Genomic DNA, 111528 nt, shown 5'->3' with positions numbered 1-111528 from the left:
AACGGTTGCAACCGAGGCCGAGAGAGCCAATGCCATTGCGACAACAATCTCTTTTCTCATAGCGATCTCCTCTCTGATTAATCGCAAAACCCGAAGCCAAACCCGGAAAGATGCCATCTGGAGCAGCATTCGGCTCGGCAACGGTCTCCGGCAAGTTTGTGCGGGTAGAGCAAAGCAAGAAACTGCGGCTTTCTAGTGGAGCGGATAGAATTACTGCGTTTCTCTCGCGAAAATACTATAAAAACTTGCCCAGCCCCGGAGCAAGAACGCATAACTCGTATCACGCTCGTGAGCGGCCGCATCGAAGGTGGGCCGACGAGTTTGCCGCCCACGTCGATTTGTTGCCAGCCCGCTTTTGCTCAGTGCTTTCCCGCATGCCTCGAAAACGGTTACCACTTTCTGGTGGCATGCTTGGGGATCGCGGGCACCACCGTTGCGCGACCGGATGATCGAGCAACCAGCATCGCGCCGCTAATTCTTCTGGGAAGCGTTGAACGTATCGATATAGCCTCGCGCGACCGCTCGCACCGCGCGGCCGATATCGTCATACACGTCGTCGTTCAGGTTGGCGAACGAGACGCGTACGCTCCAGTTGGGTGCTTCGAAGCCGCCGCCGTTGAGCAGGACGATCGAATGATCCTCCGCCAGACGATAGACGAGGTCGAGCGGATGAACGTTCGCCTTCAGCCATTGGACCATGTCCTCACCGACATAATGCCTCAGCCAGAACTCGAAATCGATCGTCCCGTAGTAGGCGGCGAAGTTGGGGTTCGGCTGGACATCCAGGGGCAGTCCCTCGAGGAGGCTCGCGAGGCGGTTGCTGCAGATTTCCATGCAGGCTTTCTGATAGACTTTCTCGGTATCCATCAGTTCGCTGATCGAGAACATGGTCATCATGACCTGCTGGGGCAGGGACAGACCGGCGGTGTGATTGAGGGCGACGTCCCGGCTGTCGGCGACAAGCCGGTCGATCATCTTCAGTTTGCGCGGCTCCAGCGTGATCGAAATGTAGCGCTTGTCGAGCGCCTCGAGTTCCTTGGCCGGAAGCTTGGCGATCATGTCGTCGATGATGTTCTTTTCGTGCATGGCGATGACCCCGAGCCGCCAACCCGTGCAGCCGAAGTACTTCGAGTAGGAATAAACCCCGATCGTGTTGTGCGGCAGTTCCGTGAGGAGCGACCGGAAGTTTGGCACGAAAGTGCCGTAAACGTCGTCTGTCAGCAGAATCAGATCTGGACGCTTTTTCTTCACCAGGTCGACGAGCTTCTTCATCGTCGGCGAATCGATCGCCATCGAGGTTGGGTTGCCCGGATTGACGACGAAGAACGCCTTGATCTTCGGGTCCTCAAGCTTCTTGAGCTCCTCGTCCGAATACTGGAACCGGTGCTCCTGTGCCGCCTTGATGTAGACGGCCTTGAAGGCATAGTCCTCCAGTTCCGCGATCTCGATATATGGCGTGAAGATCGGCGTGCCGATCGCGATTGTGTCGCCCTTCTTCAGGATACGGTTCGCAATCAGCGACTTGAAAATGTAGCACATGGCGGCGGTGCCGCCTTCCACGGCGTAGAGATCGAACTTGCCGGCAGAGGTGCCTTCGTCGCCCATGGCCCACATCAGATAGCGATGCGCGATCTGTTCGGCGTGCACAAGCATGCGGTCCGGCACCGGGTAATTGTCGCCGATGATCGAATCTGTAAGCTCGTGAACGAAGGCGTCCGCATTGAAGCCGAACGTCTTCACGGCATAGCCTGTCATTTTCTTCAGGAACTCGGCACCCGGTGCGTCGGCGTGTTTTTCCAGCCACGCCTCGAATCTCGAGGCGATGGCGTTCATCTGCGGCATGCCGGCAAGCCCGGCAATGGGGTTGTCCATCGTGCGCCGGCATTCAACCAGCGCGAACTGGCCGAAGAGGAAGAAACCCTCGCGGGGTACCGTTGCGATCCAGTTCGGATTCCCGCGCCCGGCATTGAGGAGCGCCTGGGCGGATTTCTGCGCGCTACGCTTGGCAAGCTTGATCAGTCCATCCTTGATCTCGAACGGACTCATCTTCTCGTATTCCCGATAGTCGATCCCTGCCATTGCCGCGTCCTCCTAGCTACGTTGATCTTTCGTCGCGGCGCCCGGAATGAAAATGCCAGAAGCGGCGGGCGGCGGGCGCGCAGAACCGTTCGCACCCCGACGCCATGTCGCTTGGGCACCATGCCGCTTGGGGCTGAAATCTTCTCTGCAATGCTTATGCGTACGTCGCCACGAACGGTTGTCGGCCGAATGTCGGCGACATTAATGTGGCATCCAGCGCGTGCGCTGCTCATTCGATATGAAGCAAGCCTGACGTCGTCAGATAGACCCCCTAGACTTTGTCAGAGTGAATAGTAGCAGCTTGCGGGGTGCAGACAAAGGTGTATCTTTGCTAACACTTGCCAAAAGCGATGGCGCAAAGTTTGAGCTTGAAAAACTGATCCGTCCACTCACGGTTACAGGCGACCTCTGACGGCATATGCAAAAAGTTCTTTCGTTTCAGATCTTTTCGACGTCTGTCCGGCCGGCGGTGGGGGCGGGGGGCCGACACGACTTCACTCTGCACGTTCAGTGATTGCGCCAGCCTGCGACAATCTAAGATTGAGATGTGGGGAACATGACTGGTGATGCTGGGTCTGCTATTGACCTTGCACGGGACTAGTGTTGATCTTTCATTTAGGGACTTCACTGCATCGAGGAATTCCAGATGGCGCAGGCGATGCACCCAGCCGTTGTCAGCCACGTGCCTGCCTTCATCACCGCTCCAGGTGAGACCGACTATTTTTTCATCGGCGTCGCAATCTTCCTGCTGGTGGCTGTTCTCGCGATCGGCAATCTCTATTTTCAGCTCCACGCCCTGCCCGAGCGCATGGCGCACCGGACCAGCAAGGTGCAGATGGAACTCGTGGCCGTTCTGTGTCTGCTGGCTCTGTTCACCCACAACCACATCTACTGGATAGCGGCCCTGCTGCTGGCCTTCATCGAGTTTCCGGACTACTCAACGCCGATGACTTCGATCGCAGCATCACTCGAGAAACTGTCCGGTCGTGACAAGCAAGAGCCGGACGATGTCTCCCGACCGCAAGAAAACGAAGGCGCAAGCGGAGAAGGTGTCTGATCAATGCTTGAGCTGATGCTCTGCTCCCTGTTGACGATCCTCCCGGACTATCTGTTCCGTCGCTACGTTCAGGGCAAGCGGATCGGACGGGAAATTACGCTCTACAGCATGTGGTACGAGCTGCGCTGGGGGATCACGGCCTGCCTCGTGCTGACCATTTCGCTGATCACGCTGATCTTCTACTTCCACCCGTCTACCAAGAATGTCACTGCGATCTTCCGCACGGTCAGCATACTGCCGGAGGCCAGCGGCCGCGTGGCCGAAGTCTTTGTCGGACTGAATCAGACGGTGGAGAAGGGGGCGCCGCTCTTCCGGCTCGACAGTTCCGAGCAGGAAGCAGCCCTCGAGACGGCACGTCGGCAGATCGCCGAGATCGAGGCCGAGACCCTTGTCGCTCAGACCGAGCTGGCGGCGGCGGACGGACTTATCCAGCAGGCGCGTGGTGCCTATCAGCAGGCGGTGGACGAACTGGAAACGAAGTCGGAACTGATGGCGCGCAATGCAAACGTCGTGTCCGTGCGGGAGATCGAGCGCCTTCGGGTCGCGGTCGAAGGACGCCTGGGGGCCGTCGATGCCGCAACGGCAAATAAGCAGACGCTGCAGACCAAGATCAGCTCTCTGCTTCCCGCCCAGAAAGCCAGCGCCGAAGCCGCCCTGGCGCAGGCTCAGGTGGAACTGGACAAGACGCTTGTACGTGCTGGCGTGGCCGGCACCGTTCAACAGTTCACGCTTCGCCCCGGCGACGTCGTCAACACCATGCTGCGGCCCGCCGGCATTCTGGTGCCCGCCGAGGCCGGTCGCGTTGCCTTGATTGCCGGCTTCGGCCAGATCGAGGCGCAGGTCATGAAAGTCGGCATGATTGGCGAGGCGACCTGCATCGGCAAGCCGTATTCCATCATCCCGCTCGTGGTCACCCAGGTCCAGGATGTCATCGCCGCGGGGCAGCTCCGGCCCACCGATCAGCTGATCGATGTTCAGCAATTGGCACAGCCCGGGACAATCACCGTCTTCATGGAACCGCTCTTCGCTGGAGGGCTGGAGGGCGTCCCGCCCGGAGGGAGCTGCATCGCCAACGCCTACACCAACAACCACCATGCGCTCGACGATCCGAATATCAGTACTTCCCGATGGCTGTTTCTCCATGTCGTAGACACGGTGGCGCTCGTCCATGCGATGATCCTCCGCATGCAGGCGATACTGCTTCCGATCCAGACGCTGGTGCTTGGCGGGCATTGAGGATGGCTGGATCGTGCGATCGCTGGGCCCATGAGCGTTTCCTCCGAGCGCCGATGTCGGCGCATGAAAGTAAAAGAGGCACCATTTTTTTGGTAGAGAGCTTCAACCGGAAGCATCCTCAGGTAGTTATCGGTGGCAATATTACATGCTCGTGAATTTTTCTGAGAAAGGCGAAGGCGTTCGCGAACAATTCCGAACTTGTGCCCAATTGAAAGCGGGTTAAAGCTAAGCTTTCCGCCGAATCGGCGCGTACAGGGAGTGGAGGCAGAAATGGAGTTCAAGGGCTTTCTTCTGTGCACGGGAGCGGCGCTTGCTGCGGTTTCCGGCGCGCACGCTGCCGATGCGATCGTCGCAGCCGAACCCGAGCCGATGGAGTATGTTCGCGTGTGCGACGCATTCGGCGAAGGCTACTTCTACATTCCCGGCACGGAGACTTGCCTCAAGCTCGGCGGGTATGTTCGCTTCGACGTCGAAGGCGGTGACGTCAATCCGCAGAACACCTACCCCGGCGGCGGCGGCGACTCCTGGTTCACCCGCACCCGCTTCACCCTTCGCATCAGCACAGCCGCCGATACGGAATACGGCGCGCTGAAGACCTATTCGGAGGCCGAGATCAACCGCGACGACAACACCGGCTCCAGCATCAACATGGAGAACATGTATATCGAGCTGGCGGGCTTCCGCCTCGGTTTCTCCGACACGCTCTATACAGAATTCATGGGTGATGCCGGCGCCACGATCAACGACTGGTACGATGTCGACTACGGCGATTTCGGCCGGAACCAGATCCGCTACACCTATGAAAGTGCTACGGGCCTGTCTCTGGCCGTATCGGTCGAAGACGATAGCGATAACGAACCGACCGTAGACGGCGACGACAACTATATGCCCGACGTTGTCGGCGGGATTGGCTACGAGGCGGAGGTCTTCCAGGCCCGTTTCGTCGGTGCCTATGTCGACGAAACAGAGTCCGGCGCACTGAAGCTTCGCCTGGACGGAACGTTCGGGCCTGTCTCTGTCTTCGCCATGGGCGGGTGGAACACGGATGGCGACGAGCGGAACGTCTACACCAACTGGGATGGCGACTGGGCCCTTTGGGTCGGGGGAACCTATGAACTGACAGACAAGGCGGCGATCAACATCTCGGCCAACTTCGACGAGGGCGGCGACGCGGAAGGTGCGCTGAACATTGCCTATAAGGTCGTGCCCGGTTTCACCATCACACCGGAACTCAACTACCGAAACGACATGGATGAAAAGGACGGGCCGGAGGCAAAGAACTGGGGCGGCGTCGTTCGCTTCCAGCGGAACTTCTGATAATCGACCTCTTCCCTGCTCTTCGTAGCGCGGGACCGGGTGACCGGCGTTGCCGCAACGCCATCGTACCCTTGCGTGTAGCCTGCACGTGGACGCGTGGTTCGATGCAGCGCAAATCAGGCCATGATGCCGACGATCACCGTTCCCCAGGTAGTCAGCAGGATGTGTCCTATCGGCACGGCCGGCGTGTAGCCGAGAACGGCAACCGTGCTGCCCGATCTGTCCTGGACGGCCGCCATGCCGGCCGTCATCGTTTGTGCTCCGGCCAATCCCCCCAGCAGCAATATCGGGTTCATGCGCAGCAGGTAGCGACCGGCGTAAAGCCCTATGATCATGGGTACAAGGGTGACGATCATACCGCCGAACAACAGGCCGATTCCCGCTTCGGCTATGGCGGATACGAAAACGGGTCCGGCATGCAGGCCCGTCATCGCGACGAAGGCCGCAAGGCCGAGCGCCGTCATAAGTGACACAGCCGCGTCCGGTATCCGGCCGAACAAGGGGAAGCGGGTGCGCAGATGTCCCACAAGAAGACCCGCCAGCAGTGTCCCGACGCTGGTGCTGAGCGAGATCCGCATGTCGCCGATCGGGATGGTGACGAGGACGCCGACAAGGCCGCCAAGGAAGATCGCAAGGCCGAGGACGAAGAAATCTGTGGCCGTTGTCGGCGCGACGACCACGCCGACACGCTCGGCAGCGCGCGATACTTGAGATTCCGGACCGACCAATCGCAGGATGTCGCCACGTTCGACCCTGATCCCTGGCGCTATGGGGATCTCCTGACCGCCGCGCGAAATGCTGCGGAGATAGACGCTCCGTGTCCATTCCTCCTTTGTAACGTCATCGATGCTCCGACCGCCAAGGTCCGGGCGGGTCACGAGCACGTCAGCGATCGAGACCGGGATATCGAGCAACTGACGATCCTCCACTTCCTCGGCGCGCGCCTCGAGCACATTGACCAATACCTCCCGGCGGCCGGAAACCGCAACGACATCCCCGGGCTCGATCACGAGATCCGGCTCAGCCTCGAGTATGGCACCATTGCGCCGGATGCGCTGGACGAAAAGCCGGAGTTCCGGAGACCGTTCCTCGGCGGCCCTCAGAGACAGACCGACAATTGGCGCACCCTCCGCGATCCGATAGGCGCGCATCTCGAACATATGCCAGGCCGATTCCACACCCGGTGCTTTCCGACTAATACCCAGCTCTTGCTCCAGCTTGAGCGCCTCGGCAGCCAGATCGATGCCAAGCAGTCTGGGGCCGACGGCGCTGCAGAACAGGATCACCCCGACAGCTCCGAACACGTAGCAGACGGCATCCGCAACTGCGATATGCGCCACGAACCGCGCCCGGTCGGCCTCCGGAATGGGGAGCGCGTTGATGGCCTCCGTGGCCGTGCCCATGGCAGGGCTCTCGGTGAGCGCGCCCGAAAGGAGCCCGGCAGAAAATCCCGGATCGAGGCCAAGTATCTTGGCTACGACAATGGCGGTGAGGAGGCCCGAAACGCAGACGATCACCGCCAGCAGCACCGGCTTCATTCCGTCGCGCTTCAAGGCTTGAAGAAACTGCGGCCCGACCGAATAGCCGATGCCGAAGAGGAAAAGCAGGAACAGGAACGACTTTGCCGTGCCCGACACCGGCACATGGGCAAACTGCCCAATCAGAATCCCGGCAAACAGCGAGCCGGTAACGGGCCCCAGGGCGAAGCCACGGAACTTGATGCCACCAATCAGGTAGCCGATGCTGATCGCGAGGAACACGGCTAGCTCGGGATACTTTACAAGGAATTGCTCCAACCAAGCCATGACCAGACCAGCCCCCTTTTACACGGCCACCGGCTTGTGCTTCAGAGCAACCGCTGAGAGCCAGCCGACCCCTTCCCAGACCTTCGTATCAGATCAGCATGTCAAGCCGGATCGCAACCGCTCCCGTGCGCGGCACCGCCCCGGCTGCGCGCAAGCCGCAATACCCTCTGGCGAGAACGATCCAGGGAGGTCTGCGTTGCCGGTCCCTGCTCAAGGCTCAACGCCTTGTCCTGGCAGCGACAGCGTCAGGTTTGACCAGCTTCAGCCCTTTCATTTTCTCGTATCCGTGGATCTCCTTCACATCCAGCTTGCGCATGAAGTCGATCGTCTCCTGCGTCAGCACCTGGCCGGGCACCATGATGGGAAACCCGGGCGGGTAGGGAATGACGAAGTTGGCCGATACCATCTCCGGTCCCTCGCGCAGCCGCCTGTCGCACTCGGCACCGGCAAGCGGCACATATTCGCAGACCGAGGCGTCATAGGCATGGAAGAAGGCGTTGCGAATGTCGCCCTCCGGCGTCGTCCGCCCGGCGTCACTGCGATACAGCTCATGGAAATGGCTGAAATTGGGAAGGTCCGGCACGTCGGTCATCAGCGACTTGACGCGGGCGTCGAAGGCAGCGCGCTCTTCCTCCCCGCCATCGGCCAGGCGCTTCTCGATGCCGTGACAGATCTCGACCAGAACCCGGATGAGGTGGGCGGCGTCGCTTCGCGTGTTGTTGATGTTCGACTGCAGCAGCACGCTGTTGCGCGACGTCTTGTTGAGCTGGATGTCGTATTTGCTTGCCAGTAGTCCTTTGAACTGGGTGCCGTCGAAGCCCGCCGTTCCGCAGACCAGCGTCATGCGCGTGGGATCCAGATAGAACTCGTCTTCCCGCATCGCCTTGACCACCGTGGCCCAGGTCGTACCGGGCGCAAGGTAATCGGTAAAGCCGGACTGGCGGTATTCGGCGGGGATCATCGCGTCGGCGCCGAGGACGTGGAAGTACTTCGAGATCAACTCATGTTCGTTGACAGCGCGGCGGATCTTGAGCCCGATCTCGATCGCGTTCATCACCAGTCCATAGCCCTCGAGTTCCATCTGCCGGCGGGCCACGTCGAGGCTGGCGATCAATTGCTGGTTCGGGCTGGTGGAGGCGTGCGTGAACACCGCCTCGTGGAACTGCGCCTCCACCGTGTGGAAATCCACGTCCTTGACGAGCAGCATGGAGCCTTGCCGGATCGCCGACATCGATTTGTGCGTGGAATTGGTCTGGTAGACACGAAGACGCACGAGACGCGGATCGGGGATCAGGCGGGCGGCGAGCAGCGCCTCGTCGGATGGGTCGTCGCCGAGGTCCGCGCGTTGCTTTTCATAGGCCGTGACCGACGCCGGATCCCGCAGCCATTCCTCGATATCCGCTGCCGCCCCCATGGCGGTACGGGGACGCAGGAATGGCGAGAAGCGGGCGAACCCGGACCACGCCTCGTCCCAGAGGAAGATGAGGTCCGGCTTGATGGCGAGGCATTCCTCCATCACGCGCCTGACATTGTACATGTGCCCATCGAAGGTGCAGTTGGTCAGATCGAGTAGCTTCAGCCGGTCGAGACGACCCTCTGCCTTCAGTGCCAGCAGCGCGCGCTTGATGGTTGCGAGCGGCACGGCGCCATACATCGAGTATTCCGTCATCGGAAAGGCCTCGACGTAATAGGGCTGTGCGCCGGTCATCACCATGCCGTAGTGGTGCGACTTGTGGCAGTTTCGGTCGACCACGGCGATGTCGCCGGGCGCCAGCAACGCCTGCACGGCCATCTTGTTCGAGGTTGAGGTGCCGTTCGTCACGAAGAACACGTGGTCGGCGCCGAAGGCTCGCGCCGCCAGTTCCTGCGAGCGCTTGATGTTGCCGGTGGGTTCCAGGAGGCTATCGAGGCCGCCCGTCGTCGCGCTGCTTTCTGCCAGGAACAGGTTGAGGCCGTAGAATTCGCCCATGTCGCGAATCCATCCGGACCTGAAGACCGACTTTCCGCGGGCAATCGGCAGCGCATGGAACGTGCCGATTGGCCGGCGCGCATATTTCTTCAGGTTGTCGAAGAACGGAGTCTCGTAGCGCTCCTGCACGCCTTCCATGATGGCGAGATGCAACTCGAGGGGCTCCTCGACCGCGTAGAATATGCGCCGCACGGCATCGGCGGCCGGGTCGCCGGCAAGCTTCTCGACCTGGCGGTCCGACAGCAGGTAGACATCGAGTTCCGGCCGAATGCGTTTGAGTGCATGCGAGAGCCGCAGCGCCGACATGTCCGGTCCCTCCGTTTCGCCCAACGGATCAAGCACGGAGCGTAGCACCGGCGCATCGTGGCGCGACCGATACGGGAAGCCCTCGGCAAGCACCACCGAAATGATATCGGGGTTCAACGCCACGGCGCAGAAAGCATCCTCGAAGGAGCCGACGAGGATGGGTTCGTAGACGAACGTGTCTTCCGGCCGGCGAAGCTTGCGGATCGCCGTGGCGAACGCGGCCCACCGCGAGGCCGGCTGGCTGTTGACGAATAGCACCTCGAAATAGGGGCGATGCCCTGCAGCCTCGCCCGCCCCGTGAGGAATGATGTCGGCCGTCTCGCTCGCCGACATCTCGTCATGGACATCCCATTCGCCCGGTCGCCCGCGATAGGCATGGGTGAGCAGCCCGTTGGAGATGCGGCGCGCGAGCTTCGCCGTGCCGCCGGCATCGTTTGTCGCGATGCGTTCTGCCAGTGCTGCCAGCAGTCGCGTCCCCGGATAGGCGTGATATTCCTCCGCCGCTTCCATATCCGCAAGCGCCGCCTCAAGCACCGCCCTGTCGCCGCAGTCGGCTGCCCAGGCGTCGGCGAGTGTGGTGATCTCGCGCCAACTGTCGGCACGTGCAGAATGTATCAACAGGAATTGGTCAACACGTGCGGTCTTTCGTGGCATCGTACGCTCCCAACGTCGGTTTTCATTGAACACTCAGCTGGCCAGGCATCGCCATCGTGGACGTGTCGCGGCTGCGAATGCTGTAGCGAAGTGAAGGCGTTTCCCCTTGGACACCCGGCACACCCCGACGCTGCACCGCAGCGCTCCAATTCCAAAGTGCAAAACAATCCAGGGGCGATCGATGGACTAGGTCATCAGCATCACAAGAACCATTCCCCAGATGGTCAGCAGCGTATTTCCGACCGCATAGGTGACGGTATAGCCAAGGCCGGGGATCTGGCTCTTGGCGCGGTCGTTGATCATGCCGAGCGAAGCGGTCGTCGTGCGCGCCCCCGAGCAGCACCCCAGCAAAATGGCGGGATGGAACCGGAACACGTATTTCCCGACATACATGGCGAGCACCAGAGGCACGGTCGTTGCAAAAATGCCCCACAGAAACAGGCTGAAGCCGAGTTGCTGCAGGCCGGCTACAAATCCCGGTCCCGAGGAGATGCCCACCACGGCAATGAAGACGTTCAGGCCGACCGAATTCATGAACCAGACCGTGGACGTCGGAATCCGTCCGAATTTCGGCCGCACGGAACGCAACCAGCCGAAGAATAGTCCCGAGATCAAGGCGCCGCCGGACGTCGACAACGTAAACGGTACATCGCCCACCTTGTAGACGAGTGCACCGATCAGGGCGCCGATCGTAATAGCGGCGCCGATGAACGCAACATCGGCAACGTCGGTTGGACGATCCGCCACACCGAGAGCCTTTGCAGCTGCGGCCGTGTCCTGCGTGCGTCCGACGATCGTCAGGATGTCGCCGCGATGGATCTGCGTGTTCGGAAGAATCGGGATTTCGGTCGCGGTGGCGCCACGAGCGATCCGGCGCAGGAAGACCCCGCGCGATGACGGCCATTGCGCCAGCTCGGCCAGCGTCTTTCCGTTGGCCTCCTTGTTGGTGACCAGGACATCGACGCCCTCGGCCGGCACCGCCAGCAGTTCACGGTCATCGACCTCTTCCGCCGCGTGGCCGATCAGGCTCACCAGAACGTCCCGCCGACCCGCCACCGCAACGATGTCACCTGCCTCGATGATGGTATCCGCAGTCGCGTCCTCGATTTTCCCGCCGCGGCGGATGCGCTCGATGAACACGCGCTGCTCGGGAATAAGGGATTCGGCTGCACGAGCCGTCTTTCCCACGACCGGCCCACCCTCGCGCACGCGGTATGCGCGCAGCTCGTAGTGATGCCAGGCCGTACCGGCACCTCCCAGTTCCTTCTTGCCACCGAACTCGGCCTCGTATCGCTTGCATTCCGCCTCCAGGTCGATGCCGAGAAGCGCAGGACCGAACAGTGCCAGCACGATGGCCGATCCGACGGTGCCGAAGATATAGGTAACGGCATAGGCCACCGGCATTGCATCGAGCAGCCGCTTGGTTTCTTCCGGCGGCAGGCCAAGGCGATTGATCGCGTCCGTTCCCAATCCCATCGACGCGGATATGGTCTGTGAACCGGCATAAAGGCCTAGCGCGGATCCAACGTCGTAGCCCGCGAACTTGGCTGCAAGATAGGGTGCGCCGAGGCAAAAGACGCAAACGACGGCGGCGAACAATGCCTGCGGTATGCCGTCTTTCGCGATGCCGCGGACGAACTGCGGCCCCACTCCGTAGCCGATCGCAAACAGGAACATCAGAAAGAATGTCGCCTTGAGAGGGGGCGAAATCGTGATCCCTATCTGACCGATGATCACGGCAGCTACAAGCGTGGCAGTTACAGCTCCAAGGCCGAGTCCCTTGTAAGTAAAGGAGCCGAAGTAATACCCGAGGGCCAAGGATAGAAATATTGCAATTTCAGGATAGGTACGAAGTGTGTTCACGAACCAGTCAATCATGGCGCCCCCCTCGACCTGATGGCCGACGACCCGATATATGACTAAATGCACACTGTTATTTTGTAATAGTACACACTTGTGCAAGCGTTTCAAGCAGTGGATGTATTTCATTGCAGGAGACCCGAGATGGCCGTTATGCGGCTTAGCCTACAGGTACAGATGGTGCTCGAAGCCGCCTGCAATCCGGCGCATGGCGCGGGTGGGCTTCATCGAGGATGAGCTGAGACCTTGCCCCGAACTCGCCCAGCAGGTCACGAAGCCCAGCCATTGTAGGTCTCGTCAATCGAAGCCCCCCAAGCGAGGGACAGGCGTTCATGGCTGCGTAGCTCTGGTCCTCGTGTCCCCTGTGGCGCGTCCCGCACCGTAAGCGGTTACTTTCACGATCGATCGGTCTTCTGATGGGCGTCCGCCGCGAGAACCATGTTTCCGATACCTTGAAGAGACATGCCGCGGTCCAGCCGAACAATAGGATTTCGTTCATACCTTCGATGGACTTGCGCGCCGCCACTCGGAGGATGGCGTGATGTCGCCATAACGATCGTGGCGAAGGTGATCGCCGAGAAATAGACGGCTTCCTCGAAGCTCGGCAGTTCGGCCCGTCGGCCGGTACACGACCGCCCAAACCATGATCTCGATAAGATGTGCAATCACAGAAACGACGACAAAAAAGTAGTGATGCCCGGCCGGGCATACGCGGTAAGCTTCCGGGACCCGTCACCTTCGCCACGCCGGAGGTCGCCAGCCGCGGATCTCCGCAATACCCAAGAGCGCCCTCACGCGCACCGCCCCAATTTGAACGGCGACGACATTGCATGTGAACCATGCTATCGTTTTACTAGAACATAGGCGGGGAGCAGCAGGTGACGCCCGCTGTTTGCGGCGCCTATTCCCTAGCGTTCACATTGGGCACACGGTTTTCGTAAAGTCCAACTCGACCGCGCGACGGCGCAATGGCTGACCGATCAAGGAATCGACAGGTCGGCTGGCGTTCCCGAGGACGAAGTGGGCTACATCAACCAGACCCTCGCCTCCGAAGCAGACGACCTGACGATGAAGGCCCAGATCATGCAGCGTCTCGAAGGAGACCAATCGCCGCCGCCACTAACCAGAGGTGAGGGCATGACGGGGTTCGAGGATGCCGCATCTACCCGGTTGGGCCGGTTCTTCGGCCCGGCGGCCGCCGCGCATCCTGGCCTCTCCGGTTTCAGCCTCTTGGGCCAGGCGCGGGAGGCCTTCATCACCCGTTTGGCACTCGCCGACCTGGCCGAGCGCAGTCTCGACATGCAGTACTATATCTGGGACGGCGATACGACCGGCCGGATCATCGTCGAACGGGTCATGAGGGCGGCCGATCGCGGGGTCAGTGTGCGGCTCCTCGTCGACGATCCCTACTACAAGGCCAGCGATCAGGTCAAAGCTGCCCTCGACGCCCACCCGAACGTCGAGATCCGTCTGTTCAACCCGACCAGTAACCGCAGGTGGTCCAGGCTGGACTTCCTCGTCGACTTCCGCCGCGTCAACCGCCGCATGCACAACAAGCTGATGGTGGCCGACAATAGAGCGGCGATCGTTGGCGGCCGCAACATCGGCGACGACTACTATGGCGTGAACACCGTCGCCAATTTTCGCGATCTGGACGTGCTGGCGGTCGGGCCCGTGGTGAGCGATCTGTCGGGGGTGTTCGACCGTTACTGGAACAGCGCCTCGACCGTCCCGATCGCAACCATAGTCGCGCGAGCCATGGCCCCGCCGATCTCGAGGCAATCCTCACCCGCTTGCGAAAGGAGATCGCCGCCGTCGAATACCCCTATCCGATCGATCAGGATCTCGACGCGCTGGCGGCCCGGGGCGCCGAGTTGCGCGACAGTCTCGTGTGGGCGCCAGGCCGGATCATCGCCGACGACCCCGAAGCAATCGCCAGCGGCAAGGCAGCCGACGACGTAGTCACCTTCATTCGCGGACGGGTCGCCGAGCTGAAGGAGGAGTTGCTCGCCGAGGCACCCTATTTCGTCTTGCCCGCCGGGGCGCAGGCGACCGTCAAGGCCCTGCACGAGCGCGAAGTGCGGGTGCGCGTGCTGACCAACTCGCTCGCTTCGAACAACCAGCTCGCCGCGCATTCGGGCTATGCCAAGACGCGCAGGCGCCTGCTCGAAAACGGTTTGGAGCTCTACGAGCTGCGTCCGGACACCGACGCCTTCCGGCCGGGCTGGTCGCTCCGTTCCGGCCTGTCGCGGGCGGCCCTGCACACCAAGGCCATGGTCTTCGACCGCAAGGCCGTGTTCATCGGCAGCTTCAATCTCGACCCACGATCTGAGTTGATCAACACGGAAGCCGGTCTCTATATCGAAAGCCCCGAACTTGCCGAGAGGCTGACGGCTTACATGGCGACCGGGGTCGCGCCCGTCAACAGCTACCGTGTCTTCCTCGATCCGAATGGCGGGATCGTCTGGGAGACGGTGCGGGACGGAAAGATTGTCAGCTACCGGGACGAGCCGGAAGCGGGGTTCCGCCGGCGTTTCGTCGCCGACCTCGTGAAACTCCTCCCGATTGACTCGCAGGTCTGACACAACGCCAGATCGATGACCCTTTCCCCGTGCGAGCACCTCGCACCAACGGCACAATAATGAAGATCCCTCGACGAGTATGTACTGCACGATCATCAGATGCCGACCCGTTCCCGCAGCTCCGGATTTAGCTCGGCACGAAGGGTGGGAGGGCGATCGCGGCGGACCTGCGCAGCATGAGCCCAACAACGAAGGTAGTGATCGCTTTGGCACGAACTGCCTAACCGCAAGCCAATCGTCGATGAACTGTGGCGCTGGCAGACCCGGTCTTGGAATGAGTTCTGCGCTCTGGCAGTTATCGTCGCGCTACAAAGTATCGACGGCGCAAGAGTAGTAGCGACGTCGCCCGTAGTTTTCCCGTCAGGCAGAATCTTCGGCAGCACTGCCGCGATGGCACTCGTCGATGACGATCAGGTCGAAGAAATCCGGAGAGAATTCGCGGAACAGTTTTTGCCGTTCCTCTGGGCCGGTGATGGCCTGATGGAGACCGAGACAGATTTCAAAGGAGGTGTCGATGCGGCGCTTTATGTCCAGCGCCAGCGGCACGTCCACTTCCGTTCCGTCCGAGCGCTCGATCGTCTTCGACTTGGTCGAGAGCTTGGCCATCGCGCCGCCGAAGGGGCGGAAGTCGTTGACCATGGTCTGGTCGATCAGGACGTTGCGATCCGCGAGAAACAGGATGCGTTTCTTGCGACCGGCCTTCCACAGACGCCAGATGATCTGGAAGGCGGTAGAGGTCTTACCGGTCCCCGTCGCCATAACCAGCAAAACGCGATCCTGCCCCTTGGCGATGGCCTCGATGGCCGCGTTGACGGCGTTGACCTGGCAATAGCGCGGAGCCTTGCCGCTGCCGTCATCGTAGTAGTCCTGAAGCACCAGTGCTTCTGCGGAGGTATCCAGACCCTTCCATTGGCTGTAGAGCCGCCAAAGCTCGTCTGGCGACGGGAACTGGTCTGGGCGGAGATTTTCTTCCTTTAGGTCCCGCAGGCCGGTGCGATCATGAAACACGAAGCCGTCGCCATTCGAGGCAAACACGAAGGGGATAGCCAGCGTTTCGGCGTAGTCCAGCTCCTGCTGCGGGCCATCACCCACCCCATGATTGTTGTCCTTCGCCTCGATGAGCGCGATCGGGATATTCGGCTTATAGTAGAGGACGACGTCCGTCTTCTTGGCGTTGCCGCGGGCGACCAGCTTGCCACGCACGGTGATCCGCCCCTTGGTGAAGAAGAATATGAATAGTGTTCGCAGCGTCAATGCAACCCTGAGAACAGGTGATGACGACCTGCTGTGAATTTTCGATTCCACTGCAAACGGCGTGATCAGGAGTAATGGGGGGAAGACGTTGGGAAGTATGGAACGCCGTTTGCGGAATGATGCTGCAAGACTTCAGAGGAAGTGTGAGGTGACATCGCCGCACCGCGCCATCACCATCATGGTTGGGAGACCATAGGGCGAGGCTTGAGATGCCATTTGGGCCGGAACGGAAACAGGCCATCCGAGTACCGATCGGCCAGGTCTTCGAAGACATCCTCGCTTTCGCGGACATCGAAGCCCTGGCGTTCCAGCTCGCCGACGATGGCTTCGCTGAGCTTGTCCAGGGCGAGCCGCGCATCTTCCCGTCTCTGAGCGGCCGTGATCATCTGCCAGAGCAGCACCCTCGCCAAATCATCACGAGACGGCCGACGTCGGGCCTTGGCCGCATCCCTCACCCGCTGCTGCCGGGCGACTTGTTCTGCACTGCGTTGTTTCTTCGATTTTCGGGGCATTGCCTGTCTCCTTGTTGTGGAGCCTCAGCCTCGGTGCCGGCCACGCAAGGAACAAGCGGGGGTGCCTGTGTTGATATCTCGGACAGGGAGGGTCGGATCGTCTCCAATCGCCAGCCGGACGGTGCGCGGCCTGCAAACGCGGTCTGATGGAATCGCCGATCGCGACTTTGCAACGACAAAATTGGAACAGGAATCGCGGAAGGGTAAATTGAGATGATGTGTTTCGAGTTGCCCGGAACGTAGACCAAGGCACGGCGCTTTGATCTGACGGGTGTAGATTTGCAGAAGCCTTGAGCCGGCGTGAAGCGCGTTGCCTCTACGTTGAGATGCCGCCTTCGCGGTGGACAGCATCACAACTCTCGACAACGTACCCTGAGGCCTGCCCAACCAACTCTCCGACTAGATTTTGGTGAGGCATCGAGGGTCACTCCATGCACCTCGTCATCGCCCTCTTGCAGCCTACGCCACCTCCGACGGCTGCCGATGGCAGGTCACCCGAACTCGTCCCAACGGTGCCGGTACCGGGGGCGGGAATCGAACTGCCGCAGATCGGAATCGATTTCCGCGACTTCGGAATCGGCATTCGGGAACGGTGAATCGCAGTGGCGCCGGCAGGAATCGCAATTTCAGAGCTCCCCGTTGGTTTTCGTCAGGCCGGTGGACCGGGGGATGCGATGAGCAGGCGCGTGATCTCCTCGCCCGTCATGACCCTGACATCCGTCAACTGCGTGGCGATGGTGACCAGCGCGTCCCGCCTGTTCTCCAGCAGACTGCGTGCCATCGCTTCGGCTTCCATCAATCGACTGTTGACCCGGTCAGCCAGCTGCCGGTCGAGACTGAGCTCGTTGATGCTTACCGCCAATGACCGATAGAGCAACGGCTGATGATTGGAGAACCCGAGCCGGGTCTCGGCGGCGACCGCATGTTCGGTGGCCCTGGCCAGATCGCTATCATCGTATCCACCTCCCCCGGCCACCGCCTCGCCAAAGATCAGCAGTTCTGCCGTCCGACCTGCTAACATGCAGGCGATGCTGCGCATCAGCCAGTCCTGCGTCTGCGGGAGATGTTGACATTGCCGGCTGACCACCTTGCCCCATTCCTCCGACCCCGATGCTTGCCGTGATGACCTCTGCGATCCCCATGTCACAGAAGGCGATCGCATGACCGACCTCGTGGATGGCGGTACGCCAGCGTACATCGTCCGAGAGTTTCACCTGGCCGGCAAGCAGAGCATGCTCGAGATCGCCCCAGGTCAGCGACCGCTGTTGCCGTCTGGTTTTTCGCCGAACGTCACGAACAAGTCGCTCAATGTCGGCTCCGGTGCTGCCGGTCGCCAGCAAGGCCAGCCGTCGAAGATCGGGATGCTGTGTTGTTGCGATCGTGTGGATCGGCTCAGACATTGTGGGGAGCTCCTCTATTGGATTGGTCAATGACGTCCGCATCACTGCCGACATCGGCATGGCGCTGCCGTGTCGCTTCGATCGTTTTGGGGCTGCCTGACGGCGCGGACGCCAACACAACAGCCAGATCGTCACCGAGATGATGAGCGAGGATGCCGGTCAGCGCCCCCAAATCCGGCAGGGGAATGGCGACATGCTTTTCGAGCCGTCCGGACCGCAGCAGGGCCGGATCGATCTTTTCGGGGAGGTTCGTTGCCGCCACGACGATCACGCCATCGGTCTTTGAAGTCCCGTCAAGAAGGTCAAGCAGCCGGTTGATCAGCGAGCGCCAGTAGTCATCGTGCTGCTCGCGTCTCCCGCCAAAGCGGCTACCGATATTGTCGATTTCGTCGATGAACAGGACGACCGGCGCATTTTCCCGCGCCAGCTCAAAGGCCTTGGACATGCGCTTCAGGACATCACCGAGATAGCCGGGTTCAAGCCAAGACGCCACCGATGTCACAAGCAGCGGAACCTGCAATGTATTGCAGAGCGCGCGGGCATAGGTCGTCTTGCCGGTGCCGGGCGGTCCCGACAGGATCAGTTTCGTACTCATCTCGCTCCAGGCCAGCCCACCGTCGCGCCAAAGCTGAAGGTCTGTCTTGAGGTCGAGCGCCCAATCCCGCGCCTCGCCATAACCCGAGAGCGTCTCGACCCGCAGATGGCGCAGTCGGCTGTGTTCCGGATTGGCCGGATCAACGGATGCGCCACCGCCGCCCTCCTTCCCGGATGCCTCCGCCGCCTTTTCCGGCTGAACGACGTCGATCCCGTCCACGGATTTTGGCGGTTCATCACCGTCCTTGATCAAAAATCGGCTCTTGACCTTCGGCCGCCCCGACCTACCGCTGCCGCGCCCGGAGCCGCGGCCATCGTTATCATCATCGTCCGACTTGTCGGCGGAGCGAGCCCGTTCGCCGAGGACTTCGAGGATCGACAGGATGTGTTCGAGACCACGTCCGGGACGAATTGCCAACGCCAGCGCATCGATCGAAAGCCCTTCAAGGTCGAGCGCCATCCTTTCCATCTGTCGCAGCGACTGCTTCGGCGCGATACCGCAACACGTCTGCAGGAGTTCCGCGATGAATTCATGATGGAGACCACCGGCCTCAAGAATAAGATCGGCCGTCATCGACACAAAAGGCGGAAGCGCGGTCTGTGTCTCATCGGCAAGAACCACGGGCGCTGACCGCTCCAGCAGGACATCCACGAGGAAGCGGCTCAACGACCGCTCGACCGCCTTCGGCACATCGGTGCCGGCGAGTGTCTTGATCGTCTTGCGGGTCTTTCCCCGGCGGCGATCACCGTAACCGTCCGAGAGCGGGCTGCTGCGATGAACGTCTTCGAGTTTCATCCAGTATGGCAGGATCAAGCCGTCCTCTAGCATAATACCGAAGCGGCGTTCGAAGCGGCCAACCGGCGCTTTGATCAGCACAAAGGCGCCAGGGGTTCGAAGGACGGTTGACAGCGCCGACAAGTCGGCAACGCTTGAGCCAACGGCACGGGCGACCAGCAGGGCGACGGCGACATGGGCGACGCTCGGCGGAGCAAGTTGCTCGCGAAGCAGCGCCAGGAATTCGCTGGATGCCGATGGTGCTTCAGAAGCGCTCGATGCATCGACCGGTTGCGATTCCAGGCGACCCTCGACGGCAAGGTTTTCCCGATCGGTCCTCTCCTTCGGGGCGGAACGGACGTTTTGATGGGGCGGTTCTCCTGGAAGGTCCTGGATCAGCACATCGATCGCCGTCGTCTTGTATGGCGCTTTCCCGAGACGCCGCACAAGTTCGGCCCGCACCTTTGCCGGGTCGGCGTCGAGCAATCGCAGGGATTCCTCCGGGACACGCCAGACCGTGCCGGTCGTCTCATCGCCCGCGACGATGAAGTCCGCCTCCAGCAATCCGACGACGGCGGCGCGCTCGTAAAGATCGAGGATGGCAAGCCGACGGATGCGGGCAAGCAGATAGCGCGTGATGCGATCGGTCAGGGTTTCCATCACGCGCCCTCCTCTGTTCCATGAATACAGTGAGGGGTGGGCATCCCATCGACGGCCAGCAGCTTGCGATTGCCCTCGAGCCAGTCGCGCAGCATCAGCGCCGTCGGATCGCCGGCCGCGCACAGCGTGAAGAGTTGCTCACGGAAGATTTTCGGGATGCTGGTCATGGCGATGCCCTTGCGCCGGGCAAAGCCGATCACGACCTGGGCGACGATTGCCGGATCGGGCAGGGCAGCGGGCATTGCCGCGCACATGGCCATGGCCTGAGGAATGGCTTGTGACCTGGAAGTCACGCCGCGGTTCGTCGCCCCTTGCAACTTCGTCAGTCGCTTCAGCTGGCTGGACGGCTTCGGCGTCGAAGGTACTTCGTGCGCAAGGTTGTTTGGGAAAGGGATCACGTTGGAAGGGTGTCGGCTCATGACAGACGTCTCCTGTCGCCGAACAGCACGGTTCGGCGCGAACGAATGGAACAGAAAGCGGAAAGGAACGTCGGCGGGCCTGTCAGCCCATGCCGGTCCGTGGGATGCGGGCGAAGCCGACACGGATTTGGCCACGACCAACTGGCTGATGGACCTCGGTGATCGAGCCAGCGCCAGGATCGCACCTCTCCCTTTCGTTCGCGTCTGCAATGTCCGCCGAGGCACCGCGACGGACCCGTTCCTCAGTCGGTCCGGAAAAGGCATTTCGAGCCAGCTTCCAGTTCTCGTCGATCCGTGCATGGAAGCGTTCGCGCAGCATGCCGATCGCCTTCCCCGCCCCGCCGACCTCGACAAGATGATCGAGATCGCTGAGCGGCCAGACGCCGCCGGCAATGTCGGAGCGCTGGTTTTCCGCGTTCAGGATGACGACGCGGACTTCTTCGGCCACCAGCCGATGATGGTCGCGGTAGAGGAGATCGGGAACGACGAGTGCTGCGGCCAGCATGCGGCATTTCAGATCATTGATACGTGATACCTCGTACGAGCCGAGACTGCGTTTCACATCGATGACGTGCGCGAGTTTCGTCTTCCTGTTCACGATGATCAGGTCCGGCGTATATGTTTTGCGCCCGCCGGTATCCGCATCGAGCGTCAGGGACCGAAAGTGTTTCGGATCGTTTTTCTCGACCAGCTCGAGCGCCGTCTTCGTGACCGGCAACCGCAAATTTTGCGTCAGCACCACCAGGTCCGGGTTAAGGTCGGCAATGATCCCAATGCCGCGCTCGAGCAGCCTCCCTTCCTGGATAGGAATGGCGCGCAGGATCGCGGCGGCGTCAGAGACACCCCCGGCAAGCGCCTTGGAAAGAGCGCCGGCCGAGAAGGGTTGCGACGAAAGCTCGTCGATGAGGACTTCGAAGCGGGACTGGAGGGCGTCGGGATCGACGGTAGCCGGATAGGCGGGCGCGTCAGGCACACCGGAAGAAATGGTCGTCATGGTATTGCTCCTGCTGACGGTAGCGATCGACCCGCAAACTTCAGGCGCACGGCGTCCGACACGGAAATGATTTCCGCATCCGGGGACCGGCTGGCTTCAAACGAAGCCGTGTCCGAAGTCAGGGACGATCAGTTGAATGAGATCAGGCGAGCGCCAGCCCAGAGGCGTGGGCGATCGCACACGATGCCAACCGGCGCCGCGGCGACATGCGCTCATCAACAGGATCAGCAGACGGAGAAGCTTCCCGTTCGGAAGCGAAGCAGGTAAGGGTCGACATAGCCCATTCCTTAGAACACAAGGTTGCGGGTCAGGCCCTCGTTCGGTGTTCGAGCACCGGCGGGGGCCGCTAAGTGTCTGCATATATTCAGTTTCTGCTGACCCCGTCGACATAGCCCGGAGAATCGTGTCCGGCAAGCCGGTCAGAACGCATCCGGAACAGAGAGCCCCGGTATGGTTAACGGCATACGCGGCAACCAGCAGACAAAAAAATAGCCCCGCACGGCGGCGGGGCTCCTGGACGTCATCTTCAAGCTGCCAGCTTCTTGTATTGGCGTTTCATGGGCTTGGGATCGAAAACGATCTGGCTCCTGATCTCGTCCCGGCGCTCGGGTGACACGATCTCCAGAGCATTCGCAACGGTTTCCTGTACCTTGGAGGGCATGTCTTCGAATGCGAACAGCCCATCATCAGCCTCATTGTCGAGCGGAGCGGCGGCATCCACACTATCGTCCCCGCCACCGTCGCCTTGCAAGGCTTCACCGTGGACGACGAAGCGAAGCAGGGGAATGACCTCGGCCTGAAGCCAGGGGGCGAAATCTTCCCTGCCCGGCCAGCCGTTGGCTCCACCCATGGCGGACAGAAGCTCCTGCACCTTGCGCCAGGTCGTGCCTTCCGTCAGCCTGGCCGGCCGCCAGTTGACGCTCGCAACCATCGCCGGCTGCAAGGGGGCCGCGATGCTGTTGATCAGATCGTGCGCGTGCTTGCAGTCGTCCATGATCAATTCCTGCAACGGACCCTTGAACACCGCACGGTTCTGCGCCAGCGGTTCGATGGCCTTCTCGACGCGTTTCAGGATGCCGGTTGTCAGCTGGAGGAACTTCACCGAGTCCTCCTCGACTTTAAGCTCGGCTATCTTGCGCAGACCGGCCATTCCGCCGACGTCGAGGGCCGCTTCATTCGTCGCCTTCTTCGTAGGCACCGCGCCGACCATGGTTTTCACCTGGGCGACGGTGAGTTGTTCGCCAGCCTCGATTGCCGAGATAACCCGTTCGACGTCCGGCTGTTCGGCGTAGGCCAGCACGAACAGGACTGTCGGAGCGACCGCCGCGGCCTCAAGGCGCTCTTTGTACTCCATCAGGTTGGTATGGACCGCGATGTAGTTGCGACCGGTCTTCGGCGTGAACTTGCACACCGCCTTGATCCACGTGCCCAGCGCCCTCTCCGGGAGAATGGATTTTGCGCGCACGAGGTAGCCGCCGACCTCGTAAGCCTGCGCTGTCGTCCGACGTCCGAGCGACTGGAACGCGTCCCGTAGCCACTTCAACTCGCCCTGCTGTGCCCGGCTGAGGGTCTGCCCCGGCCTGGTCTCGGCGATCGCCTGCCTCTTCTTATGAGTGTATTTCGCCATTCGTCTTGTCTCCGTTTTAATCCGGTCTTCATCAATGACCGTAAGATAATGGTGACATGGATTTCGAAAATGCGTTACAACCGCGATTGTCAACACTATGTAATTTAACGGTTTTTCTCTATACATAAGAGATTCCCGCCGTTTGCCGCGCTGGATTCTCAAATGAATTCAACGCGGCAAGATTTTTTAGTTTGCATTTTAATGACGTACTTTCTAATTCAATTTATGATTGATTCAGACTCACTCACGCCGCAGATTTCTTGGTTCGTGCCGGTCGGGAAGAATGCGTAAGGACTGACTCGATCGGTCGGATCGGATGAGCCTTCAGATGCGCGGTCGGCATAGGCAATGTTGACAGCGCATCGGCCATGACACGCAGTCGCGCGGGGTCGGTGTAACGTCCCTCATTCACACCCTCGTTGGTGTGCCCCAGGATATCCTTTCGGTACTCCTCGCGAATGCCGGCCTGCTTCATTTCATTGTTGCACCAATGGCGCAGCGAATGCAGGACCTTCCCATCATCCTTGGCCTTGGGCAGCGCTGTCGATCGTATTTTTTGCCAACTGCCATCAAATACGTCACCCATTGGCGTCGTCGGGGATGCAGCCTTCAGTTCGGGGAATAACAGGACGTGACCGAGGTTGCGAAGCGCGTCAACGTATTCAAGGAAGCCGAGGCGGAGCAATTCCGGGTGGATAGGCACGCGCCGCTTCGATTGAGCGTTTTTCAGCTTGCGGACGGAGTTTTCCTCAATGCGGATGCACGGAAGCTCAAAATGGGTCTCGACCTCATCGAGGAGCAAGCCACACATCTCTTCACGGCGGGCTCCGATATAGATCGCCAGCAACGGAACCCAATAGGCGGCGTCATGGAAGATTTCTTGCCCGCCGGCGAAGCGCTCATCGAAGCTGGTCGAACCTTCCCACACTGGTAGCGAAAAGATCGTCTGCAGTTCCTCGGTGGAAAATCGTCCCCTTTCGCCTCTGACGTCTCCCTTCCTTTTGGTTCTCAGGCCAGAAACACCCTCGAAATTCCCGAATGGAAATCCCGCGTGTTTGCAGATGTCGACGATGTTGCCCATCTGTGTCATGTAGCGATTTATCGTCGCGGGCGACAAGCCAACCTCCTCGGGCGGCAACGTCGTGGCACGAGCCAGAAGCCCGCTCAGGGGCATGATATGGTCGTTCGGCGACTTTCCGTGATTTTTCGGAAGCTTGAACAACATGCTTCGGAATTCCGAAATGTTGCGCTGCCTCAAGCGTGCCGGCTGGTCGTGTCCCACGAATCGGACAAACAACTTGGCAATACTCACGTGCTGCTTGACCATGTTGTGTCGCCATTCTTTGGTCGCGACCCGTTCCTCTGCTGCCAGTTGGACGATTTCGACAAGTCCCTTGTCCGAATCCTGCAGTTCCAGTTCCGCTTCATCCTCGTCGTCGAGATCGAATTCGTCCTCCGTTTCCACCGGAGGAACCGCAACCGCGATCGCACGAACCGGCGCAGACACTTTCTCAAGAGCCGTTCCCGGTTGTGAAAACGACGGTGCTGTTCGGTTCGCAAATGGCACTGGCGACGTTTGCTGCGAAATGGCCTGAGGCGGCGTAGTATGCGATGCAGCCGTCGCTGCCGTATCGCTGCTAAGCGCCGCGTTCAAGAGGACGATATCGTCAGGTCGAACGCCGGACCAGCGCCGTTCAGTATTGAGCAACGCTGCCGACATGCCGCGCAAGCAAAGCTGCTCGGCTTGGAGGATGTGCGCCTCCGCCGGTGCGATGTTGTGGTCCTTGAGGATGGCCTCCAGTTGACGGCGACTAATTTGGCCAAAGCCATTGGTGCCGAGGAACGCCATTGTCTCACGAACGCCCTGGATCATCTCGTCATCAAGGCCGGCGGCGCGCATTTCGCGCTCTTCGTCTGGACCACCCCCTGCATTGATCCCCTGCGCGGCGAACAGACGAAACGCCCACCCGGTCCCAATCTCCGTTGACCGTTTACTTGCTGCGTCGACGCCTGCCCGCGAACCAGCCGCCATCATCGCATCCAGATGGAAGCTGTGCTGCTTGGCGGCTTGGATGAGGATTTTCTTTGCGTCTTCCGGCGATATCATCTTGTGTCTCAGGCTGGGCAGGAGACGATGGCTGGCAAGCGTCACCTCCGGAGCGACGACCCGCGCCCGTTCCAGTTCCTTGGTGTGCAGGCTGATTTCGAGCCTCACCCAAGCATGAACACCTGTTCCAAGTGGTAAACGCCGCCGCCACCAGTAGACGGAACCGCGCTTGTAGACGTGTTGAATCGTTGCCATGCTAAACCCTTTGCTAAGAGGGGGAGCAGGACTTGGTTCGCCTTCGTGTAAGACAGCTATGTACGACAGTCGTGTAAGACAGTCCTGTACGACAGCGCCCCGAATTTGATTCCCAGCTAATTCGGAAGTGCTGGAAAACCAAGATTCTGGCTGGAAAAGGGAAGCTTGGCTGGGGCGCCAGGATTCGAACCTGGGAATGCCGGTACCAAAAACCGGTGCCTTACCGCTTGGCGACGCCCCAGCATGCGGGCCGAAGGCCCTGCAGGCTGGAGCCTGATAGCAAAGGCAAAAGCGGCGGACAATCCATAATGTCTGTCGGGCGCAAGTTTCTTTGCCGCCTGCCGGGCGAACGATGCAAGGCGGCGGGCTTCGAATTTCAATTCAATGCCCGAGGCTTATCGGCTAGTGTCGGGCGCATGCGGCCAGTCCGTTTTCCTGCCCTTGGCCGGCCATGGCGCCGGCGCCCTTACGGAGATCTGCATGAGCCCGTTCCGCGCCCGTCCGCCGGCCACCTCCACGCTTCTTCTCGATGACGAGATGGTTCGCGTGACGCGCTGGGACTTCGAGCCGGGCGCGGATACCGGCCATCACGTGCACGGGCTCGGCTATGTGGTCGTGCCGATGACGGATTGCGACTTCCTGATCGAGGAGGACGGCGGCGAGCGGCGGGTGCGGCAGGCGGCGGGCGCGGTCTACCGGCGCGAGGCGGGCGTGGCGCATAATGTCGTCAACGGTGGCGACCGGCCGATGAGCTTCATCGAGATCGAATACAAGTGACGTGGCAATGCAGTTGGCCAGTGCAGTTCTGGCCAGTGCGGTTGGCCGGCGAGACGGGCCAGCGAGACGGGCCAGCGAGACGGGCCAGCGAGGTGGCCCAGTGATGCGGGCCGGTAAACGGGCCAGAGATTAAACGGCCAGCGACTCGGACCGGCGAAACAGGCCAATGGCGCGGGCCGACGGATCGAGCAGGAACCGGCCGAAAAACGGACCCGTGGTGCGGGTTGAGAAACCGGGCCGGAACGGGCCTGCGGACGGCCCGGCGCACCGGCCAGCGAGGATGAGACAGACGTGACAGACGTAGACAAGGATACAGACAAGGAAACAGCCCCCGCCTTCGACCTGGCCTTCCGGCCCGCGCATGGCGAGGCGGTGCCGGTGGCGGCGCAGGTCCAGCGCATCACCGTCAACAATCCCGGCCCCTTCACCTTCCACGGCACCAACAGCTATATCGTCGGCGACCGGTCTGTGGCGGTAATCGACCCCGGGCCGGAGGACGAGGCGCATTTCGCGGCACTGATGGCGGCGCTGAAGGGGCGTGAGGTGACGCATATCGCCGTCAGCCACACCCATCGCGACCATTCGCCGCTCTCCCGGCGACTGAAGGCGGAGACGGGGGCCGTGATCGTCGCCGAAGGGCCGCACCGCTCGGCACGGCCGCTGCACGCGGGCGAGACCAATCCCTTTGCCGAGAGCTCCGACATGGAGTTCGTGCCGGACATTGCACTTGCCCACGGCGAACGCGTCGAGGGCGACGGCTGGTCGCTGACGGCGCTCCTGACCCCCGGACACACCGCCAACCATGCGGCCTTTTCGCTGGGCGGTACCGGCATCCTGTTTTCGGCCGACCACGTGATGGCCTGGGCGACGACGATCGTGGCGCCGCCGGACGGATCCATGGCCGACTACATGGCGTCGCTGGAGACGCTGATGCAGCGCGACGACCGGCTCTATCTGCCCGGCCATGGCGGGCCGGTGACCGATCCGGCCTCGTTCCTGCGGGGACTGCGGATCCATCGCAAGATGCGCGAATATGCGGTAAAGGAGCGCATCCGCAGGGGCGACCGACAGATCGCCGACATGGTCAGGGTGATCTACAAGGATACCGACCCGCGCCTGCATGGCGCGGCCGCGCTGTCGGTGCTGGCGCATCTGGAGGATCTGGTCGAGCGCGGCGAGGTCGTCACCGACGGCCCGCCGATGCTGATGGGGATCTACCTGCCGGCCTGAGCGGCGCGTCCGTGACCGGCAGCGTCAGTTGCCCGCGATCCCCAGGAGTTGGGCGTCCAGCGCCTTCAGGTAGCGCTCGGCGAAAGCAGCGCCGAGGCCGAGGTCATGCGGGCCGTAGCGCGAGGCGACGCGCATGTCGACCAGTGCCGTCTCCTCCTCCTCGCGCAGGCGGATGGAGACGTCGAAGCGGAAGCCGAAGACCAGCGAACGCCATTCGCCCTGCAGCAGCACGTCGCTCGGCCCGCCGATCCGCGGCAGGAACCCCTCCTCCAGCGGCCGGGCGGAGGGGACCGGGACGACGGTGATCGCGCTCTCGCCGCCCGTGTCCCCGTCCGGCTTGACGGCGAGGTCCTCGAGATCGGAGATGACGTTCTCCAGCCCCGCCTCCCCGGTAAAGACGATGCCCTGTTCGTCTGCCACCTTGCGCACGCCCTCGAGCACACGATCGAGCGCGCCCTCGTAGCGCCGCCCGGTCAGTTCGGGATAGGCCGTCGCCTGGATCTCTCGGTCCTGCAGCGTCACCGGCGGACGCGCCAGAAAATCCTGATGGGCGACGGGCACCTTCAGCCATGGCGGCGAGGCGAACGGATCCGTCGTCACGTCATAGATCATCGGTCGGGTGAAATAGGCATAGGCCGCATAGCCGGCGACGCCGAGCGGCAGGGCTGCGAGAAGAAGGGCCACGAAGGCCGCCCTGCCACCGCGCGCGCCGACCCGCCAGAGGCGGATGAAGCCGATGCCGGAAAGGACCACCGCTAAGGCCGAAAGGGCAGCGCCGCTTCCCGCCAGCACCAGGAAATGCGGCGTCGTCAGCGGTCCGAAGCGATGGGAAAGGGCGGCGGCGAGGAAGACGACCAGCCCGACCCAGGCAAGGCGCCGCGCCCAATGGGCGGAATGGGAATAGGGTCGCTCATATCGAATGGCCATTGCCATCGGGCCGATCCTCGCTGCCAGTCTCGCGCCGGTCCCGCGGGGCCGGTTTCGCGCTCATGATTTCCTGCTGAGGATACGCGCACCGCACGCATCCTCAAATCCCGAATATCTGCAAGGAACCTTTCGGCTCCATCGACGTTCTGCTTACGGCCGGCCGGGTCGAACCGGCGTCCGGCGCAGTATTGCCGCGGATATTGATGGCAGGGATGGTCTCGTTTCGTCAATGCGGCCGCTGCACCCATAAGTGGAACATGACGCACAGGTCCCGTTTGTGCTTGTGTGCCGCAAAAATGACACGCTCCTTAACGATTTTTTCCTGGGGACAGATCAAACGGGCAAGCAATAGGGAGAGGTTTACCGATGTTGCAGACACCGACGACCGTTCAGGCGCAGCCCCTGGCACTGCCGCCACCATCTGACGATCCGGCCAATGCGCCGGCCGGCGAGCCGATCCCGGCCCTCGAACTGGTGGAACTGGAGCTCTCGCTCGATGGTTTCGCAGTGGAAGAGGGCGGCTTCTCCGAAGCGGTCCATCGCGCAGCGGGCACGCTCGGTGGCGAGTTTTTGTTCGACCTGCCGGCTTCCGGACTTGCGGAAGACTGCCAGCGCATCGCCGCCCTTCGCATTCCCGAGGCGAACGGCAAAGGACAGAAGATCGTCTTCGCCCTTCTCGACGGCAGCGCGATCCGGGTCGAGGATCCGGGCGAGCAAACCAGCGACCTGAAGAACTTCGCCTATTCCTTCGTGGGTGTGCTGGAACGCATGCGGCGATCGTTGCAGTAGCACACGGCACAACCTTGCAGCCGCCTTCGCGGCCCCTATATCTCCTTCATGACGAGGGCGGTCATCCGCCGCCATGGAGGTCCGAATGCGTGCGCCCATCCTTGTTTCGATGGCTGCGGCTGCCGGATTGCTTGCGGGCTGCCAGACGATAACCCCCGAGCAGCGGCGCGCGGCCGACGAGCGGCAATGCCTCGACTACGGCTTCAGGCGCGGCACCAGTGCCTTTGCCACCTGTCTCCAGCGCATCGACCTCAATCGCGACGCCGACCGCCGCGCCTTCCTCTATGGCGATGCCGGCTGGTCAGGCCCCGGGCCCTATCGTCGCTGGTACGGGCCCGGCTGGTAGGGTCAGCTTCTTAGCCCGTGATCGTCATCAGGCCTTGTTGCGTCCGATAAAGGCCGCCTGGGCGGCCGCCAGGCGGGCGATCGGCACGCGGAAGGGCGAGCAGGAGACATAGTCGAGCCCGGCTTCCTCGCAGAAGTGGATCGAGGCGGGGTCGCCGCCGTGCTCGCCGCAGATGCCGAGCTTGAGGTCGCCCCGGGTGCGGCGGCCGCGCTCGGCGGCAATCTGGATCAGCTCCCCCACCCCGTCGAAATCGAGCTGGACGAAGGGATCGCGCTCGACGATGCCCTTCTGCAGGTAGGTGGTGAGGAACTGCGAGGCGTCGTCGCGAGAGATGCCGAAGGTCGTCTGCGTCAGGTCGTTGGTGCCGAAGGAGAAGAACTCGGCCGATTCGGCGATCACGTGGGCGCGAAGGGCCGCGCGCGGCAGCTCGATCATGGTGCCGACCAGATACTCGATCTCGACGCCGGCTTCGGCGATCACCTCCTTCGCCACCGCATCGATGCGGGCCTTGACGTAGTCTAGCTCGCTCTTGAGGCCGACGAGCGGTACCATGATCTCAGGCACGACGGCGGCACCCGTATCCCTTGCCGCCTGGCAGGCGGCCTCGAAGATGGCGCGGGCCTGCATCTCGGCGATCTCGGGATAGGAGATGGCAAGGCGACAGCCGCGATGGCCGAGCATGGGATTGAACTCGTGCAGCGCATCGACCCGCTGGCGCAGTTCGGCCGGGTCGAAGGCGAGGCTGGCTGCGACCTCGGCGATCTCCTCGTCGGTCTTGGGCAGGAACTCGTGCAGCGGCGGATCGAGCAGGCGGATCGTCACGGGAAGCCCATGCATGATCTCGAACAGCTCGACGAAATCCGAGCGCTGCATCGGCAGGAGCTTGGCCAGTGCCGTGCGCCGGCCCGTCTCGTCGCCGGCCAGGATCATCTCGCGCATCACGTTGATGCGCCCGTCCTCGAAGAACATGTGCTCGGTGCGGCAGAGCCCGATCCCCTCGGCGCCGAACGAGCGCGCGGCGCGGGCATCGGCGGGCGTTTCGGCATTGGTGCGCACCTTCATCCGGCGGGTCGCATCGGCCCATTCCATGATGCGGCCGAAATCGCCGGAAAGCTCCGGCTGCAGCATGGGGATCGCCCCTTTCAGCACCTGGCCGGAGCCTCCGTCGATGGTGATGACGTCGCCCTTCTTCAGGGTCGCCCCCTGCGCGATCAGGAGTTCGTTGCGCAGGTCTACGCGCAGGGTTCCCGCGCCGGAGACGCAAGGGATGCCCATGCCGCGGGCGACGACGGCGGCGTGGCTCGTCATGCCGCCGCGGGTGGTCAGGATGCCTTCAGCGGCATGCATGCCGTGGATGTCCTCCGGGCTCGTCTCGACCCGCACCAGGATCACCTTGCGGCCCTCCTCCTGCGCGTGGACGGCCTCTTCGGAGGTGAAGACGATCTCGCCGGTGGCGGCCCCGGGCGAGGCCGGAAGGCCGGCGCCGATCACCTCGCGGCGCGCGCGCGGATCGATCGTCGGATGCAGGAGCTGGTCGAGCGATGCGGGATCGATGCGGGCGACGGCCTGCTCCTTGCTGATCAGCCCCTCCTCCGCCATATCGACGGCCATCTTCAGGGCGGCCTTGGCCGTGCGCTTGCCGGAGCGCGTCTGCAGCATCCACAGCTTGCCGCGCTCGATCGTGAACTCGAGGTCCTGCATGTCGCGGTAGTGGCGCTCGAGCCTGGTGCAGATATCGGTGAACTCGGCGAAGGCCTCGGGCATCAGCTTTTCCAGCGAGGGTCGGTCGGAGCCCGACGCGATGCGGGCGCCTTCGGTGATGTTCTGCGGCGTGCGGATGCCGGCGACGACGTCTTCCCCCTGCGCGTTGACCAGGAACTCGCCATAGAGCGCGTTGTCGCCGGTCGACGGATTGCGGGTGAAGGCGACGCCGGTGGCGGACGAATTGCCGAGGTTGCCGAACACCATGGCCTGCACGTTGACAGCCGTGCCCCATTCGGCGGGGATATTGTGCAGGGTGCGGTAGGTGACGGCGCGCGCGTTCATCCAACTCGAGAAGACCGCGCCGATCGCGCCCCACAGCTGGACCTCGGGGTCCTGCGGAAAGCTTTCGCCCAGTTCTTCGGCGATCGCTTCCTTGTAGCGGGCGATGACATGCTGCCATTCCATGGCGGAAAGTTCTGTATCCTGCTCGTGGCCGAAGCGGGCCTTCTCGTCTTCCAGGATCTCCTCGAACACCTCGTGGTCAAGCCCCATGACGACATCGCCATACATCTGGATGAAGCGGCGGTAGCTGTCCCAGGCGAAACGGGCGTCGCCGGCGTCGTGGCCAAGCGCCTGGACGGTCTCGTCGGTGAGGCCGAGATTGAGGACGGTGTCCATCATGCCCGGCATGGAGGCGCGGGCGCCGGAACGGACGGAGAGAAGCAGCGGCCGCTCGTTGTGGCCGAAGGTGCGCCCGGTGACCTCCTCCATCCGGCGCAGGCCGGCGCGAACCTCGTTCTTCAGGCTGTCGGGAATGGTCCGGCTGTTTGCGTAATAGTGGGCGCAGGCATCGGTGACGATGGTGAGGCCGGGCGGAACCGGCAGGCCGAGATTGCACATCTCGGCAAGATTGGCGCCCTTCCCTCCCAGGAGATCGCGACCGGCAGCACTCCCCTCGGCGCTTCCCCCGCCGAAGGTATAGACCCACTTCTGCATTGCTGTTCTCCACCCGAAACAGTCTATTGTGACAGATTTACAGCATATGGCACGGATTGGGAACGGAGCGGAAGGCAGAAAATGCTGCGCTGCACCATTACCCGACGAAGGTCGAAGCCGGGGGCGGATCGGGCAGACGGCCGGCCACCGCGCGGCCACAGGCCAGGGCCGGCCGCGGCACCCGCGTTCCCGTCAGTTCTCCTGGACCGACACGCCGTCCTTGCCGATCTGGATCTCGACCCCTTCCGGCTTCTTTTCCTCCTGGTAGGCATAGTAGGAAAAGCCGGCGACGACGACGACAAGCGCGCCGATGATCATGTAGAGAGCGTTGCGGTTCATTCATATCCCCTTCGAGTTCGGCCAGAACGGCTGGCGCGAAGAGAATGCGACAGGCGGATTTTGGTTCCGCTCAGGTGTCAAAAAAGGCCGGACGGAAGTTCTGGCAGCTCGCCGAAGATCCAATTGCCGATTGTATCGGTTTTTGATAATTTTGGATAAACGGAGATTGGTGGTCATGCCGTCGAGCTACAACATCGGCTCACACTACGAGTCCATGGTGCGCGCACTTGTCGAAAGCGGTCGTTATACGAGCGCGAGTGAGGTCGTTCGCGACAGCTTGCGTCTGCTGGAAGAGCGCGAGGAGCAGCGAGAGGCGAAGCTGATCGCGCTGCGCGAGGAAATTCGCAAGGGCATCGAAAGCGGGCCGGGCATATCGGCAGAAGACGTCCTCGACCGCCTGCAGGAAAAATATCGCGGCCAGGGGCGCGGTTGATGCCAGTCGTCCTGTCCGCGGAAGCCGCGTGGGACATCGAGGAGATCGGCGACTACATCCATGCCAGGAACCCACGGGCAGCTCTTCGTTTCATTTCAGAACTGAGGCTCCGTCTGGCGAAGATTTCCGATGCACCGCGCGGCGGCGCCCGGCGGCCGGAGCTCTGGGAAGGACTTCGGTCGATCCCGTTTCATCGATACGTGATCTTCTACAGCGTCACTTCGAGTGACGACGTGCGCATCGAGCGCGTCCTGCACGGATCTCGCGACATTGACACGCTGCTTGGCGGCCACGGGGAAGAGTCCTGACAACGCGCAAGCTACCGCGCGCCTCTCCTCACACCGCCTCCCGCAGTTGCTCGGCCGTCTGCAGGTCCACGGAGACGAGCTGGGAGACGCCCTGTTCGGCCATGGTGACGCCGAACAGGCGGTTCATGCGGGCCATGGTGATGGGGTTGTGGGTGATGATGACGAAGCGGGTCTCCGTCGAGGCCGCCATCTCGTCCATCAGGTTGCAGTAGCGCTCGACATTGTGGTCGTCGAGCGGCGCGTCCACTTCGTCCAGCACGCAGATCGGCGCCGGATTGGTGAGGAAGACGGCGAAGATCAGCGCCATCGCCGTCAGCGCCTGCTCGCCGCCGGAGAGCAGCGTCATCGTCTGCGGCTTCTTGCCCGGCGGCCGGGCCAAGATTTCGAGCCCGGCGTCGAGCGGGTCCTCGCTCTCGATCAGCTGCAGCTCCGCAGTCCCCCCGCCGAAAAGATGGGTGAAGAGCCGCTGGAACTGGGCGTTGACCACGTCGAAGGCGGCCAGCAGACGCTCGCGGCCCTCGCGGTTCAGGCTCTGAATCGCCGAACGCAGCTTGCGGATCGCCTCGACGATGTCCTCGCGCTCGGTGACGATCGCCTGCAGCTTCTCCGACAGCTCCTTCTGCTCCTCTTCCGCGCGCAGGTTCACCGCCCCCAGCCGCTCGCGCTCGACCTTCAGGCGGTCGAGCTCCAGCTCGGTGTCGCGCGGATCGGGCAGCGGCCGGTCGGCGGGATGCTCGGCGAGCTTCAGTGCCTCGTGCGGCGCACAATGCAGCGCCGCGCGGATGCGAGCTTCACCGTCGAGACGGCGCTCGCGCGCGGACACCAGGCGCTCCTCCGTGCGGCCCCGCTGCTCGCGGCATTCGGCCAGCTGCGAAAGCGCCGTCACCGCCAGGCGGTCGGCCTCGCGCTGGCCGTTCTCGGCTTCCTGCAGCCGGTCGGCGGCATGCCGGCGGGCCTCCTCGGCGCGGGCAAGCTCGCTCATCAGCGCGCGGCGCCGGTCCTCGATCTCTTCCGGCGCCTCGGCGATGCGCTCCGCCTCGTCCTGCGCCTCGTCCTCGCGCTCGCGCAGCGAGGCGATATGGCGCTCGGCATTGGCGGCGCGGCTGCGCCAGGTCTCGCGTTCGTTTGCGATCGCCGCCAGCCGGCGCTGCCGCTCGGCCATCTCGCGGGCAAGCCCGTCGTGGAAGGCGCGCGCCTCGGCAAGGGCGGCGCGATCGGAGGCGACGGCCGCTGCCTGCTGGGAGAGACGAAGATCGAGCGCGGCGATGTCGGGCGCATCCTCGAGGGCTGCGCGCGCTTCCTCAAGCTGATCGCCTGCCTCCTCCAACTGGGCTTCGAGCTGCGCCCTCGTCTCGCCGAGCACGGCGCGGCGGCGGATCAGTTCGCCTGACGCCCGCTCGGCGGCGTCGAGGGCGTCGCGCGCCTCGGCAAGCATGCGAACTGCAAGCCGCTGCGCCTCGCGGCCGTCCTGCTGGACCTGGGCGGCAACGTGGATCGCGGCACCGGCATTGGCGAGCCGCACCTCGGCGGTCGCAAGGGCTGCGCGCGCCTCGCCCAGTTCGCCTTCCAGTTCGCGCAGGCGGTTCTTCTGCGCCAGCCGCAGGGCGGCAGCACTTGGCGCATCGGCACCGGCGACGTGCCCGTCCCAGCGGAACACGGCCCCCTCGCGGGTGACCAGCCGCTGGCCGGGCTTGAGGCTCGCAAGCAGAGAGAGCGCCGTCGCCTCGTCCGCCACGACGCCGATCTGGCGCAGGCGGCGGGTCAGCACGTCCGGCGCGCGGACATGAGCGAGAAGCGGCACTGTTCCGTCGGGCAGCGGCGCATCGGCCGCGCCGTCGCCGACAAGGCGCCAGTGGGCTGCGGCGGCGGTATCGGCGGGCGAATCCAGATCGTCGCCGAGGGCGGCGCCGAGTGCCGTCTCGAAGCCCTTGTCGACCTGCACGTCCTCGACGACTGGCGAGAACGAACCGCCGGCGGCCCCCGCTTCCAGCATCCGGCGGATCGTGCGCATCTCGGTCTCGATCGCATTGACCTGGCCGCGGGCGGTCTCGACCGGGCCGCGGGTCTCCACCTCGGCCGCGCGCGCCTCCTCCAGCGCCTCCTCGGCCTCGGCCAGCCGCTCGCCGGCCTCTTCCAGCGCCGCCTCGGCCGACTGCACGTCCTCGCGCTTGCGTTCGGGATCCGGCAGGGCAGCAATGCGCTCGTCGATGGCGGAAATCTCGGCTTCGAGGCTCGAAAACTGCTGGGCGAGCCGCGCCTGACGGTCCGCGAGGTCGCGGATGGTCTTTTCCAGCTGGTTGCGGACGGCCTGTGCCTCGGCGCGCTCGGCGGTGACCTCGCCCAGCACCTGCTCGCTTCCGGACAGGCGCCCCGCCGCCTCGTCCATCGCTTCCCGGGCGGCAGCGGCGCGGTCGTCGGCCTCGCCGAGGATGTCGCCGATCTCCTGCTCTTCCTCGGCAAGCCGCTCCAGCGCCTGTGCGTTGTCGGCGACCATCGCCTCCTCGCGGGCGATGTCCTCGGAAAGCTGCGCCAGCCTGCGGGCCAGTTCGTCGCGGCGGCGCAGCAGGCGACCGGCGTCCTCCTCCAGCTGCGCGCGAGCGATCTGCAGGCGTTGGAGCGCGGCTGCGAGCTTCGCCTCGTTCTCGCGCAGTTCCGGCAGCTTCAGGCTTGCGACCGCCTGCGCCTTGGCCGCCTCCATCTGCGCCTGCGCCCGCTCGGCCACGAGCGAGGTCGCCTGGTTCAGCTGGCTTTCGGCCTCGCCTTCGGCCTCCTTGGCCTGCGCCCAGCGGATGTGCAGAAGCATCGCCTCATGGCGGCGGATGTCGGCCGACAGCATCTTGAAGCGGTTCGCCTGGCGCGACTGGCGCTTGAGGCTGTCGATCTGGCTTTCGAGCTGCGAGGTGACGTCGTCGAGACGCTCCAGATTGGTCTCGGCGGCGCGCAGGCGCAGCTCGGCCTCGTGGCGGCGTGAATGCAGGCCGGAAATGCCGGCGGCCTCTTCCAGCAACTGCCGGCGGGCCTGGGGCTTGGCCTGGATCAACTCGCCGATGCGCCCCTGCCCGACCATGGAGGGCGAGCGCGCGCCGGTGGAGGCGTCGGCGAAGAGAAGCTGCACGTCCTTGGCGCGCGCCTCCTTGCCGTTGATGCGGTAGACCGAGCCCTGCTCGCGCTCAATGCGGCGGGAGACCTGGATCTCGTCGGCATCGTTGAAAGCGGCGGGCGCGGTGCGGTCGAAGTTTTCGAGGTAAAGGCCGACCTCGGCGGTGTTGCGCGCCGGGCGATTGCCGGAGCCGGAGAAGATCACGTCGTCCATGCCCGACGCGCGCATGTTCTTGTAGGAGTTCTCCCCCATCACCCAGCGCAGCGCCTCGACAAGGTTCGACTTGCCGCAGCCGTTCGGCCCGACGACGCCGGTCAATCCTCGCTCGATGACGAATTCGGTCGGCTCGACGAAGCTCTTGAAGCCCTGCAGGCGGAGCTTGGTGAATTTCATCGGTTTCGGCCCCTCTTCTCCCCGACGGGGAGAAGATGGCCCGAAGGGCCGGATGAGGGGGAAGCCGCGGACCGTGAAGCCCCCCTCATCGCCTCGCTTCGCTCCGGCACTTCTCCCCGTGGGGGAGAAGTGACTTGCGGCACTATGGACGCACGAAATCCCCCGCCGCCCGCGTCGCGGCCGGGATCAAAGCTTGCTGTCGATGAGGGCCGACATGACGGCAACCGACATTTCTCCGGAGTAGCGCTGGCCGTTGACGATGAAGGTCGGCGTGGCCGCGATGCCGAATTCCTTGGCGCCGCGCTCGCGGACCGCGTTCACATCATCGAGAAGTTTCTGGTTCGTCAAGCAGGCTTCGAAGCTCTGCTGTGTAAAACCGGCCAGCTTCGACATTTGCAGCAGCGCTTCGCGGCCGTTTTCCGCCGCAGCCCACTGTTCCTGCTGCTTGAACAGCATGGAGACCATCGGGAAATACTGCTCCGGCGGGGCGCAGCGGGCGAGCATGAAGGCGGCTGCCGCGCGCGGGTCGAAGGGGAACTCGCGCAGGATGAAGCGCACCTGGCCGCTGTCGACATACTTGGCCTTGATCGCGTCGAAGGTCTCGTTGTGGAACTTGGCGCAGTGCGGGCAGGTCATCGACATGTATTCGACGATCGTCACCGGCGCATTGGCTTCACCGATTGCCATTTCCGGCAGCGGGCCGGGCTCCAGCACCTTGGCCATGTCGACGTCGCCCTCGGAGGGCGGAACTTCCGCGCTTGCCGGGGTGGACTGGGTCGTCCCGGCCGACGGCGCGGTCTGGGCTGACTCGGTCTGGGCGGTCTCGGTGGTCGCAGCCGGAGCGGCGGCGGGGGTCGAAGCGACATCGGCGCCGGCGGCCGGAGCGGGCTGCGTCGCAGCGCTCTCGGTGGTCGCCTGGTTCTCAGGAGCCGCGGCGGTCTCCTTCTTCTCATCGCTGCATGCGGCGAGCGTGACGGCAAGCGCAGCAACGGCGACGCCTCCCAGAAGGCGCTTGAACGGGCTCATTGCGGAAAGGGACATGGTCTCTCCTGTAGGGGACAAGTAAAAATGCTTCGTTCGCCGGGATATACCGGCTTTTCAAACCGGACAAGCTGCGCCAACACCATGACCTTCAAAGAATTGTGACCTTGTGATGGTGCCGCTCAGGGGCGCTTGGACCCCTTTTGGCCGAGGACTGCGGTGCCGAGCCGTTTCAGCGCCGCTTTCAGCGCGTCGCCCTCGATCCCCTCCACCAGTGCGTCCAGATGACGCGCCGCCTCGCCGGTGAGCGGCCGCGGCGGGCGCCGGCGCCTTGCGGGCGGCGTCACCGGCTTCTGCACGATCCGGATCTGGCGGATCGCCGGGAAGCCGAAGAAGCCGTTGATGCGCTGGATGAGCTCGCCCTGCTGATGCGACAGGAACAGCGCGCGCGAGCCCTCGCAGGCGATCGTCAGCGTGCCGGGCTGGTGGCCGCCGTCCTCGCCGGCCATCTCCGACACCCGGCGCGGCCAGGCGATCTTCTCCGGCCGGCTGCAATCGGCAAAGGCGCTGCCGGCGATCTCGTCCCAGGATCCGAGCAGCATGGTGTTGATGCCGGCGCGCCTGGCAAGCACGGGATCGATCAGGCGGTTGGCGACCTCGCTGATCTGCTGGGCACCCTTGCGGGCGGGTCGGGAATTCACGGCAGGTACTCCAGCGGAAAATATTCCTCGGCAGGCGAAATTTGCCTTGAAGAAATAGCGTTGCTTCGCCAGTTATACGCTTCCTTATCGCGTCCAGGCAAACTGATGACGAAATCACCCGCCGCCGCAGACCAGACCGGAAAGATCGTCGCCTGGTACGACCGGCACCATCGCGACCTGCCCTGGCGCATCTCGCCGCCGATGGCCGCGCGCGGCATCCGGCCGGATCCCTACAAGGTCTGGCTTTCGGAGGTGATGCTGCAGCAGACGACCGTGCAGGCGGTGAAATCCTACTTCACGCTCTTCACCGCCAAATGGCCGACGGTCACAGGCCTTGCCGAGGCGGAGACGGAAGAGGTGATGAAGGCCTGGGCCGGGCTCGGCTACTATGCGCGAGCGCGCAACCTGAAGAAATGCGCCGAAGCCGTCGCATATTCGCATGGCGGGCGCTTCCCCGATACGGAGGAGGGCCTGAAGGCCTTGCCCGGCATCGGCGACTATACGGCGGCCGCCATCGCCGCCATCGCCTTCGACCGGCCGGCGGCCGTGCTCGACGGCAATGTCGAGCGCGTCATCTCGCGGCTGAACGCCGTCGATGCTCCACTGCCCGGCTCCAAGCCGCTGATGCGCGCCCTCGTCGCCAGGATGACGCCGACCGCGCGGCCGGGGGACTTCGCCCAGGCGATGATGGATCTCGGCGCCACGATCTGCACGCCGAAGCGGCCGGCCTGCGCGCTCTGTCCGGTCAACGAGTCCTGCGCAGCACTTGCGAGCGACGATCCGGAGCGCTTTCCGGTGAAGGCGGGCAAGAAGGAAAGGCCTGTCCGGTTGGGCGCCGCCTTCGTTGCTATCGACGAGACGGGGGCTGTGTTCTTGCGCAAGCGACCCGGCCACGGGCTGCTCGGCGGCATGACCGAGGTGCCGAACACCGACTGGACGGCAAGGCAGGACGGCGACACCGGCACGGATACCGCGCCCTTCGACGGCAAGTGGCACGACTGCGGGACGGTCGTCCACGTGTTCACGCATTTCGAGTTGCGCCTCACGGTCTTCCGTTCCAGGGTCAGCCGCACGACCGCTGCAGGACAGGGTGTCGGACCGGGATGGTGGGAACCCGAGGAAAGCCTTGCGGGAGAGGCGCTGCCCAGCGTCATGAAGAAAGCAATCAAGCAGGCTATTCCGGACGCGTTCCAGCCGCGGCCCCGCGCAATAGAGCCGATGCAATCGAGAGGGTAAGCATCCCATGACCATCGAAATCCACCACATCGTCTTCGACATCGGTCGGGTGCTGATCCATTACGACCCCCACATCCCGTTCAGCCGGCTGATCCCCGACGATGCGGAGCGCAACTGGTTCTTCGCCAATGTCTGCACGCACGACTGGAACCTGGAACAGGACCGCGGCCGGACATGGGAAGACGCCGAAGCGCTGCTGATCAGGGACTATCCCGAGCACGAGGAAAACATCCGCGCCTTCCGCAAGCTCTGGCAGGAGATGGTCTCGCACGCCTATGTCGAGAGCGTCGCGATCATGGAGACGCTGGTGTCCGATGGCCGCGACGTCACCATGCTGACCAATTTCGCCGCCGACACCTTCAAGGAGGCGCGCAAGCTCTACCCCTTCCTCGACCTGCCGCGCGGGGTGACGGTTTCGGGCGAGATCGGCCTGATCAAGCCGGACGTCGCCATCTACGAGCGGCATGCGCGCGACTTCGGCCTGGAACCTCAACACACGCTCTTCATCGACGATGCGGAGAAGAACGTCGAGGGCGCCCGGGCCGCCGGCTGGAACGCCGTGCACTTCAAGGATGGCGAGAAGCTGAAGAGCGACCTCGCCGCGCACGGCATCACGCTCTGATCATGTCACCTGAAAACCCGACTATGACAAACCCGGCCATGACAAAAAACGCCCGGGGCCGTTGCCGGTCCCGGGCGTTTTCGTCTCTCCGGGACTGAAGGTACGAAACCGGAAAGACGGAAGCTCTGTCTGTCTGCTGTCGACCTTAGGCCCGGATGGTTAACCGCCGCTGAACGCCGGCCGCCAAACCGGGTATTCTCCGAATATTCGTAAAGACTTACATTCCTGCGCCCAAGGGAGCAGGAGCTGAGCTACGTACCGCAGCAGGGACAGGATGTGAAACTTGGAGAGAAGACGCGCGAGCGGCGTCTCGAGGAAGCGGCTTCCGGCTGAAATTCAGCAGCGGGAGCGATTGTTGGGACGAACGATGTTCATCTGCAGTTCGTGGGCGGAAGCATAGCGGCCGAGTATCTTGATCAGCCTTTGCTCTTCCCTCCGGCTGACGCCGGCCTTGCGGCAGTATTCAGTAACCTCCCAGACACGCTTTGCCTGTTCCGGATCGAGGTTTCCGATTTCGATATGCCTCATGATCGCCTCCCGCTTTACACGTTATGAATGCAATCCGACGCCCCGGGTTCCACCGGTCTCTTGATTATTGTTGGTGGCCCTCATTTCCTCCCGGCATGTGCGAGGGCATTGTGCCCACACAGTCGAGGCTTTGTCCATGTCTACCCGCGGGCGAATGCGCCCGAACGGTTCGCGCGGACGAATAGCCGCAAGCCTCATCCGTGCCGGATCCTTCCGCGAGATCCGGGGACCGAAACTGCCGCGACCTCCGGCGCAGGGAACGCCGAAGGCCACGACAGGAGGTATGTCTTTGCCGATCCGCTTTCGCGCCCGGCTCAGCCTTCGAGCTTGGCCATGTCGCTGCGGATGACGGAACGGAGCGCGTCGATCGGCTTCAGTTCGCTGCCCTCGGCATAGTGCCAGAAGGTCCAGCCGTTGCACGCATCCAGCCCCTGCACCCTGGCGCCGACGCGGTGGATCGAGCCGCCATCCGCACCGGACGCAATGGTGCCGTCGGCGCGCACGATGGCGCTGTGGCGGCGGCGTGCATCCGTCAATACCGTGCCAGGCGCGATCAGCCCGCTTTCAACCAGCGTGTTGAAGGCGACGCGCGGCTCGGCCTTCTTGCCGCTCAGGACGGTCAGCGTCTGGTTGCCGAGCGGCTGGACCGCGGCGATGCGGGCAAGGGCTGCATCGATATAGTCCTGCTCGCGCTCGATGCCGACGAAGTGGCGACCGAGGCGCTTGGCGACGGCGCCGGTGGTGCCGGAGCCGAAGAAAGGATCGAGCACGACGTCGCCGGGCTTCGTCGAGGCCATGATGACGCGGGCGAGCAGCGCCTCCGGCTTCTGCGTCGGATGCACCTTCTTGCCGTCGGCGCCCTTCAGGCGTTCGCCGCCCGAGCAGATAGGAAACAGCCAGTCGGAGCGCATCTGCACGTCGTCGTTGGCAGCCTTCATGGCGTCGTAGTTGAAGGTGTAGCCCTTGGCCTTGGCGTCGCGGCTCGCCCAGATCATCGTCTCGTGCGCGTTCTGGAAGCGGCGACCCTTGAAGTTCGGCATCGGATTGGTCTTGCGCCAGACGACGTCGTTGAGGATCCAGAAGTTGAGATCCTGCAGCGTGGCGCCGACGCGGAAGATGTTGTGGTAGGAGCCGATCACCCAGATGGTGCCGTTCGGCTTGAGCACGCGGCGGCAGGCGAGCAGCCAGGCGCGGGTGAAGGCGTCGTAGGCCTCGAAGGAGGCGAACTGGTCCCATTCGTCGTCGACGGCATCGACGAGGCTCTGGTCGGGCCTATGGAGCGTGCCGCCGAGCTGGAGGTTGTAGGGCGGATCGGCGAAAATGACGTCCACCGACTGGTCCGGCAGGGCGTCCAGGGCTGCGACGCAGTCGCCGCGGATGATCGTGTCCAGCCAGCCATTGGGACGGACCGAACGGGCTTCTGCAAGCGAAAGAACATGGGACATCGGATACTCGCTGATACGCTTACTAGGATACGAATTGGGCTCTCCCTTATGGTTACCGAAGTTGGTTACCGAAGGGTGAAGGCAGAGCGCGCAGCTTGCGAAATAATCGTCGAATGGAAAATGGACGGCCGATGCGGTAAAAGACGGACATGAGGAAGAGCGAGGCGATCGAACGGCTGATGAAGAACGAGGACGCCATCCGCGCCCTCGGAGCCACCTCGCTCTATCTCTTCGGCTCGGTGGCGCGCGACGAGGCCGGACAGGAAAGCGACGTCGATCTTTTCATCGACTACGATGTTGAGCGGAGGTTCTCCCTCGTCGATCTCGCCAGCATCAAGCTTTTCCTGGAGGACGAGCTTGCGACCGGAGTGGACGTGACGACGCGCGACAGCCTGCATCCGAGGCTGAAGGACAAGATCGAAACCTCGGCGATACGTGTCTTCTGATGGCGCACGATATCGAAGTGATCCTGACCGAGATGCTGGAGACGATCGCACTGATCGAGACCGCGCTCGCAGGAGGACGCGTGAAGATTTTGGCAAGGACGACATTCTCCGGCTCGCGGTCCAGCGCGCCATCGAGATCATTTCCGAAGCGAGCAGGCACATCCCCGATGCGATGCTCCGGCAGGCGCCGGGCATTCCGTGGCGGTCCATCCGCGGCATGGGCAATATCCTGCGTCACGAGTACCACCGCATCGCCGACGACGTGATATGGAATGTCGCGGCACATGACCTGCCTGCCCTCAAGAAGGCGCTTCTCGCCCTTCGGGCATCCATCGGCGGGCCCCAGTAACCTCACCTCTTACGCAGCATCGTGCACCGTCCGGCTATCCTCCGGCGCCTCGTCGCGCTCGAACATGCCGTAGTCGCGCAGCACCTTGACCACCCGCAGGCGATAGTCGGCGAAGACGCCGTCCCGGCCGGCCTTCTGGGCTGTGCGGTGGTCGGCGCCGTTGCGCCAGGCTGTGACCGCGGCCTCGTCGCGCCAGAAGGACAAGGACAGGATCTTGCCCGGCACCGACAGGCTCTCGAAGCGCTCGATCGAGACGAAGCCGTCGATCTCCTGCAGTTGCGCGACAAGGCCGGCGGCGAGGTTCAGATAGACGTCGCGGCGGCCGGGTGCCGGTGCGACCTCGAAGATGACGGCGATCATCGTTGCACCCGATCGGCATGCGGCGTCGAGACGTTCTTCAGGAAGATGCGGTCCTCCTTGAGGATGAAGCGCTCGCGGCGGGCGAACGCGTAGTTCTCCGCACCCAGCGGATCGGCGGCGAGCCGGGCGCGATAGGCCTCGTAGGCGGCGAGGCTTTCGATGGTGTAGACGCCGTAGGCGGCCGTAGCCGAGCCCTCGTGCGGGGCGAAATAGCCGATCAGGCCGGCGCCGTTGCGCGGGATGGCCTCGCCCCAGTTGCGGGCGTAGGTGGCAAATTCCTCCTTCTTGAACGGGTCGATCTCGTAGCGGATGAAGCAGGTGATCATCGGTGCGTCCTTTTCTGTTTCGATGACCGCAGGATGGCATGTTGCGCGACGACAATGCTTCGGTTACGATCGAAGTATGAAAGAAGGACCGGACATAGCGCAGATCGGCGCGCTCATCGGCGACCCTGCCCGCGCCAACATGCTGACCGTGCTGATGGGCGGCCGGGCGCTGACGGCGACGGAGCTTGCGGGGGCCGCCGGCATCACCCTTTCGACGGCGAGTTCGCATCTTGCGAAGCTGGAAGCGGGCGGCCTCGTCAGCCAGCGCAAGCAGGGACGGCATCGCTACTTCGCGCTCGCCGACGACGAGGTCGGGCTGATGCTGGAGGGGCTGATGGGCTTTGCCGCCCATCGCGGTTTCCTGCGCGCCCGGCCCGGCCCGAAGGACCCGGCGCTGCGCAAGGCGCGCGTCTGCTACAACCACCTTGCCGGCGACTTCGGCGTGCGCATGCTCGACCGGCTGGTCGCCGACGGGCATGTCTCAGTCGACGGCGACGATGCGGCGCTGACTGCCGAGGGCGAAGCGAAGATGGCCGGGATCGGCATAGACGTCACCGGGCTCCGGAGCCAGCGGCGGCCGGTCTGCCGCACCTGCCTCGACTGGAGTGAACGGCGTTCGCACCTTGCCGGCTCACTCGGCGAGGCGCTGCTTTCGCGCTTCATCGAGACGGGCTGGGCGCGGCGCAGCGAAGACAGCCGCGCAATCCATTTCACGCCCAAGGGCGAGCGGCAGTTCCTCGATCTGTTCCCGCTGCCGGAGCGCCGCTGAGCACGGCGTCACTATCAAAAGCCGAATCGAATTCGAGGCTTGGCGCGCGATCCTCACATTTCGATTCTCCCTCTTGCGGCAGCGCGTGAAGGCACTGCAGCGAAACTTCAACAGCCTTCGCCGGTGGCCGGTGCCCTGCCCACGAGGACGCCGGGAAAGCCGTGGGCTGAGACGCGCGAGCAGAGATCGCTCCACTCGCAGCCGCCACAGGCTGTGCGCAGATCGCCACTGCCGAAGGCGGAGCGCAGGCGCTCCAGCAGCGCCTCGTCCGGCACGATGGTCGTGCCTGCGGCGACCGCGGTGCTTGTCAGGGCGGACACGGCTTCCGCGGCCTGCCGGTCGCGCCCGGCGACGCTTTCGTCGTGGCAATGGGTATCGCCGTCCAGCAGCGGCGCGCAGATATCGTCCGGCCCCTCGACGACAAGGATTGTCTCGCCCGCCGAAAGCCGGCGGGCGATCGCCCTGTAGTTGTCGACGAAGGCGGGGCTGTAGCCCTTGCCGACGAAGGTCAACATGCAGAGCAGGTGATGGGCGCGGAGCCGGACAGTCACGGTGCTGCGGAGGTCAGGACAGGTCGCGCACGGGGCGGGGTGCGACGGCCTTCAGCACGGCGGCTGCGAGCGCGGACTTCAGCAGCGCGCCGAGCACGAAGGGGACGACGCCCAGCATCAGCGCCTTCTCCAGGCCGATCAGCGTCGCGAGCCATGCGCCGCCTAGCGCCAGGCAGAAGATGTTGGCGGCGAAATGCGCCGCGAAGCTCGGAACGATCCGGCTGCCCGTCCAGCCACGCTCGGCCAGCCAGCCGACCAGCGCCGCCATCAGCGGGAAGGAGACGAGATAGCCCGCGGTCGGCCCGGCGAAATGGGCGATGCCCCCTGTCCCGCCTGCAAGCACCGGCAGGCCGGCCATGCCCTCGCCGAGCCAGGCCAGCACGGTGAGCGTGCCGAGCCGCCAGCCATAAAGCGCACCGATCATGGTGACGGCGAAGGTCTGCATCGTGATCGGCACCGGCACCATCGGCACGCTGATGCGCGAGGCGAGCGCCAGCGCCAGCGTGCCGGCCAGCACGAAGGCGATGCGCATCGGGGCGGAACGCGCATTAAGGCGCAAGGGATCGAAACCGGACGGGCCGGCGGCAGCGAGTTGGAACATCAAAATCCTCCTGGCGAGATTTATAGATAACCGGAATAATTATCTATAATTCCTACGCTAGGTCGAAATCCGTTGAACCGTCAAGCAGCTGACAGAGGGTGCTGATGCGACTCACGCAGGCGGAACCTGCACGTCCGCCCTGAAAAACAGGCCTTTCGTGGCGTGAAAAAAATTATAGATAATTCACAAGTTACGCGCCCGGCCGTTGGGACGGCCGCCCATCAGCCGACGATCGAGAAGATCTCGCGGGTCTCGCCGGTGGCGTTGCGCACGGGCGTGCGGCCGATCCACTGCACGTGTCGGCCGAGGATCGAGACGGCCTCCTCGCCGTTGCCGTCCCTGAGCGCTGCGAGGATTGCGCGATGATCGTGGTCGGTGCGCGGCTGCCAGCTCGATTGCCAGGCGGAAAACAGGAAGCGGGCGCTGGCGGCATGCAGGTCGTCGATCGAGGCCATAAGGCGCGGCATGGCGCAGGGCTCCAGGATCAGGCGGTGGAAGGCCCGGTTGGCCGCCTCCCAGGCGCGGACGTCGCGCGCGGCATCGGCCGCCGTGGTCGCCTCGGCCGCCCGCTCCAGGATGGCCGGCGTCAGGTTGGCAATGGCGTGGCGCAACGCCAGCACCTCGAGCGCCGCGCGCATCTCGGCCACTTCGCGCACCTCGCGCAGGTCGAAGGCGGCGACGCGCACGCCGCGGCGCGGTTCGCTGACGGCGAGCCCCTGCGCCTCCAGCCGCCGGAACGCCTCGCGGACCGGGACATGGCTGGCGCCGAACTCTTCGGCCAGATGATCCTGGCGCAGCCGCGCGCCGGGCGGCAGCGCGCCGGAGATGATCCGCTCGGCGAGAACGCGGCTGATGCGGCTTGCGATCGTGTCGTCTTGGCTGTTCGTCATGCGTTACTGATAGAAGGCTCGACCAACCCTGTCGAGCGCGCCGATGTTTGCGGCAAACCGGCAGTCGATGTTGAGCTTTGCGGCCGCATCGTATAAATGCCTCCGCATATCCATTTTGCGCCGCATCGCGGTCGCGCCGGCTTCGTGCCCCTCCCGATAGGACAGTTTCCATGGAAGGTTTCGACCTCATCATTTTCGATTGCGACGGCGTTCTCGTCGATTCCGAGATCATCGCGGCGGAGGTCGAATCCCGCTTGCTGACCGAGGCCGGCTATCCGATCGGCGTCGAGGAGATGGGCGAGCGCTTCGCGGGCATGACCTGGCACAACATCCTGCTCACCATCGAACGCGAGGCCTCCATCCCGCTTTCGGCGACGCTGCTCGACAAGTCGGAGAAACTGCTCGACGCGCGGCTGGCCAACGAGGTCAAGGTCATCGAGGGCGTGAAATTCGCCCTGTCGCGGCTGCGTCGCCCCTATTGCATCTGCTCGAATTCCGCCTCGCACCGGCTGGACCTGATGCTGACGCGGGTCGGGCTGAAGGAGGTCTTTGCGCCGCACATCTACTCGGCCAAGGACCTCGGCCCCGACCGGGTGAAGCCGAAGCCGGACATCTTCCTGCATGGCGCCAAGCAGTTCGACGCCGATCCGGCCCGCACGCTGGTGATCGAGGATTCCGTGCACGGCATCCATGGCGCGCGCGCCGCCGGCATGCGCGTCGTCGGCTTCACCGGCGCCTCGCACACCTATCCCTCGCATGCCGACCGGCTGACCGATGCCGGCGCGGAGACGGTGATTTCGCGCATGAGCGATCTGCCGGAGGTGATTGCGGCGCTGGCGGAATGGCAGGAAGCGATGTGAGCGAGTAGCGAAAGTTACCGCAGGCTGCAAAAGCCGTCAGACCCGAAATGGCATTCCGGGACAGCGGAGCTAAGCTGCCAGGGACGCTTCCATGAAGACGAGATGGTTGCGCAGTTCGGGAGGCGCTTCATAGTAGGGAGTGATCTCCATAAATCCGAGAGAGCGATAGAGGCGCAGGGCCTCGTCGTGATTGCGCCCGGTGTCCAGCCGCATGGTGGTGTAGCCTCGCTCGGCAGCCACGCGCACGAGGGTCTCGGCGAGGCGGCGGCCCAGCCCCAAGCCCCGGCCCTCAGGGCCGATGAACATGCGCTTCATCTCACATGTGTGTTTGTCGATCCGCTGCATCATCACACAGCCGACCACCTTTCCGTCCAGGCGGGCAACAAGGATCTCCCCATCCGGGGCCGCGTGGATCCTCGGCAGGCTATTCAGGAGTGAGGCCCATTGCTCCGGCGTGTAGTAGCGGTCGACGAACCAGGCGTTCTCGCCATAGCGCGACCGGCACCAGTCGAGAAAGCCGTTGCACAAGGCTCGAATGGCAGGGAAGTCGTCAGGTCCGGCTGGGCCAATCTGCGAGTTCTGTTCCACCTCTGCGCCCCGCTCACGATTCAGCGTCGGCATCGCGGTGACGCTTCCCGCGTTTTATCGACGCCCCAGAAGCACCCCGCGGTCGAGTCGGGCTCAAGCAATCGTCGCGTGGGAAATCGGATTTGTCCCCGCCCAGCGCGAATGCTCAAACGATAATGAACTGTAATCGAAGCAGGTCTTGCTGACAATCTGACTGCGGCCTTTCGATCAGCACGCTGCCCGGCAAGCGCCAGAACACGTCCGATCTATCGGCCACTCGCCGTTCCCTGTTCGCCACGTCCCCTCACTGCGTATTGTACGGCCCCTCGTCGAAGCCGACGTAGATCTTGGAGAAGCTGCCGGCGCCACCGGGGAGGACGACTTGTGCGTCGGTGAAGACGTATTGCGCCGTGCCTTCCGGCGGGATCGTGACGCTGAACTTGCTGAGGTTGGAATAGAGCGTCTTGTCGCCGTCGGTGGCGGCAACGCGGATCGGCAGGGCGACGGCACCGGCCGCACCTGCGGGACCGGAGACGACGCGGCCTTGCGCCATGACGGTGACGGTCAGGTTGCTCTCGTTCTGCACGCACTGGCGCGTGGTGGCGGACAGCGTCGCCTGGAAGAGCAGCTTTTCCGGATCGTCCTTCGCGCCGCGGGCATAGGCCCGGTGCACGGCGGTGCCTTCGCGCAGGTAGACCTGCGGGCAGGCGCCCTGGATGACCGACGGCTGCTGCGAGGCCTGCTGGCCCGTGCCCCCCGCGACGCCCATCTCGCCCGGCTTGTCGGTCTGGCTGCACCCTGCGGCGATGGCGAGTAGAGAGATGCCGAGAAGGCGGCGTGTCTTACCAATCACGTGTGTCTCACCCCTGCATTCGGACTTCTGGCGCCCGCTACAACTTATAAAAAACGGGCCTTTCTCGACCCTCGCGGATGCTCTATAGCAGCGGTGCGGCAAAAAATCGATTGTCCAAAACCGGCCTTCCACTTTTTGCTGCATCGGCCCGCATGCAGGATTTCCCCCGGAGATACATGCGACGGAAGAAGGCTTTCGGGCGAGCGGCTTTGCCATCGTCCGCCGCAACGGGAACCGTGCATGCCGCCCGGTTCGGATATGTCCAGGGGACGCGGCAGGAACCGCGACCGAATTGAAGGATGTTTCGTGACCGCCGTTCTGTACAGCCCGGCCCCGCTGCCCGCCATGTCCGCCCTCCGGAAGCCTGCCCACGGCGGGCCTGTCGCTCACTTTCAGGGATGATCACGTGAAGTACATTTCGACGCGGGGCGAGGCCCCTACCCTCGGCTTCTGCGATGCGCTGCTGGCTGGGCTTGCAAGCGACGGTGGGCTCTATGTGCCGAAGGAATGGCCCTCGTTCTCGAAGAAGCAGATCAGGGCGATGCGCGGCATGAGCTACCAGGAGGTCGCCTTCACCGTGCTCTCGCCCTTTGTCGGCGGCGAGATCGCAGAGCCGACGCTCAAGGCGATGATCGCCGAGGCCTACGCCACCTTCCGTCATCCGGCCGTGGCGCCGCTGATCCAGACCGGATCAAACGACTTCATCCTCGAACTTTTCCATGGCACCACGCTCGCCTTCAAGGACGTGGCGATGCAGTTGCTGGCGCGGCTGATGGACCATGTTCTGGCCGAGCGCGGCCAGCGCGCGACGATCGTCGGCGCCACCTCCGGCGATACCGGCGGCGCCGCCATCGACGCCTTTGCCGGACGCGAGCGCACCGACATCTTCATCCTCTTCCCGCATGAAAAGGTCTCGCCGGTGCAGCAGCGGCAGATGACCACGTCGAGCGCAGGCAACGTGCATGCGGTCGCGGTGAAGGGCAATTTCGACGACTGCCAGAACCTCGTCAAGGCGATGTTCAACGACAAGGCCTTCCGCGAGGAGATGCAGCTTTCGGGCGTCAACTCGATCAACTGGGCGCGCATCATGGCCCAGATCGTCTACTTTTTCACGAGTGCGGTCGCGCTCGGCGCGCCGGACCGGAAGATCTCGTTCACGGTGCCGACCGGCAATTTCGGCGACATATTCGCCGGCTTCGTCGCCAAGCGCATGGGCCTTCCGGTCGACCGGCTGGTGATCGCCACCAACGACAACGACATCCTGGCGCGCACGCTCAAGACCGGGCGCTACGAGATGCGCGGCGTCGTCGCCACCACCTCGCCGTCGATGGACATCCAGATCTCGTCGAACTTCGAGCGGCTGCTGTTCGAGGCCCATGGCCGCGATCCGCAGGCGATCCGCAGGCAGATGGAAGGGCTCAAGCAATCGGGCGCCTTCGAGATCGGCGAGAAGGTGTTGAAGGCGATCCGCAAGGAGTTCCGCGCCGGCCGCGCAACGCAGAAGCAGGTCGCCGCGACGATCGCCGAAACACTTGAAAAGACCGGTTATCTGCTCGATCCGCACACGGCGACCGGCGTCTTCGTGGCGGCGAAGAACGCCCGCACGGCGAGCCCGATGGTCACGCTTTCGACCGCCCATCCGGCCAAATTCCCCGCCGCGGTAAAATCGGCCAGCGGTATTGACCCGGCGCTTCCGTCGTGGCTTGCTGGCATGATGCAAAGGGAGGAGCGGTTCGAAATCCTGGATCCGGAACTGGATACCGTTGAAGCCTTCATCGGCAGACACTCCCGAATTCGGGGCTAGCGATCGCGGAAAGTCGTAACATGAAAGTTGAGTGCACCAGGCTGCCGTCAGGTCTGACGGTCGTCACCGAGACCATGCCGCATCTGGAGAGCGTAGCCCTCGGCGTGTGGATCAAGTCCGGTTCCCGAAACGAGACCACCGACGAGCATGGCATCGCCCACCTGCTCGAGCACATGGCCTTCAAGGGGACGGCGCGCCGCACCGCCCGCGAGATCGCCGAGGAGATCGAGAACGTGGGCGGCGAGGTCAATGCCGCCACCTCCACCGAGACGACCTCCTACTACGCCCGCGTGCTCAAGGACCATGTGCCGCTCGCGACCGACATCCTCGCTGACATCCTGACGGAATCGGAATTCGACGAGGAGGAGCTCTCCCGGGAAAAGCACGTCATCCTGCAGGAGATCGGGGCGGCCAACGACACACCGGACGACGTCATCTTCGACAAGTTCTCCGAGGTCGCCTACCGCGACCAGACGATCGGCCGGGCAATCCTCGGGACGCCCGAGACGGTGCTCTCCTTCCAGCCGGGGCAGATCCGCAACTATCTCGGCCGCAACTACACCACCGACCGCATGTTCGTGGTCGCCGCCGGCGCGGTCGATCACGACAGCTTTGTCCGCGACGTGGAGAAGCGCTTCTCCTCGCTGCCGCAGACGCCCTCGGCGCCGCCGGTCTACGACGCCGCCAGCTATACGGGCGGCGACGTGCGCGAGACGCGCGACCTGATGGACGCGCAGGTGCTGCTCGGCTTCGAGGGCAAGGCCTATCATGCGCGCGACTTCTACTGTTCGCAGATCCTGGCGAACGTCCTCGGCGGCGGCATGTCCTCGCGGCTGTTCCAGGAAGTGCGCGAGCATCGCGGCCTTTGTTATTCCGTCTATGCCTTCCACTGGGGCTTTTCCGACACCGGCATCTTCGGCATCCATGCGGCGACCGGCGGCGAGAACCTGCCGGAACTCGTGCCGGTGATCATCGAGGAACTGCGCAAGTCGGCCGACCGGATCGACCAGCAGGAGATCGACCGGGCACGCGCCCAGATCCGCGCACAGCTCTTGATGGGCCAGGAGAGCCCGGCGGCCCGCGCCGGCCAGATCGCACGGCAGATGATGCTCTACGGCAGGCCGATCCCGAACGACGAACTGATGGAACGCCTCGCCGGTATCACCGTCGACCGGCTGACGGACCTCGCCGGCCGGCTGTTCTTCGACACCCGCCCCACCCTTTCGGCCATCGGCCCGCTGGAGCAGCTTGCCTCCGCAAGCGACATCATCGGTTCGCTGACCCGCGGCGCGGCGCCGCAGCGCGCTGCAAGCTGAAGCGCGGCCTCCGGGTAAGCCTTTGCCGGCGACTGCCGGCAGCAAGACCAAAAGAGGGCCGCCGTGGATCGTTCCGCGGCGGTCTTTCGTTTCATGGGTCGGCGCCGGCCAACAAGGGGCGCGCGCAACATCCGGTTTGACGGGATCGCCGGCATTGTCCTACTGTTAACCGCAAGGCGGCGCGGTCGGCGCAACGGAGAAGAATGCATGGCACGGTCGGTCTTTCGGTTCCTGTCGCGGCAGTCCGACACCGTGGCGCTCGAGAGCGAAACGCATCTTTTGCGCCTTCCGCGATTTGCCGATTATCGCCAGTGGTATCCGCTTCGCTCCGAAAGCAGGCGCTTCCTCGAGCCCTGGGAGCCGACCTGGCGCAACGATGAGCTTACCGAGAGTTCCTTCCGCGCCCGCGTCGTGCGCAACGAACAAGAGTTCGCCAGCGGCCAGGCGCTGCCGCTGTTTCTCTTCCTCAAGGCCGAGCAACAGTTGCTGGGCGGCCTGACGATCGGCTACATCCGCAGGGGCGCCTCGCAATGCTGTATGGTGGGCTACTGGATGGGCGAGCGCCATGCCGGCTGTGGCCACATGCTTTCCGCCCTGAAACTGGCCATCCCCTATATCTTTGGCGAGCTTCAGTTGCACCGTATCGAGGCAGCCTGTATTCCTGACAACGAGCGGAGCATCCGCCTCCTTGAAAAGGCCGGCTTTCAGCGCGAAGGCTACCTCAGGGAATATCTGAAGATAAACGGGGAGTGGCGCGACCACGTGATGTATTCGCTGCTGGCAGGGGACAGGGTCCAGCCGCGAATCCAGGCCGCGCCGGAGAGCGGGCTGCTGGACCCGCAGACGACAGGAAATTAACGTTCCAATGACAATCCGTTCCGTGCCGACACTGCTGTTCGTCAGCCGGGTGCTCGCCCTTACCCTTCTGGCGGCGCTCTCGCTGGTCGGACCGCTGCTGTCGACCGCGCACGCCGTCGAGCCGGTGCAGATCTCCCGCGACGACACGGCACTCGACCTGACGGCGACGACGGAGATCTATACCGGGCGCGGCGACGCCTTCCAGGTCTCCACCGCACCCGGCACTGACGGCATCGTGCGCCGCATCGAGGTGCGGGCGTCCAACCCCTCGCACGAGGGCGACTGGGCGGTGTTCGCGCTCGCCAACATCTCCGAGGAGCAGATCGACCGCGTGATCGTCGCGCCGCATTTCCGGCTGGTGCGATCCAAGCTGTTCTGGCCCGACCTCGGCTCGCAGCGCATCCTCTCCATCACGCCCAGCGAAGGCTTTGCCCTCGACCGCCAGCAGAGCGAGGAGGCGGATGTGTTCCGCATCACGCTGAACCCCGGCACGGTCGTCACCTTCGTGGCGGAACTGGCGACGCCCGAGCTGCCGCAGATCTACCTGTGGGAGCCGGACGCCTACAAGGACACGGTCAACGCGTTCACCCTCTACCGCGGCATCGTGCTCGGGATCGCCGGCCTGCTCGCGGTGTTTCTCACCATCCTCTTCGTCGTCAAGGGAACCTCGATGCTGCCGGCGACGGCCGCACTCGCCTGGGCCGTGCTCGGCTATATCTGCGTCGATTTCGGGTTCCTGTCGAAGCTCATCAGCATCACCGCCGGCGACGAACGCATCTGGCGGGCGGGAACGGAGGTTTCACTCGCCGTCGGGCTCGTCGTGTTCCTGTTCACCTACCTGAACCTGAACCGCTGGCACGCCCATCTCTCCTACGCCACGCTCGCCTGGATCCTCGGCCTCGGGCTCCTGTTCGGCGTCGCCGTCTACGACCCGCCGATCGCAGCCGGCATCGCCCGCCTGTCGTTTGCGCTGACGGCTTCGGCCGGCATCATCCTGATCGCCTATCTCGGCTTCAACCGCTACGACCGGGCGATCCTGCTCGTGCCCGCCTGGGCGCTGATCCTCGTCTGGTTGTTCGGCGCCTGGATGACGGTGACGGGCCGGCTCGACAACGACATCATCCAGCCCGCGCTCGGCGGCGGCCTCGTGCTGATCGTGCTCCTGATCGGGTTCACGGTGATGCAGCACGCCTTTGCCGGCGGCGCCTACCAGCAGGGCCTGTTCTCCGACCTCGAACGCCAGTCGCTGGCGCTCACCGGCTCGGGCGACACGGTGTGGGACTGGGACGTGGCGCGCGACCGCGTCGTCACCATTCCCGACATTTCCGCCCAGCTCGGCCTTTCGCCCGGCGTCATGCACGGAGCCGCCCGCAACTGGCTGCCGCGGCTGCATCCCGACGACCGCGACCGTTTCCGCGCCACGCTCGACGTGCTGCTGGAACACCGCCGCGGCCGGCTGAACCACCAGTTCCGCGTCCGCGCCGAGGATGGCCACTATCATTGGCTGGCGATCCGCGCCCGGCCGGTGCTCGGCGCCAATGGCGAGATCATCCGCTGCGTCGGCACGATCGTCGACATCACCGAGCAGCGCAACTCCGTCGACCGGCTGCTGCAGGACGCGCTGCACGACAATCTCACCGGCCTGCCCAACCGGCAGGTCTTCCTCGACCGGCTGCAATCGGTGCTGTCGATCGCGGGCTCCGGCGAGGCCGTGCGGCCGACGGTTCTCGCCATCGACATCGACCGCTACAAGCAGGTGAATGACGCGCTTGGCATCGCCGCCGGCGACAACATCCTGGTGGCACTGTCGCGGCGGCTGCGCCGGCTCTTGAAGCCGCAGGACACGCTTTCGCGCCTTTCCGGCGACCAGTTCGGCCTGATCCTGCTGTCGGAACGCGACCCCGCCAAGGTCGCCGATTTCGCCGACGCGGTCTCAAAGGCGATCACCGTGCCGATCAATTTCGCCAACCGCGAGATCATCCTGACCGCCTCGATCGGCCTCGTCTCCTGCCTCGATCCGCAGCAGGACGCGGCAAGCCTGCTCAACGACGCCGAGCTTGCCATGTACCGGGCGAAGAAGGCCGGCGGCAACCGCGTCGAGCCGTTCCGCCCCGCCTTCCGCACCATGGGCACGGACCGGCTGCAGATGGAGACGGACCTGCGCCGGGCGATCGAGCGCAAGGAACTCTCCCTCGTCTACCAGCCGATCGTGCGGCTTTCGGATGCCGAGGTCGCGGGCTTCGAGGCGCTGATGCGCTGGGAGCATCCCAAGCGCGGCAGCATCTCGCCGGAGGAGTTCATCCCCGTTGCCGAGCAGTCCGACCTGATCAGCCAGCTCGGCGCGTTCGCCTTCGACAAGGCGGCGAGCGACCTGATGGACTGGCAGTTGCAGACAGGCGACCTACCGATCTTCGTCTCCGTCAACCTTTCGAGCGCGCAGCTGCTCAACAACGAGCTCTACAACGACGTGCGCGCGGTGCTTTCCAAAACGCGCTGCGAGCCGCACAAGCTGAAGTTCGAGCTGACGGAATCGGTGGTGATGGAGAATGCCGAGCAGGCGCGACTCGTGCTGAACAAGCTGCGCGAGGCCGGGCTCGGCCTGGCGCTCGACGATTTCGGCACCGGCTATTCCTCGCTCGCCTATCTCACCCGCTTCCCCTTCGACACGATCAAGATCGACAAGGCGCTGGTGCGCGATACCTCCGACAAGCGGACCGTGCTGCTGCGCTCGGTGATCTCGATGGCCCGGGAATTGGAGATGCAGGTCGTCGCCGAAGGCATCGAGACGGAAGAGGATGCCATCGAGCTCGGACGGATGGGCTGCGAATACGGGCAGAGCTACCTGTTCGGCCCGCCGATCAACTACGATTCGGTGCTGCGTCTGCTGAAGGAACGATTTCCCCTGATGAAGCGCGCCTGAGCTTCTGGCCGCCTGCAATCGTCACCTGCGATCGTCTGCGATCCGGCGCGCATCAGTGCTGCCGGGCGCGTGCCACCAGGCCGCGGATGAACTCCAGCTTCTCGACCACGGGCGTCGACAGGACGAAGGGGTAGCTGTCCGGCTGGCCCATCGACCGCTGGATCTCGTTGAAGGCGACGCTGAGCGGCACCCAGGCATCGACCAGCTTGTCGGCGCTCAGTGCGCGATAGGGATCGAAGCTGACATCCCCTTCGAGTTCGTCGTGGCCTCCCCTCGGATCGATGTTGAGGCCGAAGGCGCGGGCCGTCTCGAGCGTATCGACGATGTGGAGATAGTGCGCCCAGCATTCGGCGAAATCCTCGGCCGGATGGGCGCTGGCATAGGAACTGATGAAGCGCTGCTGCCAGTCCGGCGGCGGTCCGTTCTGGTAGTGCCACTGGAGGGCGGCCGCATAGTCCTGCCGCTCGTCACCGAAGAGCGCGCGTGAGCGGGCGAGGTCTTCCTCTTTCGTGACGATCTGCCCCCAGTAGAAGTGGCCGACCTCGTGGCGCAGGTGGCCGAGCAGGGAGCGATAGGGCTCATCCATGGCAACGCGCACGGCCTCGCGCACGGCATCGTCTGCCTCTGCGGCCCGTAGGCTGATCAGGCCGGCCTCGTGGCCGGTCATGGCCGGCACGATGTTGCCGTTCGCATCCACCTCGTCCGCCAGGATGTCGAAGACGAGGCCGGTTTCCGGCGCCTCCTGCCGTGTCGGATGCGGCAGGTTCCAGCGCAGCAGCGAATAGAACAGGTGGTGCTGCGCGGCCCCGATGCGGCGCCAGCGCTCCAGCCCGACCGGATCGGTCATCGGCACGATGCGGTTGTGGATGCAGGCGCCGCAGAAGGCATGGCCGCTCTCGGCCGGCACCAGCCAGTTGCACACGTCGATGACGGCGTTGTCGCAGAAGCGGACGCGCCGGCCGGGCCGCCCGGATATCTCCCAGAGGTCTTCCCCGACCGGAACGAGGGCGTGCAGCAGCATGTCGGCCGTGTCGAAACCGAGCCGCGCGCCGCAGCGGACGCAGGCCGTGTTTCCGAAATGCAGCGTCTGTCCGCAGGTTTCACAACGAAAGAGGCGCATGGGATCTCCAGCATGGGATCATGAGGGGGACGGGCGATGCGGGTGCCGCCATGGCTCCGGCGCACAACGCCCGCGGATGGCGTTGGTTCCCCGACGGTCAGACTTCGATCATGCTATCGTGCGCCAGCGTCCGGGACGCTCAGGCGTGCCCGGCTTCCATGGAAAGCATGGCCGGGGTGACGCCCATCAGCGCCAGAGCGCGGTCGTACTTCGCTTCGACCGGCGTATCGAAGATCAGGTCTTCCGATGCCGGGCAGTTCAGCCAGCCGTTGGAGCCGATCTCGTTCTCCAGCTGTCCCGCGCCCCAGCCGGCATAGCCGAGCATCAGCAGGCCACGCCGCGGCCCCTCGCCGCGCGAAATGGCGCGGACGATGTCGAGGGTGGCCGTCAGGCTGATGTCGTCGCTGACCGGGATGCTGGATTCCGACGAATAGTCGTCGGAGTGGAGCACGAAGCCCCTGCCGCTCTCGACCGGGCCGCCGGAGCGGATCGGGAAGTCGATCGTGCGCGTCGGCAGGCGGATCACCTCGTCCTCCTCGACCAGTTGCAGGTGCAGGAGCACGTCGGTGAAGCTCATCTGCTGCGGGCGGTTGATGACGAAGCCCATGGCTCCGTCGTCGGAATGGGCGCAGATATAGACGACCGTGCGCTCGAAATTCTTGTCGAGCATCCCCGGCATGGCGATCAGGAATTGACCGTCAAGGAAGCCCCGTTCTCGTCTGTTTTTCAGGACCGACATCGCCATAATGCAAATAGCCTATCAATTCGCAGCGAAATGAAAAGCGCCTTCTGGCTGCTCTGACGCTTTTGTTCGACGCTTCGAGAGGAACATTGTAAAGAACTGGGACAGCGGCTTCGCCATTCAAGAGAAACCCTTCGAAAAGGCTGCCGGAACCACGCAATCGTCATCCCGAAAGCATAAATCGTGATCCCATGACAGGTTTTCTGACAGGTTTTCGTTTCCTTCTCCTTGCTCTTGCGCTGCTGGCGATCTCGCCGGGGCCGGGTGTTGCCGCAACCTCGCCCTGGGCCGAGACGGAGGGCGGCCGCGTCCGCCTGATCGTGCTGCCGGAGCTAGCGGACGGGCGCATTCCCGCGCTTCTCGACATCGAACTGCGGCCGGGCTGGAAGACCTACTGGCGCGATCCCGGAGAGAGCGGGATCTCGCCTACGATCACGATGTCGCCGGAAAGCGGGCTGGTCGTGGAGACGATCCGCTTTCCCCTGCCCAAGCGCTTTTCCGACGGCTTCACGGCCTATACGGGCTACGACCGTTCGCTCGCCCTGCCGCTGACGCTGAAGCGACAGCAGGCGACGCACGGCGAGCGCATCACGGCATCGGTGTTCCTCGGCGTCTGCGAGAATATCTGCATCCCGCTGCAGGCGGAGCTCTCGGTCGACACAGCCAAGGCATCCGTCGCCAACCCGATCGAAGCCGCGATGGCAGCGGCGGCAGAGGCTGCCCTGCCGGCCTCCCCCTCGCCCGACTTCACCGTCACCGAGGCACGCTGGAATGCTGACGGCAGCGCGCTTGCCGTCACCTTCACCGCGCCCGAACCGACGGCGGAGAAGCCGCTGCAGGTGTTCGTTTCCGGGCCGGAGGGCTTCCAGTTCGATGCCGGAACCGCACCGGTGCGCAGCGGCAGTTCCTACCGTGTGGAAGTCCCGCTGCGGCACAAGCCGAAGGCGGCCAGCCTCGAAGACGCCGCCCTTCTCTTTACCGCCGAAAGCGGTGGCCGGACGGTGGAAATGCCGCTTGTCATCGATTGACCAGCGCCTATTATCCGCGGCCTGGCGCCTGCGCAATTCGCGCGGCGAAGACAAGCCAAGGAGTAAGATCGTGACGATTGCCGTAGGTGAGAGACTGCCCGACCTGAAGCTCAAGGAACCGACCGCGGACGGCCCGGCGGAGGTTTCGACCGGCGACCTGTTCAAGGGCAAGCGCGTCGTGCTCTTCGCCGTGCCCGGCGCGTTCACGCCGACCTGCTCGCTGAACCACCTGCCCGGCTATCTCGATAACCGCGACGCGATCCTCGCCAAGGGCGTCGACGAGATCGCCGTCGTCGCCGTCAACGACCCGTTCGTCATGACCGCATGGGCCAAGGAGACCGGCGGCCTCGGCAAGATCCGCTTCCTCGCCGACGGCGGCGCCCAGTTCGCCAAGGCGATCGGCCTCGACATCGACCTCACCGCCAACGGCCTCGGCGTGCGCTCCAAGCGTTACTCGATGCTGGTCGAGGACGGCGTGGTCAAGACGCTCAACATCGAGGAAAGCCCCGGCCAGGCAACCGTCTCGGCTGCGGCGACGATGATCGGGCAGCTCTGAGGCGATTGCGGCGGCGCTGCTGCAGTGCCGCCCGTCACGACATTGCCGCAGTCGTGATTTTCCGGATCCCGGCCACACCCTATCCGTCTCCCCGGACTAGATCCGGGGTCCAGCAGCGCCGCGTCTGCGGCGCGGTAAATGCTTTATCGCGCAAGGACTTGCGCGACTGGATGCCGGCTCGGAGGCCGGCATGACGGAGAAAAGGGAGAGACCACTCCGTTGAAAAGCTGCCGTCGCCCGGTCGTGCCGGTCCTACCCCTCACCGCCGCTTGAACGGCTCCATGCCCAGCCGTGCCAGTTCGTCGGCGCGTTCGTTTTCCGGGTGGCCGGCGTGGCCCTTGACCCAGTGGAGGGTGACCTTGTGGCGGCGGCGGGCTTCGTCGAGGGCCTGCCAGAGTTCACCATTCTTGACCGGCTTCCGGTCGGCGGTCTTCCAGCCGTTCTTCTTCCAGCCGTGGATCCACTTCTCGATGCCGTCCATGACGTACTTCGAGTCGGTGTAGAGGTCGACCTCGCAGGAGGCTTTCAGGGCGTCCAGCGCCGAGATCGCGGCCAGCAGTTCCATGCGGTTGTTGGTCGTCTGCTGTTCGCCGCCGGAGAGCTCCTTCTCGACGTCGCCATAGCGCAGCACCGCACCCCAGCCGCCCGGTCCCGGATTGCCCGAGCAGGCACCGTCGGTGAAAATGTCGACATGCTTCATCTATGCACCAGGCCGTATTCTTCCGCCGATTTCACCTGGCGATGGAAGCGCAGTTTGCGCAGGTATTCGAGCGGGTCCTTCTTGACGACGAGAGCGCCCGGCGGCGTCGTCAGCCAGTCGTAGAGGCGCGTCAGGAAGAAGCGCAGCGCCGAGCCGCGCGCGAGCAGCGGCAGCGCCCTCAGTTCCGCGCCGTTCAGCGGCCGCACCTGCTCGTAGCCGTCCAGCAGCGCCATGCCCTTGGTCAGGTTGAACGACCCGTCCTTCTCGAAGCACCAGGCGTTGAGGCAGACGGAGACGTCATAGGCATAGGTGTCGTTGCAGGCGAAGTAGAAATCGATCAGGCCCGAGAGCTGGTCGCCGATGAAGAAGACGTTGTCGGGGAAGAGGTCGGCATGGATGACGCCGTGCGGCAGCGTCTTCGGCCAGTGACTTTCGAGGAAAGCCAGTTCCTCGGCGATCTCGTCCTGCAGGCCGGGCTCGACCTCGTCGGCGCGCACGGCAGACTTGTCCCACAGCGGCCGCCAGCCGTCGACGGAGAGCGCATTCCTGCGGGTGAGCTGGAAGCCCTGGCCGGCCACGTGCATTTCCGCCAGCGCCCGGCCCACCTCGCGGCAATGCTTCGCCGCCGGCTTGCGCAGCCACATGCCTTCGAGAAAGGTGATCATGGCGGCGGGGCGGCCTGAAAGCTCGCCCAGCAATTCGCCGTCCTTGCGCGACAGCGGCAGCGGGCAGCTCAGACCGCGGTCGGCGAGATGGTGCATCAGGCCGAGGAAGAACGGCAGGTCCTTCGGATCGACGCGCTTCTCGTAGAGCGTCAGGATGAAGACGCCCTTGGTCGTGTGCAGCAGGAAATTGGAATTCTCGACGCCCTCGGCGATGCCCTTGTACGAGAGCAGCGTTCCCACCTCGTAGTCGGTCAGGAAGCGGGCGAGGTCGTCTTCGGTGATATCGGTATAGACTGCCAAATCTTCAGCTCACGCTCCGGGCCCAACGGCCCCCCCATCCTGTTCGCCGTTGACGAAGGCCATGTCGGCCGGTGTCAGTTCGACGTTGCGCAGTTCGCGGTTCACGAGGAAATTCTCCGTCTCCTCCACCGTGTCGGCCAGTTCGACCCTCGTATCGAAGCGCGCGCGGAAGGCCTCGATGATCTCGTCGACGATGACTTCCGGTGCCGAAGCACCCGCCGACAGGCCGACGGTACGAATTTCGCCCAGGCCGTTCCAGTCGATTTCGGACGCGCGCTGGACAAGCAACGACTTTCTTGCCCCCGCCCTCAGCGCGACCTCGACGAGGCGCTTGGAGTTGGACGAATTCGGCGCGCCGACGACGAGGAAGAGATCGCAGCCGGGCGCCGCCTGCTTGACCGCCTCCTGGCGGTTGGTGGTGGCGTAGCAGATCGAGTCGGCTGCGGGCGCCGTCAGGTTGGGGAAGCGCTCCTTCAGCCGGGCAATCACGCCGGCGGTGTCGTCCACAGACAAGGTGGTCTGGGTGACGAAGCCGAGGTTGTCGGGATCTTCCGGCACGTAAACGTCGGCGTCCTCGATCGTCTCGACCAGCGAGACCGTTCCCTCCGGCAGCTGTCCCATCGTGCCGATCACCTCGGGATGGCCGGCGTGGCCGATCAGGATGACATGGCGGCCGAGGCGCTGGTGGCGCATGGCCTGCTTGTGCACCTTGGAGACCAGCGGGCAGGTGGCGTCGAGGTAGAACAGATTGCGGGAGACGGCATCCTCGGGCACCGATTTCGGCACGCCATGGGCGGAGAAGACGACCGGCTGGGCGCGGTGCTCCTCGGGGATCTCGTCCAGTTCCTCCACGAAGATCGCGCCCTTCGCCTCCAGCCCCTCGACGACATAGCGGTTGTGCACGATCTCGTGGCGGACATAGACCGGCGCCCCATAGGCCTTCAGCGCCAGCACGACGATCTGGATCGCCCGGTCGACGCCGGCGCAGAAGCCGCGCGGACCGCACAGGCGGATCGTCAGGGGAGAGAGGGCAGTCGAAGAAGCCATATCAGGATGTCACCGGTGTCCGATTGATGTAGGTGCTTGCAGGCCTTGCCGCCAGCCGTCATTCGCATCTTTGCGAAGCCACTGGCATTTATCACAAATTGACGTCGATGAAAGCGCCAAGCCGCCTCCAGCTCCTCAGCGCCGCGACCGCCAGGCATAGACCCCGCTGACGGCCACCAGCGCCAATGCCAGTCCGTACCACGTCAATGCGTATTGCAGATGATTGTTGGGAAGCTCGAACTGCGTCACGCCGCCGATGGGAAAGCCACCCGGATTGGGTGTCGCGTCGGCATCGACGAAGAAGGGCACGAGCGCTTCCGGCGCAATCCTGACGCTCGCCGCCATAGCGTCGAGGTCCTTCCAGTAGAACACGTTCTTGATCAGGTCGTTGTCGGGGACGAGCGAGGACGGCTTTCCTTCCAGCCTCTGGCGCGCGAGCCCGGCAATGGTCTGCTCGCCGGCCACCTGCCCCTCCGGCCGTGTCGCCGGCTCCTTCTGGTCATAGGGAACGAAGCCGCGGTTGACGAAGACGAAGCGGCCGTCAGCAAGGCGCAGCGGCGCATAGACGTGATAGCCGGACTGGCCCTCATGGGTCGCCAGGAAATGGCGCTCCCGGCCGTTCTCGAAGGTCCCGGTCACTGTCACGGGGCGGTATTCGATATCGGTGCCGCCCGCCTTGACCGCTTCGATGGCGGAAAGGGGAACGGACGCCTCGGCACGCCGCTCGGCGATGTCGGCGAGCAGTTGCTCCTTCCACGCCAGCCGCTGCATCTGCCAGGTGCCGAGCGACAGGAGCACGGCGAGCGCGGCAAGAAGGACGAGGCCGGACAGCACGGCCCGGACGACCGGGCGGCGGGCGGGTTGCCGCGACAGCTCAGCCACGGTCGCCCTCGCGATCGGTTTGGCGGTCGATCTGGCCGGGCCTCGCATTGTTGCGGTACTGAAGTGCGATCAGCACGCCCTTGAGCATGCGCGTCAGCGTCAGGCCGAAGGCAATGGCGAGCGGTATCCAGATGATGAAGTGGAGCCAGAGCGGCGGGCTGTAGCTGACCTCCATCCACAGGGCCGCGCCGACGACGATGAAGCCGACGATCAGCAGGACGAACACGACCGGCCCGTCGCCGGCGTCGATGAAGGAATAGTCCAGCCCGCAGGCCGCGCAGCGCGGCTTCAGCTTCAGATAGCCGTCGAAGAGATTTCCCTGCCCGCAACGGGGGCAATGGCCGCGCAGGCCGGTCGTCACCGGGTCGACGGGCGGATAGAGGGCCTTGTCTTCGCTCATGATCTTTCTCCGGTGGATTGCGTAGCCGCCTCGCGGCTTGCTCACGAAGGTGGCCGCCGTGCATCCCGGCAGGACACCTCCCGCGCTGCGGCCAATCCTATGTACGTTTCGTCGGGGCCTGCGTCCAATTCAGCCGGCTGCGACATGACAGACCACCAAACGAAAGACGGCCGCATCGCTGCGGCCGCCCTCCAACACAATCGGCCCGGATCAGCCGTGGGCGATCGGTGCACCCCATCCGCCCCAGATGTAGATGGAGAAGAAGAGGAAGAGCCAGACCACGTCGACGAAATGCCAGTACCAGGCGGCGGCTTCGAGGCCGAAATGCTGCTTGGGGGTGAAGGCGCCGTTGACGGCGCGAAGCAGGCAGACCAGCAGGAAGACCGTGCCGACGAAGACGTGGAAACCGTGGAAGCCGGTCGCCATAAAGAACGTCGCGCCGTAGATCGAATCCTTGAAGGCGAACGGCGCGTGCACGTATTCGTAGATCTGGACGAAGGAGAACAGCAGGCCGAGCAGCACCGTCAGCGTCAGGCCGCTGATGAGGCCCTTGCGGTCGTTGTGCAGGATCGCATGGTGCGCCCAGGTCACGCAGGTGCCCGAGAGCAGCAGGATGACGGTGTTGTAGAGCGGCAGGTGCCAGGGGTCGAGAACCTCGATGCCCTGTGGCGGCCAGACGCCGCCGGTGTGCTCCACGCGGGTCGCCTGGATGGCCTCGCCGGGGAACAGGCTCGCATCGAAGAAGGCCCAGAACCAGGCCACGAAGAACATCACCTCCGAGGCGATGAACATGATCATGCCGTAGCGCAGGTGCAGGGAGACGACGCGGGTATGATGGCCCTCGTTGCCTTCCTTGATCGTGTCCGACCACCAGCCGAACATCGAATAGAGCGTGATCGCCAGGCCGATGATCATGATCCAGGGATTGGCCATCTCCAGACCGAACAGCTTCAGCGAGCCGCCGCCGAGGTAGCGCATGTAGACGATGCCGCCAAGCGCCAGCAGGAAGGCGCCGACCGACGACAGCAGCGGCCACGGGCTCGGATCGATGATGTGGTAGTCGTGATTCTTCTGATGCGCATTCGCCATGTCATTCATCCCCGAATGTCTCCATTGTCGCCTCCGGCGCTACCGCCGGAAACGCTTATTTCCTAAAGCTTGTCCGTATCCTTGCCGTCCGCATCCGTCACCGAAGCCACAGGCTTCGTCTTCTCATGCGGGAAGAAGGTATAGGAAAGCGTAATCGTATGGACGTTCTTCGTCTCCACCGGCTCGATGATGGCCGGGTCGACGAAGAAGAGAACCGGCATTTCCATCTCCTCGCCGGGCTCCAGCGTCGTCTCGGTGAAGCAGAAGCACTGCACCTTGTTGAAATAGGCGCCGGTCGCCTCGGGCGTGACGTTGAAGGTCGCCTGCCCGGTCGTCTCGACCGTGGAATTGTTGCGGGCACGGTAGTTCACCATGACCGTCTCGCCGATCTTCATCTCGATCTCGCGCTGCACCGGCTCGAAGGTCCAGGGCAGGCCCGGGCCGGTATTGGCGTCGAAGCGCACCTTGATCGGCTTGTCGAGGATGACGGAGGAGGCCTGCTCGACGCGCTGCGTCGTGCCGCCATAGCCCGTCACCTTGCAGAACATCTCGTAGAGCGGCACGGCGGCATAGGCCATGCCGAGCATGCCGACGACGAAGGTGAGGCACACGGCGACGACCGTCCCGTTTCCCGACTTCTGCGTCCTGACCGTCTCTTTTTCCGCCATGGTTCAGCCCATCGTTTCGCCGGCGATCTTCACCAGCGTGATGAGGTAGAAGAGCACGACCAGTGCCGCGAGCACGACGGCGAGCGCGATGTTGCGGCCGCGCCGCGACTTCTTCTGCTTGTCGCTCAGGGTAACCGTTTCCATCAGAGGCTCCATCCTGCTGCGATGAGGGCGTGATCGATCATCAAGCCGGCGAAGATGGCGAAGAGGTAGAAGATCGAATAGGCGAAGAGCTTCTTGGCCGGAACCATGGCGCGGTCGCCCTCGGGCATGCGCAGCACGCCGATCGAGTACCAGACGAAGAACGCACCCATGGCGGCGGCGAAGATCCCGTAGCCGAGGCTGGCGAAGCCAAGACAGCTCGGCACGACGGAGATGATCGCCGTGAGGACGGCATAGACCATGATCTGGTGCTTGGTCGTCTTTTCGCCGGCGACGTTGGGCAGCATAGGCACGCCGACGTCGGCATAGTCCTTCATCTTGAACAGCGCCAGCGCCCAGAAATGGGCGGGCGTCCAGAGGAAGGTGATCAGGAACAGGACGATGCTTTCAACCGAGACGCCGCCGGTGACGCAGGCCCAGCCGATCATCGGCGGAAAAGCGCCGGCGGCCCCGCCGATGACGATGTTCTGCGGCGTCGAGCGCTTCAGCCACATCGTGTAGATGACCGCGTAGAAGAAGATCGTGAAGGCGAGAAGGCCGGCGGACAGCCAGTTCACGGCAAGGCCGAGGATCGCGACCGAGAAGGCCGACAGCGTCAGCCCGAAGGCGAGCGCCTCACGCGGCCTGATCCGGCCGGAGGGAATGGGACGTTTCGCCGTGCGCGACATGACCGCGTCGATGTCGGCGTCGTACCACATGTTGAGCGCGCCGGAGGCGCCGGCGCCGACGGCGATGCAGAGGATGGCGATCACCCCGATGACCGGGTTGATATGGCCGGGCGCCAGCACCAGGCCGGCAAATGCGGTGAAGACGACGAGCGACATGACGCGCGGCTTCAGGAGCTCGAAGTAATCGCGCGCGGTCGCCTCGGAGAGGACGAAATCCCCACCGTCGCCAGCCGCTTCGTGATGATCGATGATTGCCATTTGCCTGTCGCTTTTCCGGTGCCTGTCGCTTCTGCTGGCCGGGTCATCCGGCCTCCAAGGTGCGAGGCCGCCTCGAACCGGCGGCCTCCGTGATCGTTCCGGATCCTACTTGATCTTCGGAAGCTGTTCCCACTGGTGGAACGGCGGCGGCGAGGACAGCTGCCATTCCAGCGTGTTCGCACCTTCACCCCAGGGGTTGTCGCCGGCGACTCGCTTCCTGGCGAAGGCCTCGAACACGCCGAACAGGAAGATCAGGACGCCGACGCCCGAGATGTAGGAGCCGTAGGACGATACCATGTTCCAGCCGGCGAATGCATCCGGATAGTCGATGTAGCGGCGCGGCATGCCGGCGAGGCCCAGGAAATGCTGCGGGAAGAACACGAGGTTCACGCCGATGAACATGACCCAGAAGTGCAGCTTGCCGATGAACTCGGAATACATGTAGCCGCTCATCTTCGGGAACCAGTAGTACCAGGCGGCGAAGATGGCGAAGACGGCGCCGAGCGACAGCACGTAGTGGAAGTGGGCAACCACGTAGTAGGTGTCGTGCAGGGCGCGGTCGAGGCCGGCATTGGCCAGCTGGACGCCGGTGACGCCGCCCACCGTGAACAGGAAGATGAAGCCGATCGCCCAGATCATCGGCGTGGTGAAGCGGATCGAGCCGCCCCACATCGTCGCGATCCACGAGAAGATCTTGATGCCGGTCGGGATGGCGATGACCATCGTGGCGAAGACGAAGTAGCGCTGCGTGTCGAGCGACAGGCCGACCGTGTACATGTGGTGCGCCCACACGATGAAGCCGACGGCGCCGATCGCCACCATGGCGTAGGCCATGCCGAGGTAGCCGAAGATCGGCTTGCGCGAGAAGGTGGAGACGATGTGGCTGACGATGCCGAAGCCCGGCAGGATCAGGATGTACACTTCCGGGTGGCCGAAGAACCAGAACAGGTGCTGGAACAGGATCGGGTCGCCGCCGCCGTCGGGCGCGAAGAAGGTCGTGCCGAAGTTGCGGTCGGTCAGGAGCATGGTGATCGCACCCGCGAGAACCGGCAGCGACAGCAGCAGCAGGAAGGCGGTGATCAGCACCGACCAGGCGAACAGCGGCATCTTGTGCAGCGTCATGCCGGGGGCGCGCATGTTCAGGATCGTGGTGATGAAGTTGATCGCACCGAGGATCGACGAGGCGCCGGCGATGTGCAGGCCGAGGATGGCGAAGTCCATCGCCGGTCCCGGCTGGCCGGAGGTCGACAGCGGCGGATAGATCGTCCAGCCGCCGCCTGCGCCGTAGGCGCCTGCCGGGCCTTCGACGAACATCGACAGGAAGACGAGAATGAACGCCGGCGGCAGCAGCCAGAAGGAGATGTTGTTCATGCGCGGGAACGCCATGTCCGGCGCGCCGATCATGATCGGCACCATCCAGTTGGCAAAGCCGCCGATCAGCGCCGGCATCACCATGAAGAAGATCATGATGAGGGCGTGCGCCGTCGTGAACACGTTGAACATGTGCTTGCCACCGTCGATGGCGGCGTCGCCCTCGAAGCCATAGACCATCTGGGCCAGGCCGTGGAAGATCTGGATGCCCGGCTCCTGAAGCTCGGCGCGAATGGCGACCGAGAGCGCACCGCCGACGATGCCGGCCATGATTGCGAAGATCAGATAGAGCGTTCCGATGTCCTTGTGGTTCGTCGAGAGGAACCAGCGGACGAAGAACGAGGGCTTGTGGTCGTGATGACCGTGGTGGTCATCGTGGGCAGCGGTTGTTCCGGCCATGGATGGCACTCCCTTGAATTACTGCGCGGCGTTCTGGGCGACGTCGACGGACTTCTTGTCGCCGTCGATCGATGCCATCAGAGCCTTGTTGGCCTCGCCGACATTGGTGGCAGCCGCAGCAAGCCAGGTGTCGAACTTCTCCTGCGAGACGACGCGGATCGCGATCGGCATGTAGGCATGGTCCTTGCCGCACAGCTCGGAACACTGGCCGTAGAAGAGGCCTTCGCGGTCGGCCTTGAACCAGGTCTCGTTCAGGCGGCCCGGGATGGCGTCGATCTTGACGCCGAAGGACGGCATGGCAAAGGCGTGGATCACGTCGGCGCCGGTGACGAGAAGACGGACGTGCTTGCCGACCGGAACGACGACTTCGTTGTCTACGGCGAGGAGCCGCGGATAGGTGGCGCGGTCTTCCTTGCCCAGCCCTGCACGGTCGCCGTCCTGCAGCAGCAGGCTGTCGAACGAGACCGGGGCTTCGCCGACCTGGTACTCGTAGCCCCAGTACCACTGGTAGCCGGTGGCCTTGACGGTCAGTTCCGGCTCGCCGGTCGGGGCGAGCTGCTTGGTGAGAAGCTGGAAGGAGGGAACGGCCAGGAGCAGCAGGATGATGACCGGGCCGATGGTCCAGATCACCTCGATCAGCGTGTTGTGGCTGGTGCGCGAGGGAACCGGATTGGCGCGCTCACGGAACTTCACGACGATGACGATAAGGAGAGCGAGGACGAAGAGCGTGATCGGAACGATAAACCACAGGGTATACTGCTCGAACCAGCGAATTTCTTCCATGATCGAGGTGGCTGCGGGCTGCAGGCCCCTCTGCCAGTCGACCGGTTGGTCGGCAAGGGCGCCCGAGCCAAACAGCAGACAGCAGCAAGCCGCCAGCGCTGCAAAAACCTTGTTTATCACGACATATCTCCCCAAAGCGTTTGATAGGGATCAAACGATTGCCGCAGAATCCCCGCTATGCTGACTGCTTAAAATCATAGTTTCCGGTTCGCCGCAACAGCCACAGGCCTTTGCGCATGCGGCATTTTTGCGCAAAATCAAGTCTGCGGCGCAGCCATCCAAAATTTTGCCGGATTAGCCCTCAAAGCGCGCGCGATCGATGCGGGAACGGCCCGCGCGCACCACCGCGGGCGGCGCGAGCGGGCAGGAACGGCGGCAATCGCGTCGGAAAGCGCGCGGACGTCCAATTTCCGCCGTATAGACTGGAAAAGACGGCGGAGGGCTTTTCATTTTCGCCGGCGCTATTCAAGAATGGCGCGTATGATTCGAGATTTCGAGGTATTCATGGGTTCCCGCTCCCCTTCGCGTCTGGCACGGACGGTTCGCGCGATCGCCGCACTCGCCATTGTGGCGACCGGCACGCCGGCCCTGTCGCAGGCGCCCCAGCAGCCGGGCACGGTGAAGGCCAACCATGGCGCGTGGTCGATCGTCTGCGACCAGCCGGCCGGTGCGTCGGGCGAACAGTGCGCGCTGATGCAGAACGTGATCGCCGAGGACCGTCCCGAGGTCGGGCTCTCCGTCGTCGTCCTCAAGACCGCTGACCGCAAGGCGAAGATCCTGCGCGTGCTGGCCCCGCTCGGCGTGCTTCTGCCCAACGGGCTCGGGCTGAACGTCGACGGCAAGGACATCGGCCGCGCCTATTTCGTGCGCTGCTTCTCCGACGGCTGCTATGCCGAGGTGGTGCTCGAGGACGAACTGCTGAAGACCTTCCGCTCCGGCGCCACCGCCACCTTCATCGTCTTCCAGACGCCTGAGGAAGGCATCGGCATCCCCGTCGACCTCAAGGGCTTCGGCGAAGGCTACGACGCGCTGCCGTAGGCTAAGGGTTTCCCAAGGCTGACGTCCGCCGATCAATGGTCCCATTTTGGCATCTCCGGGTTCGTTCCGAAACACGGCGGTGCAGACGGGGATTCGTTACACACGGTGACGCCCCTCCTCCGTCACACCGGCCCACGAGCCGGTGTCCAGCAGCGGCGCGTCCGCGGCGCAGAAGATGCTTTATCGCGCAAGGACTTGCGCGGGCTGGATACCGGCTCGAGGCCGGTATGACGGAAGACGGGATGTGTGACGGCGGGGACCGCCGCCGCCGCGAGCAAGGTCAGGCGGCAAGCCTCTCCACAATCTCCTCTGCTCCCCATCGGGGAGAAGAGCCGAACGCAGTGAGGCGATGAAGGGGAGTCGCGAACGCCGCGCTTGCCGCGCCCCCTCATCCGGCCCTTCGGGCCACCTTCTCCCCGACGGGGAGAAGAGGGAGATCGTGGCCCCTGGCCCGTCCGCTTTCCCCGCCTCGCTTGCCCTGCAGGGGGCGAGCCTCTACATAAGCTGCCAATTGCCAATCCAGGAGCAGCCCATGAACACCGACCTCACCTCCCTGTTCGATGCCGACGAGGCAGCAGTGCGGGCGGTGCTCGCGCAAACGGTGAAGAATGCGGACGACGGCGAGCTCTATCTGGAGCATGCGCAGGCGGAATCGCTGACCTTCGACAACGGGCGCCTGAAGGGCGGCAGCTTCAACACCGACCAGGGTTTCGGCCTGCGCGCGGTCGCCGGCGAGGCGGTCGGATACGCCCATTCCGGCGAGATGTCGCTGTCTGCGCTGAAGCGCGCCGCAGACGCCGCGGGTGCGGTCACCCGCGGCTATGCCGGCAGCTATGCCGCAGCACCACAGGGCACGAACCGCAGGCTCTACGGCCCGGAGAACCCGATCGGCAGCCCCGGCTTCGAGGAAAAGGTCGCGCTGCTGCAGGATATCGACGCCTACCTGCGCGGCAAGGACACCAAGGTCCGGCAGGTGACGGCATCGATCTCGGCCAGTTGGCAGGTGGTCAACATCCTGCGCGCCGACGGACACCGGGTCACCGACGTCCGGCCGATGACGCGCGTCAGCATCTCCGTCATGGTCGGAGACGGGGACCGGCAGGAAACCGGCTCCTTCGGCATGGGCGGGCGTCGCGGCTTCGGCGAGTTCCTGACGACCGAGAGCTGGCAGCACGGCGCCGACGAGGCGCTGCGCCAGGCGCTCGTCAACCTCGAGGCGATCGAGGCGCCGGCGGGCACGATGGACGTGGTGCTGTCGTCGGGCTGGCCCGGCGTCATGCTGCACGAAGCCGTCGGCCATGGGCTGGAGGGCGACTTCAACCGCAAGAAGACTTCGGCCTTTTCCGGCCTGCTCGGCGAGCAGGTGGCGGCCAAGGGGGTAACCGTGGTCGACGACGGTACGATCGAAAGCCGCCGCGGCTCGCTGACCGTCGACGACGAGGGCACGCCGTCCGGCTACAACGTGCTGATCGAGGACGGCAAGCTGGTCGGCTACATGCAGGACCGGCAGAACGCGCGCCTGATGGGCATGGAAGCGACCGGCAACGGCCGCCGCCAGTCCTACGCCCACACGCCGATGCCGCGCATGACCAACACCTACATGCTTTCCGGCGACAAGACCCCGGACGAGATCATCGCCTCGGTGAAGAACGGCATCTACGCCGTCTCCTTCGGCGGCGGCCAGGTGGACATCACCTCCGGCAAGTTCGTGTTCGGCTGCACCGAGGCCTACCTGATCGAGAACGGCAAGGTCGGCGCGCCGGTCAAGGGCGCCATGATCATCGGCAACGGTCCGGACGCGATGCGCCGGGCGACCATGGTCGGCAACGATTCGAAGCTCGACACCGGCATCGGCATGTGCGGCAAGGCCGGACAGAGCGTTCCGGTCGGCGTCGGCCAGCCGCACCTGCGCATGGACCAGATCACCGTCGGCGGCACCAAGGCGTGAACCGGCCGGAACGACGCGCCCGATGCCGCAACGAACCGTTAACGGTCCGGATACCATGATGCTCCATAAAGGCGGTGGGGAGATCCGCCAACGGGAGCGCAGATGCCGACATTGAAAAATGTTATGCGCCGCAGCATCAAGCACGCGGCCATAGCCGGTGGACTGGAACTGTCGAGCCTGGCCGGACGGGCCGGGCTGATGTCGTCCGCGCGCGGGCGCGGCGCGATCTTCACGCTGCACCACGTCCGCCCGAAGGCCGAACAGGCCTTCGATCCGAACGCCCACCTGGAGATAACCCCCGAGTTCCTGGACGAGACGCTGACGCTGCTCGCCGCCGAGGGTTACCAGTTCGTGCCGCTGCACCATATGGCTGCGCGGATGGCGATCGCCCGGCCGGAGGAGCGCTTCGCCGCCTTCACGCTGGACGACGGCTACCGCAACAACGCCGTCCATGCCCAGCCGGTCTTCACCGAACACCGCGCTCCCTTCACTGTCTTCGTCACCGGCGGCTTCTGCTGCCGGACGCACAGCATCTGGTGGGAGACGCTGACCGATCTCCTGCGGGCGCGGCCACATATCGAATTCGACTTCGGCTCAGGGCCGGTGACCCTGCCGCTGGCGACGTCATGGCAGAAGGACGCGGCCTTCAACCGCTTCGCCGCCTTCATCCAGTCCGGCGACGAGACGAGCCGGGTCGCAAGCCTCGACAAGGCGGCCAAGGCGCACGGGATCGATCCGCTTCTGATCACCGAACGGCTGATCATGCGCGAGCCGGAACTGAAGAGCCTGGTGCTGAACCCGCTCGCCACGCTCGGCGCGCATACGATCAGCCACCGGGCCCTGGCAAGGCTGGAGGAGCACGAGGCGCTGGAGGAGATGCAGGCCTCGGCCGAGCGCATCGAATGCATCACCGGCGTGCGTCCCGTCGCCTTCGCCTTCCCCTACGGCTTCGGTGGCACGGTGACGCCGCGCGAATACAAGCTGGCGGCCGAGGCGGGCTTCGAGCTGGCGGTAACCACTGTGCCCGGAACTCTGGACCATCGCAGCTTCGACACCGCGATGGCGCTGCCGCGCATCTCGGTGAACGGGCTCTACCAGAAGCGCAAGTATGTCGCTGCACTCGCCTCCGGCATCCCCTTCAAGCTGATGCGCCGCTGAGGCGGGCGGGGCGCCGGGCGCCCGCCGTTCAGGAACCCGCCGTCAGGCGACCTTGAGGGCCCCGGAGATCTCGGCCACGGTCGCCTTCTCGGCATCGCTCACCGGCGTGCCGCCGAAGCCCATGAACCCGCCTTCCTTGGCGGCCTCCGCCACGCTCTGGCTGATCTGCAGCAGCCAGCTCTTGAAGCCTGCCGCATCGGCAGGCGCCTTGGCATCGACGATCGCCGCCGCCTGCCGCACCGCCTCGATGCAGCGCGTCTTGATCTCGTCGGGCTTGGCGCCCTTCAACGTCGCCTGAAGCCCGTCGCGGGCGGCATTGCGGTCTTCCGAGCGCTCGAACGCCTCGACGATCGCCGTCGAGAGCTGCGTCGCACCAGTCCCTTGCTTGGCGCCGAGCAGGGCGCGGCTGCTCGCCATCCCCTCCTTCAGCATGCCCCAGAGCCCGCTCGGATCGGCGGCGGTCACGGCGATGCCTGCCGCCATCACGCCCTTCATCAACCGGTTCCATTCCTCGGCACTGAACGTCGACTTGTCAGCCATGGCTGAGCCTCCTTCTGTGGTGTTCTTGTCTCGGGAACGGCGCAAGGGAAGGACCGCCGGCAGGGGGCCGGCGGTCTCCCGTCATCGCCTCAGGGTGCCAGCGCGGCGAGCTTCGGCCGCAACGCGTCGATCGCGGGCTTGAGGATGTCCGAGACGCCGGGGATCGCCAGCACCTTCTCGAACAGCGTGTCGAGTTGCGTCATCGCCGGCTTGACGATGCCGGACAGGGTCGTCTTCTGCTCGGGCGTCATCTGGCCCAGCATGCCGTTGATCCTGTCGAAGGTCGACGAGGCGGTCTGGAGCTGGGGTGCCGCGGCCTGTGCTGTCGCCGCATCGGTCACGCCGTTCAGGGTCGTCTGCAGGCCCGACAGCGTATCAGTGACCTCCTTGCCGACGTCGACCCCGCCGATCATGAGGCCGCCGGCCGGCGCCGGCGTGGCCGGGGCTTCGGTCTGGGTCGGTGCGGCCGGAGCGGGTTCGGCCGGAGCCGGCTCAGCCGTGGGCTCGGGCGCCGGCTGGGTCTCGGTCTGGGCCGGAGGCGTCGGCTCCGGCGCGGTCTCCGCCACCCGTTCCGTCGGACGACCGAACAGGTAGTAGAGGATCGCCAGCAGCGCGAGGGCCGCGATCAGCCAGTAGAGCCAGTTGCTGCCGCTGCGGGTAGCCGTGGCCGCCGCCGTAGAGGTCTGCCGGGCGGCCGCGGACGCCGCCGCCGCCGAGCGGGCGGCGGCGTCGCCAGTCGCAGCCGCTGCCGCACGCGCCGATCCGCCGAGCGAATCGAGCACGCCGGTCCCGCCGAGCATGTCCTTCAGGCCGGAGGGCATCGCGGCGGCGATATTGTCCTTCTCGCCGGCGAGCAGGCCGGCAATCCCGTTGGCGCTGAGGTCGCCGCCGACCTTCTTGGCGATGCCGCTCATGACGAGGGGCGCCACCATGCCGAGCAGCGAACTGCCGGCATTCGGCCCGAGGCCCGAATAGTTGCCGACCGCGTTTGCCAGCGTGCCGCTCGTGCTGCCGCCGAACAACGACGAAAGCAGCTGTACGCCGCTCTGCGTGAGCGAACCCGGGTTGCCGCCACTCGAAAGGAGGCCGCCGAGGTTGTCGAGGACGCCGCTCTGCTGTCTGGCCGCGTCGGCGAGCTTCTGCGCCCCGCCCGGTTGTGCCGCGACACCCGCGAGCCCCGCCAGCACCGCCGGCACGGCGGCCGCGACACCGCGCTGCACCTTGTCCGTATCGAGGCCCAGCGCGGCCGCAATCCGGGCAATCGTGTCGGGTGTCAGAAACTGCATGAGATAGGAAACAAGATTGCTGGCCATTGAACTCTCCTCCACGCCCCGCCTTGGGCAAATGCCTTGGATTGAGTCTTGCCCTTCGATGCGTGCGCCCGCTTCACGACGGGAAACGCGCGCACGGTCCTCCCGACCGCGGGCCTGTATCACCTTGCTGCTGCACGAAAATATAGCACACCAATGGGAGTTGTATACCTGCCGCCTGCAGGTGCGGCCCGGCGGGCTCCGGGCGCGGGCGCCATGGAGGACGGGCCCGGCCGTCCAACCGCCGGCCCTCGATCTTCAGACCGGCGGGGAAGCTCTCCCCGTCGTCACGGATACATCCGCACCTTTTCCCAGCCCTCGCCTTCGGCCGCAGTACGGCGGAACTCCACCCGGTCATGCAGGCGGAAGGGGCGGTCGTGCCAGAACTCGATCGACACCGGCCTGATGCGGAAACCGGACCAGTAGGACGGGCGGGGGATCTCGCCGATGGCATGGCGGGCGGTATATTCCGCCACCGCCTTCTCCAGCGCGAAACGGCCCTCCAGGGGCCGCGACTGCTTCGACGCCCAGGCGCCGATGCGGCTGCCGCGCGGGCGGGAGGCGTAGTATTCGTCGGCCTCGGCGTCGGAGACGACCTCGACGGGGCCGCGCAGGCGTACCTGCCTGCGGAGCGATTTCCAGTGGAAACACATGGCCGCCTTGCCGGCCCCCAGGATTTCCTGCCCTTTCTGGCTTTCGAAATTCGTGTAGAAAACGAATCCGCGTTCATCGAATCCCTTCAGGAGCACCATGCGGACATTCGGCAGGCCTGAGGCATCCACGGTCGCAAGCGCCACGGCGTTCGGGTCGTTCGGCTCGCTTTTTCCGGCGTCCGCCAGCCACTTCGCAAACAGGGAAAAGGGCTCGCTTTCCTCGGTGAAGTCACCGGTTGTTAACTCAATGTCGCTCATATTTGAATCCAATGCCGACTATCCGGTCCGTTGGGACATGCGGGAGTGGAAGTCATAACAAAGTCGCGACGGGAGACAATGATATTGTGGACGATGCGGTCACGGCTGCCGATTCTAGCACTCAGTGTCCTGCCGCTTGCAGGCTGCATGGCGGGAGGGCTCGACCTCGCGTCGGACATGAAGGTGGACAAGTCCGTCAAGACCAGCGCCGTTCCCGGCCAGAAGAGCGACAACACCTCCGATGCCGCGACCGTGCGCAACGCCGTCTCCTCGGTCGATCTCGCCCGCAATGACGGCGGCCCGATTCCGTGGGCGAACACGGTCTCCGGCAGCGCCGGCGTGGTGACCGGGCTCGCCGAGCTCAACGACGACACCGGCCGGACCTGCCGGGAGTTCACGACGACGCTTCACTCCTACGCCGGAATTGCGAACTACGACGGCCGCGCCTGCGTCGGCGGCGACGGAAGCTGGATGCTCACGCGCTTCGACCGGCAGGGATAGAGCCACCCTATCGCCCTGCCGGTGTCCCCGGCACCTGGAACGCTAACGACTTGTACACCATATGCGATTGCGGCCCCCGGCATGTAACCAACGGTTAGGGCGTTGCCCGCATCATCGATCCCCGCGGGTGAAAAAGGGAGCCCGGACCAAGGACAACGGGCACTGAGGCTCGACAGGTGACAGGGACAGGGCGGGTATATGTTGATGCGTGATCCGTATGCGGTACTGGGCGTCAAGCGCGACGCGGAGCAGGAAGAGATCAAGGCCGCCTGGCGCGTGCTCGCCAAGTCCGTCCACCCAGACCAGAACCAGGACGACCCCTTCGCCACCGTCCGCTTCACCGAGGCAGGCAGGGCCTACGAGCTGTTGCGCGACCCGGACAGGCGCAGCCGGTACGACCGCGCCCATCGCGACGCGGAAATCCGCCGCGAGAGGGAACTGCACCGGATGGAGCAGATGCGCCGCCAGCAGAGCGCCCGCAAGGCGCAGCCCGAGCCGGCAGCCGGTGCTGCCGAGAGCGCCGAGGCCATGGTCTCGCGCATCTTCGGCGTCGACGCACGGCAGCAGGTTCCCGGCAAGGCGGCCAATCCCTCCCCTCCCTCGCCCCCGATTGCACCCGCCCAGCGGCAGGCATCGGCCAAGGCACAGCCGGACCCTGCGGCGGACGAGGCCGAGAGCCGGTCCGCCGCCCCGCGCCGCGCCGTCGCCGCCGCCGACATCTTCACCGGCATCATCCGTCGCATCCGCGGCTCGCGGGCAATGGTTGACAAGGCGCCCGACCTTGCCTGCGACGTCACGGTCACGGTTGCCGACCTGCTGAAACAGGCGCGCGTGACGCTGGAGGTCAACGGCGAGACTCTGCGGGTCCATCTCGCCCCCGGCACCACCGAGGGCACCGCCATCCGCCTGCGCGAGCAGGGCCACCGCATCAACGACCTCAAGCGCGGCGACGCCGTCGTCACCGTCCGCGTCGCCCCCGGCCCGTTCCGGGTCGACGGTCTCGACCTCCGCACCGCGCTGCCCGTGACGATCGAGGATGCCGTGCTCGGCTGCGAGACGAGCATCGAGGGACCGGACGGGGAGCCCCTTGCGGTCACCGTTCCTGCCTGGACCAGTTCCGACCAGGTGATCCGCCTGGAAGGCCGGGGCCTGTTCGCCGCTGATGGTAACCGCGGCGATATATTGGTCGAAACACGGCTCCAGCTCTGGGAGAAGCCGGACGCGAAAATGATCGACCTGATGCGCAGCCTGCGCGAGGGCCTCTATCTGTGACGTTTCGGTGAAATCGCACCCATTGTTACGGACGCTAACAGTTCCTGAAGCTGCCGTGCTTGAACCGAAAAGCGGCGTGTGCCATAGGCTCAAATCGAATTAAATGAGCAAGGGACATTCCATGGTTCAGGCAACCGGTCTGATGAGCGGGAAACGCGGCGTCATCATGGGCGTGGCAAACAACCGCTCCATCGCTTGGGGTATTGCCAAGGCCGTTCGCGCGCAGGGTGCAGAGGTTGCCCTCACCTACCAGGGCGACGCGCTGAAGAAGCGCGTCGAACCGCTCGCAGCGGAACTGGGCGGCGTGCTCGCCGGGCACTGTGACGTCGCCGACGAGGCATCGATCGACGCGGTCTTCGAAAATCTCGAGAAGATGTGGGGCAAGATCGACTTCCTCGTGCATGCGATCGGCTTTTCCGACAAGGACGAACTGACGGGCCGCTATGTCGACACGTCCGCCGAGAACTTCGCCAAGACGATGCAGATCTCCGTCTATTCGTTCACCTCGGTCGCACGCCGCGCCGAGAAGCTGATGACGGATGGCGGCTCGATGCTGACCTTGACGTATTACGGCGCCGAGAAGGTCATGCCGAACTACAACGTCATGGGCGTCGCCAAGGCCGCGCTCGAGGCGAGCGTGAAGTACCTGGCCGTCGACCTCGGCCCCAAGAACATCCGCGTCAACGCGATCTCGGCCGGCCCGATCAAGACGCTGGCGGCATCCGGCATCGGCGATTTCCGCTACATCCTGAAATGGAACGAGTACAATGCGCCGCTGCGCCGGACCGTGACCATCGAGGACGTGGGCGACGTCGGCCTGTACATGCTGTCTGACCTCGCACGCTCCGTCACCGGCGAAGTGCATCATGCCGACAGCGGCTACCACGTCGTCGGCATGAAGGCGGTCGATGCGCCCGACATCTCGGTCATCAAGGACTGAGGCAGACCCCGGAGCGCCAACGTGCTTGTCTACATGATCCGCCACGGCCAGACGGACTGGAACGCAGAGGGCCGGCTGCAGGGTCAGAAGGACATTCCGCTGAACGAAACCGGACGCCGCCAGGCGTCCGGCAACGGGCTGGCGCTGAAGGAGATCCTCGGCGCCGCGGCCTCCGACTTCGACTATGTCGCAAGCCCGCTCGGGCGCACGCGGGAAACCATGGAACTCGTCCGGGCCGAGATGGGCCTCGACCCCCTCGCCTATCGCACCGACGAGAGATTGGTCGAAGTCTGCTTCGGCGACTGGGAAGGCTTCACCATCTCCGAACTCAAGCAGACCGTGCGCGACAAGGTGAAGGCGCGTGCGCGCTCGAAATGGGACTTCATCCCGCCCGGCGAGAACGCCGAGAGCTACGAGATCCTATCGTGGCGGGTGGGCTCGTGGTTCAACAACATCGAACGGCCGACGGTCTGCGTCAGCCATGGCGGCGTGTTCCGGGCCCTGTTCAAGTTCGCAGGCATGCCGCTCACCGACGCCGCCAACGCGGCAATCCACCAGGACCGCATCCTCAGGGTCGACGACGCCGGCGCGGCCTGGCTCTGACCCGGCCTGGTGACGGGGCCGATCACCGGGCCCTGTCCTCACCTTTTCCAGCGAATCTGCCTTCGGCGGCTACTGGATGATCTCCAGGTCGTCGATGACGCGCTTGCCGTCGACCTCGGTATAGAACACCAGCACCTTCACGCCCGGTTGAAGACCTTCAAAATTGAACTCCTCCGGCGCCTGGTACTTCTTGCCGTCGTCGAGCGACAGGCTGAGACCATTGGTATCGACGTTGGTGATGACGGCTTCGACGTCTGCGCTCTCGGCATACACCGCCGTCAGTGGCGCAAGGATACCGGCTGCTGCGAGCAGCGCGGCGACTACAAAACGCATCTTGTGAACCCTCTTTTCGGAATCATTGTTCCTGCAAGGCACGCTTGATGCCCCTCGAATATGGCGAAATTCGCCCCCCGCGGCCCCCGACGCCTATTGGATGCCTGCAAACGGGCCGGCCTACAACCCCTGAACGCGACGATCCCCGTCCGAATTTCAATGCCTTGCGATGCCCAGAAGCCGGGTTGTGCATCAATGCAATGTTAATCGACGCTTGCCTACTGTGCCGTAACGTAAGGGGAACCGGGCTTGACGCAGCCGACAACCATAAGACGAAGACTGAGGACCGCTGCCGACTGGGCCAGGCCGTCGCTGCTGCCGGCAGCCATTGCCGCAACCGTCATCTTCGTCGCCGGCCACGCCTACGAGAAGCAGGACCAGCGGCTCTACCGCAACGAGTTGCATGCGCGCGTCGCCAACGAGCTGACGCTGATCAGCGCAAGGCTCGAGGGCGAGATCGACAAGAGCGTGTCGGCTCTTCGCGGGCCTGCCAACATGTTCGCCGTCTCCCCGCCCCAGGCCGCATCGCAGTTCGATGTCGTGGCGCGCAAGCTGATGGTGCAGAACGTGCAGTTCCGCCGGATTTCGGCGGCGCCGGACGGCGTGATCGCGCAGACCTTCCCGGAGATGGGCAACGAACGCTACAAGGGGACGGACCTCAACCGGTTTCGCTCCTTTCGCGTGGCGGCCGAGACCAACCGCGCCTTCGGCCGGCCGCTGATGCTCGGCCCCGTGCAACTGCCGGACGGCAGCCGGGCCTTCAACCTGTTCATCCCCGTCTTCGGCACCGACCGGGGGGCCTTCAACTTCTGGGGCTATATCGAGGGCGTCATCGACGAGCGCAGGATCTATACCGACGCCGGCCTCGTCACGCCCTCCGACGGCAGGAAGAGCGAGCAGTGGCGGGGCAGCGCCACCATCAGCCTGTCCATCCGCGACGTCAGCGTCGCCGGCAATGTCCAGGATCCGTTCTTCGGCGACCCCGAGGTCTTCAACGGCGATTCGGTCCGCCGGACCGTCGATTTTCCGGGCGGCAACTGGGAATTGGCCGCGGTTCCGGCCGAGGGCTGGGAGACCCCGCCGGGCAATACGAGCCAGGTGCGCGCGCTGACCGCCAGCGCCGCACTCGTCATCATCCTGCCGATCTTCATCACCGGTGGCCTCGTCAGCGAGCGACAGCGCCACCTTGCCGGCATGAAAGCGCGTGAGACGGAGATCCGCGCCCTGTCGCAGCGGCTCGACCTCGCGCTCGAGGCCTCGAAGACGGGCATCTGGGAGATCTCGCTCAATGAGCAGCGCCGCAACTGGGATCGCCAGATGTTCCGCCTGCACGGGCTTGCCGAAGGGGCGTCGCCGAGCGACGAACTCTGGCGCTCCGTCGTCCATCCCGACGACCTTGCGGCGACAGACACCGCCGCCATGGCTGCCATCCACGGCCAGTCGGGGTACTTCTCGCAGTACCGGGTGTTCCTGCCGGACGGCGGCATCCGGCATATCCGCAACGTCGGCTCGCTCCTGACGATCGACGGCGACGAAAAGCTGCTCGGCATCAGCTGGGACGTGACCGAGGACGTGCTCCTCAACGAGCGGCTGAAGGCGGCGAAGGAAGAGTCCGAGCGCGCCAAGGCGCTCGCCGATGCGAAGAACACCGAGCTGGAGCTGACCAAGAACCGCATCGAGCACAACGCCCTGCACGATCCCCTCACAGGCCTCGGCAATCGCAGGAAGCTCGACGAGCACCTCAGCGCGGTTGCGATCCGCAGCGTCGCCGAGGAGATCCGGATCGGTATCCTGCACATCGACCTGGACCGGTTCAAGCAGATCAACGACACGCTCGGCCATGCCGCCGGCGATGCGCTGCTGGTGCATGTCGCCAGGATCCTGCGCGAGGCGGTGGCACCCGGCGACCTGGTCGCCCGCATCGGCGGCGACGAATTCGTGATCGTCGTCGGCGACCGCAACAGCCGCGCCTATCTCTCCGACCTGTCCCAGCGCGTGATCGAGCTCATGCGCCAGCCGGTCGAGTACAACGGCCACATGTGCCGCTTCGGGGTCAGCATCGGCGTCGCGGTCGGCAACGGAAGGCGGATCGACACGCGCAAGTTGCTCGTCAATGCCGACATCGCACTCTACCGGGCCAAGGCCCAGGGGCGCAATCGCCACGAGTTCTTCGATGCCGTCATCGCGGCGGAGATCCTGCGCAACAAGCGCACCGCCGACGACATCCTCAGCGGGATCGAGAACAACGAATTCATTCCCTACTACCAGCCCCAGATCTGCGCCCGCACGCTCGAACTCGTCGGCGCCGAGGCGCTGATCCGCTGGCGCCACCCCCAGAGCGGCATCCTGGCGCCGGCACACTTCCTGGCGATCGCCGAGGACCTGAACGTGATGGCGACGCTCGACGGCATCATGCTGGAAAAGGCGCTGATCGACCGCAGCCGCTGGCTGGCGAAGGGATTGCCGCTGCCCAAGATCTCCGTCAACGTGTCTGCCCGGCGGCTCCGCGACGAAACGCTTGCCGACAGCCTCCTCGGCCTTTCGATCCTTCCCGGCCAGATCTCGTTCGAGCTGGTCGAGGCGATCTTCCTGGACGAGACCGACGACATCGTGCTGAAGAACCTCGAACGCATCAAGGAACTCGGCATCGACATCGAGATCGACGACTTCGGCACCGGGCATACGTCCATCGTCAGCCTCCTGAAGCTGCGGCCGAAGCGGCTGAAGATCGACCGGCAACTGGTCGCGCCGATCCTGAGCTCGCGCCGCGAGCAGGCGCTGGTGCGCTCGATCATCGAGATCGGCCGCTCGCTCGGTATCGAGATCGTCGCCGAAGGCGTGGAGACGATGGCGCATGCCGAAATGCTGAGCGCGCTCGGCTGCGACCTCCTGCAGGGTTACGCCTTCGCCAGCCCGCTGTCGCGGGAGGAATTCCAGTCCTACGCGCTGGAACAGCGCTGGAAAGCCGCCTCCTGAGCCGATCCGTCCGGGCCTTTCGAGGGGATCGCCGCTTTCGCGTCAAGAAACGCTTCAACTTTGCCGCAATCGGCACTATGAGTGCCGCCGGAAGGTCGGCTGCCGGCGCCGGCCGCGCAAGACCGCTTGCATCGGGCAGGAATTCATGTCGCACAATACTTTCGGCCATCTTTTCCGCGTCACCACCTGGGGCGAGAGCCATGGGCCCGCGCTCGGCTGCGTCATCGACGGCTGCCCGCCCGGCATCCGCTTCACGCTTTCGGAGATCCAGGCCTGGCTCGACAAGCGCAAGCCCGGCCAGTCCCGCTTCGTCACCCAGCGCCGCGAGGACGACCTCGTGCGGGTGCTCTCGGGCGTGATGGCGGACGAGGACGGCGAGACCTTCATCACCACGGGCACGCCAATCTCGATGATGATCGAGAATACCGACCAGCGCTCCAAGGACTATTCCGAGATCGCCAAGCGCTATCGCCCCGGCCATGCCGACTATACCTACGACGTGAAATACGGCATCCGCGACTACCGCGGCGGCGGGCGCTCGTCCGCGCGCGAGACGGCGGCACGGGTGGCAGCCGGCGGCATAGCCCGCAAGGTCGTACCGGGACTGACCGTGCGCGCAGCACTCGTGCAGATCGGCAAGCACAGGATCAACCGCGACAACTGGGACTGGAGCGTGGTCGGCACCAATCCGTTCTTTGCGCCGGACCCGGCAATCGTCCCGGTCTGGGAGGAATATCTCGACGGCATCCGCAAGGCCGGATCGTCGGTGGGCGCCGTCGTCGAAGTGGTGGCGGAGGGCGTTCCGGCCGGGATCGGCGCGCCGATCTACGCCAAGCTCGACCAGGACATCGCCGCCAACCTGATGTCGATCAACGCCGTCAAGGGCGTCGAGATCGGCAACGGCTTCGAGGCGGCTGCGATCACCGGCGAGGAAAACGCCGACGAGATGCGCATCGGCCCGGACGGCAAGCCCGTCTTCCTTTCCAACCATGCCGGCGGCATCCTCGGCGGCATCGCCACGGGCCAGCCGGTGGTGGCGCGGTTCGCCATCAAGCCGACCTCGTCGATCCTGAGCGAGCGCCGTTCGATCGATAGCGACGGCAACGAGGTCGACGTGCGCACCAAGGGGCGGCACGACCCCTGCGTCGGCATCCGTGCCGTGCCGATCGGCGAGGCCATGGTTGCCTGCGCGATCGCCGACCACTATCTGCGCGACCGCGGCCAGACCGGCCGGCTGAAATAGATACGACACGATCAGGAGAGACCAGATGTCCTTTGACCAGAAGCGCGTAGTCGATGCGATCCGGGCATTCGAGGCGGGCGAGATCGTCGTCGTCACCGATGATGGCGGCCGGGAGAACGAGGGCGACCTGATCGTCGCCGCCGTCCACTGCACGCCCGAGAAGATGGCCTTCATCGTCCGGCACACCTCCGGCATCGTCTGCACGCCGATGCCCCGCGAGGAAGCCAAGCGCCTGAACCTTGCCGCCATGGTCGCCGACAACGATTCGGCGCACACGACGGCGTTCACGGTATCGGTCGACTTCAAGCACGGCACGACCACCGGCATCTCCGCCGACGACCGGACGCTGACGGTGCGCAACCTTGCCAACCCGAATGTCGGCGCGACCGATTTCGTCCGCCCCGGACACATCTTCCCGCTGGTCGCCCGCGAAGGCGGGGTGCTCATGCGCTCCGGGCATACCGAAGCCGCGGTCGATCTGTGCAAGCTCGCGAGCCTGCCGCTGATAGGCGTCATCAGTGAACTCGTCAACGACGACGGCACCGTCATGCGCGGGCCGCAGGTGGAGGCGTTCGCCGACACCCACGGCCTGAAGCAGATTTCCGTCGCCGACCTGATCGCCTACCGCCAGCGCAAGGAGACGCTGATCGAGAAGGGCACCACCTTCGAGATCGAGACCCCGTTCGGCAAGGCGACGGCCACCACCTACGCGCTACCCTGGGACCCGATGCAGCACATGGCCGTCGTCTTCGGCGACATCCGCGACGGGATCGAGATCCCGGTGCGGCTGCATCTGGAAAACGTCGGCGAAGATGTCTTCGGTGGGGGACGGGCCATTGAGGGCATCATGAAGCGCATCGCCGAGCACGGCCGCGGCGTGATCGTCTATCTGCGGGAAGGCTCCGTCGGCGTCGGCGTGTCGCGGACGGCGCGCAAGGGCAATGCCGACCGCGAGGGGCACAGCGAGGCTGCGGCGCGCGAACACGAATGGCTGGAGATCGGCCTCGGCGCGCAGATCCTGAAGGATCTCGGCATCGCCTCGATCCGGCTGATGGCGTCGCGAGAGCGTCACTATGTCGGGCTAGAAGGGTTCGGCATCCAGATCGCCGCCACGGACATCTGCTGACAGGAACATCCCCTCGCCCGATCGCTCACCGCCGAACCCAGAGCCTGCATGAAGCACGACCGTCCTCTTCGCCTGGTGATGCACATCGGTCCTCACAAGACCGCAACCACCTATATGCAGGCGAACTTCCACGACAATGCCGAGGCACTGCTGAAGCGCGGCTGGCTCTATCCGGCGATCGGGGAGCGGGTGGGCATCGCCCATCACGACCTTTCCGACCACGAGACCCAGTTCGTCAAGCGGGAGGGTCCCGCCTATGCCGACTTCATGAAGGTGCTGCAGCGGGCTGACCGCGAAGGCCTCGACATCCTGCTTTCCTCCGAAGGGTTCCGGCGCTGGAAGAAGGAGCACTTCCAGGCGATCGGCGACATCATCGGCAAGCGCAGGCTCACGGTCGTCTACACGCTGCGCGACCCGCTCGACACGATCTATTCGTTCTGGGCGCAGAAGGCGAGCATGGGCTCGGCGCCGAGCCTGCCGAAATGGATGGAGAAGCCGCTGCGCTCGCCCTTGCGCGCGACCTTCATGAACCCGCTGCGGGAAATCCGCCCCGTCGCCACGCTTCCCGGCGTGGACTACAAGGTCCTGCTCTATGAAGGCATCCGCCGGGACAAGCTGGACATCTATTCCTATTTCCTGCAGACGGCGCTCGGCATCCACGACATGCAGGCGACCAAGCCTTCGACGAACGAGCGGCTGCCGATCGAACTGACCGAGTTCATCCGGCTGTTGGCCAAGGAGAGCAGCTTTCCCACCGGCAAGGCGAACAGCCGCAGGGCGGTCCACATCGGCGTGGTCATGCGCTTCCTGTTCACGTCGGAGGAAAAGGCACGGATCATCGAGACGATGTCCACCGCCGGGGCGCCGGCACGCCGGACGCTTTCGCTGCCGCGCAAGTCGCGAAACTTCCGGACGGTCGAGCGGCGGCTCATGACGGTGCTGGGCGAGCGGATGCATCCGCGCCCTTCCAGCAAATCGCTGTTCGGCAGCGGAACGGCCACGTTCACCTACTATGACGACGAGGCGCTGCGCGCGATTCCGGAAGTGCAGGCGGTTCTCCAGGCCTCCCTGAAGAAGACGAAGAAGAACTACCCGCCGCTTGCCGCGCTCAACATGGGAAAGCGCCTGCTCGTGCGCTGGCGCAAGATCAGGAAGCGGGTGCGGTTCTGAGGTCGGCGGCGCCGCGGGCCGATCATCATTTCAGGCGCGACGCGGCCGCCTTGTAAACGTTGGACCTTTCGCGCCTGCCAACAGCGACGACGACAACCGTCACCTGCTCGTCTTCCACCCGATAGACCATCCGGTAGCCTGCGGCATGCAGCTTGATCTTGTAGTGATCGGGCATGTCCCGAAGGGCATCCGCCTGCACCTGAGGGTGCTCCAGCCGTTCCGCCAGCGTCTTCTTGAACTGCTGCTTCACGGTGGCACCCAGCTTGTCCCACTCCCTGCGGGCGCTCGGCAGGAAGGCGAGGCTATAGGTCGTCAAGGTCCACCGCGACCGGCTCCTCGGCCGCACGCTCCCCGGCGACCCTGGCAAGATCGAGATCGTCCAGCCGCTCGAGCATGGCCTCATACACCTCGGGCGGGACGAGATAGGCCATGACCTTGTTATGGTTCAGAACCGCCACAGGAAGTCCCCGCGCCTGGCCGACCACTGCGGCAGGGCTTTTCTTCAGGTCGGACACGCTGACGGCAAGTTCGGCTTCAATTCTCTGCATCGGAAATCTCCTCCGCAAAAAGGTACCAAATTCAGACCTAAATACAACCCGAAATCCAGTGATCCGCTGGCTGCGGCTACCGCCAGCCGTCCAGGTAGCGGACGTCGTCCACGCCGGTGAAACGGGCGAGGCGCGACAGCTCCGCCTCCAGCCGCTCCAGACGGCCTGCCGAGGCCCGCACACCCGGCTCCAGCCAGAGCTTCCTGACGGTCAGTTCGCCTGCCTTGCGGTCCGCTTTCATGTCGATGCGGCCGACCAGGCGGTCGCCTTCCAGAAGAGGGAAGACGTAGTAGCCGTACTGCCGCTTCGGTTCCGGGACGAAGACCTCGATGCGATAGAGGAAGCCGAACAGCCGTTCCGTGCGGTTGCGGTCCCTGATCAGCGGATCGAAGGGGGAGAGCACGCGCAGCCGGCCCGGCGGCTCCGGCGCAGTCTCCAGCAGCCCGGCGAAATCGGCAAAGGCGTGGGAAACACGCGGCTTTGCGCCGTCGGCGGGCTCGATGCGGATCGTGCGCAGTTCGTCGGCATGGCCCTCGACCCAGGCCCGCGCCTCTTCCGGCGTGACGAGGTCCCAGAAGGCTGCGATCTCGCCATGGGTGGCAAAGCCGAGCCGCGTCAGCGCGCTGCGGCAGGCCCAGTCGACAAAGCCCTCGTGGTCCACCTCCGGTTCATGATGGTGCTTCGGCAGCACCCGCTCGGCGAGATCGTAGACCTTCTGGAAATTCTCGCGCCGGGCGATCGCCACCTTGCCGGTGCGCCAGAGATATTCCAGCGCGGTCTTGCTCGGATGCCAGTTCCACCAGCCGCCGGATTCGTGCTCGGCCGCTTTCAGTTCGCGCGAGAGAACCGCACCGCGCTCGGCGATGCGGCGGTAGGTTTCCTCGAAGCTGGAATCGAAGCCCTCCCCCTGCCAGCGGCGCCAGCGCGCGAGGATGGCGTCGTTCTCGCGGCGGAACTTGTGCTTCCAGTAGGGATAGAAGGTGCTCGGGATGATCGAGGCGTCGTGCGTCCAGTTCTCGAACAGTTCGCCGTCCTTCTCGAGAAGATCGGCGAGATGTTCGCGCCGGTAGGTCTGGTTGCGCGTAAACAGGATCTGGTGATGGGCGCGCTCGACTGTGGCGATGCTGTCGACCTGCACGAAGCCGATGTCGTGGATGAGCTGCAGCAGCCCGGGCTTGCCCAGCACGCGGCCTGGAGACGCGCCGAGCCCCTGCTTGGCCAGGAAGATCCGCCGCGCGTCGCTGTTCTTTACCAGAATCGTCATGCCCGCATGATAGGCTTATTTTCCCACGCCTTCCAACCCGGTTTCCTTCGCCTGGCGAAGTGGCTATAGGTCCCGTCACCTCAGCGGCGCGGGAGTGGCTCTTGGACATCGTATTCAGCGAGGCTTCGGTCAGCTTTGCCGGACGGCCGGCGCTGCATCCGCTCTCGCTCAGGCTCTTCGAACGGCGCATCGGCATCATCGGCCTGAACGGCTCCGGCAAGACCACGTTCGCCCGGCTGATCAACGGGCTCCTGCGCCCCACCATCGGCCAGGTCACCGTCGGCGGCCTCGACACGGTCAAGGACGAGGCGGCGGTGCGCGGCCGGGCCGGCTTCATCTTCCAGAACCCGCAGCACCAGATGATCCTGCCGGTGCTCTCCGAGGACATCGCCTTCGGGCTGAAGAACCGCAGACTGTCGAAAGAGGAGATTTCGGCACGGACCGACGCAGTGCTCGAACGCTTCCGGATCACGCATCTGGCCGGACGCCGCATCCACGAGCTTTCGGGCGGGGAGACGCAGCTTGCGGCGATCGCCAGCGTGCTCGTCACCGGCCCCGACGTCCTGATCCTCGACGAGCCGACCAACCAGCTCGACCTGAAGAACCGCCGGCTGATCGAGGAGACCATCGCGGGCCTGCCGGAACAGGCGATCGTGATCACCCACGACCTGCCGCTTCTCGACGGGTTCGACCGCGTCCTTCTGTTCCACGAGGGTCGCCTCGAAGCGGACGCCGCGCCGCAGGAGGCGGTGCGCACCTATCGAAGGATCGTCGGATGCTGACGGGCCTCGACATCGCCGGCGACACGCCGCTTCACCGCGCCTCGGCACGGCTGAAACTGATCCTGCTGTTTTTAGCGGCGGTGGCGTTGTTTCTCGTCCACAGTCCCTGGGCGCTGGCGGCCGCCGCCATCATAGCCGTCGGGCTCTACGCCTCGACCGGCATCGCGCCTGGCGAAGCCGTCCGCCGCGTGCGGTTCGTGCTCTTCACCGTCCTTCTCGTCGCCGTCGCCAACTACATCTTCCACTCTCTGGACGATGCGCTGGCCGTCCTGTTCCGGCTCGGCGCGCTGGTGCTGCTGGCAGCGGCCGTCACGGCGACCACGACCATCTCCGCCTTCATGGACGAGATCACGCGTCTCCTGCGCCCGCTCGAGCGCTTCGGCTTCGTTCGCGCCGCCGACGTCAGCCTCGCGGTGGGGCTGGTGCTGCGGTTCGTGCCGGAGATCCTGGCGCGCTACGGCGACATCCGCGAAGCGCATCGCGCCCGCGGCCTGCGCGTACGTCCGCTCGGCGTCCTCGTGCCGCTGATCATCCTGACGCTCAAGGACGCGGACACGATCGCGATGGCGATTGACGCTCGCGCCTTTCGGCGGCAATAAACGCATCAGAAAACATGCGAAGGGGAATTGCAGCATGAGCACCAGGGATCTCGTCCTCGTCGCGCTGTTTGCCGCGATCATCGTGGCGCTCGGCCTCGTGCCACCCTTCACGCTCGGCTTCATCCCGGTGCCGATCACCGCGCAGTCGCTGGGCGTCATGCTGGCCGGATGCATCCTCGGCGCCAGGCGCGGGGCGGCGGCCGTGCTGCTGGTGCTGCTGCTGGTCGTGATCGGCCTGCCGGTGCTTTCGGGCGGACGCGGCGGGCTTGCGGTCTTCGTCGGCCCCACCGCCGGCTATCTCGCCGGCTGGGTCGCCGGCGCCTTCGTCACCGGGCTGATCGCCGAGCGGCTCGTGCGCGAGACGCAGCCGGAACTGGCACAGTTCCTCGGCTTCCTCGCCGCCGCCATCGTCGGCGGCATCGGCGTCGTCTATCTCTTCGGCATCGCCTGGCTGTCCTATTCGAGCGGCAAGGCCTTCATGGAGATCGCCATGGCCTCGCTGATCTTCATCCCCGGCGACCTGATCAAGGCCTTCATCGCGATGCTGGCGGGACGCGCCGTTCTCGCCGGCTATCCGCTGCTGCCGGCGCGCACCTGAGGAGCGACGGCTGCGCCCTTCATGGGCGATTGTTGAAAAGCATGGGGGGCGGCTCCATTTCCCGTGGACCGTCCCGAAGACAGAAGGTAGCGTCGGGACATGACGACGATCCTCTTCGAGAACCCGATCTTCCTCCAGCACGAGACGCCGGAGGGGCATCCGGAGCGGCCAGACCGCCTGCGGGCGCTCAACCTCGCGCTCGAGCACGACCGGTTCCAGCCGCTGGTGCGGCGCAGGGCGGAGCAGGCGAACGAGGACTTCGTGCTGCTTGCCCATCCCGAAGCGCACCTGCGCTCCGTCATGGACGTGATCCCCGAGGAAGGCATCAACCACTTCGAGGCCGACACCTATGCGAGCCCGGCGAGCCTGCAGGCGGCGCTGACCGGCGTCGGCGGCGCGATCGCGGCGGTCGATGCGGTCTTTTCCGGCGAGGCCGACAACGTCTTCGTCGCGGCGCGGCCGCCCGGCCACCACGCCGAGAAGAACAAGGCGATGGGCTTCTGCTTCTTCAACAACGCCGCCATCGCCGCCCGCCACGCGCAGAAGGCGCACGGCGCGGAACGCGTCGCCATCGTCGACTGGGACGTGCACCACGGCAACGGCACGCAGGACATCTTCTTCGACGATCCGTCGGTGCTGTTCTGCTCGACCCACCAGATGCCACTCTACCCCGGCACGGGCGCAAAGGACGAGACGGGCGCCGGCAACATCGTCAACGCGCCGCTTTCGCCCGAGACCGGCAGCGACCATTTTCGCGAGGCGTTCAGGAGTCGCGTCCTGCCGCGGGTGGCGGACTTCCGGCCGGACCTGATCGTGATCTCCGCAGGCTTCGACGCCCATCACCGCGACCCCCTCGCCCAGATCCACCTCCAGGCCGACGATTTCGACTGGGCGACGGCCAAGCTGATGGAGATTGCGGAACGTTCCGCGTCGAACCGGGTGGTCAGCGTGCTGGAGGGCGGCTACGACCTGCAGGGACTGGCCGAATCGGCGGCCACGCACATTTTCCGGTTGATGAGAGGCTGATCATGACATCGTCCATCCCCGCCGCGGACGTCTCCGCGCTGTCGTTCGAGCAGGCCGTGGAAGAGCTGGAGAAGATCGTGGCGGCGCTGGAGCGCGGTGACGTGCCGCTCGACAAGTCGATCGAGATCTACGAGCGCGGCGAGGCGCTCAAGAAGCACTGCGAGACGCTCTTGAACGCAGCCGAGAATCGGATCGAGAAGATCCGGATCGACCGCGCCGGAAATCCGCAAGGCGTCGAGCCCCTCGACAACGGCTGACACGCCTCAGGCGCAATACGGCTCGAAGTCACAGAATCGTGACCCTGTGTCATTCGAGCCCCGAAGTCTCCGTTTCGATGCCTACGCACTTCTGATCGAAAGCCAGATTTTCGAGCGTTCCGCACGATCCCGCGGGCGTGATCGCGACCCCGCCCGGCCGGTTTCCAGCTACGGTAAATTTGCATATCGGCTTTCCGGGGGCTTGCAAAACCTGTCGGGAAATCTCATGTAGTACCCACATATGGAGTCCCCTCATTAAATGGGTAGGCTCTAATGGCGTGTGTCCGGCAAACCGGTGCACGTAATAAACGCAATTGTTTCGGGGAACGACACGACGGCTGGAAAGGATGGGTGCACTCAACATCAAATCCGGTGACCTCCCAAGCCGGATCGACAGCAAGGCACATCATTCCGAACCGTTCGTCACGCCTATTTCAAACCTCCCAATTCGTCTCAAGCCATTCACAAGGCCACAGTATGCTCTCTCATCATCATTCTTCCGAACGTCGCAATGTCGTCGCTGCCCGCAGCGGCAGCCGTGAAATTCTGGACCGCGTGGGCGACAAGTGGTCGCTCTCGGTCATCGAGACCCTGAGCGATGGCGCCCTTCGCTTCAACGAACTCAAGAAGCTGGTGGAAGGTATTTCCCAGCGGATGCTGACGCTGACGCTGCGTCACCTGGAGCGTGACGGCCTGGTGACGCGAACCATGTTCGCAACCATTCCGCCGCGTGTCGACTACGCCCTGACCCCCCTCGGATTCAGGCTCCTGAAGCCGGTCAGCGAACTCGTCGACTGGGTGCGCGAGAACAGCGACGAGATCGAGAAGGCGCAGCAGAGCTTCGACCAGCAATCGGTGCCGCAGACTGCTGCCTGAGACTGCAGCCTGACGCGATAGCGAAGGGCAATCGCCAGCAAGTCCCTTGCAACGGTCGGCAGGGTCCTGTTCATTGCAGGCAGACCGTGGCAAGGGAGCGAACACCATGAGCTTTTTCCCGGGGCCGGACCCCGTCGCAGGCGACTCGGCGGCCTGCAGCGCGCTGGAACACCTGATCATTCCGCGCACGAGCGATCTCGGCGGCTTCGAAGTGCGCCGGGCGCTGCCCACCGCCAAGCGCCGGCTCGTCGGCCCTTTCATCTTCTTCGACCGGATGGGGCCGGCGCTCTTCAAGGCGGGGGACGCGATCGACGTGCGCCCGCATCCCCATATCGGCCTTTCCACCGTCACCTATCTGTTCGACGGCGAGATCAAGCACCGCGACAGCCTGGGGACCGAGATGGTCATCCGGCCGGGCGACCTGAACCTGATGACCGCCGGCCGCGGCATCGTGCATTCCGAGCGCTCGCCGGAAAACGTGCGCGGCCATCCGCACGGCCTTTCCGGCCTGCAGACCTGGCTGGCGCTTCCCGACGGCCAGGAGGAGATCGATCCGGCCTTCGTCCACTCGACCCGCGACGAACTCCCGGTCTTTGACACCGACGGCGTCCAAGGACGCGTCATCATCGGCCACTACGAGGGCTATCGATCGCCGGTGAAGGTCCCCTCCGACACGCTCTACACCGACCTGATGCTCGCAGCCGGCGCCAGCGCGCCGCTTGCCGCCGACTGGGAGGAGCGCGCGGTCTACGTGCTGTCGGGCGAACTCGACGTCGCCGGCGATGTCTTCGGTTCCGACAGGCTCCTGGTCTTCAGGCCGGGCGATGCGATCACGCTGAAGGCGGGTCCGGCAGGCTGTCATGTGGCGCTGTTCGGCGGCGCGGCGCTGGGCTCCAAGCGCCACATCTGGTGGAACTTCGTGTCCTCTTCCAAGGAGCGGATCGAGCAGGCGAAGGAGGAGTGGCGGACGGGCCGCTTCGACATCGTGCCGGGCGACGACGAAGAGTTCATCCCGCTGCCGCAGAGCTAGCGCGCGAACCCTGGCGCCCTGCCCCTTGTAATCCGGGGCTGGCGCTTCGCCCCGACAATGCCTACTTGTGGCTCCAGGAAGCATCCGCCGCCGGCGGCGCGCAGCCGTGTTTCCTTGGCCGCAATAAGCATCTATTCTGGCTCCAAGGTTGCAAACCGCGCCGCATTCGGCAATGACAGACAAGAGAGAATTCCAGGTGGTGCGGCCCGTGCCAGGCAAAGCGAGCCGCCGCCCCGCAACAGCGCATCAAGAGTGAGACAATTGCCAGCCACGCCACTGCTCGATCAGGTACACATCCCGGCAGATCTGAAGAAGGTGGACGATCGCGACCTGCCCCAGCTCGCCGCCGAGCTGCGCAGCGAGATGATCGACGCCGTCTCCGTGACCGGCGGCCATCTCGGTGCGGGCCTCGGCGTCGTCGAACTGACGATCGCGATCCACAAGGTCTTCAACACGCCGCACGACCGGCTGATCTTCGACGTCGGCCACCAGTGCTACCCGCACAAGATCCTCACCGGCCGCCGCGACCGGATCCGCACGCTGCGCCAGGAAGACGGGCTTTCGGGCTTCACCCGCCGGGCGGAAAGCGAATACGACCCCTTCGGCGCCGCGCACTCCTCGACCTCCATCTCCGCCGGCCTCGGCATGGCGGTCGCCTCCGACCTTTCGGGCACGGAGCGCAACGTGATCGCGGTGATCGGCGACGGGGCGCTCTCTGCCGGCATGGCCTACGAGGCGCTGAACAATGCCGGCGCGCTGGATGCCCGCCTCATCGTGATCCTGAACGACAACGACATGTCGATCGCCCCGCCGACCGGCGCCATGAGCGCCTATCTCGCCCGGCTGGCGTCGGGCCGCACCTACATGGGCTTCCGCGAGCTCGGCAAGAAGATGACCGCCTATCTCGGCAAGTCGGTCGACCGGGCGATCACGCGCGCGGTCGAGCACGCCCGCGGTTACGTCACCGGCGGCACGCTGTTCGAGGAGATGGGCTTCTACCATATCGGCCCAATCGACGGCCATTCCTTCGAGCACCTGCTGCCCGTCCTGCGCAACGTGCGCGAGAACGCCCGGGGGCCGGTGCTGATCCATGTCGTGACGCAGAAGGGCAAGGGCTATGCGCCCGCCGAGGCGGCTGCCGACAAGTATCACGGCGTGAACAAGTTCGACGTGATCACCGGCGCCCAGGCGAAGGTCAAGCCGAACGCCCCCTCCTACACCTCGGTCTTCGCCGAGGCACTGGTCGGGGAAGCGGCGCACGACGACAGGATCGTGGCCATCACCGCAGCCATGCCGAACGGCACGGGGCTCGACAAGTTCGGAGAGATCTATCCCGCCCGCCTGTTCGACGTGGGCATCGCCGAGCAGCACGCGGTGACCTTCGCAGCGGGGCTGGCGGCGGAAGGCTACAAGCCGTTCGCAGCCCTCTATTCCACCTTCCTCCAGCGCGCCTACGACCAGGTGGTGCACGACGTGGCGATCCAGGGCCTGCCGGTCCGCTTTCCGATCGACCGCGCCGGCTTCGTCGGCGCCGACGGTCCGACCCATGCGGGCGCGTTTGATACGACCTACCTCGCCTCCCTGCCCGGCTTCGTCGTGATGGCGGCGGCCGACGAGGCGGAACTGAAGCACATGGTACGCACGGCTGCGGCCTACGACCAGGGGCCGATCTCCTTCCGCTATCCGCGCGGCGAGGGTGTGGGCGTGGACATGCCGGTGCGCGGCGAAATTCTTCAGATCGGCAAGGGCCGCGTCGTCAAGCAGGGCTCCAAGGTGGCGCTGCTATCGTTCGGCACCCGTCTTGCGGATTGTCTTCTGGCGGCCGAGGATCTCGATGCCGCCGGACTGTCGACGACGGTGGCCGACGCCCGCTTCGCAAAACCGCTCGACCACGACCTGATCCGCCAGCTCGCGCGCCACCACGAGGTGCTGATCACCATCGAGGAAGGCGCCATCGGCGGCTTCAGCAGCCATGTGCTGCAGTTCCTCGCCCTTGAAGGCCTGCTGGAGACCGGGCTGAAGGTTCGCCCCTTGGCGCTACCCGACATCTGGATGGAGCAAGCCAAGCCCGAAGCGATGTATGCCAAGGCCGGTCTCGACCGCGCCGGCATCGTCTCGACGGTGTTTCGGGCCCTCGGCCAGAAGGACATCGGCGTCGGCGTCGCCGGCTGATTACGGCTGCTCACGACCCGTGTCGGTCGCCGCCTGACCGGGCAGACTCCGCTTCAAGACAACTTTGACACCGACGAAACGCAAACGGCGCGCCCATGAGGCGCGCCGCGTCGTTTCTCATCTGGAAACCTGCCGACGCCCGAAGCGGGCCGGCAGGCGCGGTTTGTCACGCGGCGCGGCGGGTGGCCGGGGCGGTGGCGGCGAAGCCGGCGGCGGCGCCGCCGAGCTTGAACTGCGTCAACAGTTCGTTGAGGGCTGCGGCTTCCTGGGCCAGGCTGTGGCTGGCGGCCGTCTGCTCCTCGACCATGGCGGCGTTCTGCTGCGTGCCCTGGTCCATCGTGTTGACGGCGGTGCTGATCTCCTGGAGGCCGGTCGCCTGCTCGCGGGTGGCGACCACGATCGAGGCGACATGGCGGTTGATCTCCTGGACCTCCCCGACGATGGTCTCCAGCGCCTTGCCGGTGTCACCGACCAGCGAGACGCCGGACTGGACCTGTTCGCCGGAGGTGGTGATGAGCGCCTTGATCTCCTTGGCGGCCTTGCCGGAACGCTGGGCCAGTTCGCGGACTTCCTGTGCGACGACGGCGAAGCCCTTGCCGGCCTCGCCGGCGCGCGCCGCCTCGACGCCGGCGTTGAGCGCCAGCAGGTTGGTCTGGAAGGCGATGTCCTCGATGACGCCGATGATGTTGGAGATCTCGCCGGAGGACTTCTCGATCGCCTGCATGGCGGAGACGGCGTCGCGGACGATCTCGCCGGAGCGCTCGGCGCCCTTGCGGGTGCGCTCGACGAGGCGGCCGGCCTCTTCGGCGCCCTTGGCGCTGTCGCGGACCGTCGAGGTGACTTCCTCGAGCGCTGCGGCCGTCTCCTCGACGGAAGCGGCCTGCTGCTCGGTGCGGCGCGCCAGGTCGTCGGCAGCGGACAGGATCTCGGATGCGCCGGCATGGATGGCGGCGGCATTGCTGCCGACCGACTGCAGCGCGCCGCGCAGCTTGTCGAGCGAGGCGTTGAAGTCGAGCCGCAGCCGATCGAGATGCGGCGAGAACGGCGTCTCGATGCGGTAGCTGACGTCGCCGTCGGCCAGGCCGGCGAGACCGGCGGCGAGTTCGTCGACCGCCTGGTTGATTTCCAGCGCTTCGCGCTTCTTCTGCTCGTCGGTGTCGCGGCGCTGGCGCTCCGCATCGTCGCGCATCCGCTCGGTCTCCCCGGACAGGCGCAGCTTTTCGACGGCCGCCTGCTTGAAGACCAGGACGGCGTTGGCCATGCGGCCGACCTCGTCGCTGCGGTCGAGGGCCGGAACGTCGATGTTGCTGTCGCCTCCTGCGAGCTTGTCCATGGCGGCGGTCATGCCGACGATCGGTCGGACGATCGCCCGGGACAGGGTCCAGGCGAGCAGGACGGCGATGGCGATGGCCGTGAGCGCGCCGACCACGAGGGCGAGCACGAGGCCGGAATTGGCCGCCTTCTGCCGGGCTGCCTGCTCGGCCGCCCATTCGCCGGCCTGGGCCTTGATCGTGGCCGCCGAGCCGCGGAACACGTCGAGCTGTCCCTTGGACTGGTTGCGGCCGATCTCGATCACCTCGGAAATCGGCGCCTCGGTCGTCTTGCGCGCCTCGAGCTGCGGCACGGTCAGTTGCTCGTGGAAGACGTTGGCGGCCGACAGCATGGCGTCGATCGACTTCAGCATCTCCGGCTGCCCGGCTGCGGTCTGCTTGGCCTCGTCGATGAATTTCAGCATCTTGTCGCGGTTGGCGAACACGTCGCCATAGGTGCTGTCGCTGCGAAACAGCAGGAAGCCGCGCTGGTTGACGGCCTGTTCGAGCATCGCATGCAGGGCGTTGTCGACCGTGTTGACCAGCCGCTCGGAGCGCAGCTGGCTCTCGGAGGCCAGCATCGATTCGCGGGCCTTGACATAGACGATGCCGGAAACGGCGAGAAACACGAGGATCAGGCCGGCGAACGTAATGCTGAGCTTCCCGCTCAGCGAGATATTCTTGAACTTCATGATAGAACTCCTACTGAGCGGCCGCTTGCGGGCAGTCGCAAGGGACCGCAGCCGCGCGCGAGCGTCATGGCGCTGGAAGACATGATTGGGGGACACAACGATGGGCGCCGATCATGGCACGCGGGAGGAAGTCGTCAGCCTCGAAAATCAATATTGGCTATAATCATTCCGCATAAAAATTTGGTGAATCGGGTCTTTCACCGGGAGGGGCTTCCGACGGCCCGCCGCTAGGGGCAAACGGGAAAGGCGCTCCGGGCGAACGCTATGAAGGCGCGCAGTCCGGCCGGGACGAGGCGGTGTCCGGGATAGTAGATCGCAAGGCCGGGAAACGGCGCGGTCCAATCTTCGAGCACGCGCACGAGAGAGCCTCCAGCAATGGCGACTGCCGTGTCCCATTCCGTCAGATAAGCCAGACCGACGCCGGCAAGGGCCGCTTCCAGCCTCAGGTTCTGGTTGTCCAGCGTGAGCTTGCCCGACACGTCGAGCACCACCTGCTCGCCGCGCTTCTCGAATTCCCAGCGGAAGACCGCTCCGCTCGGCAGGCGGCTGCGGATGCAGTCGTGGCGCAACAGATCAGCGGGGGTCTCCGGGCGGGGATGGCGGGCGAAGTAGGCGGGCGACCCGACCACGACGAAGCGCTGGGCCGGGCCGATCGGGACGGCGATCATGTCCTTCGGCACCGCCTCGACCAGCCGCACGCCGGCATCGAAGCCATCGGCGATGATGTCGACCAGCCTGCCCTCGGCCACGAGGTCGACGCGCATGTCGGGATAACGCTCGAGGAAGCCGAAGACCACCGGCGCCAGGAACTGGCGTGCGGCGCCTTCGGAGGTGTTGATCCGCAGCGACCCGGCCGGCCGGTCGCGGAACGCGTTCACCGCCTCTACCGCGGCCCCCAGCTCCCGCAGCGCCGGACGGACGCGCGCGACGAACGCCTCCCCGGCTTCCGACAGCGAGACGCTGCGGGTGGTGCGGTTGAACAGGCGCACGCCGATCCGCCGCTCCAGCGTGGTGATGGCGTGGCTCAGTGCCGAGGCGGACATGTCGAGCTCGCGGGCGGCACGGCGGAAGCTGCCGTGGTCGGCGACCGCGACGACGGCGTTGAATTCCGCAAGGCCGGCCTTGGTCATTGTTCGATTTACCTCATCTGTTCATGCCAGAATATCTGGATTATCAAAACAATCCAGCCGCTCTATCTCCCGGTTGCAGATACAGGCAATCGTTCCGGGAGACATCGGACATGACCTCGACCATCCTCATCACAGGCACTTCATCCGGCATCGGCAGGGCGGCAGCCCGTCTCTTTGCCGAAAAGGGCTGGAACGTGATCGCCACGATGCGCGACCTTAAGGACGCCGATGCGCTACCGGAAGGCGACAGCCTGCTCACCACGCGATTGGACGTGCAGGATCCGGACAGCATTCGCGCGGCGATCGATGCGGGCATCGCCCGTTTCAGCCGCATCGACGCGCTGGTGAACAATGCCGGCTACGGCCAATGGGGTCTCTTCGAGGCCTTGACGCCCGAGCGGGTCCAGGCGCAGTTCGACGTCAACCTGTTCGGGGTGATGAACGTCACCCGCGCGCTGCTGCCGCATTTCCGGGCGAATGGTGGCGGCGCAGTCCTCAACGTCAGCTCCGGCGCGGGCCTCTTCACCCTGCCGATGATCTCGCTCTACTGCGCCAGCAAATTCGCCCTCGAAGGCTTCACCGAGGCGCTGTCCTACGAACTCGGCCCGCAGAACATCGAGGTGAAGCTCGTGATCCCGCACGGCGGCGTCACCTCGACCCGTTTCGGGGAGAACCAGGCCGCGCGCGGGGCGGACGGATCGCCGCTTTCCGACTATCAGCCCTTCGTCGACCGCACGCTCGCCGCCTTCGCACGCATGGCGGCGGAAAGCAGCATCGCAGCCGAGGATGTCGCAACGCTCATCCATACGGCGCTGACCGACGGCAGCGACCGGCTGCGCTACCTGATCGGCGACGACGCCCGCGGCTTCGTCAAGGCACGGCGCACCCTGCCCGACCAGGACTATGTCGACTATATGCGCGGGTATTTTCCCGCCTGACGGCGCATGGCCAGGAGCGAAGAGTTGCCTTCGCCCTAGTGGCTATCGTGGCCGCACAAACAGGCAATTGCTGCCGTCTGCCCTTGCCAGCGCCGCCGGCAGGCGTCATTGAGGGGCGATGTCCGACCAGGCCCCTTCCATTCGCCTCGACCAGTTGCTCGTCTCGCGCGGGCTTTTCGACAGCCGTTCGCGCGCCCGCGACGCGATCGCGCGCGGCACAGTGAGCGTCGAGGGCAGGACGGTGACCAAGGCGGGCACGACGGTCGGCCCGAACGCTGCGATCGAGATTGACGATCCGGCGCAGGACTATGTCTCCCGGGCAGCGTTGAAGCTGGTGGCGGCGCTCGAGCGTTTCGGGCTGGATCCGGCCGGCTGCGACTGTCTCGACATCGGTGCCTCGACCGGCGGCTTCACGCAGGTGCTCTTGATGCGCGGGGCGGCGCATGTCGTCGCCGTCGACGTCGGCCACGGGCAGATGCATCCCCGCGTCGGCGGCGATCCGCGCGTGACCAATCTCGAAGGCCTGAACGCCCGCGCGCTTTCCGAGAGCCACACAGCAAGCCGGACGATCGGCTGCGTCGTCTCGGACGTCTCCTTCATCTCGCTGAAGCTGGCACTGCCGCCAGCCCTTTCGCTCGCCGCTCCCGGCGCCTTCTGTGTGCTTCTGGTGAAGCCGCAATTCGAGGCGGGGCGCGCGGCGATCGGCAAGGGCGGGCTGCTGAAGGACCCTTCGGCGGGCCCCGCCATCGCCGCCGAACTGGAGCGCTGGCTCACCACGGAGATGGGCTGGGAAAGCCTCGGCATCATCCCCGCCCCGATCGCCGGCGGCGACGGCAACCAGGAATATCTTCTCGCAGGACGCAAGCCATGAGCACGGAAACGGTGACGATCAGCAGGCTCGGCAGCGGCGGGGACGGGATTGCGAGCGGCCCGGACGGGCCGGTCTACGTTCCCTTCGCGCTGCCGGGGGAAACGGTGGCGATCGCCAGGGTGAAGAGCCAGGGCACCGTGATTTCCACGTCCGTGGCCTCGCCCGACAGGATCGCGCCGGCCTGTCCGCATTTCGGACCCGACGGCCGGAACGGCACCTGCGGCGGCTGTTCGCTGCAGCATGCCTCGGATGCGCTCTATCATGCCTTCAAGCGCGGGCTCGTGGTCGATGCGCTGAAATCCAAGGGGCTCGCCGCGGAGGTGGCGCCGCTCGTGATCGCCCGCCCCGGCGAACGCCGGCGGGTGGCCTTCACCGCGCGCCAGACCGAGAAGGGCTTGCTGCTCGGCTTCAACCAGGCGGGCAGCCACCACATCGTCGATATCGACCAGTGTCCGATCAGCCGGCCCGGCATCGTCGCCCGACTGGACGCGATCCGCGCGGTTGCCACGGCCCTTTCGACCGACAGCCAGGGCTTCCGGCTGACCGTGCTCGAGACGCTGTCCGGCCTCGACCTCGCCTTCGAGGGTGTGCGCAAGGTCGGCGACCGCCAGCGGCGCGCGGTGACGGAATGCGTGCTGGCCTTGCGCGGCATCGCCCGCGTGTCCCATGACGGCGAGATCCTGATCGAGCCGCAGAAGCCGCAGCTCGATTTCGGCGGCGTTCTGGTCTCGCCGCCGCCGGGCGGCTTCACGCAGGCGACGAAAGAGGCCGAGGACGCCATGGCCGCGCTGGTGCTCGGCCATATCGGCAAGGCCAAGCGCGTGGCCGACCTCTTCGCCGGCTCCGGCACCTTTGCGCTCAGGATAGCCCGCTCCGCCCGCGTCCATGCGGTCGAGGGCGACGAGAAGGCGCTGAAGGCGCTCGACCATGCCGCCCGCCACGCACAGGGGCTGAAGCAGGTCACCGTCGAGAAGCGCGACCTGTTCCGCCGGCCGCTGATGGTCTCGGAACTGAAGGTGTTCGACGCTCTGGTCTTCGACCCACCGCGCGCCGGCGCCGAGGACCAGTGTCGCGAGCTCGCCCGATCCGGCGTGAAGAAGATCGCCGCCGTCTCCTGCAACCCGGTGACGCTCGCCCGCGATCTCGCGATCCTGACGGCCGGCGGCTACCGCATCACCGGCGTCACCCCGATCGACCAGTTCCTCTGGTCGTCGCATGTGGAAGCGGTGGCGACGCTGGAGAAATAGGCTCACCGCTCGGTGTCCTCGGGCAATGTGCGGTTGTAAACGACCATGGAGAGATCCGGGTGGCCGTCAACAACGACGCCACTCGGCTTCCGGGCGGAGCGTTGAATTTCCGGATGTTCTTCGACGTTCGATGGCACGACACCTATCGACTCCCCGGCGATCGACGGTTAGCCACGCGGCTACTTCCTCGCCATGAAGGCCTCGAAGGCGGCGCGGGCTTCCGCGCTCCTGAGCCTGACGGAGAAATGGTGCGCCTCCTCGTCGATGCGGCCGGCGACCTCTTCCCTGTCGCCGCGCATCAGGTTGCGCGCGGCCCTCAGCGCCTCGGGCGGCTTGGCGGCGAGGCGGGTCGCGACCTGAAACGCCTCCGTCTCGGCCGCATCCGCCACCTTCCAGATCAGGCCGGCCGCACGCGCCTCCTCGGCAGTGAAGCCCTCGCCCGCCACGAGCAGGGCAAAGGCGCGCTGGTGGCCCATCAGCCGCGGCGCGATCAGGCTGGACGCCGCTTCCGGCACCAGCGCCAGATCGACGAACGGCGTCCTGAAGAGCGACCGCGGCGAGGCGATCGTCATGTCGCAGTGCAAGTGGATGGTGGTGCCGATGCCGATCGCCAGGCCATCGACGCCGGAGACGATCGGCTTGTTGTGCGCTGCGAGCGCATGGAGGAAGTCCACCACCTCCCGGCCCATAGAGCCGCCCATGGCGACGGTGAGGAAATCGGCCATGTCGTTGCCGGCGGAAAAGCAGCCCTCCGAGCCGAGCAGCAATGTCGCGCGCACGGCCGGATCGACATCGGCGCTGCGCATCGCCTCGGTCAGCGTCTGGTACATGGCGCGGGTGATGGCGTTCTTCTTCTCCGGCCGGTTCAGCCGGATCACCTGCACGCCGGGGGCGGATTGCGGTCGTTCGATCAGGACGTGATCGCTCATGTCGTTCCTTTCCTCGCGGGCCTTTCTTCGCGGGCGCGATGGCGCCTGGCGTTCGTTCCGTGCTGCCGCGCCGCCGGCCTTCGTGCGACGATCACCACCACCGTGCGACTGTCGCCGCAGCATCACCCCACCCCGGCGCTTCGCGCCGACCCTCCCCCTCAAGGGGAGGGTTGACGTGAGCGCCTAACCCAGCACCGACCGCGCGGCCTCCAGGCTGGCGGCGCCGTTGATGACGCGGTCCTTCAAGGCTGCGGTTTCGGCGATGATGTTTTCGGCGGCGAAGCGGCAAAGGGCGGTGCGCTCGGCCCTCCTGCCGTCGCCGGCGTCCGCCAGCGCGCCTCTGGCGAGGTAGGCCCCCGTCAGGACGAGGCCGAACAGCCGCTGGTAGGGCGTCGCGCCGGCGAGCGCGTCCAGCTGCCGTCCCTCGCCCAGGGCCGTGCCGAGCCATTCGGTGGCTGCCTCGAGATCGGTGAGGCTCGCCTCCAGCCGGGCTGCCGTGTCGCCGAAGGCCGGATCGTTGGAAGCGCGGACGGCGGCGGCGATGCCCCGCAGCTCGGCGATGAAATCCTTCACCTGCGCGCCGTCCGAGAGCGGCAGCTTGCGGGTGACGAGATCGATCGCCTGGATGCCGTTCGTCCCCTCATAGATCGGGGCGATGCGGGCATCGCGGTAGAGCCGGGCAGCACCCGTCTCTTCGATAAAGCCCATGCCGCCATGCACCTGCACGCCGAGCGAGGCGACGTCGACGCCGGCATCGGTGGAAAAGCTCTTGGCGATCGGGGTCAGCAGGCTGGCGCGCTCCGTCCAGTGGCGGGCCTCCTCGCCTTCCGTCGCATGCGCCATGTCGACCGCGTGCGCACAGGCATAGGTGATGGCGCGGGCGCCCTGCGTCAGCGCCTTCATCGTCAGCAGCATGCGGACCACGTCCGGATGCTCGATGATCGGGCTCATGCCGGATCCCTGCCATCCCGGCGCCCTGCCCTGCGTGCGCTCCTTGGCATAGGCGATCGCCTTCTGTGTGGCGGCCTCGGCGATCGCCACGCCCTGCATGCCGACGGCGAGCCTGGCATTGTTCATCATGGTGAACATGCAGGCGAGCCCCCTGTTCTCCTCGCCGACCAGCCAGCCGATCGCGCCGGGCTCGCCACCGAAGCGACCGTCGCCATAGATCATGGTGCAGGTGGGCGAGCCATGGATGCCGAGCTTGTGCTCGACGGAATGGCAGAACACGTCGTTGCGCGCTCCGAGCGCGCCGTCGGCCTCGACCAGGAACTTCGGCACCAGGAACAGCGAGATGCCGCGCGTGCCGGCGGGCGCATCCGGCAGGCGCGCCAGCACCAGATGGACGATGTTGTCGGTGAAATCGTGCTCGCCGTAGGTGATGAAGATCTTCTGGCCGAACAGGCGATAGGTGCCGTCGCCGCGGCGCTCCGCCTTCGTCTTCATCACGCCGAGGTCGGAGCCGGCATGCGGCTCGGTGAGGTTCATGGAGCCCATCCACTCGCCGGAGACCATCTTCGGCAGGTAGGTGCGTCTCAGCGCGTCCGAGCCATGGGCAGACAAGGCCTCGACGGCGCCGATCGTCAGCGTCGGCCCGATCGCAAAGGCCATGGAGCCGCCGTTCCACATCTCCATCGCCGCGACATGGAGCATATGGGGGAGCCCCTGCCCGCCGAAGTCGGGAGATGCGGTCAGCGAATTCCAGCCGCCTTCGGCCCATGCCCGGTAGAGCGCGGGCCAGCGGTCGGGGGTCTTCACTTGGCCCTCCTGAAGGACGACACCCTGGCGGTCGCCGATTTCGGCCAGCGGCGCGATCTCCTCGGTCGCAAAGCGCCCGGCCTCCGTAAGGATCGCCTCGACAAGATCATCCGAGAGCTCGCCGAGGCGACCCTCGGCCATCGCGGCCGAAAGGCCTGCGACGTGACGAAGGGTGAAGACGGTCTCCTCCACCGGAGCCTTGTACATGCGGATCCTCCCATTCCCGGCCGGGGCCAGGCCATCGACAATGATGGCTGGCGGCATCCGGCGCAATGCGCGGCAGATTATTTATTTTTACGTAAACGTCAATTGTGAATGGCCGCCAGCGTCGACCTGCAGGAACCGACAGAAAAGGTGACCGGAGGTCGGGCCAAAAGCCCTTCCAATCATCGGACGCGCGTGTAAATTAGCAAGAACTGAATCGCGAGGGGAAATCGTCGAGCCAGCGGGCCGTTCACATGAAAATGCTCCGGAACATCCGTCCCGGAGCATAAGAGCCATAGCCTGTCTTGCGACCCTTTGGGTCGGAACGGCCGGTTACCTATAGGGCGAGTAGCACTGCTGGCGCGGGCCGTTATAGGGCTGGAACGTGTTGTCGTAGGCCCTATAGGAACGATAGCGGTTGTAGCACCACTGGGTGTGGGCGCTGCCGCCGCCGACATAGGCCGGTGCGCGGGGGGCGGTAATCGCTCCGCCGATGATGGCGCCGGTGGCGAAGGCTGCCAGCGGGAACCAGTAGCCGTCATGGTAGCGATAGCCCGGGCGGGAGGAACGATAACCGCGATGGCCGTTGTAGTAGCCGTTGCGGTAACCGCGATTGTAGTCGCGGCGGGTTTCGCGGCGATCCCGCTTCCAGTCACGACGGTCCCGGTTCCCGTGACGGCGGGATTCGTTGCGACAATGGCGGCCTTCGCAGCGCACGAGGTCGACGCCTGATTCGCCGGCCTGGACGGGCTGCACCGTCATTTTGGGCATGGGTTGGCTGGCAGCGGGTACGACGGGGCTGACGGCGAAAAGCACGGACAGCGCGACGGCGATGGATCTGGTACCGAACATTCTGGGCATACCTCCTGTTGATGCGGCTTACGTTGTTACATCCTGCAAAAGAACGCAGCGGGCCAGAAAAAGTTTCGTGATCAGGGGCAAAAATCCGCCCCGATTAGAAAGGCATTAACGTTACGGTAACCCTGTCGAAACAAAATTCCTGATTCGGAGGTCGACGGCGGAGCGCGAAACATGAGGGCACGGAACCGATTTCTCGCATTTCTGACTGGCGCGCTGCTTCTCGTCGCGCCCGTCCCCGGCATCGCCGCGGACGTCGAGCCGTGGCGGAACAAGGACCACGCCATCGTCATCGACGCCTACGAGATGAACGAGATCGACTGGCCGCTGCTTCTGACCGACAAGCGCATCGCCGGCTTCATCTCCAAGGCCTCCGACGGCCTGCCGGAAAGTTTCGACTGCAAGGGCGAACACGACGGCGACACCGTCGCGCACTGCAAGACCATGTGGCGCAAATACGCCGTCAGCCGCGAACTCTACGAAACCCGGCGGCTGCTGGCCCGGGCGCAGGGCCTGCTCTGGGGCGCCTATCACCTCGCCCGACCCGGCAACCCGGTCGACCAGGCCAACCACTTTCTCGACTATGCGCGGCCGCAGCCGGACGAGATGATGGTGCTGGATATCGAGGCGATCGATCCGAAAAAGTTCATGTCGCTCGAGGACGCGCAGATCTTCGCCGGCCACGTCCGGACGCGGACGGGGCGCTATCCGGTGCTCTACACCAACCATTCCACCGCGAAATACATCGCGGCCAACCGCGACAAGTACCGCATCCTGTCGCGCCTGCCGCTCTGGTATGCCCGCTACAAGCCCGGCATCCGCAAGGTCTTCCCCCTCGGCAACTGGGACAATTACGCCCTCTGGCAGTTTTCCGCCGCCGCCAACTGCAACAAGCGCCGCTGCCCCTACCGCGTGAAGGGAACCTTCAACGACATCGACGTCAACGTGGTGCCGATGAACCGGGCGGACCTGACCAAGATCTGGGCCTTCGGGGACCTCCTGCCCGAAAAACCGTTCGAGACCGGCGAGCCGCCGGTCGACGACATCGTCACCGCATCCGTTGCAAGGGCTGCCGCCGCCGACGAGCCCAAGTCGCTGCCGGTGAAGGCCGCCGCAGTCTCGTTCGCCGGCCTCGCGGCCTCCGCGGATGCGACCGTGACGTTCGTCGTGCGCAACGGGGCCCCGGCGGTGCCGGACGCAGCGGTCGCCCCGGAACAGATCGCCGACGGCAGCGAGAAGACCACGCCGGCCGCAGCCCCGCCGCACGCCACGCCCTGACCCGTTGGCCGGATGCCGGTCCCTATGCCTCGATCTGCACGTCGCCCAGCGAGCGCGAGCAGCAGGCGAGGATGTAGCCTTCGGCGATCTCGTCGTCGAGGATGCCGCCGTTGTGGTTCATCTCGACTTCGCCGGACACCTTCATGACGCGGCAGGTGCCGCAGAGGCCGCCTTCGCAGGCGGCACCGATGCGCACGCCGGCGGAGCGCGCCGTCTGCAGGATCGTCTGGCCGGGCGGGCATTTTGCTTCCTTGCCGGCCATGGTGAAGGTGACGGTCGAGACGGCCGAGGCATCCACCTCGCCCGGGCCGGCGCGCACGGCAAGCTCTTCGGCTGCGGGTGCGGCCGCCGGCTGGAAGCTCTCCTCGTGATAGCGCGCCATGTCGAAGCCGCAGACCTTGAGCATGTCGCGCACGCCGCGCATGAACGGCTCGGGGCCGCAGCAGAAGACGGTGCGGTCGCGGAAGTCCGGGGCCAGCAGCGAAAGCCGCGAGCCATCGATGCGGCCGCGCAGGCCATGCCAGCCGTCGCGCGGATTGCGGCCCTCGACGACGAAGCCGAGCGAGAGATTGGGCATCTGCGCCGACAGACACTCGAGCTCGGCGCGGAACAGGATGTCCTGCGGCGACCGCGCGCAGGAGACGAAGGCGACGTCGGTCTGCGGCGCACAGTCGGCCATCCACCGCGTCATCGACATCATCGGCGTGACGCCGGAGCCGGCGGAGATGAACAGGTATTTCTCGCCGGGATGGCGCACGAAGGAGAAGTCGCCGAGCGGCCCGAAGGCCTTCAACTGCATGCCCGGCCTCAGGTGGTCGAACATCCAGCGCGTGCCGATCGAGTCCTTCTGGACCTTGACGGTAACGGCGACCGAGAACGGCCGCGACGGGGTCGAAGACAGCGTATAGGTGCGCATCACCGGATCGTCCGGCGTCACCGGCAGCTCCAGCGTGACGAACTGGCCCGGCAGATAGCGGAACCAGTTCTCGCGGTCGGAGCGGAAGGTGAACGTCATCACGTCGGCCGTCTCGGCCGTCACCGCGATGCATTCCAGCATGTGCTGGCGGTCGTTCCAGGGCTGGAGTTCGTCGAAATGGCGGAAGTCGCTCGCGATCGTCATCTCAGGCCACCCGTGTCAGAGGCTGCTTGTCGCCCTGCAGGCGCTGTTCCATGAACGTGCAGTACCATTCGACGAACTGCATCACGCCGCCTTCGTCCTCAGGCGAATAGGGACCGGGTTCATAGGCAGGAGAGCGGATGCCGAAGGCGTTTTCCTCGACGATCTGGCGATCCTGGTCGTTGGTCTCGGTCCAGACGTGGGTCAGTTCGTCGAGGTTGTAGTCCACGCCCTCGACCGCATCCTCGTTGACCAGCCACTTGGTGGTGACCTGCGTCAACTCGGGGCCGAGAGGCAGGACGCGGAAGGTGATGGCGTGATCGGCCAGCACGTGGTTCCAGGTGGTCGGGTAGTGGAACATCAGCAGCGTGCCGATGTGGCTCTCTTTGACGTCGGCCGACAGCGGACGGCGGACGGCGCGCGCGCCGGACATGGTGTAGCTCTCGGCCTCGGCGATCAGCGGCATGCGCGCCAGGCGGAACTGGCCGCTCGGCGACATGCGGAACTCGCTCGGTAAACCCGATGCCTCGCACTTCGCCCAGTGGCCGGCGATGACCGGATCGTCCTTGGCGCCCTGGACGCCGGTGGCGCTGGGTGCCTCCGGATAGGTGCGGCAGAGCTCAGGATGGTTGGCGGCGCAGTGGTAGCACTCGCGGTTGTTCTCCCAGACGAGCTTCCAGTTGCCCTTCTCGACGATCGTGCTCTCGAAGGCGACCTTGGTCTCGCCGAGGCGATGGCGGACGAGATAGGGCTCGGCCAGTTCGCGATAGGGCGAAAAATCGGGCGCTTCGTCGGCGAGACAAATGAAGATGTAGCCGCCGACGGTCTCGCAATGGACCTTCTTCAGGCTGTGCTGGCTCTTGTCGAAATCCTCGGCCATGTGGCGGGCGAAAAGCAGCGTGCCATCCAACTCATAGGTCCACTGATGATAGGGACAGACGAGCTTGGCCGAGGCGCCCTTGTGCTGGCTGCAGACGCGCGAGCCGCGGTGACGGCAGGAATTGTGCAGCGCGCGAACCGTGCCCTGGCGGTCGCGGGTGATGACGACCGGATAGTCGCCGACCTGCAGGGTGAAGAAATTGCCGGCCCGCGGGATCTCGCAGTCGTGGCCGACGAAGAGCCAGTCGCGATACCAGACCGTCTCCAGGTCGAGCTTGTAATAGTCCTGGTCGATATAGAACGCTTGGTCGAGGCTGTAGCCCTCGCGCCGGTTCCTGATCTTGCGAAGTACGTCGCTGCGAATGTCCATTGCCGCTTCCTCAAAAGCATTGCTCGTCTGAAGCGGGCATGGATCGAGGCCGACCAGCATGAAGACATGGCTTCGCTGCGCCCCCGGCCGCCCGCCGCAGCCAGTCACGTTATGTTTCTCCAAGGCTGGTTTCCGGGCTCGGGAGATGTCCTCTGCGGACCGCGCGGCGCCTTCCCGAATTGCTTCAGTGGCGATTTGCCGCGATTTCTTCCCTTACCGTTGCGGGGGCAGCTCCGGATTTTCACCGGCTTCCCAATTATCCGCCCTCCCTAGAGAGGCAGCACCTTGAGCCCCTTCATCTAAGCGGAAAGGCCGGCGCTCCAGTCGCCCAAATGCGACGTCGCCTTCCGCTTTGACGACAGCGAACAACGGAGATGTAATTTCTAAATAATTATTATAAATCAATTAGTTAACAAAATGTCCACGGCGTTTCGACTAACAAATGGGCGGCCAGACCGTAAAAGAGGCAGATATTCTCTTTGCGCCACCTCCTGTGACGGCGACCGGCGACACGTCGCGGCAAAAATGCAGCCCCGGAAATTTCATGATACTCTAATATAAGACGCCTTTCAGAGGGGCAGGTCACCCCCTCGGCGCCCAGCCAGCAAAAGCATCGACGAATGCATACCGATCTTGTCACGGGAGGGTGAAACGATGGCTGCCGAATTCGCATGTGACAACAGGAGCCAGGACAATGAACAGAAGAACAAGAACCAGAAGACGACGGAACTGACGCGCAGGAGTGTCCTGCTCGCCGGGACGGCCGTCGCGACCGCCACGGCGCTCGGAGGCCCCGCCGGCCCACAGACGGCGCTAGCCCAGACCCAGACGCCGGTCCAATCGACGGCGCCCGCCACCGGCAAGCCGCCGAACATTCTCGTCATCTGGGGCGACGACATCGGCATCTGGAACATCTCCGCCAACAGCCGGGGAATGATGGGCTACCGGACGCCCAACATCGACCGGATCGCCGAAGAGGGCCTGTCCTTTTCCGACTATTACGGCCAGCAGAGCTGCACGGCCGGGCGGGCCGCCTTTCTTGGCGGCAACGTGCCGGTGCGCACCGGCATGACCAAGGTCGGCCTTCCGGGAGCGCCGCAGGGCTGGCAGAAGACCGACGTCACGGTGGCGACGGTGCTGAAGGCCCAGGGCTACGCGACCGGCCAGTTCGGCAAGAACCATCAGGGCGACCGGGACGAACACCTGCCGACGATGCACGGCTTCGACGAGTTCTTCGGCAATCTCTACCATCTGAACGCCGAGGAGGAACCGGAGAACCGCGACTATCCGCGCGACCGGGTACTGGCGAACGGAAAGACCTTCCTCGAACAGTTCGGCCCGCGCGGCGTGCTCCATGCCTGGGCCAATCCGGACGGCACGCAGAAGATCGAGAACACCGGCCCGCTGACGAAGAAGCGGATGGAGACGATCGACGAAGAGACGCTGGCCGCCGCCAAGGACTTCATCACCCGTCAGAACCAGGGCGGCACGCCGTTCTTCTGCTGGTGGAACGGCACGAGGATGCACTTCCGCACCCACGTCAAGGAACAGAACAAGGGGATCTCGGGCCCAAGCGGCGACGAGTACCACGACGGCATGGTGGAGCACGACATGCATGTCGGCGAACTGCTGAAGCTGCTCGACGACCTTGGCATCGCGCAGGACACGGTCGTGCTCTATTCGACCGACAACGGGCCCCACTACAACACCTGGCCGGATGCGGGCACCACGCCCTTCCGCAGCGAGAAGAACTCCAACTGGGAGGGCGCCTATCGCGTGCCCGCCTTTGCCCGCTGGCCGGGTCACTTCCCCGCCGGCAAGACGCTGAACGGCATCGTCGCGCATGAGGACTGGTTGCCGACCTTCGCCGCGATCGCCGGCGATCCGGACATCAAGACGAAGCTCGCCAACACGGTCGAACTGAACGGCCGCAGCTACCGCAACTATATCGACGGCTACAACCAGCTCGACTATCTGGGCGGCAAGGCGGAGGGCTCGCCGCGGCACGAGTTCTGGTACGTCAACGACGACGGGCAGGTCGTGGCGGCACGCTACGACGACTGGAAGGCCGTGTTCCTGGAGAACCGCGGCGAGGCCTTCGGGGTCTGGCGCGAACCGTTCACCGAGTTGCGCGTGCCGCTGCTGTTCAACCTGCGGCGCGACCCGTTCGAGAAGGCGCAGCACAATTCCAACACCTACAACGACTGGTTCCTCGACCGCATCTTCGTGATCGTGCCGATCCAGGGGCTGGCCGCGCAGTTCCTGCAGACGATGAAGGACTATCCGCCGAGCCAGTCGCCGGGGTCGTTCAACCTCAGCAAGATCGAGGCGCAGTTGCGGGGCGCGGGCGGCGACTGACGCCACTGGGCCGGTCGCCGCAGTCACAGCGACCGGCCGTCCACGCGGAGAAGCGAAAATCCGCGCACCCGGGCCGCCGCGTAAGGGCGGCGTTAACCATGAGGCGACATGATCCCGGATCAGATCGCGATCTTCCGGAGCCCTTCCCGTGCTGCCCACGCCCGCACCGAAATTCAGGTACTACGACGCTGTCGCCTACAAGCGGGCACAGCGCGGCCGATCCGTCGCCTATACGGACTTCCTGCGGACGGGGAAGCTGGAGCGGCGCGAGTGGAACGAGACCGAGAAGCGCTACCTGACCTATCGCGAGGTCGCCGATGCGACCGGGCGCACGCTGGAGCAGGCCGGCACGGTCACCCACGACCGCATCAACGGCTTCCACCGCTCGATCCGCTTCCCCAAGCTGATCTTCCACCGCACGCTGGCCTCCATGCCGCATCTCGGCTACTGCCACGTGACCGTGTCGAGCACCCACCTGCCGAGGCACGAAGACGTGCAGTGGTCGTTCTACATGGCCAACTTCTATTCAGAGATCGGCGAGGGCGAGCGCTTCTTCGCGGGGATCAGCCCGAAATTCAAGCGCATGTACTTCGCCGTCGCCATCAGCCCCTCGGAAGCCGAGGGGCGGCTCGAGATCGACCGCAAGGTCGGCGACGACGGCATCCTCTTCCACACCCACGACCCCAGGGAGGCGATGAAGAGCGTGCTCCTGCTCGGTGCTCGCGACGAGGAACTGCGCAAGATCATCCGGACGATCTGAACCGGCACGACCGGCATGGCGCCGCGCGTCAGCGGACGACGGG

103 protein-coding genes, 1 tRNA gene, 2 pseudogenes and 1 riboswitch (2 of these 107 running past the window's edge) are annotated in these 111528 nt (G+C 64.8%); of the genes and pseudogenes, 49 read left to right on the top strand and 57 right to left on the bottom strand.

The genetic code is table 11. The features are described from left to right. Window positions 1-60 carry the 5' portion of a hypothetical protein gene (locus GGQ64_RS05545; protein WP_183800289.1) on the bottom strand. 432 nt of this gene lie to the left of the window's left edge, so only the first 60 of its 492 coding nucleotides appear in the window; the start codon lies at window positions 58-60; its stop codon lies off the left edge, out of view. Window positions 61-471: 411 nt separating this feature from the next. Then, window positions 472-2079 carry a bifunctional aspartate transaminase/aspartate 4-decarboxylase gene (locus tag GGQ64_RS05540; RefSeq protein ID WP_183800286.1) on the bottom strand — a complete coding sequence of 536 codons (1608 nt, stop codon included), beginning with the start codon at window positions 2077-2079 and terminating at the stop codon, window positions 472-474. Window positions 2080-2725: 646 nt separating this feature from the next. On the opposite strand from GGQ64_RS05540, the gene GGQ64_RS05535 reads away from it, so the two are divergent. From GGQ64_RS05535 to GGQ64_RS05525, 3 genes are all read left to right on the top strand, one after another. Further along, window positions 2726-3136: a hypothetical protein gene (locus GGQ64_RS05535; protein WP_183800283.1), complete on the top strand. Its 411-nt coding sequence runs from the start codon at window positions 2726-2728 to the stop codon at window positions 3134-3136. Between the two features lie 3 nt (window positions 3137-3139). After that, window positions 3140-4372 carry an HlyD family secretion protein gene (locus GGQ64_RS05530; protein WP_183800280.1) on the top strand — a complete coding sequence of 411 codons (1233 nt, stop codon included), beginning with the start codon at window positions 3140-3142 and terminating at the stop codon, window positions 4370-4372. Window positions 4373-4642: 270 nt separating this feature from the next. Continuing rightward, on the top strand, window positions 4643-5689 hold the full coding sequence (locus tag GGQ64_RS05525; protein ID WP_183800277.1) for a porin: 1047 nt from the start codon (window positions 4643-4645) through the stop codon (window positions 5687-5689). A gap of 116 nt (window positions 5690-5805) precedes the next feature. On the opposite strand, the gene aspT (GGQ64_RS05520) is transcribed toward GGQ64_RS05525, so the two are convergent. The 3 genes from aspT (GGQ64_RS05520) to aspT (GGQ64_RS05510) form a co-directional block, all read right to left on the bottom strand. Then, window positions 5806-7494, bottom strand: a complete 1689-nt coding sequence (gene aspT / locus GGQ64_RS05520; RefSeq protein ID WP_183800274.1) for an aspartate-alanine antiporter — start codon at window positions 7492-7494, stop codon at window positions 5806-5808. A 217-nt stretch (window positions 7495-7711) separates the two neighbouring features. Further along, the gene (locus GGQ64_RS05515; RefSeq protein WP_183800271.1) at window positions 7712-10423 is read right to left on the bottom strand and encodes a decarboxylase; all 2712 of its coding nucleotides are present in this window, start codon (window positions 10421-10423) and stop codon (window positions 7712-7714) included. Window positions 10424-10609: 186 nt separating this feature from the next. Beyond that, complete coding sequence (gene aspT, locus GGQ64_RS05510) at window positions 10610-12301, bottom strand: aspartate-alanine antiporter (RefSeq protein ID WP_183800268.1); 1692 nt, start codon at window positions 12299-12301, stop codon at window positions 10610-10612. 1002 nt (window positions 12302-13303) lie between these two features. Here aspT (GGQ64_RS05510) and GGQ64_RS05505 point away from each other — a divergent pair. Together GGQ64_RS05505 and GGQ64_RS05500 are read left to right on the top strand one after the other, a co-directional pair. Next, the gene (locus tag GGQ64_RS05505) at window positions 13304-14245 is read left to right on the top strand and encodes a phospholipase D-like domain-containing protein (RefSeq protein ID WP_183800266.1); all 942 of its coding nucleotides are present in this window, start codon (window positions 13304-13306) and stop codon (window positions 14243-14245) included. Beyond that, the gene (locus GGQ64_RS05500) at window positions 14158-14865 is read left to right on the top strand and encodes a phospholipase D-like domain-containing protein (protein WP_210300152.1); all 708 of its coding nucleotides are present in this window, start codon (window positions 14158-14160) and stop codon (window positions 14863-14865) included. The genes GGQ64_RS05505 and GGQ64_RS05500 overlap by 88 nt, the downstream gene beginning before the upstream one ends. A 363-nt stretch (window positions 14866-15228) precedes the next feature. Here GGQ64_RS05500 and GGQ64_RS05495 read toward each other — a convergent pair. The 3 genes and pseudogenes from GGQ64_RS05495 to GGQ64_RS05485 all read right to left on the bottom strand — a co-directional run. Next, window positions 15229-16092: pseudogene (locus tag GGQ64_RS05495) on the bottom strand (DEAD/DEAH box helicase family protein); the annotation flags it as partial. A 203-nt stretch (window positions 16093-16295) separates the two neighbouring features. Further along, entirely contained in the window at window positions 16296-16631 is a 336-nt protein-coding gene (locus tag GGQ64_RS05490) for a hypothetical protein (RefSeq protein WP_183800260.1), read from the bottom strand. A gap of 649 nt (window positions 16632-17280) precedes the next feature. After that, a complete protein-coding gene (locus GGQ64_RS05485) occupies window positions 17281-17793 on the bottom strand; it encodes an ATP-dependent metallopeptidase FtsH/Yme1/Tma family protein (RefSeq protein ID WP_281380492.1) in 513 nt (170 codons plus the stop codon). Between GGQ64_RS05485 and GGQ64_RS05480 the strand changes: the two genes are divergently transcribed. Continuing rightward, a complete protein-coding gene (locus tag GGQ64_RS05480) occupies window positions 17792-18064 on the top strand; it encodes a hypothetical protein (protein ID WP_183800254.1) in 273 nt (90 codons plus the stop codon). The genes GGQ64_RS05485 and GGQ64_RS05480 overlap by 2 nt on opposite strands. Here the strand turns inward: GGQ64_RS05480 and GGQ64_RS05475 are convergent. The 6 genes from GGQ64_RS05475 to GGQ64_RS05450 form a co-directional block, all read right to left on the bottom strand. Then, on the bottom strand, window positions 18024-20060 hold the full coding sequence (locus GGQ64_RS05475; RefSeq protein WP_183800251.1) for an AAA family ATPase: 2037 nt from the start codon (window positions 20058-20060) through the stop codon (window positions 18024-18026). The genes GGQ64_RS05480 and GGQ64_RS05475 overlap by 41 nt on opposite strands. Next, the gene (locus GGQ64_RS05470; protein ID WP_183800248.1) at window positions 20060-20479 is read right to left on the bottom strand and encodes a hypothetical protein; all 420 of its coding nucleotides are present in this window, start codon (window positions 20477-20479) and stop codon (window positions 20060-20062) included. The genes GGQ64_RS05475 and GGQ64_RS05470 overlap by 1 nt, the downstream gene beginning before the upstream one ends. Window positions 20480-20561: 82 nt before the next feature. After that, window positions 20562-21473 (bottom strand): hypothetical protein, encoded by a 912-nt coding sequence (locus GGQ64_RS05465; protein ID WP_183800244.1) that lies wholly within the window; start codon window positions 21471-21473, stop codon window positions 20562-20564. 526 nt (window positions 21474-21999) lie between these two features. After that, window positions 22000-23100 carry a hypothetical protein gene (locus tag GGQ64_RS05460; RefSeq protein WP_183800241.1) on the bottom strand — a complete coding sequence of 367 codons (1101 nt, stop codon included), beginning with the start codon at window positions 23098-23100 and terminating at the stop codon, window positions 22000-22002. Window positions 23101-23344: 244 nt separating this feature from the next. Then, on the bottom strand, window positions 23345-25402 hold the full coding sequence (locus GGQ64_RS05455; RefSeq protein ID WP_183800237.1) for a site-specific integrase: 2058 nt from the start codon (window positions 25400-25402) through the stop codon (window positions 23345-23347). 166 nt (window positions 25403-25568) lie between these two features. Further along, window positions 25569-25643, bottom strand: a tRNA-Gln gene (locus GGQ64_RS05450). A gap of 239 nt (window positions 25644-25882) precedes the next feature. On the opposite strand from GGQ64_RS05450, the gene GGQ64_RS05445 reads away from it, so the two are divergent. Beyond that, entirely contained in the window at window positions 25883-26179 is a 297-nt protein-coding gene (locus GGQ64_RS05445; protein ID WP_183800234.1) for a cupin domain-containing protein, read from the top strand. Window positions 26180-26470: 291 nt separating this feature from the next. Next, window positions 26471-27409, top strand: coding sequence for an MBL fold metallo-hydrolase (locus GGQ64_RS05440; RefSeq protein ID WP_183800231.1), 939 nt, complete (start codon window positions 26471-26473; stop codon window positions 27407-27409). 24 nt (window positions 27410-27433) lie between these two features. Here GGQ64_RS05440 and GGQ64_RS05435 read toward each other — a convergent pair whose 3' ends face one another. After that, window positions 27434-28336, bottom strand: coding sequence for a DUF1499 domain-containing protein (locus GGQ64_RS05435; protein ID WP_183800887.1), 903 nt, complete (start codon window positions 28334-28336; stop codon window positions 27434-27436). Window positions 28337-28702: 366 nt separating this feature from the next. Between GGQ64_RS05435 and GGQ64_RS05430 the strand changes: the two genes are divergently transcribed. Then, window positions 28703-29125, top strand: coding sequence for a hypothetical protein (locus GGQ64_RS05430; RefSeq protein WP_246422358.1), 423 nt, complete (start codon window positions 28703-28705; stop codon window positions 29123-29125). An 85-nt stretch (window positions 29126-29210) separates the two neighbouring features. After that, a complete protein-coding gene (locus GGQ64_RS05425) occupies window positions 29211-29471 on the top strand; it encodes a hypothetical protein (RefSeq protein ID WP_246422357.1) in 261 nt (86 codons plus the stop codon). A 27-nt stretch (window positions 29472-29498) separates the two neighbouring features. Here the strand turns inward: GGQ64_RS05425 and ppdK are convergent, their stop codons facing one another. Then, on the bottom strand, window positions 29499-32171 hold the full coding sequence (gene ppdK / locus GGQ64_RS05420) for a pyruvate, phosphate dikinase (RefSeq protein ID WP_183800225.1): 2673 nt from the start codon (window positions 32169-32171) through the stop codon (window positions 29499-29501). A 192-nt stretch (window positions 32172-32363) separates the two neighbouring features. Next, the gene (locus tag GGQ64_RS05415) at window positions 32364-32510 is read right to left on the bottom strand and encodes a hypothetical protein (protein ID WP_183800223.1); all 147 of its coding nucleotides are present in this window, start codon (window positions 32508-32510) and stop codon (window positions 32364-32366) included. A 175-nt stretch (window positions 32511-32685) separates the two neighbouring features. Between GGQ64_RS05415 and GGQ64_RS05410 the strand changes: the two genes are divergently transcribed. Further along, window positions 32686-32943: a type II toxin-antitoxin system ParD family antitoxin gene (locus GGQ64_RS05410; protein WP_183800220.1), complete on the top strand. Its 258-nt coding sequence runs from the start codon at window positions 32686-32688 to the stop codon at window positions 32941-32943. Continuing rightward, entirely contained in the window at window positions 32943-33251 is a 309-nt protein-coding gene (locus GGQ64_RS05405) for a type II toxin-antitoxin system RelE/ParE family toxin (RefSeq protein WP_183800217.1), read from the top strand. The genes GGQ64_RS05410 and GGQ64_RS05405 overlap by 1 nt, the downstream gene beginning before the upstream one ends. A 28-nt stretch (window positions 33252-33279) precedes the next feature. Here GGQ64_RS05405 and GGQ64_RS05400 read toward each other — a convergent pair whose 3' ends face one another. The 3 genes from GGQ64_RS05400 to GGQ64_RS05390 form a co-directional block, all read right to left on the bottom strand. Next, window positions 33280-36744, bottom strand: coding sequence for a chromosome segregation SMC family protein (locus GGQ64_RS05400; RefSeq protein WP_183800214.1), 3465 nt, complete (start codon window positions 36742-36744; stop codon window positions 33280-33282). A 186-nt stretch (window positions 36745-36930) separates the two neighbouring features. Beyond that, window positions 36931-37785 carry a DsbA family protein gene (locus GGQ64_RS05395; protein WP_183800211.1) on the bottom strand — a complete coding sequence of 285 codons (855 nt, stop codon included), beginning with the start codon at window positions 37783-37785 and terminating at the stop codon, window positions 36931-36933. Window positions 37786-37907: 122 nt separating this feature from the next. Further along, on the bottom strand, window positions 37908-38426 hold the full coding sequence (locus GGQ64_RS05390) for a DciA family protein (RefSeq protein WP_183800208.1): 519 nt from the start codon (window positions 38424-38426) through the stop codon (window positions 37908-37910). 102 nt (window positions 38427-38528) lie between these two features. On the opposite strand from GGQ64_RS05390, the gene mutY reads away from it, so the two are divergent. Then, window positions 38529-39662, top strand: coding sequence for an A/G-specific adenine glycosylase (mutY, locus tag GGQ64_RS05385; RefSeq protein WP_425488494.1), 1134 nt, complete (start codon window positions 38529-38531; stop codon window positions 39660-39662). A 7-nt stretch (window positions 39663-39669) separates the two neighbouring features. Continuing rightward, complete coding sequence (locus GGQ64_RS05380) at window positions 39670-40284, top strand: HAD family hydrolase (protein ID WP_183800201.1); 615 nt, start codon at window positions 39670-39672, stop codon at window positions 40282-40284. A 336-nt stretch (window positions 40285-40620) separates the two neighbouring features. Here the strand turns inward: GGQ64_RS05380 and GGQ64_RS05375 are convergent, their stop codons facing one another. Then, the gene (locus GGQ64_RS05375; RefSeq protein ID WP_183800198.1) at window positions 40621-40812 is read right to left on the bottom strand and encodes a hypothetical protein; all 192 of its coding nucleotides are present in this window, start codon (window positions 40810-40812) and stop codon (window positions 40621-40623) included. Window positions 40813-41126: 314 nt separating this feature from the next. Beyond that, the gene (locus tag GGQ64_RS05370; protein WP_183800195.1) at window positions 41127-42257 is read right to left on the bottom strand and encodes a site-specific DNA-methyltransferase; all 1131 of its coding nucleotides are present in this window, start codon (window positions 42255-42257) and stop codon (window positions 41127-41129) included. A gap of 149 nt (window positions 42258-42406) precedes the next feature. On the opposite strand from GGQ64_RS05370, the gene GGQ64_RS05365 reads away from it, so the two are divergent. Together GGQ64_RS05365 and GGQ64_RS28180 are read left to right on the top strand one after the other, a co-directional pair. Then, complete coding sequence (locus GGQ64_RS05365; protein WP_183800192.1) at window positions 42407-42703, top strand: nucleotidyltransferase family protein; 297 nt, start codon at window positions 42407-42409, stop codon at window positions 42701-42703. Beyond that, window positions 42693-43052 carry a HepT-like ribonuclease domain-containing protein gene (locus GGQ64_RS28180; RefSeq protein WP_343059419.1) on the top strand — a complete coding sequence of 120 codons (360 nt, stop codon included), beginning with the start codon at window positions 42693-42695 and terminating at the stop codon, window positions 43050-43052. The genes GGQ64_RS05365 and GGQ64_RS28180 overlap by 11 nt, the downstream gene beginning before the upstream one ends. A 9-nt stretch (window positions 43053-43061) precedes the next feature. Here GGQ64_RS28180 and GGQ64_RS05355 read toward each other — a convergent pair whose 3' ends face one another. After that, the gene (locus tag GGQ64_RS05355) at window positions 43062-43412 is read right to left on the bottom strand and encodes an antibiotic biosynthesis monooxygenase family protein (protein WP_183800189.1); all 351 of its coding nucleotides are present in this window, start codon (window positions 43410-43412) and stop codon (window positions 43062-43064) included. Beyond that, complete coding sequence (locus tag GGQ64_RS05350; RefSeq protein ID WP_183800186.1) at window positions 43409-43738, bottom strand: NIPSNAP family protein; 330 nt, start codon at window positions 43736-43738, stop codon at window positions 43409-43411. Before GGQ64_RS05350 ends, GGQ64_RS05355 begins: the two co-directional genes overlap by 4 nt. A gap of 76 nt (window positions 43739-43814) precedes the next feature. On the opposite strand from GGQ64_RS05350, the gene GGQ64_RS05345 reads away from it, so the two are divergent. Beyond that, entirely contained in the window at window positions 43815-44507 is a 693-nt protein-coding gene (locus tag GGQ64_RS05345; RefSeq protein ID WP_183800183.1) for an ArsR/SmtB family transcription factor, read from the top strand. Window positions 44508-44614: 107 nt separating this feature from the next. Here GGQ64_RS05345 and GGQ64_RS05340 read toward each other — a convergent pair whose 3' ends face one another. The 3 genes from GGQ64_RS05340 to GGQ64_RS05330 form a co-directional block, all read right to left on the bottom strand. Next, window positions 44615-45058: a DUF1284 domain-containing protein gene (locus tag GGQ64_RS05340; protein ID WP_183800180.1), complete on the bottom strand. Its 444-nt coding sequence runs from the start codon at window positions 45056-45058 to the stop codon at window positions 44615-44617. A 13-nt stretch (window positions 45059-45071) separates the two neighbouring features. Continuing rightward, window positions 45072-45659 carry a biotin transporter BioY gene (locus tag GGQ64_RS05335; RefSeq protein WP_183800177.1) on the bottom strand — a complete coding sequence of 196 codons (588 nt, stop codon included), beginning with the start codon at window positions 45657-45659 and terminating at the stop codon, window positions 45072-45074. Between the two features lie 221 nt (window positions 45660-45880). After that, window positions 45881-46549, bottom strand: coding sequence for a GntR family transcriptional regulator (locus GGQ64_RS05330; RefSeq protein WP_183800174.1), 669 nt, complete (start codon window positions 46547-46549; stop codon window positions 45881-45883). 170 nt (window positions 46550-46719) lie between these two features. Between GGQ64_RS05330 and GGQ64_RS05325 the strand changes: the two genes are divergently transcribed. Beyond that, window positions 46720-47409, top strand: a complete 690-nt coding sequence (locus GGQ64_RS05325) for an HAD family hydrolase (protein WP_183800171.1) — start codon at window positions 46720-46722, stop codon at window positions 47407-47409. Between the two features lie 69 nt (window positions 47410-47478). Here GGQ64_RS05325 and GGQ64_RS05320 read toward each other — a convergent pair whose 3' ends face one another. Beyond that, window positions 47479-48030, bottom strand: coding sequence for a GNAT family N-acetyltransferase (locus GGQ64_RS05320; RefSeq protein WP_210300151.1), 552 nt, complete (start codon window positions 48028-48030; stop codon window positions 47479-47481). Window positions 48031-48280: 250 nt separating this feature from the next. After that, window positions 48281-48829 (bottom strand): hypothetical protein, encoded by a 549-nt coding sequence (locus GGQ64_RS05315; protein ID WP_183800168.1) that lies wholly within the window; start codon window positions 48827-48829, stop codon window positions 48281-48283. 406 nt (window positions 48830-49235) lie between these two features. On the opposite strand from GGQ64_RS05315, the gene thrC reads away from it, so the two are divergent. The 4 genes from thrC (at window position 49236) to GGQ64_RS05295 (ending at window position 55727) form a co-directional block, all read left to right on the top strand. Continuing rightward, window positions 49236-50633 (top strand): threonine synthase, encoded by a 1398-nt coding sequence (thrC, locus tag GGQ64_RS05310; protein WP_183800164.1) that lies wholly within the window; start codon window positions 49236-49238, stop codon window positions 50631-50633. Window positions 50634-50653: 20 nt separating this feature from the next. After that, a complete protein-coding gene (locus tag GGQ64_RS05305; protein WP_183800161.1) occupies window positions 50654-51949 on the top strand; it encodes a M16 family metallopeptidase in 1296 nt (431 codons plus the stop codon). Between the two features lie 207 nt (window positions 51950-52156). After that, entirely contained in the window at window positions 52157-52807 is a 651-nt protein-coding gene (locus tag GGQ64_RS05300) for a GNAT family N-acetyltransferase (protein WP_183800878.1), read from the top strand. A 7-nt stretch (window positions 52808-52814) separates the two neighbouring features. Then, a complete protein-coding gene (locus tag GGQ64_RS05295) occupies window positions 52815-55727 on the top strand; it encodes a sensor domain-containing phosphodiesterase (protein WP_183800158.1) in 2913 nt (970 codons plus the stop codon). A gap of 52 nt (window positions 55728-55779) precedes the next feature. Here the strand turns inward: GGQ64_RS05295 and GGQ64_RS05290 are convergent, their stop codons facing one another. Further along, window positions 55780-56847 carry a zinc-binding metallopeptidase family protein gene (locus GGQ64_RS05290; RefSeq protein ID WP_183800155.1) on the bottom strand — a complete coding sequence of 356 codons (1068 nt, stop codon included), beginning with the start codon at window positions 56845-56847 and terminating at the stop codon, window positions 55780-55782. Window positions 56848-56986: 139 nt separating this feature from the next. Then, on the bottom strand, window positions 56987-57592 hold the full coding sequence (locus tag GGQ64_RS05285; protein ID WP_183800152.1) for a YqgE/AlgH family protein: 606 nt from the start codon (window positions 57590-57592) through the stop codon (window positions 56987-56989). Window positions 57593-57780: 188 nt separating this feature from the next. On the opposite strand from GGQ64_RS05285, the gene GGQ64_RS27740 reads away from it, so the two are divergent. Together GGQ64_RS27740 and GGQ64_RS05275 are read left to right on the top strand one after the other, a co-directional pair. Continuing rightward, window positions 57781-58617, top strand: coding sequence for a protein-disulfide reductase DsbD domain-containing protein (locus GGQ64_RS27740; protein ID WP_183800149.1), 837 nt, complete (start codon window positions 57781-57783; stop codon window positions 58615-58617). A 70-nt stretch (window positions 58618-58687) separates the two neighbouring features. Then, window positions 58688-59173 (top strand): redoxin family protein, encoded by a 486-nt coding sequence (locus GGQ64_RS05275; RefSeq protein ID WP_183800145.1) that lies wholly within the window; start codon window positions 58688-58690, stop codon window positions 59171-59173. Between the two features lie 259 nt (window positions 59174-59432). Here GGQ64_RS05275 and rnhA read toward each other — a convergent pair whose 3' ends face one another. The 11 genes from rnhA to coxB all read right to left on the bottom strand — a co-directional run bounded on the left by rnhA (window position 59433) and on the right by coxB (window position 68685). Then, on the bottom strand, window positions 59433-59873 hold the full coding sequence (gene rnhA, locus GGQ64_RS05270; RefSeq protein ID WP_183800142.1) for a ribonuclease HI: 441 nt from the start codon (window positions 59871-59873) through the stop codon (window positions 59433-59435). Then, on the bottom strand, window positions 59870-60838 hold the full coding sequence (locus GGQ64_RS05265; RefSeq protein ID WP_183800140.1) for a homoserine kinase: 969 nt from the start codon (window positions 60836-60838) through the stop codon (window positions 59870-59872). Before GGQ64_RS05265 ends, rnhA begins: the two co-directional genes overlap by 4 nt. A gap of 9 nt (window positions 60839-60847) precedes the next feature. Beyond that, on the bottom strand, window positions 60848-61885 hold the full coding sequence (ispH, locus tag GGQ64_RS05260) for a 4-hydroxy-3-methylbut-2-enyl diphosphate reductase (protein ID WP_183800138.1): 1038 nt from the start codon (window positions 61883-61885) through the stop codon (window positions 60848-60850). Between the two features lie 135 nt (window positions 61886-62020). Next, window positions 62021-62815, bottom strand: coding sequence for an SURF1 family protein (locus tag GGQ64_RS05255; RefSeq protein ID WP_183800136.1), 795 nt, complete (start codon window positions 62813-62815; stop codon window positions 62021-62023). After that, complete coding sequence (locus GGQ64_RS05250; RefSeq protein WP_183800133.1) at window positions 62760-63167, bottom strand: DUF983 domain-containing protein; 408 nt, start codon at window positions 63165-63167, stop codon at window positions 62760-62762. The genes GGQ64_RS05255 and GGQ64_RS05250 overlap by 56 nt, the downstream gene beginning before the upstream one ends. Before the next feature lie 210 nt (window positions 63168-63377). Further along, window positions 63378-64256: a cytochrome c oxidase subunit 3 gene (locus GGQ64_RS05245; RefSeq protein ID WP_183800131.1), complete on the bottom strand. Its 879-nt coding sequence runs from the start codon at window positions 64254-64256 to the stop codon at window positions 63378-63380. A 62-nt stretch (window positions 64257-64318) separates the two neighbouring features. Further along, window positions 64319-64924 carry a cytochrome c oxidase assembly protein gene (locus GGQ64_RS05240; protein ID WP_183800128.1) on the bottom strand — a complete coding sequence of 202 codons (606 nt, stop codon included), beginning with the start codon at window positions 64922-64924 and terminating at the stop codon, window positions 64319-64321. Window positions 64925-64927: 3 nt separating this feature from the next. After that, window positions 64928-65068 carry a hypothetical protein gene (locus GGQ64_RS05235; protein ID WP_183800125.1) on the bottom strand — a complete coding sequence of 47 codons (141 nt, stop codon included), beginning with the start codon at window positions 65066-65068 and terminating at the stop codon, window positions 64928-64930. Then, complete coding sequence (locus GGQ64_RS05230; protein WP_183800122.1) at window positions 65068-66012, bottom strand: heme o synthase; 945 nt, start codon at window positions 66010-66012, stop codon at window positions 65068-65070. Before GGQ64_RS05230 ends, GGQ64_RS05235 begins: the two co-directional genes overlap by 1 nt. Before the next feature lie 105 nt (window positions 66013-66117). Next, entirely contained in the window at window positions 66118-67782 is a 1665-nt protein-coding gene (gene ctaD, locus GGQ64_RS05225) for a cytochrome c oxidase subunit I (protein ID WP_183800119.1), read from the bottom strand. A gap of 18 nt (window positions 67783-67800) precedes the next feature. Then, entirely contained in the window at window positions 67801-68685 is an 885-nt protein-coding gene (coxB, locus tag GGQ64_RS05220; protein ID WP_183800116.1) for a cytochrome c oxidase subunit II, read from the bottom strand. Window positions 68686-69069: 384 nt separating this feature from the next. Here coxB and GGQ64_RS05215 point away from each other — a divergent pair, with 384 nt between their 5' ends. From GGQ64_RS05215 to GGQ64_RS05205, 3 genes are all read left to right on the top strand, one after another. After that, a complete protein-coding gene (locus GGQ64_RS05215) occupies window positions 69070-69603 on the top strand; it encodes an invasion associated locus B family protein (protein WP_183800113.1) in 534 nt (177 codons plus the stop codon). A 532-nt stretch (window positions 69604-70135) separates the two neighbouring features. Further along, on the top strand, window positions 70136-71551 hold the full coding sequence (gene tldD / locus GGQ64_RS05210; RefSeq protein WP_183800110.1) for a metalloprotease TldD: 1416 nt from the start codon (window positions 70136-70138) through the stop codon (window positions 71549-71551). Between the two features lie 111 nt (window positions 71552-71662). Then, entirely contained in the window at window positions 71663-72709 is a 1047-nt protein-coding gene (locus GGQ64_RS05205) for a polysaccharide deacetylase family protein (protein ID WP_425488493.1), read from the top strand. Between the two features lie 42 nt (window positions 72710-72751). Here the strand turns inward: GGQ64_RS05205 and GGQ64_RS05200 are convergent, their stop codons facing one another. The 3 genes from GGQ64_RS05200 to pdxH all read right to left on the bottom strand — a co-directional run bounded on the left by GGQ64_RS05200 (window position 72752) and on the right by pdxH (window position 75470). Beyond that, on the bottom strand, window positions 72752-73249 hold the full coding sequence (locus GGQ64_RS05200; RefSeq protein WP_183800106.1) for a hypothetical protein: 498 nt from the start codon (window positions 73247-73249) through the stop codon (window positions 72752-72754). An 89-nt stretch (window positions 73250-73338) separates the two neighbouring features. Beyond that, window positions 73339-74562: a DUF937 domain-containing protein gene (locus tag GGQ64_RS05195; RefSeq protein WP_183800104.1), complete on the bottom strand. Its 1224-nt coding sequence runs from the start codon at window positions 74560-74562 to the stop codon at window positions 73339-73341. Window positions 74563-74846: 284 nt separating this feature from the next. Beyond that, window positions 74847-75470 carry a pyridoxamine 5'-phosphate oxidase gene (pdxH, locus tag GGQ64_RS05190; protein WP_183800102.1) on the bottom strand — a complete coding sequence of 208 codons (624 nt, stop codon included), beginning with the start codon at window positions 75468-75470 and terminating at the stop codon, window positions 74847-74849. Window positions 75471-75548: 78 nt separating this feature from the next. Here pdxH and GGQ64_RS05185 point away from each other — a divergent pair, with 78 nt between their 5' ends. The 4 genes from GGQ64_RS05185 to GGQ64_RS05170 all read left to right on the top strand — a co-directional run bounded on the left by GGQ64_RS05185 (window position 75549) and on the right by GGQ64_RS05170 (window position 78786). After that, entirely contained in the window at window positions 75549-75971 is a 423-nt protein-coding gene (locus GGQ64_RS05185) for an RT0821/Lpp0805 family surface protein (protein ID WP_246422355.1), read from the top strand. 204 nt (window positions 75972-76175) lie between these two features. Continuing rightward, window positions 76176-77243 carry a DnaJ C-terminal domain-containing protein gene (locus tag GGQ64_RS05180; RefSeq protein ID WP_425488486.1) on the top strand — a complete coding sequence of 356 codons (1068 nt, stop codon included), beginning with the start codon at window positions 76176-76178 and terminating at the stop codon, window positions 77241-77243. A gap of 121 nt (window positions 77244-77364) precedes the next feature. Continuing rightward, window positions 77365-78183, top strand: a complete 819-nt coding sequence (gene fabI / locus GGQ64_RS05175) for an enoyl-ACP reductase FabI (RefSeq protein ID WP_183800095.1) — start codon at window positions 77365-77367, stop codon at window positions 78181-78183. 21 nt (window positions 78184-78204) lie between these two features. Then, entirely contained in the window at window positions 78205-78786 is a 582-nt protein-coding gene (locus tag GGQ64_RS05170; protein WP_183800093.1) for a histidine phosphatase family protein, read from the top strand. Between the two features lie 69 nt (window positions 78787-78855). Here GGQ64_RS05170 and GGQ64_RS05165 read toward each other — a convergent pair whose 3' ends face one another. After that, a complete protein-coding gene (locus tag GGQ64_RS05165; RefSeq protein WP_183800090.1) occupies window positions 78856-79119 on the bottom strand; it encodes a DUF1344 domain-containing protein in 264 nt (87 codons plus the stop codon). Between the two features lie 249 nt (window positions 79120-79368). Here GGQ64_RS05165 and GGQ64_RS05160 point away from each other — a divergent pair, with 249 nt between their 5' ends. The 4 genes from GGQ64_RS05160 to GGQ64_RS05145 all read left to right on the top strand — a co-directional run bounded on the left by GGQ64_RS05160 (window position 79369) and on the right by GGQ64_RS05145 (window position 85634). Next, window positions 79369-82095, top strand: coding sequence for a bifunctional diguanylate cyclase/phosphodiesterase (locus GGQ64_RS05160; RefSeq protein WP_183800087.1), 2727 nt, complete (start codon window positions 79369-79371; stop codon window positions 82093-82095). Between the two features lie 145 nt (window positions 82096-82240). Then, window positions 82241-83338 carry a chorismate synthase gene (aroC, locus tag GGQ64_RS05155; protein WP_183800083.1) on the top strand — a complete coding sequence of 366 codons (1098 nt, stop codon included), beginning with the start codon at window positions 82241-82243 and terminating at the stop codon, window positions 83336-83338. A 25-nt stretch (window positions 83339-83363) separates the two neighbouring features. Further along, the gene (ribB, locus tag GGQ64_RS05150; RefSeq protein ID WP_183800080.1) at window positions 83364-84464 is read left to right on the top strand and encodes a 3,4-dihydroxy-2-butanone-4-phosphate synthase; all 1101 of its coding nucleotides are present in this window, start codon (window positions 83364-83366) and stop codon (window positions 84462-84464) included. A gap of 48 nt (window positions 84465-84512) precedes the next feature. Further along, window positions 84513-85634 carry a hypothetical protein gene (locus GGQ64_RS05145; RefSeq protein ID WP_183800077.1) on the top strand — a complete coding sequence of 374 codons (1122 nt, stop codon included), beginning with the start codon at window positions 84513-84515 and terminating at the stop codon, window positions 85632-85634. Window positions 85635-85659: 25 nt separating this feature from the next. On the opposite strand, the gene GGQ64_RS05140 is transcribed toward GGQ64_RS05145, so the two are convergent. From GGQ64_RS05140 to GGQ64_RS05130, 3 genes are all read right to left on the bottom strand, one after another. Continuing rightward, window positions 85660-85950 (bottom strand): type II toxin-antitoxin system RelE family toxin, encoded by a 291-nt coding sequence (locus GGQ64_RS05140; protein ID WP_246422344.1) that lies wholly within the window; start codon window positions 85948-85950, stop codon window positions 85660-85662. After that, window positions 85937-86182, bottom strand: a complete 246-nt coding sequence (locus GGQ64_RS05135; protein ID WP_183800071.1) for a type II toxin-antitoxin system Phd/YefM family antitoxin — start codon at window positions 86180-86182, stop codon at window positions 85937-85939. Before GGQ64_RS05135 ends, GGQ64_RS05140 begins: the two co-directional genes overlap by 14 nt. A gap of 76 nt (window positions 86183-86258) precedes the next feature. Beyond that, window positions 86259-87446, bottom strand: coding sequence for a winged helix-turn-helix domain-containing protein (locus tag GGQ64_RS05130; protein ID WP_183800068.1), 1188 nt, complete (start codon window positions 87444-87446; stop codon window positions 86259-86261). A 101-nt stretch (window positions 87447-87547) separates the two neighbouring features. On the opposite strand from GGQ64_RS05130, the gene GGQ64_RS05125 reads away from it, so the two are divergent. The 8 genes from GGQ64_RS05125 to dxs all read left to right on the top strand — a co-directional run bounded on the left by GGQ64_RS05125 (window position 87548) and on the right by dxs (window position 94786). Further along, complete coding sequence (locus GGQ64_RS05125) at window positions 87548-88228, top strand: energy-coupling factor ABC transporter ATP-binding protein (protein WP_183800065.1); 681 nt, start codon at window positions 87548-87550, stop codon at window positions 88226-88228. Further along, window positions 88222-88827 carry an energy-coupling factor transporter transmembrane component T family protein gene (locus tag GGQ64_RS05120; protein ID WP_183800062.1) on the top strand — a complete coding sequence of 202 codons (606 nt, stop codon included), beginning with the start codon at window positions 88222-88224 and terminating at the stop codon, window positions 88825-88827. Before GGQ64_RS05125 ends, GGQ64_RS05120 begins: the two co-directional genes overlap by 7 nt. 34 nt (window positions 88828-88861) lie before the next feature. Further along, on the top strand, window positions 88862-89425 hold the full coding sequence (locus GGQ64_RS05115; RefSeq protein ID WP_183800060.1) for a biotin transporter BioY: 564 nt from the start codon (window positions 88862-88864) through the stop codon (window positions 89423-89425). Between the two features lie 99 nt (window positions 89426-89524). Further along, the gene (locus tag GGQ64_RS05110) at window positions 89525-90451 is read left to right on the top strand and encodes a histone deacetylase family protein (RefSeq protein ID WP_183800057.1); all 927 of its coding nucleotides are present in this window, start codon (window positions 89525-89527) and stop codon (window positions 90449-90451) included. A gap of 2 nt (window positions 90452-90453) precedes the next feature. After that, window positions 90454-90708, top strand: a complete 255-nt coding sequence (locus tag GGQ64_RS05105; RefSeq protein ID WP_183800054.1) for an exodeoxyribonuclease VII small subunit — start codon at window positions 90454-90456, stop codon at window positions 90706-90708. A gap of 477 nt (window positions 90709-91185) precedes the next feature. Continuing rightward, entirely contained in the window at window positions 91186-91584 is a 399-nt protein-coding gene (locus GGQ64_RS05100; protein WP_183800052.1) for a winged helix-turn-helix transcriptional regulator, read from the top strand. Between the two features lie 106 nt (window positions 91585-91690). Then, window positions 91691-92614, top strand: coding sequence for a pirin family protein (locus GGQ64_RS05095; RefSeq protein WP_183800049.1), 924 nt, complete (start codon window positions 91691-91693; stop codon window positions 92612-92614). 252 nt (window positions 92615-92866) lie between these two features. Further along, window positions 92867-94786, top strand: coding sequence for a 1-deoxy-D-xylulose-5-phosphate synthase (gene dxs / locus GGQ64_RS05090; protein ID WP_183800046.1), 1920 nt, complete (start codon window positions 92867-92869; stop codon window positions 94784-94786). 211 nt (window positions 94787-94997) lie between these two features. Here the strand turns inward: dxs and GGQ64_RS05085 are convergent. Next, window positions 94998-96788 (bottom strand): annotated as a pseudogene (locus GGQ64_RS05085) (methyl-accepting chemotaxis protein); the annotation flags it as partial. Window positions 96789-97015: 227 nt separating this feature from the next. Further along, window positions 97016-97918 carry a LysR family transcriptional regulator gene (locus tag GGQ64_RS05080; RefSeq protein WP_183800040.1) on the bottom strand — a complete coding sequence of 301 codons (903 nt, stop codon included), beginning with the start codon at window positions 97916-97918 and terminating at the stop codon, window positions 97016-97018. A gap of 110 nt (window positions 97919-98028) precedes the next feature. Here GGQ64_RS05080 and GGQ64_RS05075 point away from each other — a divergent pair, with 110 nt between their 5' ends. From GGQ64_RS05075 to GGQ64_RS05065, 3 genes are all read left to right on the top strand, one after another. Further along, the gene (locus GGQ64_RS05075; RefSeq protein ID WP_183800037.1) at window positions 98029-98856 is read left to right on the top strand and encodes an SDR family oxidoreductase; all 828 of its coding nucleotides are present in this window, start codon (window positions 98029-98031) and stop codon (window positions 98854-98856) included. A gap of 118 nt (window positions 98857-98974) precedes the next feature. After that, window positions 98975-99727, top strand: a complete 753-nt coding sequence (locus GGQ64_RS05070; RefSeq protein WP_183800034.1) for a TlyA family RNA methyltransferase — start codon at window positions 98975-98977, stop codon at window positions 99725-99727. Then, window positions 99724-100974 (top strand): class I SAM-dependent RNA methyltransferase, encoded by a 1251-nt coding sequence (locus tag GGQ64_RS05065; protein WP_183800031.1) that lies wholly within the window; start codon window positions 99724-99726, stop codon window positions 100972-100974. Before GGQ64_RS05070 ends, GGQ64_RS05065 begins: the two co-directional genes overlap by 4 nt. Window positions 100975-101153: 179 nt before the next feature. On the opposite strand, the gene GGQ64_RS05060 is transcribed toward GGQ64_RS05065, so the two are convergent. The 3 genes from GGQ64_RS05060 to GGQ64_RS05050 form a co-directional block, all read right to left on the bottom strand. After that, window positions 101154-101903, bottom strand: coding sequence for a crotonase/enoyl-CoA hydratase family protein (locus GGQ64_RS05060; protein WP_183800028.1), 750 nt, complete (start codon window positions 101901-101903; stop codon window positions 101154-101156). A gap of 183 nt (window positions 101904-102086) precedes the next feature. Next, the gene (locus GGQ64_RS05055; RefSeq protein ID WP_183800025.1) at window positions 102087-103868 is read right to left on the bottom strand and encodes an acyl-CoA dehydrogenase family protein; all 1782 of its coding nucleotides are present in this window, start codon (window positions 103866-103868) and stop codon (window positions 102087-102089) included. A 330-nt stretch (window positions 103869-104198) separates the two neighbouring features. Then, window positions 104199-104717 carry a BA14K family protein gene (locus GGQ64_RS05050; RefSeq protein ID WP_246422341.1) on the bottom strand — a complete coding sequence of 173 codons (519 nt, stop codon included), beginning with the start codon at window positions 104715-104717 and terminating at the stop codon, window positions 104199-104201. A 180-nt stretch (window positions 104718-104897) separates the two neighbouring features. Here GGQ64_RS05050 and GGQ64_RS05045 point away from each other — a divergent pair, with 180 nt between their 5' ends. After that, window positions 104898-106001 carry a glycoside hydrolase family 25 protein gene (locus GGQ64_RS05045; RefSeq protein WP_183800019.1) on the top strand — a complete coding sequence of 368 codons (1104 nt, stop codon included), beginning with the start codon at window positions 104898-104900 and terminating at the stop codon, window positions 105999-106001. A 22-nt stretch (window positions 106002-106023) separates the two neighbouring features. Here the strand turns inward: GGQ64_RS05045 and GGQ64_RS05040 are convergent, their stop codons facing one another. Next, window positions 106024-107121, bottom strand: a complete 1098-nt coding sequence (locus tag GGQ64_RS05040; protein ID WP_183800016.1) for an FAD-binding oxidoreductase — start codon at window positions 107119-107121, stop codon at window positions 106024-106026. 1 nt (window position 107122) lies between these two features. Beyond that, on the bottom strand, window positions 107123-108367 hold the full coding sequence (locus GGQ64_RS05035; protein ID WP_183800013.1) for an aromatic ring-hydroxylating oxygenase subunit alpha: 1245 nt from the start codon (window positions 108365-108367) through the stop codon (window positions 107123-107125). Window positions 108368-108473: 106 nt separating this feature from the next. Further along, window positions 108474-108670, bottom strand: a riboswitch (cobalamin riboswitch). A 351-nt stretch (window positions 108671-109021) separates the two neighbouring features. Between GGQ64_RS05035 and GGQ64_RS05030 the strand changes: the two genes are divergently transcribed. Together GGQ64_RS05030 and GGQ64_RS05025 are read left to right on the top strand one after the other, a co-directional pair. Further along, the gene (locus GGQ64_RS05030; protein WP_210300147.1) at window positions 109022-110725 is read left to right on the top strand and encodes an arylsulfatase; all 1704 of its coding nucleotides are present in this window, start codon (window positions 109022-109024) and stop codon (window positions 110723-110725) included. A gap of 148 nt (window positions 110726-110873) precedes the next feature. Continuing rightward, a complete protein-coding gene (locus GGQ64_RS05025) occupies window positions 110874-111485 on the top strand; it encodes a DUF6656 family protein (protein ID WP_343059418.1) in 612 nt (203 codons plus the stop codon). Window positions 111486-111513: 28 nt separating this feature from the next. Here GGQ64_RS05025 and GGQ64_RS05020 read toward each other — a convergent pair whose 3' ends face one another. Continuing rightward, a protein-coding gene (locus GGQ64_RS05020; RefSeq protein WP_183800009.1) for an MBL fold metallo-hydrolase crosses the window boundary here: on the bottom strand, window positions 111514-111528 show its 3' end. Its footprint extends 1023 nt past the window's final position; only the last 15 of its 1038 coding nucleotides appear in the window; its start codon lies beyond the right edge, outside the window — the gene reads right to left on this strand; it ends in the stop codon at window positions 111514-111516.

Source organism: Mycoplana azooxidifex (assembly GCF_014196765.1).
In the GTDB taxonomy this organism is placed as follows: Bacteria; Pseudomonadota; Alphaproteobacteria; order Rhizobiales; family Rhizobiaceae; genus Mycoplana; species Mycoplana azooxidifex.
This window is presented reverse-complemented; position numbering and strand designations above follow the sequence as displayed.

What these genes read in the sequence shown, in the direction of transcription:
- GGQ64_RS05540 (WP_183800286.1), bottom strand. Translation starts at nt 2,079, where the DNA reads ATGGCAGGGATCGACTATCGGGAATACGAGAAGATGAGTCCGTTCGAG.
- GGQ64_RS05535 (WP_183800283.1), top strand. Translation starts at nt 2,726, where the DNA reads ATGGCGCAGGCGATGCACCCAGCCGTTGTCAGCCACGTGCCTGCCTTC.
- GGQ64_RS05530 (WP_183800280.1), top strand. Translation starts at nt 3,140, where the DNA reads ATGCTTGAGCTGATGCTCTGCTCCCTGTTGACGATCCTCCCGGACTAT.
- GGQ64_RS05525 (WP_183800277.1), top strand. Translation starts at nt 4,643, where the DNA reads ATGGAGTTCAAGGGCTTTCTTCTGTGCACGGGAGCGGCGCTTGCTGCG.
- aspT (WP_183800274.1), bottom strand. Translation starts at nt 7,494, where the DNA reads ATGGCTTGGTTGGAGCAATTCCTTGTAAAGTATCCCGAGCTAGCCGTG.
- GGQ64_RS05515 (WP_183800271.1), bottom strand. Translation starts at nt 10,423, where the DNA reads ATGCCACGAAAGACCGCACGTGTTGACCAATTCCTGTTGATACATTCT.
- aspT (WP_183800268.1), bottom strand. Translation starts at nt 12,301, where the DNA reads ATGATTGACTGGTTCGTGAACACACTTCGTACCTATCCTGAAATTGCA.
- GGQ64_RS05490 (WP_183800260.1), bottom strand. Translation starts at nt 16,631, where the DNA reads ATGCCCCGAAAATCGAAGAAACAACGCAGTGCAGAACAAGTCGCCCGG.
- GGQ64_RS05480 (WP_183800254.1), top strand. Translation starts at nt 17,792, where the DNA reads ATGACCGACCTCGTGGATGGCGGTACGCCAGCGTACATCGTCCGAGAG.
- GGQ64_RS05485 (WP_281380492.1), bottom strand. Translation starts at nt 17,793, where the DNA reads ATGCGATCGCCTTCTGTGACATGGGGATCGCAGAGGTCATCACGGCAA.
- GGQ64_RS05475 (WP_183800251.1), bottom strand. Translation starts at nt 20,060, where the DNA reads ATGGAAACCCTGACCGATCGCATCACGCGCTATCTGCTTGCCCGCATC.
- GGQ64_RS05470 (WP_183800248.1), bottom strand. Translation starts at nt 20,479, where the DNA reads ATGAGCCGACACCCTTCCAACGTGATCCCTTTCCCAAACAACCTTGCG.
- GGQ64_RS05465 (WP_183800244.1), bottom strand. Translation starts at nt 21,473, where the DNA reads ATGACGACCATTTCTTCCGGTGTGCCTGACGCGCCCGCCTATCCGGCT.
- GGQ64_RS05460 (WP_183800241.1), bottom strand. Translation starts at nt 23,100, where the DNA reads ATGGCGAAATACACTCATAAGAAGAGGCAGGCGATCGCCGAGACCAGG.
- GGQ64_RS05455 (WP_183800237.1), bottom strand. Translation starts at nt 25,402, where the DNA reads ATGGCAACGATTCAACACGTCTACAAGCGCGGTTCCGTCTACTGGTGG.
- GGQ64_RS05445 (WP_183800234.1), top strand. Translation starts at nt 25,883, where the DNA reads ATGAGCCCGTTCCGCGCCCGTCCGCCGGCCACCTCCACGCTTCTTCTC.
- GGQ64_RS05435 (WP_183800887.1), bottom strand. Translation starts at nt 28,336, where the DNA reads ATGGCCATTCGATATGAGCGACCCTATTCCCATTCCGCCCATTGGGCG.
- GGQ64_RS05430 (WP_246422358.1), top strand. Translation starts at nt 28,703, where the DNA reads ATGTTGCAGACACCGACGACCGTTCAGGCGCAGCCCCTGGCACTGCCG.
- GGQ64_RS05425 (WP_246422357.1), top strand. Translation starts at nt 29,211, where the DNA reads ATGCGTGCGCCCATCCTTGTTTCGATGGCTGCGGCTGCCGGATTGCTT.
- ppdK (WP_183800225.1), bottom strand. Translation starts at nt 32,171, where the DNA reads ATGCAGAAGTGGGTCTATACCTTCGGCGGGGGAAGCGCCGAGGGGAGT.
- GGQ64_RS05415 (WP_183800223.1), bottom strand. Translation starts at nt 32,510, where the DNA reads ATGAACCGCAACGCTCTCTACATGATCATCGGCGCGCTTGTCGTCGTC.
- GGQ64_RS05410 (WP_183800220.1), top strand. Translation starts at nt 32,686, where the DNA reads ATGCCGTCGAGCTACAACATCGGCTCACACTACGAGTCCATGGTGCGC.
- GGQ64_RS05405 (WP_183800217.1), top strand. Translation starts at nt 32,943, where the DNA reads ATGCCAGTCGTCCTGTCCGCGGAAGCCGCGTGGGACATCGAGGAGATC.
- GGQ64_RS05400 (WP_183800214.1), bottom strand. Translation starts at nt 36,744, where the DNA reads ATGAAATTCACCAAGCTCCGCCTGCAGGGCTTCAAGAGCTTCGTCGAG.
- GGQ64_RS05395 (WP_183800211.1), bottom strand. Translation starts at nt 37,785, where the DNA reads ATGTCCCTTTCCGCAATGAGCCCGTTCAAGCGCCTTCTGGGAGGCGTC.
- GGQ64_RS05380 (WP_183800201.1), top strand. Translation starts at nt 39,670, where the DNA reads ATGACCATCGAAATCCACCACATCGTCTTCGACATCGGTCGGGTGCTG.
- GGQ64_RS05375 (WP_183800198.1), bottom strand. Translation starts at nt 40,812, where the DNA reads ATGAGGCATATCGAAATCGGAAACCTCGATCCGGAACAGGCAAAGCGT.
- GGQ64_RS05370 (WP_183800195.1), bottom strand. Translation starts at nt 42,257, where the DNA reads ATGTCCCATGTTCTTTCGCTTGCAGAAGCCCGTTCGGTCCGTCCCAAT.
- GGQ64_RS05365 (WP_183800192.1), top strand. Translation starts at nt 42,407, where the DNA reads ATGAGGAAGAGCGAGGCGATCGAACGGCTGATGAAGAACGAGGACGCC.
- GGQ64_RS05355 (WP_183800189.1), bottom strand. Translation starts at nt 43,412, where the DNA reads ATGATCGCCGTCATCTTCGAGGTCGCACCGGCACCCGGCCGCCGCGAC.
- GGQ64_RS05350 (WP_183800186.1), bottom strand. Translation starts at nt 43,738, where the DNA reads ATGATCACCTGCTTCATCCGCTACGAGATCGACCCGTTCAAGAAGGAG.
- GGQ64_RS05345 (WP_183800183.1), top strand. Translation starts at nt 43,815, where the DNA reads ATGAAAGAAGGACCGGACATAGCGCAGATCGGCGCGCTCATCGGCGAC.
- GGQ64_RS05335 (WP_183800177.1), bottom strand. Translation starts at nt 45,659, where the DNA reads ATGTTCCAACTCGCTGCCGCCGGCCCGTCCGGTTTCGATCCCTTGCGC.
- GGQ64_RS05330 (WP_183800174.1), bottom strand. Translation starts at nt 46,549, where the DNA reads ATGACGAACAGCCAAGACGACACGATCGCAAGCCGCATCAGCCGCGTT.
- GGQ64_RS05325 (WP_183800171.1), top strand. Translation starts at nt 46,720, where the DNA reads ATGGAAGGTTTCGACCTCATCATTTTCGATTGCGACGGCGTTCTCGTC.
- GGQ64_RS05320 (WP_210300151.1), bottom strand. Translation starts at nt 48,030, where the DNA reads ATGCCGACGCTGAATCGTGAGCGGGGCGCAGAGGTGGAACAGAACTCG.
- GGQ64_RS05305 (WP_183800161.1), top strand. Translation starts at nt 50,654, where the DNA reads ATGAAAGTTGAGTGCACCAGGCTGCCGTCAGGTCTGACGGTCGTCACC.
- GGQ64_RS05300 (WP_183800878.1), top strand. Translation starts at nt 52,157, where the DNA reads ATGGCACGGTCGGTCTTTCGGTTCCTGTCGCGGCAGTCCGACACCGTG.
- GGQ64_RS05295 (WP_183800158.1), top strand. Translation starts at nt 52,815, where the DNA reads ATGACAATCCGTTCCGTGCCGACACTGCTGTTCGTCAGCCGGGTGCTC.
- GGQ64_RS05290 (WP_183800155.1), bottom strand. Translation starts at nt 56,847, where the DNA reads ATGCGCCTCTTTCGTTGTGAAACCTGCGGACAGACGCTGCATTTCGGA.
- GGQ64_RS05285 (WP_183800152.1), bottom strand. Translation starts at nt 57,592, where the DNA reads ATGGCGATGTCGGTCCTGAAAAACAGACGAGAACGGGGCTTCCTTGAC.
- GGQ64_RS27740 (WP_183800149.1), top strand. Translation starts at nt 57,781, where the DNA reads ATGACAGGTTTTCTGACAGGTTTTCGTTTCCTTCTCCTTGCTCTTGCG.
- rnhA (WP_183800142.1), bottom strand. Translation starts at nt 59,873, where the DNA reads ATGAAGCATGTCGACATTTTCACCGACGGTGCCTGCTCGGGCAATCCG.
- ispH (WP_183800138.1), bottom strand. Translation starts at nt 61,885, where the DNA reads ATGGCTTCTTCGACTGCCCTCTCTCCCCTGACGATCCGCCTGTGCGGT.
- GGQ64_RS05255 (WP_183800136.1), bottom strand. Translation starts at nt 62,815, where the DNA reads ATGCGAGGCCCGGCCAGATCGACCGCCAAACCGATCGCGAGGGCGACC.
- GGQ64_RS05250 (WP_183800133.1), bottom strand. Translation starts at nt 63,167, where the DNA reads ATGAGCGAAGACAAGGCCCTCTATCCGCCCGTCGACCCGGTGACGACC.
- GGQ64_RS05245 (WP_183800131.1), bottom strand. Translation starts at nt 64,256, where the DNA reads ATGGCGAATGCGCATCAGAAGAATCACGACTACCACATCATCGATCCG.
- GGQ64_RS05240 (WP_183800128.1), bottom strand. Translation starts at nt 64,924, where the DNA reads ATGGCGGAAAAAGAGACGGTCAGGACGCAGAAGTCGGGAAACGGGACG.
- GGQ64_RS05235 (WP_183800125.1), bottom strand. Translation starts at nt 65,068, where the DNA reads ATGGAAACGGTTACCCTGAGCGACAAGCAGAAGAAGTCGCGGCGCGGC.
- GGQ64_RS05230 (WP_183800122.1), bottom strand. Translation starts at nt 66,012, where the DNA reads ATGGCAATCATCGATCATCACGAAGCGGCTGGCGACGGTGGGGATTTC.
- ctaD (WP_183800119.1), bottom strand. Translation starts at nt 67,782, where the DNA reads ATGGCCGGAACAACCGCTGCCCACGATGACCACCACGGTCATCACGAC.
- GGQ64_RS05215 (WP_183800113.1), top strand. Translation starts at nt 69,070, where the DNA reads ATGGGTTCCCGCTCCCCTTCGCGTCTGGCACGGACGGTTCGCGCGATC.
- tldD (WP_183800110.1), top strand. Translation starts at nt 70,136, where the DNA reads ATGAACACCGACCTCACCTCCCTGTTCGATGCCGACGAGGCAGCAGTG.
- GGQ64_RS05200 (WP_183800106.1), bottom strand. Translation starts at nt 73,249, where the DNA reads ATGGCTGACAAGTCGACGTTCAGTGCCGAGGAATGGAACCGGTTGATG.
- GGQ64_RS05195 (WP_183800104.1), bottom strand. Translation starts at nt 74,562, where the DNA reads ATGGCCAGCAATCTTGTTTCCTATCTCATGCAGTTTCTGACACCCGAC.
- pdxH (WP_183800102.1), bottom strand. Translation starts at nt 75,470, where the DNA reads ATGAGCGACATTGAGTTAACAACCGGTGACTTCACCGAGGAAAGCGAG.
- GGQ64_RS05185 (WP_246422355.1), top strand. Translation starts at nt 75,549, where the DNA reads ATGATATTGTGGACGATGCGGTCACGGCTGCCGATTCTAGCACTCAGT.
- GGQ64_RS05180 (WP_425488486.1), top strand. Translation starts at nt 76,176, where the DNA reads ATGCGTGATCCGTATGCGGTACTGGGCGTCAAGCGCGACGCGGAGCAG.
- fabI (WP_183800095.1), top strand. Translation starts at nt 77,365, where the DNA reads ATGGTTCAGGCAACCGGTCTGATGAGCGGGAAACGCGGCGTCATCATG.
- GGQ64_RS05165 (WP_183800090.1), bottom strand. Translation starts at nt 79,119, where the DNA reads ATGCGTTTTGTAGTCGCCGCGCTGCTCGCAGCAGCCGGTATCCTTGCG.
- aroC (WP_183800083.1), top strand. Translation starts at nt 82,241, where the DNA reads ATGTCGCACAATACTTTCGGCCATCTTTTCCGCGTCACCACCTGGGGC.
- ribB (WP_183800080.1), top strand. Translation starts at nt 83,364, where the DNA reads ATGTCCTTTGACCAGAAGCGCGTAGTCGATGCGATCCGGGCATTCGAG.
- GGQ64_RS05145 (WP_183800077.1), top strand. Translation starts at nt 84,513, where the DNA reads ATGAAGCACGACCGTCCTCTTCGCCTGGTGATGCACATCGGTCCTCAC.
- GGQ64_RS05135 (WP_183800071.1), bottom strand. Translation starts at nt 86,182, where the DNA reads ATGCAGAGAATTGAAGCCGAACTTGCCGTCAGCGTGTCCGACCTGAAG.
- GGQ64_RS05130 (WP_183800068.1), bottom strand. Translation starts at nt 87,446, where the DNA reads ATGACGATTCTGGTAAAGAACAGCGACGCGCGGCGGATCTTCCTGGCC.
- GGQ64_RS05120 (WP_183800062.1), top strand. Translation starts at nt 88,222, where the DNA reads ATGCTGACGGGCCTCGACATCGCCGGCGACACGCCGCTTCACCGCGCC.
- GGQ64_RS05115 (WP_183800060.1), top strand. Translation starts at nt 88,862, where the DNA reads ATGAGCACCAGGGATCTCGTCCTCGTCGCGCTGTTTGCCGCGATCATC.
- GGQ64_RS05110 (WP_183800057.1), top strand. Translation starts at nt 89,525, where the DNA reads ATGACGACGATCCTCTTCGAGAACCCGATCTTCCTCCAGCACGAGACG.
- GGQ64_RS05105 (WP_183800054.1), top strand. Translation starts at nt 90,454, where the DNA reads ATGACATCGTCCATCCCCGCCGCGGACGTCTCCGCGCTGTCGTTCGAG.
- GGQ64_RS05100 (WP_183800052.1), top strand. Translation starts at nt 91,186, where the DNA reads ATGCTCTCTCATCATCATTCTTCCGAACGTCGCAATGTCGTCGCTGCC.
- GGQ64_RS05095 (WP_183800049.1), top strand. Translation starts at nt 91,691, where the DNA reads ATGAGCTTTTTCCCGGGGCCGGACCCCGTCGCAGGCGACTCGGCGGCC.
- GGQ64_RS05080 (WP_183800040.1), bottom strand. Translation starts at nt 97,918, where the DNA reads ATGACCAAGGCCGGCCTTGCGGAATTCAACGCCGTCGTCGCGGTCGCC.
- GGQ64_RS05075 (WP_183800037.1), top strand. Translation starts at nt 98,029, where the DNA reads ATGACCTCGACCATCCTCATCACAGGCACTTCATCCGGCATCGGCAGG.
- GGQ64_RS05070 (WP_183800034.1), top strand. Translation starts at nt 98,975, where the DNA reads ATGTCCGACCAGGCCCCTTCCATTCGCCTCGACCAGTTGCTCGTCTCG.
- GGQ64_RS05065 (WP_183800031.1), top strand. Translation starts at nt 99,724, where the DNA reads ATGAGCACGGAAACGGTGACGATCAGCAGGCTCGGCAGCGGCGGGGAC.
- GGQ64_RS05060 (WP_183800028.1), bottom strand. Translation starts at nt 101,903, where the DNA reads ATGAGCGATCACGTCCTGATCGAACGACCGCAATCCGCCCCCGGCGTG.
- GGQ64_RS05055 (WP_183800025.1), bottom strand. Translation starts at nt 103,868, where the DNA reads ATGTACAAGGCTCCGGTGGAGGAGACCGTCTTCACCCTTCGTCACGTC.
- GGQ64_RS05050 (WP_246422341.1), bottom strand. Translation starts at nt 104,717, where the DNA reads ATGTTCGGTACCAGATCCATCGCCGTCGCGCTGTCCGTGCTTTTCGCC.
- GGQ64_RS05045 (WP_183800019.1), top strand. Translation starts at nt 104,898, where the DNA reads ATGAGGGCACGGAACCGATTTCTCGCATTTCTGACTGGCGCGCTGCTT.
- GGQ64_RS05040 (WP_183800016.1), bottom strand. Translation starts at nt 107,121, where the DNA reads ATGACGATCGCGAGCGACTTCCGCCATTTCGACGAACTCCAGCCCTGG.
- GGQ64_RS05035 (WP_183800013.1), bottom strand. Translation starts at nt 108,367, where the DNA reads ATGGACATTCGCAGCGACGTACTTCGCAAGATCAGGAACCGGCGCGAG.
- GGQ64_RS05030 (WP_210300147.1), top strand. Translation starts at nt 109,022, where the DNA reads ATGGCTGCCGAATTCGCATGTGACAACAGGAGCCAGGACAATGAACAG.